Source organism: Actinopolymorpha cephalotaxi (assembly GCF_013408535.1).
In the GTDB taxonomy this organism is placed as follows: domain Bacteria; phylum Actinomycetota; class Actinomycetes; order Propionibacteriales; family Actinopolymorphaceae; genus Actinopolymorpha; species Actinopolymorpha cephalotaxi.
In genome coordinates this window covers 2,179,322-2,294,664 of the sequence record NZ_JACBZA010000001.1, presented here as the reverse complement: position 1 = coordinate 2,294,664, position 115,343 = coordinate 2,179,322, and the positions used below count along the sequence as shown (strand labels likewise).

Sequence of the window (115,343 nt, the reverse complement as noted above, 5' to 3'; positions counted from 1 at the left end):
GGGAGCATGTGGGCGGTAGGCGGAGACGGTGGGCTCGCCGTCCACCCAGAACCGCCACGGCCGGTCCGCGGCGGCCGCCAACCCCACCCGGGGGCCGCGGCGGATGCTCGTCCCGGCGGTCTGCTCGCCGGGTCCGAGGCGTACGGGCGAGGACGGGGCGAAGATGTCCAGGCCGTTCCCCGCGCGGTCCACACCGAGCGCCTGGGCAAGTCGAGCCGGCCCGCGGGCCAGATCGCGCGCCGACCGTGCCGCGGGCCGTCGGGACCTGGCGAGTTCCTCCCCCGCGATCACCTCACCGGCTCGGAGCAGGACCGCACTGGCCTGTCCGTCGGGCCCGCACACGAGGTTGATGCACCAGTGCATGCCGTACGTGAAGTAGACGTAGAGGTGGCCCGGCGGGCCGAACATCACCGCGTTACGTGCGGTTCGGCCACGGTAGGCGTGCGAGCCGGGGTCGTTCGAACCGTCGTAGGCCTCCACCTCCGTCAGCCGGACGGCGACCAGCCCGTCGGCGGTCCGGTGTTCGACCACCCGGCCGAGCAGGGCCGGCGCCACCTCGAGCACGGGCTGGGTGAGCAGCACGCGCAGGTCGTCGGTCATCCCCCGCGTGCCCACTCCCGAGCCTCTTCCGTTCGCGGCCGGAGCCGGGACAGCTGGTCGCGCACCCGAGCCGGCGCCGTGCCGCCGAGTGCGGAGCGCGCGTCCAGCGCGCCCTGGACGCTCAGCACCGTGCGGACCTGCGGTGTGAGATGGGCCGAGATCGCCGCCAGCTCGTCGTCGCCGAGGTCGGGCAGGTCGACACCGCGGCGCTCGCACGCCTGCACGCAGGCACCGGCGATCTCGTGGGCGTCACGAAACGCCACGCCCTGGCGTACCAGCCACTCCGCCACGTCGGTGGCAAGCGCGAAGCCCAGTGGAGCGGCCGCCGCCATCCGCTCGGTGTCGAACGTACTGGTCGCGACCATGCCGGTGATCGCGGGCAGAACGAGAACGAGTTGGTCCACCGCGTCGAAGACCGGCTCCTTGTCCTCCTGCAGGTCGCGGTTGTAGGCGAACGGCATGCCCTTCAACGTGGCGAGCATTCCGGTCAGGTGACCGATCAGCCGGCCGGACTTGCCGCGGACGAGTTCCGCCGCGTCGGGGTTCTTCTTCTGCGGCATGATCGACGAACCGGTCGCGAACGCGTCGTCGAGCCGGACCCAGCCGAACTCGGTGGACGCCCACAGGCAGTACTCCTCGCCCAGCCGGGACAGGTGGACGCCGAGCATCGCCGTGCAGAAGAGGAACTCCGCCACGAAGTCGCGGTCGGACACCGCGTCCAGGGAGTTTTCCGACGCCCGGAGGAACCCGAGGTCGGCGGCGGCGGCCTCCGGGTCGAGCGGCAGTGAGGAGCCGGCGAGCGCGCCGGCGCCCAGCGGTGAGGTGGCGGCCCGGTCGTCCCAGTCACGCAACCGCTCGACGTCACGAGCCAGTGCGTGCACGTGTTTGGCGAGCTCGTGCCCGAAGGCGACCGGCTGCGCGTGCTGGAGATGGGTGAAGCCGGGCGCCGGCGAGGCGACGTGCTGCTCGGCCTGCTCCAGTAGCGCCTCCTGCAGGTCGGTCACCAGGGCGACCAGGACCCGCGCCTGCGCGCGGAGGTACAGCCGGAAGTCCGTCGCCACCTGGTCGTTGCGGCTCCGGCCGGCCCGCAGCTTGCCCCCGAGCGGGCCGAGCCGGCCCAGCAGCTCGCGTTCGATCGCGGTGTGGACGTCCTCGTCGTCAGGCTGCGGCGTCAACGTGCCGGCCGCCACCTCGGCGGCGAGCACGTCGATCGCCTCCTCGACCCGGGCCAGCTCCGGATCGCTGAGCAGGTCCGCCCGGCGCAGCACCCGGGCGTGGGCACGGGTCTGCGCGAGGTCGAACGGTGCCAGCCGCCAGTCGAAATGCACCGACCTCGACAGGGCGGCCAGCGCCTGGGCAGGACCGGCGGCGAAGCGGCCGCCCCAGAGCCGGGTCGGCTGCTCGCCCGGCGGGTGCTCCTCGATCACGGAGTTCCTTCCTCGTCGTGGTGCGGTGACTCAGGACTTCCCGAGGTCACGCTTGGCGGCGATCTTGCTGGGCAGTCCCCACAGCTCCACGAACCCGCGGGCCAGCGACTGGTCGAACACGTCGCCCTCGTCGTAGGTCGCGAGGTTGAAGTCGTAGAGCGAGGCGGCACTCCGGCGACCGCTCACGACCGCCCGGCCACCGTGCAGCGTCATCCGGATGTCACCGGACACCTGCTCCTGCGAGGCGTCCACGAAGCTGTCCAGTGCCCGCTTCAGCGGCGAGAACCACAGCCCGTCGTACACCAGCTCGGTCCAGCGCTGCTCGACCTGGCGCTTGAACCGCGCGAGGTCGCGCTCCACGGTGACGTTCTCCAGCTCCTGGTGCGCGGTGATCAACGCGATCGCACCCGGAGCCTCGTAGATCTCCCGGCTCTTGATGCCGACGAGGCGGTCCTCCACCAGGTCGAGCCGGCCGACTCCCTGGGCCCCGGCGCGGGTGTTGAGCTGCTGGATCGCCTCCAGCATCGTCACCGGCCGGCCGTCCAGGGCGACCGGGCGGCCGCCCTCGAAGGTCACCACCACCTCGTCGGCCTCCCGGGCCGCCGCGGGGTCCTGGGTGTAGTCGTAGACGTCCTCGGTGGGGGCGTTCCACAGGTCCTCGAGGAATCCGGTCTCGACGGCCCGGCCCCAGACGTTCTGGTCGATGGAGAACGGCGACTTCTTGCTGACGTCGATCGGCAGGTTGTGCTGCTCGGCGTAGGCGATCGCCTTCTCCCGGGTCCAGGCGAAGTCACGGACCGGGGCCAGCACCTTCAGGTCGGGAGCCAGCGCCCCGACGCCGACCTCGAACCGGACCTGGTCGTTGCCCTTGCCCGTGCAGCCGTGCGCCACGACGCTCGCGCCGTGCTGCCTGGCCGCCTCGACGAGGTGCTTGACGATCAGCGGCCGGGACAGGGCGGAGACCAGGGGGTACCGCTCCATGTACAGGGCGTTGGTGGCAAGCGCCGGAAGGCAGTAGCCGTCGGCGAACTCGTCCTTGGCGTCGACGACGACGGCCTCGACCGCCCCACACTCCAGGGCGCGCTTGCGGATGGTGTCCAGGTCCTCTCCGCCCTGGCCGACGTCGATCGCACAAGCAACGACCTCCGCACCGGTCTGCTCGGCGATCCAGCCGATCGCCACGGAGGTGTCGAGCCCGCCGGAGTAGGCGAGCACCACGCGCTCGGTCATGTCATTGCTCCTTCGTGGGTTGGTTCTTGCGAGCGAGCGCAAGCAGTTGGTCGGCGACGGTGGCGCCACCGTCGGGTTCGCGGGCGACCACGAGCACAGTGTCGTCCCCGGCGATGGTGCCGATCACACCGGGGACTTCGGCGTGGTCGAGGGCGGAGGCGAAGAACTGGGCCGCTCCGGGCGGGGTCCGCAGCACCACGAGGTTGGCCGACGGAACCGCCGAGACGAGGAGTTCACCGCAGACCCGGGCAAGCCGGGCCTCGGCCAGGGAGGGCGCATCCGGGGTGGCTCGAGGTGTGCGGTCGCCGCCCTCGCCGGGCAGGGCGTAGACGAGGGCACCGCCGGCCGTGCGCACCCGGACCGCGCCGAGTTCGTCCAGGTCACGGGACAGCGTGGTCTGCGTCACCGCGATCCCTTCCTGGGCCAGCCGGCCGGCCAGCTCCGCCTGCGACCGCACCTCGGTGCGCGACAGCACCTCCACGACGTACTGGTGGCGGGCGGTCTTGGTCATCGCCACCCGGGGCACGTCCGCGCCGGGGCGCGGGGTGGTCAGGTCGACGTCGGGGACCTTGGCCACCGCGGCCCTCGCGGTCTTCCGGCCGGTCCTCGAAGGCGCCGCCTCGTCCCTGGTCGCGGACTCCCCGGTGGTGGACCTGGACCGGGTCCTCTTGGCCGGGACCTGCTCGGCCGTCGTGTCGTGGTCCATCAGACCTCCTGACCCGGATGCTCTTCTCGCGATCGCTCCAGCAGCCAGGTGAGCAGGGCCTTCTGCGCGTGCAGCCGGTTTTCGGCCTCGTCCCAGACGACACTGCGTGGTCCGTCGATGACGCCGGCCTCGATCTCCTTGCCGCGGTAGGCAGGCAGGCAGTGCAGCACGATCGCGTCCGGGGCAGCGTGGCTCATCGCCTGCTCGGTCACGGCGAAGGGGACGAACGGCGCGGCCCGATCGGCCGCCTCACCCTCCTGGCCCATCGACACCCAGGTGTCGGTCGCCACCACGTCGGCGCCCTCCAGCGCCTCGTGGCGATCGCCCACCACAGCGACCGATCCACCGCTGGCGGCGGCGATCTCGGTGGCCCGGGCCAGCACCGCCGGGTCCGGCTGGTAGCCGCGCGGGGTGCCGACGCGGACGTGCATGCCCGCGGTCGCCCCGCCGAGGAGGTAGGAGTGCGCCATGTTGTTGGCGCCGTCCCCGAGGTAGCTGAGCCGGAGACCGGCCAGCCGCCCCTTGTGCTCGCGGACGGTCTGCAGGTCGGCGAGGATCTGGCACGGGTGGAACTCGTCGGTCAGCGCGTTGACGACCGGCACCGCGCTGGCCGCGGCCATCTCCTCGATGCGTTCCTGGCCGGCCGTACGCCAGACGATCGCCGCGACCTGGCGGTCGAGCACTCGGGCGGTGTCGGCGATCCGCTCACCGCGGCCCAGGTGGGCACCCTGGGTGTCGATCACCATCGGGTAACCACCGAGCTCGGAGATTCCGACGCTGAAGGAGACGCGGGTGCGGGTGGAGGACTTGTCGAACAGCACGGCCACGACGCGCGGCCCCTCCAGTGGGCGGAACGCGAAGCGGTCCTTCTTCATCGTCTCGGCGAGGTCGAGCACCTGCGCCTGCTCGGCGCCGCTCAGGTCGTCGTCCCGCAGGAAGTGCCGAACCATCAGGACTCCTCGGTGGAAGCGGTGTCGAGAATGCCGGGCAGCGCGTCGACCAGGGATCGCACCTGCTCCGACGTGACCACCAGGGGCGGCGCCAGCCGGATCGCGTCCGGCTGCACGGCGTTGACGAGGAACCCGGCGTGCTGGGCGGCGGCCTGCACCTGTGCGGCCCTGGATTCGGTGAGCAGAACCGCGAGCCACAGCCCTCGACCGCGGACCCCGGACACCAGCGGGTGCGACAGCGCGGAGATGGCCTCCGCGAGCTCGGCACCCACCTTCGCCACGTTGTCCAGCAGGCCGTCCGCCTCGATGGTGTCAAGGACGGCGAGTGCGGCCGCGACCGCGACCGGATTGCCGCCGAAGGTCGAGCCGTGGTCGCCCTTGGCGAACGTCTGCCCGAACCGGCCGACGCCGATGCAGGCGCCGATCGGCAGCCCGCCGCCGAGTCCCTTGGCGAGGGTGAGGACGTCGGGGAGGACGCCTTCGTGCTGGTGGGCGAACCAGGTGCCGGTCCGGCCGACCCCGCTCTGGATCTCGTCGAGGACGAGCACGGCGCCGGTCGCGTCGCAGATCTCCCGGGCGGCGGTGAGGTAACCCGCCGGCGGCGGTACCACGCCCGCCTCCCCCTGCGTGGGTTCGAGGAAGACCCCCGCGCACTCGTCGGTGACGGCGTTCTTCAACGCGTCGGCGTCGCCGTAGGGGACGAACCGCACGTCGATGCCGAACGGCCCGAACGGCTCACGGATCGCCGCCTTTCCGGTCAGCGCGAGAGCGCCCATGGTGCGGCCGTGGAAGCCGTCGGCGGCGGCCACGACGTAGCGGCGGCCCGTGTCGGCGGCGTTGCGGAGCACCAGCTTGAGCGCCGCCTCGTTGGCCTCCGTCCCGCTGTTGGCGAAGAACACCCGGCCGTCGTGGCCGAGCAGGGCGAGCAGGCGTTCGGCGAGCAGCACCTCGGGCTGGTGGAGGAACAGGTTGGAGGTGTGCGCGATGGTGGCGACCTGGCTGGAGACCGCCTCGACCAGTGCCGGGTGCGCGTGCCCGAGGGAGGACACCGCGATGCCGGCGATGAAGTCGAGATAGCTGTTTCCGTCGAGGTCCCAGACCGTGCATCCCTCACCGCGGGCGAGCGCCACCGGCGGGACACCGTAGTTGGGCATCAGCGCGGCGGAGAACCGCTCCGCCCACGTGTCGTACTGCGGCCAGACGCTCATGCGTAGGTTCCTTCCTGCTGCGCCGGCACGACCATGGTGCCGATGCCCTCGTCGGTGAAGATTTCCAGCAACAGCGAGTGCGCGACCCGCCCGTCGATCACGTGGGCCTGCGGCACCCCGCCTCGGACGGCCCGCAGGCATGCCTCCATCTTCGGCACCATGCCCGATGCCAGCGACGGCAGTAGGCCGGCCAGCTCGTGGGCGTCCAGCTCGCTGATCACCTCGTCGCTGTCGGGCCAGTCGCGGTAGAGGCCCTCCACGTCGGTGAGCACGACGAGCTTGCGCGCCCCCAGCGCCGTGGCGAGCGCGGCCGCGGCGGTGTCGGCGTTGACGTTGTGCACCTGCCCGTCGACGTCGGGCGCGACACTCGACACGACCGGGATGCGACCGGCCTCGATCAGGTCGCGAACGGCTTCGGCGCGTACGGACACCACGTCGCCGACCAGGCCGATGTCGACCGCGGCGCCGTCGACCGTGGCCGTACGGCGTTCGGCGGTGAACAGACCGGCGTCCTCACCGGACAGGCCGACCGCGAACGGTCCGTGGGAGTTGACCAGCCCGACAAGCTCCCGCCCCACCTGGCCCACGAGGACCATCCGGACCACCTCCATCGCCTCCGGCGTGGTCACCCGCAGACCGCCCCGGAACTCGCTGGGAATGTCGAGCCGGTTGAGCATCTCGCTGATCTGCGGGCCGCCGCCGTGCACGATCACCGGTCGCAGGCCGGCGTAGCGCAGGAACACGATGTCCTGGGCGAACGCGCGCTTCAGCACGTCGTCGGTCATCGCGTTGCCGCCGTACTTGATCACGACGATCGAACCGTGGAACTGCTCGAACCACGGCAGCGCCTCGATCAGGGTCTCGGACTTGCGCATCGCCTGCAGGCGGTCCCTGGTCCGGACCTGGGCCGGCCCCTTCGCCGGCGCGGTCCCGTCCGGCGTGCTCGGTGTGCTCGGTGTGGTCGGTGTGCTCGGTGTGGTGCTCATGCGTCGGCACGTCCCATGCATGGCTCGTGGTGCACTGGTCGGTGGACTGGCTCAGGTGGAGTACGCGGAGTTCTCGTGGACGTAGGCGTGGGTCAGGTCGTTGGTCCAGATGGTCGCCGACTCCTGCCCGGCCTTGAGGTCGACGGTCACCTCGACCTGGCGCGGCGAGAGGTCCACCAGGTCGCGGGACTCGCCGATTCCGCCGTCGCGGCACACCCACACGCCGTTGAAGGCGACGTCCAGGGCGGCTGGGTCGAACGCCGCCCGGGTGGTGCCCACGGCGGCGAGAATCCTGCCCCAGTTGGCGTCCTTGCCGTAGACGGCGCACTTGAAGAGGTTGTTGCGGGCGACGGCGCGAGCGGCGTCCAGCGCGTCCTGCTGGGTCGCGGCGTGCACCACCTCGATCGCGATGTCGTGCTCGGCGCCCTCGGCGTCACCGATCAGCTGCTGACCCAGGTCGTGGCAGACGGCGGTGAGCCCGGCGGTGAACTCCTCGTGGTTGGGGGTGACGCCGGACGCACCGCTGGCCATCAACAGGACCGTGTCGTTGGTCGACATGCATCCGTCGGAGTCGAGCCGGTCGAACGTCGCCGACGTGGCCGCACGCAGGGCGAGGTCGGCGGCCACCGGGTCGACCACGGCATCGGTGGTGATCACCACGAGCATGGTCGCCAGCGAGGGGGCGAGCATGCCCGCGCCCTTGGCCATCCCCCCGATGGACCAGCCCGCCCCGGCGTGGGTCGCCTCCTTGGCCCGGGTGTCGGTGGTCATGATCGCGGTCGCGGCCGCCCGGCCACCGTCGTCGGACAGCTTCGCCGCGGCTTCGGTGAGGCCGCCCAGCAGCTTGTCGCGGTCGAGGAGCTCGCCGATCAGGCCGGTCGAGCAGATCGCGACGTCGATGGCGGCGGTGGCATCCACACCGGGCAGGGCCGCGGCGCTCAGCGCCTCGGCGGTGTGCTCCGCGCTGGCATGGGTGGTCTGGAAGCCCGCCGGCCCGGTGTAGCAGTTGGCTCCGCCGGAGTTGAGGGCGACGGCCCGGACCTGCCCGTCCTTGCACACCTGCTCGCTCCACAACACCGGGTTGGCCTTGCAGCGGTTGTCGGTGAACACGGCGGCAGCGGTGTACGAGGGGCCGTCGTTGACGACCAGAGCGACGTCGGGATTGCCACTCGGCTTGAGTCCGGCGGTCACGCCGGACGCCCGGAAGCCGAGGGGGGTGGTGACGGACAAGGGAGTGCCTTTCGGGGGGCGAGGATCGGTTGACTGACGACGCGTGTCCGACCTGACCGCCCGGCGACGGTGGCGTAGCCGGGCTATCGGCCGGGCCGGCCTCGTCGTCGCCGGTAGCGGTGCCCGCTCCACGGTCCGCCGACCGCGACCTCGCACCGGCTCGTCATGGCGCCAGCCCGACAGTGCCCAGACCGGTGGTCTCGGCGATCCCGAGGGCGAGGTTCATGCACTGGACGGCACCGCCCGCGGTGCCCTTGGTGAGGTTGTCCAGTGCGGCGACCGCGACCAGTCGACCGGCCCGGTCGTCCACCGCCACCTGCGCGTGCACGGCGTTGGAGCCGAGCGTCGCGGCCGTGCTCGGCCAGGCGCCCTCCGGGAGCAGGTGGAGGAAAGGCTCGTCGGCCCAGGCCCGGGCATAGGCCTCGCGTACGGCAGCGGTGTCCACGCCGTCGCGGACGCGCACCGTGCAGGTGGCCAGGATGCCGCGCGGCATCGGCGCGAGGGTCGGGGTGAACGACACGGTGACCGGCGAGCCCGAGACCAGCCGGAGGTTCTGCTCGATCTCGGGGGTGTGCCGGTGGGTGCCGCCGACGGAGTAGGCGGACATGGCACCCATCACCTCGCTGCCGAGCAGGTGTGGTTTGGCCGAGCGGCCGGCACCGGAGGTGCCCGACGCGGCGACCACCACGACGTCGCGGGCGTCCACCAGGTCGGCGGCGACGGCCGGCAGCAGCGCGAGCGTCGAGACGGTGGGGTAGCAACCTGGGACCGCGATCCGCCGGGCCGGGCGCAACAGGTCACGCTGGCCGGGCAGCTCGGGCAGGCCGTAGGGCCAGGTGCCGGCGTGGTCGCCGGTGTACCACCGCTGCCAGTCGGCGGCTTCGGTGAGCCGGAAGTCGGCGCCGCAGTCGATCACCAGCACGTCCTCGGGCAGGCTCGCGGCGACGGCCGCGGACTGCCCGTGCGGAAGGGCGAGGAAGACCACGTCGTGCCCGGCCAGCGTGTCGGTGGTGGTCTCCCCCAGCAACCGGTCGGCGAGTGGCGTGAGGTGCGGCTGGTGCTGCCCCAGCGGCGTGCCGGCGTTGGAGCCGGCGGTCACCGCGCCGATCTCGATCTCGGGGTGGGCGAGGAGCAGGCGCAACAGCTCGCCACCGGCATAGCCGCTCGCACCTGCCACCGCCGCGCTGAAACCCATGGTCACGTCACCCCTCGGTTGGTTCTGCATGAGTATGCCCGATCATGCATGGCCATGCAACCGAGTCCTGGTGACGCCGACGTCTCTCACCTGCTCACGGGGTCACTTCCGGCTGGCGCCGCTCAACGTGAGCTCCTCCGCGAAGTGGCAGGCCGCGAGGTGGTGTGCCCCGACCTCCCGCAGCGCCGGTACCTCCGAGCCGCAGCGGTCCAGCTGCACGTGCGGGCAGCGGGTGTGGAACAGGCACCCCGAGGGCGGGTTCGCCGCGTCCGGGAGATCGTCGGGCAGCCCGTGCTCGTGCCGGGCCCGCCGGTTGTGCGGGTCGGGCAGGGGCACGGCGTTCAGCAGTGCCTCGGTGTAGGGGTGGTGCGGTTGGGTGTACAGCGAGGAGGTGTCGGCGGTCTCCACGATCGAGCCGAGGTACATCACCGTCACCCGGTCGCACAGGTGCTCCACCACCGAGAGGTCGTGGGAGATGAACAGGTAGGTCAGGTCGAACTGCGCCTGAAGATCGCCCAGGAGGTTGAGGATCTGCGCCCGGACCGACACGTCCAGCGCCGAGACCGCCTCGTCCGCGATCACCAGCCGGGGCTCGGTGATCAGGGCGCGGGCGATGTTGATCCGCTGCCGTTCTCCCCCGGAGAACGCGTGCGGGTAGCGCCGCATGTACTCCGGTCGCAGGCCGCACCGGCGCAGCATGTCCGCCACCCGGTCCTGCAGCTCCGAACCCTGGGCGAGGTTGTTCGTCCGGAGCGGCTCCCCCACGAGCTGCAGCAGCGTCATCCGCGGGTTCAGCGAGGAGAACGGGTCCTGGAAGATGACCCGGATCTCCCGGCGGTACGGCGCGAGCTCGCGGTTGCGCATCCGGGCCAGGTCGACGGTCTCGCCGTCGGCCCGGCGGTACCGGATCTCGCCGGAGCTGGGCTGGAGCACCCTGGCCAGGCAGCGGCCGAGGGTCGTCTTGCCGCAGCCGGACTCACCCACCAGGCCGAGCGTCTCTCCCGGCGTGATGGTGAAGTCGACCGAGTCGACCGCACGAACGGCACCGGTGGTGCGCCCGAACATCCCGCGCTTGATCGGGAAGTGCATCGACAGGTCACGGACCTCGACCAGCGGAGCGTCCGATCCGGTGCGCGGCCGGGATCCGTTGCCGTCGGGACGCTCCCGTACCCGCACCGGTCCGCCGGCAGCGCCGCCAGCGACTCCCGAGCCACCGGTCGGCACCTTCGGTGTCTCCAGCGCCACGGGTTCCGCCGGCGCCCGGTCGCCGTTGGCCGTACGTCCGGCCGGCGCGCCGGCGCCCGCGGCGGTCAGCTCGCCCTGCTGGTCGTAGAGGTGGCACTGCGCCAGGTGCTCGCTCCCGAACCGCACCAGCGGCGGGTCCTGCTTGTCGCACACGCCGGCGATCACGTGGTCGCACCGGGTGTGGAAGGGGCAGCCGGCCGGGCGGTTCTGCGGGTGCGGGACCATCCCGCGGATCGCGGCCAGTCGCTGCCGCTCCAGTCGGTCCGAGCCCCGCATGGTGGGGATCGAACGCAGCAGGGCCTGGGTGTACGGGTGCTTCGGCTCGTCGAAGATCTCGCGTACGGTGCCGTGCTCGGCGACCTTGCCGAGGTACATCACGGTCACCTCGTCGGCGATCTCGGCCACCACGCCCAGGTCGTGGGTGATGAAGACCATCGCCATCCCGGTCTGGTCCTGTAGGTCCTTCAGCAGGTCGAGGATGCGCGCCTGGGTGGTGACGTCCAGCGCGGTGGTCGGCTCGTCCGCGATCAGCAGCGCGGGGTCGCAGGACAACGCGATCGCGATCATCACGCGCTGGCACATGCCGCCGGACAGCTGGAACGGATAGGCGTCCATCCGGCGTTCCGGCTGCGGGATGCCGACCCGGCGCAGCTGCGCGACCGCGCGTTCGTGCGCCTCCTCCTTGGACAGCGGCAGGTGCAGCAGAATCGCCTCGACGAGCTGGTCGCCCACGGTGTACATCGGCGAGAGCGAGGCCATCGGCTCCTGGAACACCATGCCGATCTCGGCGCCGCGTACCCGCCGGATCTCCTCACCGCGCGGGTCGAGCTTGGCGAGGTCGGTCCACGCCGCGTCCGTGCTGGGCCGCCAGTCGATCCGGCCGCCGGCGATCGCCCCGGGCCGGTCGACGAGCTGCAGGATGGACCGCGCCGTCACCGACTTTCCGCAACCGGACTCACCGACGACACAGACCGTACGGCCCTTGGGCACCGTCAGGTCCACGCCGTCGACCGCGCGGACGACGCCCTCCCGGCTGGTGAAGTGCGTGTGCAGGTCGGTGATGCGCAGCAGCGTCGACGGGTCGGCAGCCGTACCTGACGCGGGGGCCGTCGCGGCAGCCTGGCCACGGCCACGGGCGCGACCACGCCGGCGGCCGCCCTCGGCGACCTCGGAGCGACTGGACTGGTTCATTCGGGCCTCCACCACTGATGTCAGTGCTTGTACGGGTCCGCCGCGTCACGCAGGCCGTCACCGAGGAAGTTCAGGGACAGGACGGCGACCACGACCGTCGCGCCCGGCAGCAGCAGCCAGGGTGCGGTGGCCACGGCGCGGATGTTCTGCGCCTCCTGCAGGAGCACGCCCCAGCTCACCACCGGCGCCTGCAGGCCGAGGCCGAGGAAGGACAGGGACGTCTCGGCGAGGATCATGCCCGGGATCGACAGCGTGAGCGAGGCGATCAGGTAGCTGGAGAACGACGGGAGCATGTGCCGGAAGATGATCCGCGGCTGGCTGGCGCCGTCGATCGTCGCGGCCGTCACGAAGTCCTCCTCCCGCAGGGAGAGGAACCGGCTGCGGACCACCCGGGCCAGGTGCGTCCAGGCGATCATCGACAGGATGACCGTGACCGCGAAGTAGCGCTTGAGTGGACCCCAGCCCGGTGGCACCGCGGCAGCCAGGCCGAGCCACAGCGGCAGCGTCGGGACGGACATGAAGAACTCCACCGCGCGCTGGATGAGCGTGTCCACGATGCCGCCGAAGAAGCCGGACACCCCGCCGAGCACCACGCCGAGCACGAACGCGAACGCCACCCCGACCAGGCCGATGGACATCGACACCCGCGACCCGTGGATGATCCGGGACAGCAGGTCGTGACCGTTGCGGTCGGCGCCGATGAGGTACATCGGCGGGCCCTTCACCCCGTTGCTGGGCCCGATCAGGTGCCGGTCGCCGGGGATGAGCCCGAACAGCTTGTACGACTCGCCCTTGGCGAACAGGCTCACCGGCACCTTCTTGGTCTCGTCGGTGGTCCAGGTCAGCGCGAGCGTGGTGGGGTCCTGCTTCGACTTGTAGCCGTAGACGTACATGCCCCACTTGCCGTCGTCGACGAAGTGCAGCCGCTGCGGTGGTGCGTAGGCGTAGTCGGGGTTGTAGTGGCCGCTGGAGTACGGCGCGAGGAACTCGGCGAAGATCGCGAGCAGGTAGATCACCACCGTCACGACGAGTCCGGCCATGGCGAGCTTGTGCCGCTTGAAGCCCCACCACACCAGCTTCCACTGCGGTGCGACGGCGATCGCGGTGTCGCCCTTCGCGCCCGCTTCGGCGGCCAGGGCGTCCGGCTCGACGACCGGTCCGGTTCCCTCGTCCGCGGGAAGGGTCTGCTGTGTCATCGTCGCTCCCGCCTACCGGTGGCTGAGCCGGACCCGCGGGTCCAGCCAGGCCAGGGCGATGTCGGAGATCAGGGTGCCGATCACCGTGAGCACGCTCACGATCAGGATGACCGACCCGGCGAGGTACATGTCCTGGCTCTTCAGCGCGTTCAGGAGAAGCGGTCCGGTCGTCGGCAGCGACAGGACCTGCGCCACGATCACCTCACCGGACACCAGCCCGGGAAGGACCCACCCGATGGTGGACACGAACGGGTTCAGCGCGACGCGCAGCGGATACTTCACCGTCAGCCGGCGTTCGGGCATTCCGCGCGCGCGGGCGGCGACGACGTAGGGCTTGTGCAGCTCGTCCAGGAGGTTCGCCCGCAGCACCCGGACCAGGCCGGCTGTGCCGGCCGTGCCGATGACGACCACCGGAACCCACAGGTGAGCGAGCAGGTCGATCACCTTCCCGAGGTTCCACGCCGAGTCCACGTAGTCCTGGGAGTTCAGCCCGCCGACGCTGAGCCCGAAGTAGTTCAGTCCCACCCACATCAGCACCAGCGCGATCAGGAAGTTCGGGACCGCCAGGCCGAGAAAGCCCAGTGTGGTGGCAACGTAGTCGCCCACGGAGTACTGCCGGACCGCGGAGTAGACGCCGATGGGGAACGCCACGGCCCAGGTGAACAGCAGGGTGGTGATCGCCAGCACGATGGTGAGTCCCAGCGTGTCGCCCAGCAGCGCGGACACCGGCTTGTTCCAGGCGAACGACATGCCGAAGTCGCCGTGCAGGATGCCGCCGATCCACTTGAGGTACTGCACGTAGACCGGCTGGTCGAGTCCGTACCTCGCCGACAGCGCCGCCAACTGCGCCTTGTCGATCTGGTCACCCTGTGACTGCAGCTGGGAGACGATGGTCGTCAGGTAGTCGCCGGGCGGCAGTTGGATGATGATGAACGCCACCACGGAGATGGCGAAGACGGTCGGGATCATCAACAGGATCCGCCGCCCCATGTACGTCAACACGTCCGGCTACCTCCTCGCACCGCGCTGATGTGGGCAGTCGTCAGGGTCAGGACTTGTACCACTGCTCGGGATTGCTCAGGGCGGGCGTCGCCATGATGGACGCCTCCGGCATCTTGGCCGGCACGTTGTGGAAGTTGTTCTTCACGATGCCGTAGGTGTTGGGAATCCGGACGCAGCCGATGCAGTAGAACTGCTCCTTGGCGATCTGCAGAATCTGCTTGTAGATCGCCTTCTGCTCCTGCTCGTCGATGGTGTCGACGAGCTTGCGGTACAGCTCCATCTGTTTGCGCGTCTCAGCCGGCGGTTCCTCACCCTGCTTGCCGTAGGTGTTGAACCACTGCTGCCACAGCTCGGCGTAGATGGACTCGCTGCTGAACGGGAAGTACCACCGGGGTTCGAGCTTCTCGATCAGCAGGCCGCCGTCACCCATCCAGACCCCGGCGTCGTGCTCGTTGGCGGTCGGATCCTTGCGCTCGTAGAAGAGCGTGCGGTCCTCGTTCTTCAGCTTGGCGTCGACGCCGACCTTCTGCCAGTACTCCACCACCAGCGTGGTGCCGTCGACCCAGGACGGTGTGAGGGAAGGGCTCGCCACCTCGACCTGGAAGGTCAGCCGCTTGCCGTCCGGGCGCAACCGGAATCCCGCCGAGTCCTTCTTCGTCAGGCCGGCCTTGTCCAGGAAGGAGTTCGCCTTCGCCACGTCGTACTCGGTGAACTGCTTGGCGAACTCCTCGTCGTAGAACTCCGACCGCTCGTCCGGCGCCGCCTGCCACGGCACGCCCTGGCGCTGGAACACCGACTTGATCATCTCCGGTCGGTCCATCGCGTGGGAGAGCCCGATGCGGAAGTTCTTGTCCTGGAAGATCTTCCGGAGTACCGGGTCCTTGTGGTTGAGGTTCAGCGAGATCACGATGTCGTTCATCACGGTGTTCTCCAGCGTGATGAAGTGGTACTGCCCCTTCTCGCGCCCGCGGGCCAGGACCGGCTTGTTCGGCAGGGTGTTGATGTGCCGGGTCGTCATGTCCAGCTCGCCGGCGGAGGCCTTGAGCAGGATCACCTGGACGTCGGAGGTGACGTCGAAGTTGGCCCGGTCCAGGTAGGGCAGCTGGCTGCCGTCGGGGTCGGTCTTGAAGTAGTACGGGTTGCGCTCGAACGTCACCCGGCTCCCGATGCCCAGAGGGTTCTTGGTGACCCACGCGCACAGCGTCGGCAGTTCCGGGTTTCCCCAGTGGTCGTTCTTGGAGCCGTACAGGTCCGTCCAGGCGGTCAGCTTCGCCTGCTTGGCGAGCTTGTCCGCGTCGGGGTTGTACTTCTTGTGGAACTTCTGGAGGTAGTGCTTGGGCGCGAAGAAGGTGTTGTACGCCAGCTTGGAGAGGAACAGGCCGTTCGGCTGCGGGAAGGTCACCTTCACCGTCACGTCGTTGACCTTGGTGAGCTTCGCCGGCTTGCCGACGCTGCTGATCCAGTCGGGCACCACCGGGCTGAGGTCGGCGTTGAGAAGCCAGTCGTTGAAGCCGAACTCGAGGTCGTCGGCGGTGAACGGCTTGCCGTCGGACCACTTCATGCCCTCGCGGAGCTTGATGGTGAACTCGTCGCCGCTGTCGTTGGGGGTGACCGACTCGGCGATGTTCGGGATGACCTTCCGGCCGGTGGGGTCGAAGCGCATCAGGGCCTCGTAGCCCATCGTGCGACCGAGCCAGGAGGTGTCCGCGGCGTTCACCAGAACGGCTCGGAAGGTCCCGCCGTAGATGCCCACCTTCTCCGCCGGCTGAACGACCAGCGGCGTCTTCGGCAACCGCTGCCCGACCTTGGGCAGCTTCCCCTCCTTGACCAGTTGCGCCAGCATGGGCGCCTCTTTGCCCTTCGCCTTCTGCGCCGCGTCGCCGGCAGCGGCCTTCTTGCCGCTCGGATCCGTGGACAGGAACGAACAACCGGACAGCGAGGCGGTGGCGAACGCTCCGCCTCCCCACACCAGAAGGTCTCTGCGACTGGGACGCGGGGTGTCGGATGGCGTCATCGCACACCTCCAGAATCGGGCCTCGGAACGCCACCACGACAGGTCGGGTAAGCGCTCTCCCAGGCTGTGCCTTTACGGAAAACTCGTGCTGTCCGGACTGCGCACCGCACCGGTCACACACCCGGTGACCGCGAAGAACTCACCGAACCTCGCGGTGTGGGTGGGGCCGGTCCGGCGAACATAAGGGACGGAATGCACCCAGACAACAGTTACGTCCGTTTGCCCACCGTCGTACGTCCACAACTGGACGTGCACACACTCAACGGTCGCCACCGCGCGGTCAGCCGACGGTGGAGGGAAAGGGTGCGGGCGTCGGCCCGGTCAGCCGCCGAGGCTCCAGCCGCGTACGGAGGCCACCGGGAGCAGCCAGGTGACGGAGAGGACCAGGGCGCCGGCCGCCACCAGCGCGAACATCGCGACCCACACCGGAGCCGGCACCCGGGTGAGCCGGGACAGCTGGTCGACGTCGGAGTCGCGAGCCCGGCCGGTGGCACGTTTGCGCTGGAGTTCGGCCAGCGGGCGAAACGCCGCCAGCAACAGGAACCACGTGAACGCGCCGGCCACCAGGGCCTGCACTCGCGCGGGGGCGTACCACGACACCACGAACAGCCCGAGCCCGGTGACCAGCACCGCCACCACGCCGTAGGCGTTGCGGATCGCCACCAGCATCACGGCCAGCAACCCGACGCTGAGCCACAGCAGCGCGGTGATCCGGCCGCCGGCCAGCATGGCGGCGTACGTCAGTCCGAGCACCGACGGTGCGACGTATCCCGCGGCCGCGGTGGCCACCATCCCGAGGCCGGTGGGGCGGCCCCGCGACACCGTGACCCCGGAGGTGTCGGAGTGCAGCCGGATCCCCGCCAGCCGGCGGCCGACCAGCAGGGCGACCAGGGCGTGCCCGCCCTCGTGCACGATGGTGACCACCTGGCGGGTCACCCGCCACACCCGGCGGACCCAGACCGTCACCAGGGCGACCGCGGCGCACGCCAGCAGCGCGGTGTCGGACAGCCGGGGCTGGGTGCCCAGCACGTCCTGCCACACCTGACCGAGGTCGTCCGCTGCCGCCATGGCGCGACCGTAGCCCGCCGGGCTGAGCGGATCCTGAGCGGGTAGGGCCGGTCAGTCCTCCGGCACCTCGTGGCGTTCGTCGTGCAGCGGTTCGGCGTCCTCCGCCGCCCGCCGGGCCCGGATCGGCCGGTCGCTCGCGGTCAGGCACCTGCCCGACGTCAGGTCGAACTCGTACCCGTGCATGGAGCAGCGCAGGGTGTCGCCCTCCACCTCGCCGAAGTAGCCGAGGTCGGCCTGCCGGTGCGGGCAGGTGCGCTGGACCAGCCAGCTGCCGAGCTGGATCTCCTCCAGCTCGTCCTGCTGGGTTGCGTGCCACTGCTCGGCGTAGGCCATGCGTTCGGGCGAGAGGCACTTGAAGAACGTGTAGACGAACTCGTTGTACGGGCCGACCCGGGCGGCGCTGAACCGCATGCTGAGGAACAGGCTGTTCACCCAGTCGATCTCGTGGTCGGCGATCAGGCGTTCGACCATCGGCTGGGCGAACCGGAAGCGGTACCGGCAGCGCTCGCCCGCCCACGGGCGTACCTCCCGCTCGACGAAGTCGACCACGAGCTGGGTGTGGTCACCGATCTCCAGCTTCAGCATCGCGCCCACTCCGGCGCAGATGTGGTCGGCCATCGCCAGCAGCGGCTCGAACCACTCCTTGAGCGCGGGCAGGAAGTCGATCCCCGTCGCCGGCCAGGAGGCCTTCTCCGCCTCGATCTGGGCTCGCCGGCGCTCGGCGTAGGCGCGGAGGTACTTCGCCTTCTCGTGGTAGGGCCGGAACGCGTCCTCGCCCGGGTGCACGACGTCGACCTTGCCGTCGCCGATGGTCATGACGCTGCCCGGGACCATCAGCTTCGCGTTGTCGCGCCCCTGTTCGTGCATGTACTCCACGAAGGCGGAGTGGTCGGGGAACGGGTTGGCCGGTGAGTCGTCGAGGTCGTTGTACGCCATCAGCTCGGCGTCCAGGAACGCCGCCGGGCCGGCGGAGGGCACGACGTACCTCGCGTCCACCTCATCGACGTAGCGGTAGGCCCGGGCGAGCCCGTTGGCGCGCTTGCTGGTGCCGAAGGCGACCTTCGCCGCGTCGGACAGGTCGTAGACCATCGGCCACCAGTTGGCGCCGGAGAACTGCAGGAAGTGCACGTCGTACGGACCGAACGCCCGCAGCTGTTCGAGGTTGCCCGGCTTGGCGTCGTTCTGGTTGAGGATGCGCGCGGTCCCGTCGTCCAGCGCCAGCGCGGAGTCGCCGATCGGCCCGTCGCTGGGCGAGGTGAGCGCCACGATCATCACCCGCAGGCCGCTGTCGAGCTCGACCGGCTGCCCGCTCGGGATCGTCACGAACCGGGTGAAGCCGATCCCGCGCAGGGTGTCCTCGAGGTCGGGGGTGCGGTAGTCCGGCAGCAGCACCGTCGTGTCGTGGGAGACACCCTCCCGCAGGTGGCCGGGGTCGAAGTGGTCCCGGTGAAGGTGGGAGATGTAGAGGTAGTCGGGGTGGCGGAACGCGGCCCAGTCCAGCCCGGAGTTGTCGGGGAACGGAAACCAGGACGCGAAGTACGCGGGATTGACCCACGGGTCGCACAGAACTGTGCCCGCAGCGGTCTCGACGTAGAAACCGGCATGCCCGATCGAGGTGACCTTCATGAGAACTCCCCCGCTGGTCTCCCATGGATGAGGTGCTTCTCAGAAAGCTACCGGCGCTCTTGATCGACTACCGGTCATTAGTGGCGATCACAAGTCGGCCACGTCCGGCCGCCCGGGTCGATGAGAAATTCCTCATCAGCCCAGGCGGGGCGGTGTTTTGGTCGGCCGATTTTCGGTCGGGCGGCGTTCAGGCCAACGGGTCGTCGTCGCCGTAGGGCCGCAGCCGCAGCGTGCGCGCGTCGCTCCGGGCGAGGTCGCCGGCCGCCGCGAGCAGGTCGTCGAGTTTGTCGGTGCCCGCACGGAGGTAGCGGCCGGACAGCGGGTCCAGCCGTCCCTTCGCCGCCGCCACCACCAGGTCGGTGAAGTCCTCGACCGACGTCCACTCGGTCCGGTCGTCGTGCATCGCCATGGAGCGGGTCATGTCGGTCACCACGACGCCGGGCGCGAGGTCGAACGCGGTGATGCCGGCGTCCGCGCCGGCGGCCACGATCGAGCCGGTGAGCCGGAGCAGGCCGGTCTTGGCGACGCCGTACGCGGAGTAGATCGCGCTGTCGCGGACCGCCGCGCCGGTGGTGACGTTGACGACCCGGCCGTGCCCGGCCTCGACCATGGCGGGGAGTACGGCACGACAGAAGAGGTACGGCCCGTGCAGGTCGGTCTCCACCACCGACCACCACTCGTCCGGGTCGGACTCCCACACCGGTACCTCGTCGGACTCGATCCGGCCGGCGTTGTTCACCAGCAGGTCGACCGGACCGAGCTCGGAACTGATGCGCTCGACCGCGGCGGTGACGTGGGCCGGCCGGGTGACGTCGGCGGCGGCCACCGCGACGGCCGGGGCGCCGGCGGCGAGGCACTCCTCGCGGAGTTCCTCCAGCGGCTTCGCCGACCGCGCGGTCAGGCCCACGGAGAGCCCCGCCCGGGCGAGCGCCAGCACGACCTCCCGCCCGATCCCCCGGCTCGCGCCGGTGACCAGGGCGACCCGGCTATCCGATCCGGCGTTCCCGGCGTGCTCTGCGTTCCCGGCGTTCTCGGGCATGGGGTCCCTTCCGTCGTACGTACGGGGTGGATCGGTCGGTCGGGCCGTCCCTGCTCAGGCGCCGCGCTGCACCGCTCCGGTACGCCGGGCGGCCTCGTCGACGGCGCCCTGCTTGGCGGCACCCACCTCCGCGTCGGTCAGGGTGCGGTCCGGCGCCCGGAACCGCAGCGCGAACGCCAGCGACTTCGTACCCGCCGCGATCTGCTCTCCGGTGTAGACGTCGAACAGCCGGACCGACTCCAGCAACGGTCCCGCGCCCTCGCGCAGTGCGGCGGCGACCTCGGCGACCGGTACGGCGGCGTCGACCACGAGGGCGACGTCCTCCTTGGCCGGCGGGTAGGCGGAGATCCTCGGCGCGGTGACGGTTGCCCGCTCCCCCGGCAGCCGGTCGATCTCCAGCTCCATCGCGGCGGCCCGGGCCGGCAGGCCGTACGCCTCGGCGACCTTCGGGTGCAGCTCACCCGCGTGCCCGACCAGCGTGTCGCCGGCGTACAGCGCGGCACAGCGGCCGGGGTGCCAGGGTGCGTGGTCGTCCGCGCGCACGGTCAGTTCGACCCCCGCGGCGAGGGCGACCGTACGGGCGGCCTCGATCGCGTCGGCCCACCCGGCCGGGCGGGCCGGGCCCCACCAGCCGGCCGGTGCCCGGTCGCCGGTGAGCACGACCGCGACCCGGCGGGGCTGGTCGGGCAGCGCGGCGTTCAGGGCGGCGAGCTGTTCGTCGGACGGGCGGTGGCCGACCGGCAGCCGGGGAGCAGGGGGCGTGTCCGGGCGCGGGCGGAACACCGCACCGAGCTCGAACAGCGCCAGGTCGGTGCTGCCGCGGCCGACGTTGCGCCGGGCGATCGCCAGCAGGCCGGGGAGCAGCGTCGTGCGCAGCAGCGGCTCCTCCTCCGACAGCGGGTTGGCCAGCGCCAGCGCCCGGCGCCGCGCGTCGTCGGCGGGCAGCCGCAGCCGGTCGAAGTCGGCCTCCCCGGTGAACGGGTAGGCGAGCACCTCGAGGTATCCCGCGCCGGCGAGCAGCCGGCCGATGGCGCGCCGCAGCCGCTGGTCGGCGGTCAGCCCCAGCCCGGGTGGCGCGACCGGGAGCACGCTCGGCACCGCGTCGTACCCCTCGAGCCGGACGACCTCCTCGGCGAAGTCGTTCGGGTCGGTGAGGTCCGGCCGCCACGACGGCGGGGTCACCACGAGCTGGTCGGCGGCCGTCACCTCGACCTCGCAGCCCACCTCGCGCAGCCTGCGCACGGTGACGTCGGCGGGGATGTCGTAGCCCGCGACCCGGGCGGGGTGGTCGGCCGGGAGCGTGACCCGCGGCGGGGCGGGCGGCGCGCCCAGCAGGGTCGCGTCGTGTTCGACCTGCCCGCCGCCGACGGCGACTAGCAGCTCGGCCACCCGCTGTGCGGCGTACGCCTGCATTCCCGGCGCGACTCCCCGCTCGAAGCGCTTGGAGGCCTCGCTGGACAGCCGGTGCCGCCGGGACGTGCGCGCCACCGCGACCGCGTCGAAGTGCGCGGCCTCGATCACCACGTCGCGGGTCTCCCCGGACAGTTCGGTGGTCGCGCCGCCCATCACCCCGGCCAGGCCGATCGGCCCGGAGTCGTCGGTGATGAGGAGGTCCTCGGGGTCGAGCTCGCGGGTCGCGCCGTCCAGCGTCTGCAGCTTCTCCCCCGGCTCGGCCCGGCGGACCACGATCGGCCCGGCCAGCCGGGAGCGGTCGTAGCCGTGGATCGGCTGGCCGAGTTCGAGCATGACGTAGTTGGTGACGTCGACGGCCGCGGAGATCGGCCGCATGCCGGCGAGCTGTACCCGCCGGGTCAGCCAACGTGGGCTGGGCGCCGCGGCGTCGAAGCCGCGGACGGTCACCGCGGCGAACACCGAGCAGCCGGCGGGGTCCTCGACGCGCACCGGGTAGCCGTCGCCGGTGGCGCGGACGTCCAGGTCGGCGCGCACCGGGTCGGAGAAGGACACCCCGAACGCGGTCGCCGCCTCGCGGGCCACGCCGCGGATCGACATGGTGTAGCCGCGGTCGGGGGTGACGGCGATGTCGAGCACGTCGTCGCGCAGGTGCAGGATCGGCGCGGCGTCGTCACCAGGTGCGCCGTCGGCCGGGTCGAGCACCATGATGCCGTCGTGGTCGTCGCCGACCCCGAGCTCGCTGGCCGAGCAGATCATCCCGTCGGAGACGTGGCCGTACGTCTTCCGTGCGGTGATGGTGAAGTCGCCCGGCAGCGTGGTGCCCGGGAGCGCCACCACCACCAGGTCGCCGGCGGCGAAGTTGCCCGCCCCGCAGACGATGCCGCGCGGCTCGGCCCCGCCGACGTCGACCTGGCACCAGCGGATCGTCTTGCCGTTCTTCTGCGGCTCCTCGGCGAACTCCAGCACCCGTCCCACCGTCAACGGGCCCTTGACATCGCCACCGACCGGCTCGACGGCCTCGACCTCAAGGCCCGCCCGGATCAGCGCGTCGCCGACCTCGCGGGCGGTCACGCCGGCGGGCAGGTCGACGTGCTCGCGCAGCCACGACATCGGGACCCGCATCAGATCTCCCCTCCGAACGGACGGGTGAACCGCACGTCACCCTCCACCATGTCGCGCATGTCCTCGATGCCGTTGCGGAACATCATCGTCCGCTCGATGCCCATGCCGAACGCGAAACCGGAGTAGCGCTCGGCGTCCACGCCGCAGGCGGTGAGCACCCGCGGGTTGACGATGCCGCAGCCGCCCCACTCGATCCAGCCCTCGCTGGAGCATGTGCGGCAGGGCCGGTCGGGGTTGCCGACCGACTCGCCCCGGCACACGAAGCACTGCAGGTCGAGCTCGGCACTCGGCTCGGTGAACGGGAAGTAGTAGGGGCGCAGCCGGGTGGAAAGGCCCGGCCCGAACATCGCCTCGGCGAAGTGGTCCAGCGTGCCCTTCAGGTGCGCCATCGTGATGCCCTCGTCGACGACCAGGCCCTCGACCTGGTGGAAGACCGGGGTGTGCGTGGCGTCCAGCTCGTCGGTGCGGTAGACCCGGCCCGGCGCCACGACGTAGATCGGCGGCTTGCGGGTGAGCATGGTCCGGGCCTGCGCCGGCGAGGTGTGCGTACGCAACACCAGTCCGCCCTCGGGCGGGTCGACGAAGAACGTGTCCATCGTGGTCCGCGCCGGGTGGTCCGGCGGGATGTTCAGAGCGTCGAAGTTGAGCCACTCCGCCTCGAGCTCGGGTCCCTCGACGACCTCCCAGCCCATCGCCACGAACACGTCGGCGACGAACTCCTGGGTGGTGGTCAGTGGGTGCCGGGCGCCGCGCGGCTCGACGTCCCAGGGAACGGTGACGTCGACGGCCTCCTCGACCAGGATGCGCGCCTCGCGCTCCTCCTCGAGCTCGGCCTGCCGGCCTGACAACGCCTCGTTGACAGCGCGCCGGGCGGTGCCGACCCGCATGCCGGCGTCCTTACGGGCCTGCGGCGGCAGGGCGCCGATCTCCCGGTTGGCCAGGGCGAGCGGGCTGCGATCGCCGGCGTGCGCGAGCCGAGCGGCGCGCAGGGCGTCCAGGTCGGCGGCGGCCTCGATCGCGGCCACCGCCTCGGCTCGCATCCGCTCCACCTCGTCGGCGTGCAGCGGCGTGACCTCGACCGGGTCGTAGTTGGTGTTCGGGCCCGACATCTTCCGCGGAGTTCCCCTCATCCAGTCGTACGCCGAAGTGGGGTACGACCGGCAACCAGGCCGTACGCCCGGAAAGTCTAGGGAGTGGCCTGGGTGTCGCTGCCCCCGCCGGACCGGCAGCCGCCCGGTGCCCGCTGCGCCTGGGCGGACGCGTACAGGCAGACGGCGGCGGCGGTGGCGAGGTTGAGGCTCTCGGCCCGGCCGTAGACCGGCACCCGCACCACCGCGTCGGCCAGCGCCCGGGTGGCCGTGGGCAGCCCCCACGCCTCGTTGCCGAAGATCCAGGCGGTCGGCCCGGACAACAGCCCGCGCTCGCCCGCCTCGGTGAGATCGATGTCGCCGGCGCCGTCGGCGGCCAGCACCGTGACACCGGCCTCGCGGAGTCCGTCCACCCCGCCCGGCGCGGGCACGCCCACGGCGACCGGCAGGTGGAACAGGCTGCCCGCGGAGGCGCGGACGCACTTGGGGTTGTAGACGTCCACCGACGCGTCGGACAGGACCACCGCGTCCGCGCCCGCGGCGTCCGCGCAGCGCAGGACCGTGCCGGCGTTGCCAGGGTCACGGACCTGCGCCAGCATCGCGACCAGCCGGGGCCGGGCCGCCAGCACCTCGGCGTACGGCACGTCGACGAACCGGCAGACCGCGAGCACACCCTGCGGGGTGACCGTCTGCGCAAGCGAGTCGAACACCTCACCGGACACCAGCCGGATCGGCACCTCGCGGGCGACGGCGGCCGCCACCACGTCGGGGTTGCGTTCGGCCGCCGGTGAGGTGGCGAACAGCTCCTGGACCACACCGGGCAGCGCCAGCGCCTCCGTCACCGCCTGCGGTCCCTCCGCCAGGAACTGGCGACCGCGTGCCCGGAAGGCACGCTTGACCAGGCGCCGAGCCGCCGTCACCCGGCTGGAGCGGGTGTCGGTGAGCTCGGGGCCCGTCAGGCGGGTGGAAAGCGACACGTTCGGTGTGGGGTGGGCTGTGGTGACAGGATCGGTTCGGCGGTCGGTGGACGACTGCCTCGCCGTCGTCAGGCCGCGGCCTCGGTCTCGGCCGGCAGTGCCTTGCGGGCGACCTCGACCAGCGTCGCGAACGCGGGGGCGTCGTTGACGGCCAGGTCGGCGAGGACCTTGCGGTCGACCTCGACACCGGCGGCCTTCAGGCCCTGGATCAGGCGGTTGTAGGTGATGCCGTTCTGGCGGGCCGCGGCGTTGATCCGGGTGATCCACAGCCGGCGGAAGTCACCCTTGCGGGCGCGGCGGTCGCGGTAGGAGTAGACCAGCGAGTGGGTGACCTGCTCCTTCGCCTTGCGGTAGAGGCGCGATCGCTGGCCGCGGTACCCCTTGGCCTTCTCGAGGACCTCGCGACGCTTCTTGTGGGCGTTGACCGCCCGCTTCACGCGTGCCACTGGCGAACTCCTTGCTCAGACTGCCCGCTCCGGAACGACCGGGCGGGGAAAAACATCGGGACCTGGGACGGGTCCGCGTACGGACCGTGGTGGTGCGGTGGGACCGGGTGAGCCGGACTCCGATATGACTCGGACGGCCGGCTCAGAGCCCGAGCAGCCGCTTGACCTTCTTGGTGTCGGCCGGGGCGATCTCGCTCGGGGCGGCCAGGCGACGGGCACGCTTGGAGTTCTTCTTCTCCATGATGTGACCGCGGTTCGCCTTCTTGTGGATCAGCTTCCCGGACCCGGTGACGCGGAAGCGCTTCTTGGCCCCGCTGTGGGTCTTCATCTTCGGCATAGTCGTCCCTTGGTTCGACGGTGCAGGGGCACCAGGTGCACACCTGACAGCTGTCTTGGTGCTGCCCCGCGACGGGTCAGCACCGGTGTTGACACGCGCGGCGCCGCAGTCTGTCATGCGGTGCCGCGCGTCGGTCACGTCAGACCGACCGCCCGGACGGTTGCCCGTCCGGAGCGCCCGAACTGTCCGTGTCAGCCCTCGCTGCCGGGAGCCTGGCCGGCGGCCGCGGCGGGCTGGATGCGGTCGGCCCGCTCGGCTTCCCGATCGGCCTCCCGCTCGGCGGCACGCTTGGCCTTGTCGGCCTCGACGTCGGCGCGCGCCTCGGACTTTCGCTTGTGGGGAGTCACGACCATGATCATGTTGCGGCCGTCCTGGCGCGGCGAGGACTCCACGAACCCGAGGTCCGCGATGTCGTCGGCGAGCCGCTGCAGCAGCCGGAAGCCCAGCTCCGGACGCGACTGCTCGCGCCCACGGAACATGATGGTGATCTTGACCTTGTCTCCCTGCCGGAGGAACCGGACGACGTGACCCTTCTTGGTGTCGTAGTCGTGCGGGTCGATCTTCGGCCGGAGCTTCATTTCCTTGATGACCGTCTGGGCCTGGTTGCGTCGCGACTCGCGGGCCTTCTGGGCGGTCTCGTACTTGAACTTCCCAAAATCCATCAGCTTGCAGACCGGCGGCCGGGCTGTCGGGGCGACCTCGACCAAATCGAGGTCGGCTTCCTGAGCCAGCCGCAGCGCATCCTCGATGCGCACGATGCCGACCTGCTCGCCGTTCGGCCCTACGAGCCGGACCTCGGGAACCCTGATCCGCTCGTTGATGCGAAGCTCTGTGGCGATGGGACCCTCCTGTGGTGTGGTGCGACTTCTTCGTCGGGCACCGCCGGATGCGGGGCCTCCACGGTGGCCGCGGACGCGAAAAAGGCTCCCGCGTCTACCACTCGCGGAAGCCATCGAATCCGGTACGCGACCTCACCCGCGCGATGCGGATACGTCACGCTGGACGCCGAGGACGATCCGGAGATCGGTGCCTTCGGCGACCGGCCGGAACCCGACGACCTGACGATCGATGCGGGTGGGAGATGGACCTCCGCTTGTGACCCGGACCGGTGAGAGTCCCACCTACCGGGTCGGCCATCGGCAACCTTACCAGGCTCGCGGGCGAGCCGCCCACCGCCTGGTCCCGGCCTCGTCGCCGCGGCATCCCCCGATCGGCCACCCCAGACCCTAGCCGCCTCGGGCCATCCCGGACACGTGGTGAGCGGGCGACGGCAGGGCGTACCGCCGGAGGAACTCCCACCCGATGGTGGCGGCGTCCAGCCGGCACCGCCCGCCCACCGGCCACACGTGGCCGCAGGGGTGGGTACGGATCGCGACCACCGAGCCGGGCGCCCGGGACGCGATCGTGCCGGGAAGGTCCGAAACGGGCGGAAAGGTCGCGTGCAGCCAGTCGATCCGGCCGCCGGCGTACGGGACTACCGCGTCGGAGGTGCCGTGGATCTCCAGGTAGTGGATGGGCGCGCCACCCCTGCACCTGCCGACCAGCGCACCGGCCACACCGACCCCAGCGGCGAACAGGTGCGGCCGCTCGCACAGGGCGCGCAGCGTCATCATCGCGCCGTTGGAGAACCCCGTGAGGTAGACGCGACGGGGGTCGATCCCCGGCACCCGGCGGCGGACGTCGGTCACCACGTCGGCGAGGTACTCCACGTCCTTCGCGTGGTGGGCGTTGCTCCACCCGCAGCAGCCGTCGGCGTCCCAGGAGCGCTGGGCGCCGATGCCGTACGCCACCACGTAGCCGCGCCGGGCGGCGCGCCGCTGGAACTGCCCGATGTGCTCCATCCGCCTCCAGGTGCCGCCGAAGGAGTGCAGGACGAGCAGCAGCGGGCGACGGGCGCCCGGGCGAACTCGCGCCGGCGTGGGCAGGACGTACGTGCGGCCGCCAGCGAGCCGGACCTCTGCGGGAGGCGCACTCGCGTGCCGGGCAACCGGCGGACCGGACGTGGCCGGCGACGCCGGGGTCGCGCCCGGGGTCGGTGTGCCCACCCTGGCCTCGGCGGTCCGGTCGCCGTCGGCGGGACCGGCACAACTTCCGAGGGCCGTCGCCAGCGTGAGAACGCTGGACACGAGGGCGGCCAGGCGTACGCGTCGGCGACTCGGCATGGCGCGACCCTAACGGCTGTGGCCGTACGAAGCGGGCATTCCCGAAAGCCCTACGCTGCTCGCGTGCCGCCCTCCTCTCCCCCGCTGCGACCCGCGCCACCGCGGCTGCACGCCCTCGCCGCGCAGGTGCTCGCCGCGCCGCCACGGCTGGGGCCGGTGCGGCTGGTGTGTGTCGACGGCCCGGCGTGTTCGGGCAAGACGACCCTGGCCGCCCGGCTGGCGGCGGCGCTGGGCGACGTGCCGACCGTGCACATGGACGACCTGTACGAGGGATGGGACGGCCTGCCCACGGTGGCCGGCCGGTTGCGTACGTGGCTGCTGGAACCGCTGCGCGCCGGACGGCCGGGACGATACCGCCGCTACGACTGGCCGCGCGGTGAGTACGCCGAATGGCACGAGGTCCCGCTCCGCCCCGCGCTCGTGGTCGAGGGGGTCGGCTCGGCGAGCCGGGTGGTGGAGGGCCTGGCCACCTCGAAGCTGTGGGTGGAGGCGCCCGAGGACGTTCGTCGCACCCGGGCCGCCGCCCGCGACGGCGGGGCGTTCGAGCCGTACTGGGACGCGTGGGCGAAGGCCGAGCGGGACCACTTCGCCGCGGAGGACACCCGGCGACGTGCCGACCTCCGCATCGACGGCGTGTCCGGCGCCCAGGACCTGCCCTAGGTCTGATCAGGATCGCGGTCGAGTTCGTCCAGCCAGGCGAGGACGTCGGCGGTGTGCTGCCCGAGCGTCGGCGGCGCCAGATGGGTGTGCCGCCCGCCAGCCCGCGGGTCGTCGTCCAGCCGGATCGGCGGGCCCGGCAGGTTGATCGGCCCCAGCGTGGCGTGGTCGACCTCGATCACCAGCCCCTGGGACCGGGTCTGCTCCCACTGGTACACCTGGTCGAGCGTCTTCACCTCACCGGCCGGTACGCCGACCTCGGCCAGCCGCGGCAGCAACCGGGCCATCGGCCAGGACGCGAACGCCGCCTCCACCGCGGCGACCACCCGGTCCATCGCACCCACGCGGTCGGCGTTGGTGGCGAACCCGGGCGCGTCCACCGGCAGGCCGAACCCCGACGCGAACCGCCGCCACAGATGCTCGCTGCCGACCGAGATCTGCACGAGCCCGTCGGCGCAGTGGAAGAGGCCGTACGGGCAGATCGAGGGATGGTGGTTGCCCTGCGCGCGCGGCACCTCGCCGGCGACGGTGTAGCGCGTTCCCTGGTAGGCGTGCACGCCGACCACCGCGGCCAGCAGCGAGGTGCGCACGACGCGGCCGCGTCCGGTCGTGTGGCGTTCGTGCAGGGCGGCGACGACGCCGTACGCGCCGTACATCCCGGCCAGCAGGTCCGCGATCGGTACGCCGACCCGCACCGGCTCGCCCGGGCCGGTGCCGGTCACCGACATCAGACCGGCCTCGCCCTGCGCGATCTGGTCATAGCCCGCGCGCTGACCCTCGGGACCGTCGTGGCCGAACCCGGTGATGGACAGCACCACCAGCCGCGGGTTGGCGGCGGTGACCTCCTCGACGGAGAAGCCGAGCCGGTCCAGCACGCCGGGACGGAAGTTCTCCACCAGGACGTCGGCGCGGGCGAGCAGCCGGCCCAGGTCGCGCCGGCCTTCCTCGGACTTCAGATCGAGGACGACGGACTCCTTGTTGCGGTTGCAGGACAGGAAGTACGTCGCCTCGGCCGCGCCGGGCGGACCCACGAACGGCGGCCCCCACCCGCGTGAGTCGTCGCCGCCGTCGGGGTGCTCGACCTTGACGACCCGCGCACCGAGGTCGCCCAGCATCATCGCCGCGTGCGGACCGGCCAGTGCCCGGGACAGGTCGACGACCAGCACTCCGTCGAGCGGGCCGCTCACGACGCCGGACCCGGACACGTCACGGCCGCGAAGGGCTGGTCCGGCTTCGGTTTGTCTGCCATGCTGCACATCGGCGGCTCCAGTCTGCGGCTTTCCTGCGCGATGCCGTCGTGAACGAACGGGCCGGACCTGATCGGCCTGCCAGGCTTACCGGGCTTACGGAACTCCGCCGGGCTTGCCGAGTCCAGTCCGCAGCACATCACCGGGTGCACCTCGCACGAAGGAATTGGCACCATCTGGCCAGTCCGTGTCCGGCACCCGATTTCTTCAACCCCGGTTCGGGATTCGAACCGCCCGCAGGGCATCTGCCCGCGGCACCGGGCGAGCGAAACGGAGAGTTTCGGCTTGGCACGATCACTTTCGCGATTACGTCGACCTGAGTTCGGACGGGTTCGTGAGCGAGCCTTCGAGCGCGTGCGAACGCCGCTGCGGAACGCGGGCGCGCTGGCCATCCTGTTCTGGCGGGCGGACCGCCGGCTCACGCTCTGGCTGGCCCTGCTGACCGTCGTCCTCGGTCTGGCGCCGAACGCCACGGCGGTGGCGAGCGGCGCGTTCGTCGGCTCCGTCCCCGGCGCGGTCGGCCACGGCCCGGCGTCCCCGGCAGGCCGGCAGGCGCTCACCTGGCTGGCGCTGGTGTCGCTCGGTTTCCTCGCCGGCGGTGTGGGCCTGGCCGGTTCCCGGCTGTTGTGCGAGCTGATGAACACCAGGCTCACCCAGGCCCTCGCCGCCACCGTCGGGCGAGCCGCGCTCGGCACCGGCGACCTGACCCGGCTGGCCGACCCCACGGTGACCGCCGACCTCGCCGCGGTCGAGGAGTTCGAGCGTTCCGACCTGCACCTGCAGACCGCCTGGTCGGTGCGGATGCTGCTCACCATGCGCACGGCGGGGCTGTGCGCGGCCGGAATCCTCGCCACCTTCGCCTGGTGGGCGCCGGTGGTGCTGGTGGCCGGCTGGTCTGTCACCAACGTGGCGTCCCATCGCTGGATGCGCCGCGGGTTCACCGCCGTACGCGAGGACAGCGGCGGAGCGCTGCGGCGGGCCGACTACCTGCGCGGCCTGCTGGTCGACGCCCCGGCAGCGAAGGAGATCCGCGTGTTCGGCCTGGCCGGCTGGCTCGGCGAGGAGTACACCCGCACCTGGCGGGCGGCGATGGAGGTGGTCTGGCGGGCCCGGCGTACCAACGCGTGGTCACTCGTCGCCGGCACCGCCGCGCTGCTGGCCTGCCACGGCGTGGTGCTCGCGGCACTGGTGCAGCGCACCGGCCGGGGTGAGCTCGGCGCCGGGGCGCTCACCGTCTACGGGTTGTCGGTGATCGGGGTCGGCGAGCTCGGCTTCCTCGGCCCGCCGCAGTGGCGGGTCGCCCGGGCGACGGCGCTGGCCCGGCAGGCCCTCGACCTGTCCGAACGCCTGGGCCCCCCGCCCGCAGCACCCTCTTGCGGCCCGCCGCCCGCCGCACGCCCGGCGGTGACGGTGGTTCCGCGCGGGCCGGCGTCCGGACCGGCGCCGGTGGAGGTACGCCTGACCGACGTGTCCTTCCGCTATCCCGGCCGTCCCGCGCCGGTGGTGCGGCGCCTCGACCTGCGGATCCCGCCCGGCCAGTCGGTGGCCGTCGTGGGCGCGAACGGCGCGGGCAAGACGACGTTGACGAAGCTGGTCTGCGGGCTGTATCCACCCAGCGGCGGCAGCGTTCGGCTGGACGGCGCCGACCCGCGGGCATCCCGGACCGACGGGCCTACCCACGGCGCGCCGGGCCGGGTGGCGGTGGTCTTCCAGGACTTCCTGCGGTACGAGCTGTCGCTGCGGGACAACGTGGGCCTGGGCAGTCTCCCGCTGCTGCACGACGAACGGGCGCTCGGCGAGGCGCTCCGCGACGCGGGCGGGACGAGCCTCCTCACCGACCTGCCGGCGGGATGGGACACCATCCTGGCGCGCGGCTACGACGGCGGTGTCGACCTGTCCGGCGGGCAGTGGCAGAAGGTCGCGCTGGCCCGCGCGCTCGTCGCGGTGCGCGGCGGGGCCGGCCTGCTGATCCTGGACGAACCGACCGCCAACCTCGACGTCCGTGCGGAGACCGAGCTCTTCGACCGCTTCCTGGCCCTCACCCGGGACACCACGACGATTCTGGTCACCCATCGGCTGGCCAGCGTCCGGCACGTGGACCGGATCGTCGTCCTGTCCGACGGCAAGGTGGCCGAGGACGGCGACCCCGACACGTTGCTGGCCGCGGGGGGCAGGTACGCGCGGATGTTCCGCCTCCAGGCCGAGCGGTTCGCCGACCACACCGACCCAGCCGACCATGCCGACCATGCCGATCAGCCCGGCGCACCGACGGGAGGCGCCGATGCGTGAGCACTGGGCAAACCTCGCACTGCTGGTGCGCACCGCCGTCCGTACCGACCCGTGGCGTTCCCTCGGCAGCCTGCTGGAACCCCTGGGCAGCCTGATGTTCCCGTTGTTCGGATGGTTCCTCGGGCTGCTGGTCGACGGGCTGCTCACCGATGACAAGGCCAGGTTGACAACCGCCGCCGTGGGCCTGCTGGCCACGGTCGCCCTGCGCTACGTCGCGGCGTACGTCGGCACCGCGATCCGCACCGGCCTCGCCGAGCGGGTGGGGTTCGCGTTCGACGAGGAGATCGCCCGGCTGGCCGGCGGGCTCCCAGGCCTCGCCCACCAGGAACACACCGGCTACCGCGACCGGCTGGAGTTGCTGCGCCAGAGCCAGGGCGCGCTCGGCCAGTCGCTCAACCACGTGGTCTCCACCGCCAACGCCGTCGTCGGCGCGCTCGGCACCGCGGTCGTCCTGGTGCTGGTGCACCCGCTGGTCCTGCTGCTGGTGGTGTTCGCCCTGCCGGCGCTGCCGCTCGCGGCGCTGCAGCAGCGCGGGCACGCGCGCGCCGAGGAGGCCTCCGCCGCGCCGGCCCGGCTGGCCCGCCACCTGCGCGGCCTGATGCTCGATCCCCGGGCCGCACCCGAACTCCGGGTCCTCGGGCTGGGGCCGGAGTTGCTGGAACGGCTGGACCGGGCGTGGACCGCGGCACGACTGCCGCTGCACCGGGCGCAGGTGGTGGCGTTCGCCATCTCCGCCGTACGCTCCCTCGTCTTCGCGGTGGGCTTCGGGCTCGCGGTGGGCTTCGTCCTGTGGCGGGCCGCTCGCGGGCTGGCGGGCGCCGGTGACGTGGTCACCGCGGTGGTGGTCTGCCAGCAGGTGCAGAACCAGGTCCTCGGACCGGCGTACGGGCTGGCCGGCATGGGCCGGGTGCTCCGTGCCGCGGGCAGGCTGCGGTGGCTGCGCACCCACGCGGCCGCCGCCACCGCCGGCCTCGGCGACCGGCCGGCGCCGGACAGCCTGGGCGAGGGCATCGAGTTGTCGGAGGTGTCCTTCCGCTACCCCGGCACCGGTACTGGTACTGGTACTGGCACGTGGGTGCTGCGCGAGGTGTCGGTGCGGATCCGGCCCGGCACGGTAGTCGCGGTCGTCGGCGAGAACGGCGCCGGCAAGTCGACCTTGGTGAAACTGCTGACCAGGCTGTACGAGCCCACCGAGGGCCGGGTGCTGGTGGCCGGCACCGACCTCGCCGAGGTGTCACCGGACAGCTGGCGGCGACGGGTGTCGGGTGCGTTCCAGGACTTCGCCCGGCCGGAGTTCGCCGCGCAGTACGCCGTCGGGCTGGGCGACCTGCCCCGCCGCGACGACGGTGCGGCCGTGCGGTCTGCGCTCGCCCGGGCGACCTCCACCGACCTGTTCGGCGTGTTGCCGGAGGGTTCGGCGACCCAGCTCGGCGCGACCTGGCCGGGTGGCGTGGACCTGTCCACCGGGCAGTGGCAGCAGCTCGCGCTCGGCCGGGCGCTGATGCGGCCGGACCCGTTGCTGGTCTGCTTCGACGAGCCGACGGCGAGCCTGGACGCCCCGACCGAGCACGCGTTGTTCGAGCGCTACGCCGCGACCGCGCGAGCCGGTCGGGCGGCCGGGGCGGTGACCGTACTGGTGTCGCACCGGTTCTCGACGGTCCGGTCGGCCGACCTCATCCTGGTGGTCGACCGGGGCCGGATCGCCGAGGCGGGCACGCACGCGGACCTGATGGAGCGGGCCGGGCTGTACGCCGAGCTGTACGCCATGCAGGCGCGCTCCCACGCGTGACGGATCAGGCCCACAGGGTTCTCACAGCGACGACGGCGAGGTGAACGTACGCTCACCCGGCTCCGCTCGGAGACGGCGCCCGCGGCGCGCGGGGAAGCCGGACCGTCACCAGGAGGCCACCGGCGGGGCGGGCCGCGAGGTCGAGCGTCCCCTCGTGGGCGCGGACGATGCTGCGCACGATGGCCAGCCCGAGACCGACGCCGGCATGGTCGTCGGTGCGGGCGCGTTCGGTTCCGCGCTGGAAGGGTTCGGTGAGGGTCGGTACCAGCTCCGCGGCGAGCCTGCGGCCGGTGTTCTCGACCCGCAGCACGCTCGCGTCGTCGCGCCGTTCGGTGTGCACGGTCACGATGCCGTCGGCGGGGAGGTTGTGCACGATCGCGTTGTGTACGAGGTTCGTGGTCATCTGCAGCAGGAGTGCCGGTGAGCCGAGGGTTGGGGTGACGTCGCCGGAGGTCTCGAGCGTGACGCCGTGCTTCTCCGCCAGCGGGAGGAGCGTCTCGGTCGCCTCCTCGGCCAGGAGGGACAGGTCGACCTCTTCTCGGGCAAAGGTGCGCTGGTCCGCCCGGCTGAGCAGGAGCAGTGCCTCGGTGAGGTCGATCGCCCGGGTGTTGACGGCGTGCAGGATCCGGACGAGTTCGCCGGTGTCGCGGTGCGGGTCGTTGCGGGCCACCTCGAGAAGCGTCTGCGTGATCGCCAGCGGGGTGCGCAGTTCGTGGGAGGCGTTGGCCGCGAACCTCTTCTGCTCCTCGACGTGTGCCTCGAGCTGCTCGAGCATGGCGTCGAAGGCGTCGGCGAGCTCGCGGAACTCGTCCCTGCCACCCTCCATCTGGATCCGGTGGGACAGCGATCCGGTCGCGGCCTTGCGGGTGGCGTTCGTGATCCGGGTCAGCGGCGCGAGCATGCGGCCGGCGAGAATCCACCCGCCCGCCAGACCGAACATCAGCAGGAACGCCATCGCCTGGAGCGCCCGCGGGGCGAAGGCGCGCTGGAGATCGGAGCGGTTGGGGATGTGCGGGCCCGGTATCCAGAACTGCCCGTCCGGAACGTAGCGCAGCAGGAAGACCCACACCACGGCGAGCAGCAGGCCACCGGCGAGCATGAGGAAGCCGGCGTAGCTGAGGGTGAGTTTGAGCCGGACGCTCAGGCCGGGGGGCCTACCCACCGTCGGCTCCTCCGTCACCGCTGTCGGCTCCTCCGTCCGGGGCGCCGGGGCCTTCGTCGATGCGGTAGCCGACGCCGGGCACGGTCGCTATCAGCCAAGGTTCGCCGAGCCGTTTCCGCAGGGCGGAGACGGTGATCCGAACGGCGTTGGTGAACGGGTCGGCGTTCTCGTCCCAGGCCCGCTCCAGCAGTTCCTCCGCGCTGACGACACCACCCTCGGCGCCGACGAGGACCTCGAGCACGGCGAACTGTTTGCGGGTGAGCGCGACGTAGCGTCCGTCGCGGAAGACCTCCCGGCGGAACGGGTCCAGCCGAAGGCCGGCGATCTCGCGTACCGGGGGCCGGGCGTGCCCACGCCTGCGGTCGAGCGCCCGCAGCCGCAGGACGAGCTCTCGAAGCTCGAACGGTTTGGTGAGGTAGTCGTCGGCGCCGAGCTCGAACCCGGAGGCCTTGTCGTCGATCCGGTCGGCGGCGGTGAGCATGAGGATCGGGATGCCGCTGCCGGAGGCGACGATCCGCCGGGCGATCTCGTCGCCGGAGGGTCCGGGAATGTCGCGGTCGAGGACGGCGAGGTCGTAGGCGTTGGTGCCGAGGAGTTCCAGGGCGGCGTCGCCGTCGCCGGCGATGTCGGCGGCGATCGCCTCCAGCCGCAGACCGTCACGGACGGCCTCGGCGAGGTAGGGCTCGTCCTCCACGACCAGCACACGCATACCCGAAGCCTAGGCTCCACGGCATATCGCGGGCATATGTGAACCCGGCACCCGCCGGGCAAGGATCACCCGTGAGCCGAAACGATCTCCGCGCGGTGGTTTCCGTGGCGCCGCCGGAATCCACCGAACCCCCGCCGGAAAACTCCGTTGGCCGGCCACGGCAGCCGCTGCTAGCTTTCAGGAGGCCGTGCGAGAGACCGAGGAGGTGGTACCCGTGAACGCATCGACATGGGTGCTCCCCTCTGGGGTCACGGTCGGGCGGTAGGTCGTCCGGGAGCGCCGTTTCGAGCACTCCTGAAAGGCACGGCCATGCGATTCACTTCCGAACGACGCCTCGACGACGGCGTCCTAGAACGCGACTTCACCCTCGGCGACGTCCCCGGGATCCTGTGGACGCCCGGTGCCGCGGCACCCCACGCCCCCACCCCGCTGATCCTGGCCGGGCACAACGGCGGCCTGCACAAGCGGGAGTCACGGCTGGTGGCCCGGGCCCGGCGGTCCGCGGCGGCGTACGGCTACGCGGTGGCCGCCATCGACGCCCCCGGGCACGGTGACCGTCCTCGTCCGGCCGGCGAGGAGCAGGTCCGCGCCGACCTCCGCCGGGCCAAGGAGGCCGGCGAGCCGATCGAGGAGATCCTCGACGCCCTCGTCGTCCCGCTGGTCGAAAGGGCCGTCCCCGAATGGCGGGCCACCGTGGACGCCCTTCTGTCGCTGCCCGAGATCGGCGGCCCGGTGGGCTACTCGGGGATGACCGCCATCGGCATCCGGCTCGCGGTGGTCGAGCCACGCATCGTGGCCGCCGGATTCTTCGCCGGAGGTTTCGTGCCCCGTGCCCTACGCGGGCAGGCTCGGCAGGTCACCGTTCCGCTGCTGTTCCTGCTGCAGTGGGACGACGAGGGGAACGACCGGCAACAGGCCCTGGACCTGTTCGACACCTTCGGCTCGAAGGAGAAGACGCTGCACGCCAACCTGGGCGGACACACCGGCACCCCGTGGTTCGAGGTCGACGACGGGAACCGGTTCTTCGACCGGCACCTGAGGTGAGGCCGGCCGGTTCACCGACGCATCCGCGGGTCCTCGGTGGGGTCGGCGTACATCCGCGGGCACCCCTCGCGAACGGCATCGGGACGCAGTTCGTAGTGCCAGGACTCGTTGCGGTAGATCTGGCACAGGCCGTACGCCGCGCCGTGCGCGGACAACCAGGCAGTGGCGCCGTACGGACCGATGTCGATCGCATCACCCGACACGTGGGCGGACGTCTCCGGGGTGGCCACCCACCGCGCGGCCTTCTCCCGTGAGCCGTACTCGGCGATGGCGTCCTGCAACAACCGCTGCTGGTACCCGGGCGAGCGCCAGCCACTGTCGACCCGGAAGGCGACGCCGTCGGCCTCGGCAGCCGTCGCCGCCCGGTGCAGGGCATCGAGGAGATCCGGGGCGAGCCTGCCCACCGCCGGTACTCCCTCGTCGAACACCGAGACCTTCGTTCCGTCGGGCACGACGCCGTCGTCCTCCCCCAGCGCGGCCCGCGACTGCCTGCCGGTCGGCGGCCTTCGAACCTCTGCCGTCGGACCGGACCGACCTTCCGGATCCGACCGACCTGCCGGATCTGACAAGCCTGACGGGCCTGGCGGGGTGGGCGCCGTCGACGTGTTCGTCGCGGTCGGCGCGCCCGTCTCGCTCGACGGAGCGGACGCCAGGAGCGACCGCCGCATGAGGAGCGCGGCGATCACCACACCGAGAAGCGCCAGAGTGACCAGCGCGACCCGGCGCGCGGGAGGGGCCGGAGCCGGCCGTGATGTGCGGTGGTCCATGCCTCCAGCGAAGCCGGAAGGCTGTTGCGAAGGCGTACGCGATTCTCGATACGCCCGCCATACCTGCGATCCGGGGCGGCGGAGAGTCGGCGCAAGCCGAGGTTGACGGGACCGGGCGCAACCCGGCGTTGACAGTCCGGACGCGCCCCGGGCCCCGGGCGCCCGGGGCGCCGACGAGCGAAAGGGGGTGGACGAGCCGGCCTGTAAGCCGGATTCTGTGATCGGCGGCCATCCATCTCGGGTCGCCGTTGCCGGCGACCTCCAGCGGCCTACCCGCAGACCTCGGGCGAGCAGCCCTCGAACGCCTGCGCGGGATCTGCACCCGAAGGTGCCGTCCCTTCTTGGCCTTGCTCCGGGTGGGGTTTACCGAGCCACCTGAGTCACCCCAGGTGCTGGTGGTCTCTTACACCACCGTTTCACCCTTACCCGCACCCCGGCTCGTGGAGCCGGGGCCGCTGGCGGTCTGTTTTCTGTGGCACTGTCCCGCGGGTCGCCCCGGGTGGGTGTTACCCACCACCCTGCTCTGTGGAGTCCGGACTTTCCTCGACGAACGTCGCGAGACGCTCGACGCGGCCGCCCGGCCGGCTCGTCCGCCGCCAAGCCTAGCGGCGTCCGGCCGGTCGGTGTCAGGGCAGGCGGGGTCACGCCAGTTCGAAGTGCACCCTTCGGCGGGTGACGTCGGCCTCGGCCAGCCGCAGCCGGACCACCTCGCCCAGCGGGAGCCGCTCCCCCGTCACCCTCGCCTCCACCGCCGGGTCGCGCAGTTGGACCGTGCCCTTGGCCGCACGCTCGTCCACCTCGGTGATCACGCCGGTGAACGCGGCGCCGACGTGGTTCTGCAGCAGGGCCGCCTCCACCAGGTCCACGAGCGCGCGTTCGTACTGGTGGGCCCTCCGGTCGGCCGCCTCCATCTGCTTCGGCACCACGGGCAGTCCGGCCCGGACCCACGCGGGCACCTCCCGCTCCGCGCACAGGGAGACGCACACCTCCGCGGCGTACCTGTCGACCAGCCGGCGCAGCGGGGCGGTGACGTGGGCGTACGGCGAGGCCAGCGCGGCGTGCAGCGGCTGCTCGGGAGCCCCGCCCTCGAACGCCGTGTAGCCGGCGCCGCGCAGGGTCACCGTGGACGACGCCAGCAGCGCGGCGTGGGAGGGCTGGTAGGGGTCGAGCGTACGGATGAAGTCGGCGTACGACGTCTCCTCCGGCCAGGGCACGGCGAGCGCCCGCGCCGAGCGCCGCAGCCGGGCCAGGTCACGCGGGTCGGCCGGCGGCAGCGTCCGCAGGACGCCGATCCCGCCGGACAGCATCAGGTGGGCGGCGGCCATGCCGCACATCAGCGACATCTGGGCGTTCCAGCGCTCCACCGGCAGCGGCGCGCGCAGGACGAGCGTCCAGCCCGACCCGTCCTGGGCCACCTCGCGGTCGGGGCTGGGCAGGTCGACGCCGCCGCGGTCGTGTTCGCGTTCCTCGCGCAGCCGGCCGACCTCGCGCAGCAGCCGCGCCTGCTCGTCGGCCCGACCGTCGTCAAGCGCACGTTGCACCCCGACGTAGGAGAGCTTGGCGCGGCTGCGGATCATCGCCCGGCGTACGTCGACGCCGACGCCCTCCCCATCGGCGTCGAGGTCCATCGTCCACAGCAGCGCCGGGCGGTCCACGCCCGGCAACAGGCTCGCGGCGTCCTCGCAGAGCACCTCTGGATGCAACGGGATCCGCCGGTCCGGTGCGTAGAGCGTGACGCCGCGCCGGTGGGCCTCCCGGTCCACGGCGCCGTCGGGTACGACGAACGCCGCCACGTCGGCGATCGCGTAGTGGACGCGGTAGCCGCCTGCCTGCCGGCGTTCCAGATGGACGGCCTGGTCGAGGTCGCGGGAGTCGGCCGGGTCGATGGTCACGAACGGCAGGTCGGTGCGGTCGGCGCGTCCGGCTCCGGCCGGGAAGGTGGTCGCCGCGGCCTCCCGGGCGTCGGCGCCGACGGCCTCGGGAAAGCCGTCGGGGAGGTCGAGTTCGGTACGGATCCGCACAAAACCGGCTCGTACGTCGGCTCCGTCCGCCGCGGCGAGGCGAAGCCGGCGAAGGGGCACGCGCAAAGCTTCGGCGATCCGGCCCCCGGCCGCAACAGCCCGGTCAGAGCTGCCGGCGGAGACCAGCGCCGAGGACCGCTGTCAGGACCGGCGTCGGGACCGCCGTCGGGACTGGCGGCGAGGTGGGCCGGGGCGGGGTCTTCTACGCTTCGGCCGTGAGGATGTCGGCGGCCATCGGGGCGTGGTCGTGAACTGGCCCGAGGTGGTCGCGGTCCTGGCGCTGGCCGGCGTCCTGGCGTTCGCCGTGGCCCGGCCGCGGGACTACCCCGAGGTGGTCGCGGCGGTCCCGGCGGCCGTCCTGGTGGTCCTCACCGGCGGGTTGTCGGCGGCCGCGGCCTGGCACCAGATCCTCGACCTGGCCCCGGTGGTCGTGTTCCTGGTGGCGATCCTGGTGATCGCCGACGCGTGCGACGCCGAGGGCCTGTTCACCGCGCTGGGCGGGATCCTCACCAGGACCTCGCGGGGCTCGCCGAAGCGGCTGCTCACTCAGGTGTTCGTGGTCGCCTCGCTCACCACCGCCGTACTCAGCCTGGACGCCACGGTCGTACTCCTCACTCCGGTGGTGGTCGCGGCAGCGCTTCGGACGAGGGTCTCGGCCCGCCCGCACGTCTACGCCTGCACGCACCTGGCAAACAGTGCGTCGTTGCTGCTGCCGGTCTCCAACCTCACCAACCTGCTGGCGCTGGCGGCGTCCGGGCTGTCCTTCCTCGCCTTCGCCGGGCTGATGGCCGGGCCGTGGGTGGTGGCGATCGCGGTGGAGTACGTCGTGTTCCGGCGGTTCTTCGCCGCCGACCTGCGCAGGCAGGGGGCGGCGACGCGGACCGGTGCGACTGCGGAGACGGCGTCCGATCCCGAGGTGCGACCGGACCGTGCCGCCGATGCCGCCGATGCCGACCGGGTGTCGCTCCCCCGCGTGCCGCTGGTCGTGGTGGCCGTCGTACTCCTCGGCTTCGCGGTGGCGCAGCCGCTCGGGCTGGAGCCGGTGTGGTTCGCGGTCGCCGGTGCGGTCGTTCTCGCCGTACGGGGGATGCGGAAGCGGCTGGTGTCGCCGCGCCGGGTGGTGCGGGCCGCGGGCCTGGACTTCGCGGTGTTCGTCCTCGGGCTCGGCGTCGTGGTCAGCGCGGTGGCGGCGGGCGGACTCGGCGACGCGGTGGGCGCGGTGCTGCCGAGCGGTACGTCCCTGCCGGCCCTGCTGGGGGTGGCGGCGGTGGCGGCCCTGCTCGCCAACCTGGTGAACAACCTGCCCGCCATCCTGTTGCTGCTGCCGCTGCTGGCCGGGTCGGGGCCGGGTCCGGTGCTCGCCGCCCTGATCGGGGTGAACGTCGGACCCAACCTCACCTACGTGGGTTCGCTGGCGACCCTGTTGTGGCGGCGGACGCTGCGGCTGCGGGGCATCGAGCCGGCGCTGCGGGACTTCCTGACCCTCGGGGTGGCGACGGTTCCGCTCACACTGGTGCTCGCGGTCGTGGCACTCTGGTGCTCACTCGTCGTCGCCGGGATCTGAGCTCCCCGCGTGGCCCGGCTTCTCCGGTGGTCCGGAAGGTGACCGCGAATGACCGTACTCGTCTGGGTGACCGAAGACACCTGGCCTGCCTGCGTGGCCGCTGCCGGTGAGTACGCCGGCCCGGGTGAGCCCGTCGTGCTCGCCCACGTCACCCCGGCCGAGCTCCACGGCGCGGCCGAGGGTGCGTTCGGTGCACTACTCGGCCGGCACCACCACGATCGCGACCCGGCCACCCGGATCGACGCCCTCGCCGGGGAGAACGCCCGCGAACTCCTCGCCGCCGCGGCGGAGCGGATCGGCCCGCGCGACGGTCCGGTGCGTACGGTCGAACGCCAGGGCCGGGTCGAGCGCGAGATCGTCGACCTGGCCGGACAGGCTCGGCTCCTCGTCTGTGCGCGTACCGGCGACACCGACCGGCTCGGGCCGGCCAGCCTCGGGCACGCGACGAGGTTCGTCGTCGACCACGCGCCCTGCGCGGTGCTGCTCGTGTGGCCGGGCGCCGCCCCCGAGTTGGACACGCTTCCGCCCCCGCCCGGGCATGGCCACGAACACGGCCCTGGTCACGGCCCCGGCCCCGGCCCCGGACCTGGCCACGAACACGGACGCGGGCACCCGCATGGCCCCGAGGGTGAACCCTGAGATGTGAGCACCGAGGATCGAACGCCCGACAGGCCGACCTGGTCGCGCGGGTCCGAGCCGAGCCGAGCCGAGCCGCGGCGATTCTTCCGCGGAAGAATCGCCGCTCACCCGCAGGCTTTCGCCGGGCGGTACCCGCGGCCCGCCGAGGGGCACGCCGGGAACTTTGCTGCTCCGTCTCGCTCTCGACCAGTCGGCCAGTGGAGAAACGAAGTCCTGTCGGTGGTGGCCACTAGGGTTCGAACATGTCTTCGATCAACGAGGTTTGTCAGGCGAAGAGCGAGTTCGGGCGGAAGCTGACCGCGCTGTTCGCCGAGATCGACGCCGCACTCGACCTGCTCTCCCGCACACCTGTCGAGTCACTGACACCCGACGAGAGGAGGGAGGTGCTCGAGCAGCTGAACTACATACGAGCGCAGCTCGACGCGGTGGAACGGAAACTGCTGGAGCACGCTGAAGCCCACGGCTTCGTTCTCCCGCGGCCCGGCACCGAGCCCGTCCACGAGCACGTGAGCCGGCCGGGAGTCTTCGCGGCGCGGACCGGCGGCGCGGTGGTTCGCCCGTGATCGCGTCCGCCGAGCGTGTGGATACAGCTAGTCGTGGAGCGGTTCGCCCATTCCGGGCTCGCTCACCGGCACGCCGAACGACCGCAGCGACGCGGCGCCGTCGGCGAACCACCGCACCTCCGTGAGCGCGGCCGGCGGGAGTTCCATCCGGTACGCCGCGCGGATCGGCACGTCGAGTGCCAGGCAGGCGAGCAGCTTGATCGGCGTCACGTGGGTGACCACCACGACGGTCTTGTCGCCGTACGTACGGATCAGCCGGTCCCGGGCCGCGCGCACCCGGGTGAGCACCTGCTCGAACGACTCGCCACCCGGCGGCGCCACGGAGGTGTCCGCCAGCCAGGCTGAGAGTTCGGCCGGCCAGCGCTGCCCGACCTCGGCGAAGGTGTGACCGTCCCACTCGCCGAACGCGGTCTCGGCCAGGCCGGGCTCCACCTCGACGGGCAGGCCGAGTGCGTTCGCGACCACGTCGGCGGTCTCGCGCGTCCGCCGCAACGGCGAGCTCACCACAGCGGCGACACCGAGCCGGTCGGCCAACGACCGTGCGGCCGCGACGGCCTGGGCGCGGCCGCGTTCGGTGAGAGGAACGTCGGCTCCGCCGGACCCGCTGAAGCGCTTGGCCTGGGAGTGTTCGGTCTCGCCGTGCCGCAACAGCAACAGCGTGGTGGCGCTGCCGGCATCGCCGCCCCAGCCGCGGGCCGGCGCGGAATCCTCCGCTGCCACGGATCCCTGCTCTGCCACGGATTCAGGTATTGCCGCGACGTCCAGTTCTGCCACGGATTCCGGTACTGCCGCGGAGTCGTCTGCCGGCGCGGAGCTGTCGGCCGTCGGGTCGGCCGCTCCCGCTGACGAGGCGCCGACCTCCCAGACCGGCGGTCCACCGTCGAGTACGGCATTCAGCAGGGCGTCGGCGGTCTTGTTGCGTTCGCGCGGCACCCACGTCCAGGTGGGGTTCGCCGGCACCAGCGCGCGGGCCTGCTCGGCGAGCCGGCGCATGTCGGCGTGCTTGACCTTCCAGCGGCCGGCCATCTGCTCGATGACCAGCTTGCTGTCCATCCGGATCTCCACGGCCGCGTCCGGGTCGAGTTCGCGGACCAGCTTCAGCCCGGCGATCAGGCCGTTGTACTCCGCGACGTTGTTGGTCGCGGTGCCGATCCGCTCAGCCGCCCGGGCGACCACGTCGCCGGACTCCGCGTCGCGGACCACCGCGCCGTACGCCGCCCGGCCGGGGTTGCCGCGCGAGCCGCCGTCCGCCTCGACGACCAGCCGCCTGCCTGAACCCGCCGAACCACCGGAAACTCCGGAAACTCCGGAAACTCCGCCGGACGAGTGCTCGAACAGCCGGTCAGACACCGGACTCCAGCGTGCGGATCAGGATCCGGCCGCACTCCTCGCAACTCAGTACGGCGTCGTCGGGCTTCGCCGCGATCTGGCCGAGGTAGCGCGCGTCCAGCTCCATCCGGCAGCCCTCGCACCGGCGCTGCCGCAACGCCGCGGCGCCGACACCGCCGTGCTGCGTACGGCGCTTCTCGTACAGCTTCAGCAGATCGTCGGACACCCCGGCCGCGGTGTCGGTGCGCTCGCGGCGCACCTGCTCGGCCTCGGCGTCGATCGAGGCGTACGCGCGGTCGCGGGCCTCGTCGACCTCGGCCAGCTTCGTCCCCAGCTCGGTCTCCCGGGCGGTCAGCTGCTGCTCGTGGGCGGTGGCGGCCTCGAGGCGTTCCATCACGTCGAGCTCGACGTCCTCGAGGTCGGACTGGCGCCGCTGCAGCGACTCGATCTCGTGCTGGAGGCTCTCCAGGTCGCGGGCCGAGCCGACCTGGCCGGACTGCAGCCGCTGCTCGTCGCGTGCCCGCCGGTTGCGGACCTGCTCCACGTCGGACTCGGCCTTGCGCTGCTCGCGGGTGAGGTCGCTCACCTGCGCCTGGGCGGTCGCCAGCTCGGAGGTGAGCTTGGCACGCTCGGCCCGCAGGCGTTCGCCCTCGGCGACCTCGGGAACCGTCCGGCGGCGGTGGGCAAGCTGGTCGAGCCGCAGGTCCAGCGCCTGGACGTCGAGCAGCCGCATCTGGATGAACGGGTCGGCGTTCAGAGGGTCCCTCCCTGGTCGGCGTGGCTCGCCCACGGGTCCGTGCAAAGCGTCGAGACGCGGGTCTCCACCGTAGTGCCCCGCTCGGCGAGCACTCCGCGGAGCCGGTCGGCGGCGTCGTCCAGCCAGAGCCACTCGCTGGCCCAGTGGGCGACGTCCAGCAGAGCAGGCGCGCCGGGATGCTCGGCGGCCTCCGAGGCCGGGTGGTGGCGCAGGTCGGCGGTGACGTAGGCGTCCACGCCGAGGGTCCGCACCGTGTCGAGGTAGGAGTCGCCCGCACCACCGCAGACCGCGACCGTGGCCACGGTCCGCTCCGGGTCACCGGCGACGCGTACGCCGTGCGCGGTGGGCGGCAGCGCGCCGGCCACCCGGCGGCCGAACGCCGCCAGCGGCTCGGGCGTGGGCAGGACGCCGACCCGGCCGACGCCGAGCCACGGGGTGTCCGGGCGCGGGTCGAGCGGTCGCAGGTCGGTGAGGCCCAGCGCGCCGGCCAGGGCGTCGGACACCCCGGGGTCGGCGGCGTCGGCGTTGGTGTGGCAGACGTGCAGCGCGGTGCCGGCGCGGATCAGCGAGTGCACCAGCCGGCCCTTCGGCGTCGTCGCCGGCACGCCGTGCACGCCGCGCAGGAAGAGGGGGTGGTGGGTGACGATCAGGTCGGCCGGCCAGTCCAGCGCCTCCCGGGCCACCTCGGCCACCGGGTCGACGGCGAACAGGATCCGGCGTACCTCCGCGTCGGGATCACCGCAGACCAGCCCCACAGCGTCCCAGTCGGCGGCCCAGCGGGGGTCGTACAACCCGTCGAGGACCTCCACCACCTGCGCGAGCGTCACCACCCGGCAACCCTAGCGTCAGCCGCCGGCGGGTCCGGACCGGTCCGTGTCCTCCGGGAACCCTCCGAGGTGCCGGTCCGCCGCGTCGGCGAACCGCGCCCAGTCGCCGTCGGTCATCGCGTGGCCGCCGGGACGGATGTGGTAGCCGAGCCGGCTGGGTACGACGGGGCGGTCCGCCGACGGCGGCTCGGTGGCGGCGAGCCCTTCCACGCCGAGGAGTTCGTAGACCGGGGAGGCGTACTTCGCGCCGAGGAACTCGCCTGCCGGGTCGGCCCAGGTGTCCTCCTCCGCGCTGGCGACGTACGCCGGACGCGGGGCGACCAGGGCGAGGAGCTGGTGCTGGTCGACCGGCAGCGCCTCCTCCCGCCCGGCGTAGCCGGCGAACGCGGGGCAGAACCAGTGCGGGAACCTGCTGGTGATCGCCTCGACGGTCTCCCCGACCCGTCGCCGCGACAGCGCCGCACCGCCGCAGCCGGAGTTGTTCGAGACCGCCATCGCGAACCGTTCGTCGCACGCGGCGGCCCAGATCGCGGCCTTGCCGAGCCGGGAGTGACCGGCGACGATCACCCGGCCGGCGTCGACGCGCCGGTCGGCGCGCAGGTGGTCGAGGATGCGGGACAGCCCCCAGGCCCAGGCGCCGAGCGCACCCCACTCGTGCTCGCCGGGCCTGGTCTGCCCAGGAGTCTGCCCAGGAGTCTGCCCGGAGGCGTAGAAGAGCGGGTGTACGCCGTTGCCGAAGTCGTCCACGTCGGGGTCGATGTCCTGGTAGCACGCGGTGGCCACGCCGTAGCCGCGGTCGACCAGTTCCGCCAGCGGCCACGGGTGCTGCACCGGGTCGGAATCCTTGGCCGAGCCGTTCTCCACCACGTCGTTGCCGCGGAAGTTCAGCGCCAGGAACACCGGAGCGGGCGAGGTCGCCGACGCGGCCGCCGGGAGGTACGTCAGCACGGTCACCGCCACGGCATCCGCGGCATCCGCGGCGGGGACTTCGGAATCCGGTACATCGGCGGCGGGGCGGCGGAACGTCAGCCGGGTCTCCACCCGAGTGGCCCGGCCGTCCAGCGCGGGCCCCTCGGCGAGCACCTGCGCGCCGGCCTCGACCGCGCCGTTCGGCGTACGGCCGTAGACGTGCTCCTCGAACGCCGCGAGCAGCTCGGGCCGGCGGCGCTCCCACCAGTCCGCCGGCGTACGCACAGGCGTGCCGTCCGCGCATACCAGCGGGTCGGGCAGGCCGCCGGGCACGGACAGCTCCGCCTCCGGCACCGCCAGCCGACCGGCCGGAAGGTCCGTACCGCTGCCGACATCACTCTCGGTGGAAGTCATCGCCGTCCCCTCAAGCCAGTCGGGCCCGTCACGATCGCAACCGGAACAACACCTCGCCCGCGTTCGGGACCACCAGCGTCTCCGGGTCGCGGGCCCACTCCTCCGCGTCCACCGCGGCCGGGTCGAGATAGTCGAGGTTCAGCGCCCGGGAACGCTGCTCGTCCAGGCCGGTGGCGAGCGTCACCGTGATCCGGCACCGCTCGCCGTGCTCGGCGTCGTACCGTCCCGCCCCGCGGACGTGGGTGGAGTGCGCGAGCACCGAGCGCGGCACGTCGGCGAACCGGTCCCACTGGCCGGTGAAGTAGTCGCGGCAGTGGTAGCCGACCTTCTCGATCAGCGTGCCGTGGGTACGGCTGACCTCGTGCACGTGCGGCGCGTACAGCACCACCTGTCCGCCGTCGGCGACCACCGGCTCGACCTTGTACATGCCCTTGGACGCGGTCCACAGCTCGTCGTAGCGCGGCGACACCAGGGACAGCACCCGGCGCACCGGCCGGTCGAGGTAGCGCACGTGCGTCTGCGCGGACACCTCCGCCGCGGCCGCCCACGCCTCCTCCGGCGTGCCGAACGCCAGCGCGTGCAGGTCCTTCGTACCGGACGCGACCACCACCGCGAGGCACAGCCGCTCCGCCGGGATCCGGACGGCGGCCCGGTCGATCAGCGCGCGCACCGGCGTCACGCCCGGCATACCGATGATCTCGACGTTGCTGATCAGCGCGCCTAGCCAGTGCGACAGGTCGATGATCTCCCGGCCGGCCACGCCGGGGAAGAAGTACTTGTTGCCGCCGGAGAAGCCGACCACCTCGTGCGGGAACACCGGCCCGAGGACGAGCACCACGTCGGAGTCGACGACGTGCCGGTTGATGCGTACTGTCACCGGCTCCTCGAACCGGCCCTCGGTCACCTCCGCCACCTCGGCCGCCGGGATGTCACCGAGGGAGACCAGCGCCTCCGGGATCCACCACTCGTGGTTGACGACGGTCGTGCCCGGATAGGTGGCCTCCAGCTCACCGGGCCGGTAGCCGAGGTGGGCGGCCAGCGCCTCCTCCGGCATCGCCGGGTGCGTGCCCAGCGCGACCAGCACGGTCAGGTGGGCGACCCGGCCGTGCACGGCCCGGTGTACGGCGCCGAGCAGCAGCGGCAGCGGGCAACTACGGGTGGAGTCGGGCACGACCACGCACAGGTTGCGCCCCTCCAGCGGAACGTCGGCAAGGCGCTCGGCGACGAACGCCGCGGCCTGCTCGGCCGGGACGGTGCTGCTCGGCGCGTCCGTCCCTCCCGGCGCGTCTGTGCCGCCCGGTCCGCCGATGAGGTCAGCGCTCACGTGAAAACTCCCCTGCGTTAAGGCCCTGCGTTCGGTCCCACCGCTGCCCGGCGGCTCCGGGCAGCGGCGTCGGCCTCTGCCCGGAGCACACCGGCGTCAGCCGGCGATCTCCTTCAGGTACGCCAGATTGTCGCGTACCCGCTCCTCCAGCGGGACCTCGGTGGAGAAGTCCTCCACCGACACCCAGCCGGAGTAGCCGTGCTCGCGCAGTGCCGCGAAGAGTTTGGGCAGGTTGGCGACACCGTGCCGCATCGGCGCCCAGCCCCACTTCCAGTCCGTACGGTCCGCGCCCTCGACCGGGACGGCCACCGGCGCGGCGTTCTTCACGTGTACGTGCGCCAGGTGCTCGCCGAGGATCTCCAGGCTCCACGGGTCGTACTCGTACCCCTCCTGGAGCATGTTGCCGATGTCGTGGATGACGCCGACGTGGCGTGGGTCGAAGCCCTCCACGAAGCGTGCCGCCGACGAGGCGCTGGACGTCAGCGACTGGTGGTGCAGCTCGATCAGCGCCTTCACGCCGTACTGCTCGGCGAGTTCGGCGACCCGGCGATACTCCTTGCGCCGTTGGGCGAACGCCGCGTTGTAGCCCTCCGGCCCGGGCTTGCCGACCGGCACCCGCATCTGCCTGACTCCGAGCTCCGCCGCGCCGCGCATCAGGCGTTCGACGTCCTCGATCTCGTCACAGCGGGCGTACGCGCCGAGCGACGGGATGCCTAGGCCGGCCTTCTCGGTGATCTCCCTGATCCGGGGTACGTCCTCGGTGAACGTCGACAGCGGCCAGGTGCACCTGTTGCCGACCCAGAAGCTCGAGGCGCCCGCCGGCGGCTGCTGGTCGACGATCCGCCACTCGACCCCGTCCCAGCCCTGCTCGGCGAGCTTGCCGACCGCCTCCTCCGGAGTCCACTCGGGCAGGCTCGCGGTGAAGACGGCGAACTTGAACGAACCGGCTGCGCTCATCGGGTCAGCTCCTCGATCCGGATCGGCCCCTTCGTCCGCGCGGACTCGTAGATCCCGCGGATCAGGGCGAGCGTCTTGGTGCCCTCGGCGACGGTGACCAGCGGCGGGCGCTTGTCGTCCAGCGCGTCGAGGAAGTCCACGAACTGGGTGGTGTGCGACGTCGCCGTCAGCCCCGCCACCGTGGGCTCCTCGTCCTTCTTCTCCGCGGCGGGGGCGAACCCGGCGGCGGCCAGCGCGGCCTCCGCCTGGTTGGCCGAGGAGCCGGCGCCGTAGGCGTAGTCCTCGTCGCTGTCACCGGCGGAGTGGTAGTAGGTGAGCTTGGTGGCGTCGATGACCGCCGAACCCTGGTCACCGTGCACGTGCACCTTGGTGGTGAGGCCCGGGTAGGCCGCCGTCGTGCCGTGCACGACACCGAGCGCGCCGCTGGCGAACCGCACGGTGGCGACCGCGGTGTCCTCGACCTCGATCCGCTCGTGCGCGAGGCAGTCCGCCCAGGCGTACACCTCGACCGGCTCACCGAGGAACCACGTCATCAGGTCGATGGTGTGGATGCCCTGGTTCATCAGGGCGCCGCCGCCGTCCAGCTCCCAGGTGCCGCGCCAGTCGCCGGAGTCGTAGTAGCTCTGGCTGCGCCACCACGACATGATCGCGTTGCCGGAGGTGATCCGGCCGAACTTCCCCTGCCGTACGGCCTGGTGCACGACCTGGCTGGCCGGGTCGTACCTGTGCTGGCTCACCACCATCGCGGTCCGATCCGACCGCTTCTCCGCCTCCAGGACCCGCTTGGCGGCGTCCAGGGTGATGTCCAGCGGCTTCTCGATGATGACGTGCTTGCCGGCGTCCAGGGCCGCCACCGCCCCGTCGGCGTGCAGGCCGCTCGGGGTGGCGATCGTCACCACGTCCACGTCGGAACGGCCCAGCACCTCCTCGATGGAGTTCGCCGCGTCGACACCGTGCTGGCTGGCCAGCTCCTGCGCACGCTCGGGCACGACGTCGGCCACCACGGCCAACTCGGCCCTCGGCTGCAGCGACTGGATGGTCTGGGCGTGGGTGCGGCCGATCACGCCGGCGCCGATCACTGCGAATCGCATCTGTGCCCCTTCTGTCGAGCTTCGTGTCGCGCTCTGCTGGGTCTGGTGTCTGGCTGGTCTGGCTGGGGACTGGTCGATCTAGTGGTACGCGATGCCCTCGGCGTCGAGGATCCCGGTGAACGCCCGGGTCGCCGTGCCGAACAGCTCGGGGCCGGAGAACCCACCGGACTCACCCATGTAGGCGAGGTGCGGCTCCATCGAGAAGTAACTGTCGAATCCGTCCGCCTTCAGCGCGCGGACCGTCTCCGGGATCTGCCCGTCGCCCTCGCCGGCGGGGACCACCCGGCCCTCGGCCGCCACCGCGTCCTTGATCTGCAGGTAGTCGATGTAGGGCCGCAGGTCGGCGAAGCCGTCGGTGAACGGCGCCACGTCGCACAGGACGAAGTTGGCCGGGTCCCAGACCAGGCGCAGCTTGTCCGAGCCGACCGACTCCACGATGTCCAGGCAGCGGGACGGGACGTCGCCGTAGATCTTGCGTTCGTTCTCGTGGGCGAGGATGACGTCCTGGTCGCCCACCCGGTCCGCCAGCGCCGACATCCGCCGCAGCACCTCGTCGCGGTGCTTGGCGGGGTCCTCGCCGTCGGGCATCCAGAACGAGAAGATTCGGATGTACGGCGCCTGCAGCTCCTTCGCCACCCACAGCGCCCGGTCGAACCGCGCGAGGTGCTCGTCGAAGTCGTCGTGGATGCCGACCTTGCCGATCGGCGAACCGACCGCGGACAGCCCGATGCCGTACTGCGCGAGGATCCGCTTCAGCTCACCGACCTGGTCGTCGTCGAGGTCGAGGACGTTGGTGCCCCAGGCGCTGCGGAACTCGACATACCGGATGCCGAGCTCGTTCAGCGTGCGGAACTGCACGTGCGGGTCGGGGTCGATCTCGTCGGCGAATCCGGAGAGGGTCCACATCGTTGGCACGTGCTCCTCGGTCTGGTCGGGCGGTGCGGGTCGTACCTGCCGGTCGGGTGAACGGACAGCCGGTGAGCGGGCGCCCACGCTTTGCGGCACGGCACACGACCGGTTGTGGCAACTATGGCAACCGGTTGCCAAACTTTGTCAAGAGGGGTGAGACTAGGCCGTCCGACAACGGCAGCCGTCGCGAGGTGGAGGGAGCGACCTGGTGAGTGACCGGACGCCGACGATCCACGACGTGGCCGCCCGCTGCGGGGTGAACGCCTCCACGGTGTCGCGGGCCTTCACCCGGCCCGAGCGGGTCAGCCCGACCACCCGGGACCGGATCCTCGCGACCGCCGCGGAGATGGGCTACCGGCCCAACGCCATCGCCCGGGCGCTGCCGTCGGGGCGCACCCGCACCCTCGGGCTGCTGGTCCCCGACATCACCAACCCGTTCTTCCTCGACCTGATCCGCGGCGCCGAACGCGCCGCGACGGCGGCCGGCTACACGCTGGTGCTGGCCGACACCGAGGAGACCAGCCAGCAGGAGACGACCGTGGTCGAGCGCCTCACCGGCGCCGTGGACGGGTTCGTGCTGGCCTCCTCCCGGGCTTCGGACGAGCGGCTGCGGGAGATCCACGCGAAGACCCGGGTCGTGGTGGTCAACCGCCGGGTCCGGCCGCTGCCGGGCGTCCTGATCGACAGCGCCCACGGCACCCGGCAGGCCGCCGAGCACCTTGCCTCGCTCGGCCACCGGCGGATCGCCTACCTCGCCGGCCCGCGCGCCTCCTGGTCCGACGCCCGCCGGTGGCGAACGCTGCAGGCGGTGGCCCGTCACCGCGACCTCGAGGTGGTCCGGATCGGCCCGCTCGCCCCCACGGTCGACGCCGGGATGGCCGCCGCGGACTCCGCGGTGCTGGACGACGTGACGGCCGTGGTGACGTTCAACGACCTGCTCGCCATCGGGGTGCTCCGCCGGCTGCGCGACAGGGGCATCGACGTACCCGGGCAGATCAGCGTGGTCGGCTGCGACGACATCTTCGGCGCCGACTTCTGCCACCCGTCCCTGACGACGCTGGCCGCGCCGATCGAGTCCGCCGGCCGGTCCGCGGTCGACCTCCTGCTGGGCCTGCTCGCGTCCGACCGGCCGCGCCCGGGTGACGCCCAGGGCGCGGAGGGCGGAGAGGGCGCCGAGGGCGCCGGGGCCGGCGAGGACGTCGTACTCCCCACCAGGCTGACGATCCGGGAGAGCACCGGCCCGGCACCGGGTCGCGCACGCGGCCGGTCCCCGCGCCAGCGGGCGGCCACCGACCGGCGTACCGCCAGGGCGGTGGGCGCCACCGGCTGACCCCGCACATTTGGCAGGCCAACCCCAAAGACCAACCCCAAAGACCAACCCGGCAAGCAGTCCCGGCAGGCAACGCAGCAAGGCATCCAGCTCGACGACCACACCCACCACCGGAAGGTGTACGTGATGAAACTCAGCTTCAGCACGCTCGGTTGTCCGAACTACACCCTGGACCAGGTTCTCTCCACCGCGACCGGCAACGGCTACGACGGTGTCGAACTCCGCTTCCTGCGCGGCGAGGTCGGCCTGCACGAGCTGGAGGAGTTCTCCGCCGAGGGCCTGCCCCGCACGAGGGCGAGGTTCGAGCAGGCCGGGGTGGAGCTCGCCTGCCTGGACACGAGTGTCCGGTTCACCTCGCCCGACAAGGACGAACGCGCCCGCCAGCTGGAGTCGGCCCGCACCTACGCCCGGATCGCCGCCGGGCTCGGCTCGAAGTACATCCGGGTCTTCGGCGGCACCGTGCCCGACGAGGGCCCGGAGCTTACGGAGACCACCAAACGGATCGCCGAGGGGCTCGCCGAGGCGGCCGCCGCCACCCGCGCGGAGGGCGTCACCGCGGTACTGGAGACCCACGACAGCTTCTGCACCTCCGCCCAGGTCGGCGAGCTCCTGTCGTACGCACCGAACGACGACCTCGGCATCCTGTGGGACGTCCTGCACTCCTACCGCAACGGCGAGCCGCTGGAGCAGACCTGGCAGGCGCTGGGCGAGCGGATCCGGCACGTGCACCTGAAGGACTCCGGGGCCTACTCCCCCACCGACTTCGACTTCCGGCTCACCGGCGAGGGCACCATGCCGATCGGTGAGTTCGTCGGGCTGCTGGACCGGGAGGGCTACACCGGCTACCTGAGCTTCGAGTGGGAGAAGGCCTGGCACCCCGAGATCGAGGAGCCGGAGGTCGCGATCCCGCAGTACGCGGAGTACATGCGCAAGCTCGTCCCGGCCGCGAGCTGACCCCACCGAACACTTGAAGCACCAGTAGCCCCCGAAGCCCCCACCCCGGGCGAACCACGAAGAAGGGACCGGATGACCGACATCGAACTCCACCCGGACCGGCTGTTCCCGACCGACCCGAGCGTGCGGTCCATCGCCCGCCGGCTGTACGACGAGGTGGCCGGGCTGCCGATCATCTCCCCGCACGGCCACGTCGACCCGGCGATCCTTGCCGAGGACCAGCCGTTCGGCGACCCGGCCAACCTGCTCGTCGTACCCGACCACTACGTCACCCGGCTGCTGCACGCGCACGGGGTGTCGTTCGACAGCCTCGGCGTCCCGCCCGGCGCGCCGAAGGGCGACGCCTCGCCCCGGGAGATCTGGCGGACGTTCTGCTCGCACTGGTGGGCGTTCCGCGGCACTCCTTCGCGTTACTGGCTGGAGGCGGAGCTGGTGGACGTGTTCGGCGTGCGCCTGCGGCCCTCCGCCGAGACCGCCGACGAGATCTTCGACCAGCTCAGCGAGCGGCTCGCCGCGCCGGAGTTCCGACCGCGGGCGCTGTACGAGCGGTTCGGGATCGAGGTCCTGGCCACCACCGACGACCCGGCCGACGACCTCGCCGCGCACCGGCAGCTCGCCGACGACGCGACGTGGAAGGGCCGGGTGGTCCCGACGTTCCGTCCCGACCCCTACCTCGAGCCCGCCCGGCCGGACTGGGCCGCGAGGGTGGCGAGACTGGGCGAGGTGACCGGTGAGGACACCACCGGGTACGCCGGCTACGTCGCCGCGCTGGAGCAGCGGCGGGCGTACTTCAAACGCAACGGCGCCACCGCGACCGACCACGGCCACGCCGACGCGGGCAGCGAGCCGCTGGAGCCGGCCGAGGCGACCCGCATCTACGCGGCCGCGCTCACCGGCGCCGCCACGGCGGAGGAGGCCACCGCGTTCCGCCGGCACATGTTCACCGAGATGGCCCGGATGGCGTCCGAGGACGGTCTGGTGATGCAGGTGCACCCGGGCGTGCTGCGCGACCACCACACCGGCACCTTCGACCGGTACGGCCGCGACGTGGGCGGCGACATCCCGATGACCACGGAGTACACCCGGTCGCTGCGGCCGCTGCTGCAGCGGTACGGCACCCACCCGAACTTCCGGATGGTGCTGTTCACCGTCGACGAGGACGTGTTCTCCCGCGAGATCGCGCCGCTGGCGGGCTTCTACCCGTCGGTGTTCGTCGGCGCGCCGTGGTGGTTCATCGACACCCCGGACGCCATCCGGAGGTTCCGCGACGCGGTCACCGACTCGGTCGGCTTCCACAAGACGGCCGGCTTCGTCGACGACACCCGCGCCTACTGCTCGATCCCGGTACGCCACGACATGGCCCGCCGGCTCGACTGCGGGTACCTCGCCCGACTGGTCGCCGAGCACCGGTTGCCCGAGGACGAGGCGGCCGACACCGCCGCCGACCTCGCGTACCGGCTGCCCGCCTCGACCTTCCGCGTCGCATGAGGGGGCTGACGAGGGCGCAGGCCGGTGCCGGCGGCCCGGCTCCGGTCCGGGTCGTGCACCTCGGCCTCGGCGCGTTCTTCCGCGCGCACCAGGCGTGGTACACCCACGTGGCCAACACCGCCGACGGGACCGAGCCGGCCGGCATCGCGGCGTTCACCGGCCGGCGGCCCGACGCCGCCCGGCCGCTCGCGGACCAGGACGGGCTCTACCACCTGCTGGTCCGCGACCGCGACGGCGACCGGACCGAGCTGGTCACCAGCCTGTCCGGGGCGTACGACGGCGCCGACGCGAAGCTGCGGGACGGTGCGCTCGCCGACCCGGCCGTCGGCACGGTCACCCTCACCATCACCGAGGCCGGCTACCTGCGGGCCGCCGACGGCGCGCCCGACCTGGCCGACCCGCGGCTGGCCGGCGACGTGGAGCGGCTGCGCGCCGGTGACTCCGCGGTGTCCACGGCACCGGGCCGGCTGCTGTCCGGCCTGGCCGCGCGCCGGGCGGCCGACGCCGGCCCGCTCGCCGTCGTACCCTGCGACAACCTGGTCGACAACGGCGCCACGATCGCCCGGGTGCTCACCGGGGTCGCGGACGCCGTCGATGCGGACCTCGCCGCGTGGGTACGCGCGAACGTGTCGTTCGTCTCCACCACCATCGACCGGATCACCCCCGCGACGACGCCGGAGGACCGCGAGGTCGTCGCCTCCCTGAGCGGGTTCTCCGATCAGGCGCCGGTGGTGACCGAGCCGTTCACCGAGTGGGTGCTGGCCGGGGACTTCCCGGCCGGTCGGCCCGCCTGGGAGCACGCGGGCGCGCGGTTCGTCGACGACGTACGGCCGTTCGAGCAGCGCAAGCTGTGGTTGCTCAACGGCGCGCACTCCCTGCTGGCGTACGCGGGTCCGACCCGGGGCCACGAGACCGTGGCGGAGGCGATCGGCGACCCGGTGTGCCGGGGCTGGGTGGACGCCTGGTGGGACGCGGCGGCGCGGCACCTGGCGCTGGACGCGGCGGACATCGCGAAGTACCGCGCCGACCTGCTGGAACGGTTCGCCAACCCGCGCATCCGGCACGCGCTGGCGCAGATCGCGATGGACGGCTCGCAGAAGCTGCCGATCCGGGTGCTGCCGGTGCTGACCCGCGAACGCGCGGACGGCGTGCTCCCCGAGGGCGGGGTGGTCGCCCTGGCCGGGTGGCTGGCCCACCTGCGGGACGGGACGCGCGTACGCGACCCGCGCGCCGAGGAACTCGCCGGCCTGGCCGGTGGCCCGGTGGACGACGTCGTGCCCCGGGTGCTCGCCGTCCTCGACCCGGCACTGGCCGACGACGCCGAACTGGTGGCCGGCGTACGCCGGACGCTCACCGAGCTGACCGGCTGACCGGCTGAGCCCGGCCCGGGACAGGTCGGGGCCGGCGGCCGGCCGGCGCGACAAGCTGCATCACGGAAGCGGGACCGTCCGAGTGGGCGGTCCCGCTTCCGCGTCCGCGGACCGCGTCCGTGGACCCAAACTGGCCGGGCGGGGACGGGACCGATTGGGCGCGTTTCATCCTGGGTAGGGCACTACGGCAGGTGCATGCCTGCAACATTTCCGTCGGCGTTGCCCCAGCCCCTGGCGATCCCGCGTCGTCGTCGACCGAACCCGTCCCACGGCGGGACCCGGCGGCGACGGAGACCTACCAGGAGCCCGGCACATGACCTCCTTGCCTCCCCTCGTCCGCGAACCCGCCACGGCCGACGAGCCCAGCGAGCCCGGTGCGCCCGACACGGCCGCATCGGCGGATTCCGCACGTCCGGAGCCCCCGCACGAACCCGGCATGGGCCCGGCAGCGCTCGCCATCCGGGTGCCCCCGTCGCCACTGGACCCGGGACGGCACCGGATGCCGCACTCGGCCGTACGCCCTCCCGCGGTGGCACTCGTCTCCGGCCTGCTCTACCTGCTCACCGCCGGGAGGCTGGCGAGGTTCCGCGCCCGCGGCGCCCGGGTCCTGGTATCCGCCGACGGCGGCGGCGCGAGCTGAGTCGCCCGCGGCACCTCGACTCGAAGACCGAGCCAGGTTCGAGCCCGGACAGCATCACGCGGCATCAGAAGGTCGTCGTCAGCTCCAGCGCGCGGCCGGCCCGGGCGGACTCGGCGACCTTCAGCATGATCTCCAGCGCGTGCCGGCCGTGTTCGGCGCTGAGCGTGGGCCGCTCCCCTGTCCGTACGCAGTCCGCGAGGTGCTCGACGACCACCGCGCGGTGCAGCAGGTCGTGCCGCGCCTGGCTCGCCCGTAGGTGTCCCCAGCCGGCCGGCCGCACCCAGCCGTCCATGCCGGGCAGCGCGTCCACGCGGTAGACCTCCAGCGGCGAGTCGCCGCCGCGGCCGTCCTCGATGTTCAGCGTTCCCCGGCGGCCGAAGATCTCGATCTTGGGGCTCCTCGCCGCCTGGACGTTGAAGGTGCCGTCGACGACCGCGAACGTCGCGCCGCCGAAGTCCAGCATGAACAACGTGTTGTCGTCGGTGGTGACGTCCACGACCGTCCCCCCGAACGGGCCGGCGCCACGCACCGTCCGGGTGGGCTCTGTGATGCCGGAGAACGCCACCACCCGCTTCGCCGGGCCGAGCAGCGCGGTGATCTCGTGGATGCCGTACACGCCCATGTCCAGCAACGGACCCGAACCCTGTTGGTAGAACCAGCTCGGGTCGGTGGGCCAGCCGTGCGGGCCGCCGCCCGGGCCGGCGTGGGAGCTGCGCACCCGGGCGAACGCCACCTTCCCGATCGCGTCCAGGTCGAGCAGCCGGCGCGCCTCCTGGTAGGTGGGGAACAACGCGTCCGGGGGCGCGCACACCACGGTCAGGTTGCCGGCGGCGGCGAGCTCGATCATCTCGTCCGCCTCGTCCATGGTGTTGGCCAGCGGCTTCTCGGTGGCCAGGTGTTTGCCGGCGCGCAGAATCGCCAGCGACGTCGCGCCGTGGAACCCGATCGGCGTCAGGTTGACCACCGCGTCCAGGTCCGCGTGCTCCAGCATCGCCTCCAGGCTGGAGTAGGCGGCGGGGACGCCGAACTCCTTGGCCACCGCCTCGGCCCGCTCGACCACCACGTCGGCGACCGCCGCGACGGTCACCTTCTCGGTGATCCACCGCATGTTCGGGAGTACGCCCACCGCGGTGGTCGCGATCATCCCCGTGCCCAGGACGCCCACCCGCAGGGGCTCCTGACCGCCTTCGGTTCTGGTGTCCGACGTCGTCATCCCCGACCTCCCCGGTCCGCGCGATCTCTCCTCGCCAACGTCGCAGACTTCTCGCGAGGGGTGGGGGCGGTGTGCCGGAGACGGCCAGCCGGGACCGCGACCAGTCAGCCGCTGTCGTTCTGGTTCTCGTTCTGGTTCCGGTGCCGCCGGGCGATCACCTCGCCCAGGTTCGCGATCAGCCGGCGGGCCTGCGGCGGGTGCACGACCTCGATGTGGTCGCTGAACTGCAGCAGCTGGCGTACTCCGTCGAGCTGGTCGTACCCGACGGTGATCCGGACGCTTTCCGGGTCGTCCGTCGCCTCGACGGACCGCAGTCTGCTGCCGAGGATCCGGCGGGCGATGTCCTCGCGGTCGGCGTCCAGCACAGCGGTGACGATCACCTCGTGCCGGTCCTCGAGTGCGGCGGCGAGGTGGCGGGTGACGTCGGCGAGGCCGGCGCCGGGGCGGAGGCGGCGGTCCTCCTCGAGCACGGTCCAGGAGGCCAGCCGGGCGAGGGCGAACATCCGCGGCCGTCGACTGACGTCGGCGACGAGGTACCAGCTTCCGCCGCGCGCGGCCACGCCGTACGGGTCGACGACGCGGTCCCGTGCGGCGCGCTCGCCACTGGACCGGTAGGAGATCCGCAACCGGCGGCCGCGCCGCAGGTCCTCGATCAGCGCCGCGAGGCCGGCGGGCTGAGGCGGCGCGAACCAGGCGGCGTGGTCGATCGCGACGACCTCGGTCAGCGCCAGCGGAAGCTCGCCCCGGCCCTGGTTCGTACGCCGGGTCCTGTGGGCCGTGAGCTTCAGGGCGGCGCTGCGGGCCGCCGCGTCGACGCCGAGCTGCCGGGCCCGGGTGACGTCCACGCCGATCACCTGCAGCACTTCGGTCTCGGTCGGGGTCAGCCGGCCGACGTCGAGGTCCTCGCCCGGAAGCAGGGTGATGCCGCCGTAGCGACCTCGCTCGGCCACGACCGGCACGTCCGCCGCGGCCAGCGCGTCCACGTCGCGCAGGATCGTCCGCCTGGAGACGCCGAACTGGCCGGCGAGCTCGTCGGCGGTCAGCTGCCTGCTCGCCCGCAGGGCGACGAGGATCGCGAGCAACCGCTGCGGCCGATCCATCCCACCGCCCATCCGGCACGCCGATCCGGCAGGCCGGTCGAATGGCGACATGGACTGTCACCTATTGGTGCGAGTCTAGCCGTACGTGCTCGCGAGCCCGAGCATCCCGATCCATTCGGAAGCAACGCGAAGTAGCCCGAACGAAGGAGGACGGCGGCATGAGCGCACCGAACCTGTTCCTGATCTACGTCACCGACGTCGAGCGATCGACCCGGTTCTACTCCGACCTGTTCGGGATCGAGCCGATCCTCACCACCCCGCGTTACGTGCCGTTCGAGGTCGCGCCCGGAGTGCTGTTCGCGCTGTGGAGTGGGCGCGCCGACACCGTGACGCCCTCCGCGCCGCGCTCGTCCGAGGTCGGCCTGATGATTCCGGCCGCCAGGGTGGAGGACACCTACACCACCTGGTCCGCCCAGGGGGTCACCGTTGTCGAGAAGCCGCACGACGAGGTGTTCGGTCGCACGTTCGTCATCGCCGACCCGGACGGCAACCTCGTCCGGGTCTCCCCACTCGACTGAGCGGTCCGAGCGGTCCGAGCGGTGAGAACGACAAGTGGGGCCGGACGGGATCGAACCGCCGACACTCGCGGTGTAAACGCGATGCTCTACCACTGAGCTACGACCCCCGGGTCGAGGCGAAAGATTACCCGGTCCGGCGATCAGGCCCGCACCAGGGCATCCCGTGACCGCGTGCCTACAGCCGCTCCAGGGCGGTGAGGTAGTCGTCGACCGCGCGGGCGTCCGGGATGGCGTTGACGACCTGCCAGCGGATCGTCCCGGTCCGGTCGATCACGAAGGTGCCGCGCAGCGCGCAGCCGCGGTCGGCGTCGAAGACGCCGTAGTCGCGGGCCACCGCGCCGTGCGGCCAGAAGTCCGACAGCAGCGGGAACGTCAGCGACTCGCGTTCGGCGAACACCCGGAGCGAGAACATCGAGTCGCAGGAGACGGCGAGCACCCGGGCGTCCAGGGACGCGAACCGCGGCTGGGCCTTCTGGAGCGCCTGCAGCTCACCGGTGCACACCCCGGTGAAGGCGAACGGGTAGAAGACCACGACGGCGTGCCCGGGCGCCCCGGCATCACCAGCGCCCCCGGTGACCCCGGTGCCCTCGGTGGCGGTCGGGTGGAGGAGGCGTACCTGCGTACCGTGCTGGTCGTTCAGCGTGAAGTCCGGCGCCCGCGTGCCGACCCCCGGCAGCCGCGGATCCTGCGTCGTGGCCGCGTCCACGGCACGTCCCTCCCGCTCCGGCCCTCTCGAGGTCCCGAAGCTCCTCGGTTACGCGTACGGCGTCCGCCGGCCGACCTACAGCCGGCGAACGCCGTCGCACGAACGAATCAGCCCGGCGAACAGCCCTGCCGGGTCCTCAGCGCTGCCGGGTCTTGGGTGTGGCCAGCCGGGTGCCGAGCCAGTCCGCCGCCACGGACTTGCTGGTCGTCGTGGACAGGCCCGCGGTGGGCGCCGACTCGGCGATGTCACTGGCCTCGACGTAGCCGTCCCGTCCGACCTTCGGTGTCAACAACCAGATGACGCCGCCGTCGGTGAGGTCGGGCTTGGTGTCGACCAGAGCGTCCACCAGATCGCCGTCGTCCTCCCGCCACCACAAGATGACCGCGTCGACCACCTCGTCGTAGTCCTCGTCCACGAGGTCGTTCCCGGTGTGCTCCTCGATCGCCCGGCGCAGGTCTTCGTCACAGTCTTCGTCCCAACCGAGCTCCTGCACCACCATGCCGGGCTGTAGGCCCAGCCGCTCTGCTGGCCCAGACTGGCCTTCGGCCTCGCCTGCGGTCGCGCTCACGAGTCCCGCCCTCCATTTCTCCGAAGTCTTCGTGTTACGTGTTGGCCGGTAGTCCAGCGTCCCGGCGCGTCGTACGCAAGTGCCCACGGAGTGTCGTACCCCGCGTCCACCCGTCGCGACTTGTCGCTCATACGGACAGTCTCGGGCAGTCTCAGCCCCGGAGCAGTGACAACCGGACCTTTCGCCGCGGATTGTCGCGGTTGGTGTCGACCAGGCACACGCGCTGCCAGGTGCCGAGCGCCAACCGACCGGCCACGACAGGAAGCGTTGCATACGGCGGAACGAACGCGGGCACCACGTGGTCGCGGCCGTGCCCGGGTGAACCGTGCCGGTGCCGCCAGCCGAAGTCCGGGGGCAGCACGGCGCCGAGCACCGCGAGCAGGTCGTCGTCGCTTCCGGAGCCGGTCTCGATCACGGCCACGCCGGCGGTCGCGTGCGGGACGAACACGTGCAGGATCCCGTCCCCACCGTCCCCGCCCCCGTCTCCGCGCTCGGCCCCCTCGAAGGCCGTCGCGAGGAACCGCTCGCACTCGTCGGTGAGGTCGTACACCACCTCGTCGGAGCCGGTGCGGACCTCCACGATCTCGCTGCGCATATCGGCCTTTCTGGGGAGGGAACGGTCCGAACGGGACAACCCGGGGTGACTGCCCACCGTCACGATGGTTTCCGGCATGGTGCCCGAGTCCGGAAACAGACCAGACACTGGTACCCGCCCGCGAGTGGGACGACGTAGGGTTGGCTCCCGGTTTCGCCCTGACGCCGCGGTGCGGGCTCGGGGTCGAGACCACGGGCCGCCACCATGGCCCGTGTCGGCGTTCGGCCCCCGGAAAGGCACGACCGGGACCGGGGACGACTCCTGTGCTCCCGCGAGAGACTATGAGAGTCAGGACGACGATGCACTACCTGGCACTACCTGGTGGGAGCACCCCCACACCCCCGAGAAAGGGATCGCCGTGGCTTCCGGAGCAGAGCGTAGGCCCATCATCACAGATGGACTTCCCACCCAGCTCCCCGACATCGATCCGGACGAGACCCGTGAATGGATCGACTCGCTCGACGCGGTGCTCGACGAGCGCGGCCAGGAGCGTGCGCGCTACCTGATGCTGCGCCTGCTGGAACGCGCGCGCGAGCGGCAGGTGGGCGTCCCCGCGTTGCGGAGCACCGACTACATCAACAGCATCCCGCCCGACCGTGAGCCGTGGTTCCCCGGCGACGAGCACGTGGAACGCCGCATCCGGGCCTACATCCGCTGGAACGCCGCGATCATGGTGTCGCGCGCCAACCGCAAGGGCCTGGAGGTCGGCGGCCACATCGCCACCTACCAGTCCGCGGCCAGCCTGTACGAGGTGGGCTTCAACCACTTCTTCCGCGGCAAGGACCACCCCGGTGGCGGCGACCAGATCTTCATCCAGGGGCACGCGTCCCCGGGCATCTACGCCCGCGCGTTCCTCGAGGGCAGGCTGAGCGAGGACCAGCTGAACGCCTTCCGCCAGGAGGTGTCGCAGGGCCCCGGCAACGGCCTGTCCAGCTACCCGCACCCGCGGCTGATGCCGAACTTCTGGGAGTTCCCCACCGTCTCGATGGGGCTCACCGCGGTCAACGCGATCTACCAGGCGAGGTTCAACCGCTACCTCCGCAACCGCGGCGTCAAGGACACCAGCAAGCAGCACGTGTGGGCGTTCCTCGGTGACGGCGAGATGAGCGAGCCGGAGTCCCTCGGCGCCATCGGTGTGGCGTCCCGGGAGGAGCTGGACAACCTCACGTTCGTCATCAACTGCAACCTCCAGCAGCTCGACGGTCCGGTACGCGGCAACGGCAAGGTGATCCAGGAGCTGGAGTCCTACTTCCGGGGCGCCGGCTGGAACGTCATCAAGGTCATCTGGGGCCGCGACTGGGACCCGCTGCTGGCCCAGGACGTCGACGGCGTGCTGGTCAACAAGATGAACACCACCCCGGACGGCCAGTTCCAGACTTTCTCGGTGGAGACCGGGGAGTACATCCGCGAGCACTTCTTCGGCGGCGACCGGCGGCTCGGCAAGATGGTCGAGGGGCTGTCCGACGACGAGCTGCGCAAGCTGTCGCGGGGCGGCCACGACTACCGCAAGGTCTACGCCGCGTTCAAGGCGGCGACCGAGCACGTCGGCCAGCCGACGGTCATCCTGGCGCACACCATCAAGGGCTGGACGATCGAGTCGCTGGAGGGCCGCAACGCGACCCACCAGATGAAGAAGCTCACCAAGGACGACGTCAAGAAGTTCCGGGACCGGCTGTATCTCCCGATCTCGGACAAGGAGATCGACGAGAACGACCTGCCGCCCTACTACCACCCGGGCAAGGACTCCGACGAGATCGCCTACATGCTCGAACGCCGCCGCCAGCTCGGCGGGCCGGCACCCGAGCGCCGGGTCAACCCCACGCCGCTGAAGCTGCCCGGCGACGCCGTGTACAGCGAGCTGCGCAAGGGATCGGGCAAGCAGCGGGTGGCCACCACGATGGCGTTCGTACGGCTGCTCAAGGACCTCATGCGCGACAAGGGCATCGGCGCGCGGTTCGTGCCGATCGCACCGGACGAGTTCCGCACGTTCGGCATGGACTCGATGTTCCCGACGGCGAAGATCTACGACCCGCACGGGCAGACGTACGAAGGTGTCGACCGCAAGCTGCTGTTGTCGTACAAGCAGTCGGAGAAGGGCCAGCTGCTGCACGAGGGCATCAGCGAGGCCGGGGCGATGGGCTCGGTGACGGCGGCGGGCACGGCGTACGCCACCCACGGCGAGCCGATGATCCCGGTCTACATCTTCTACTCGATGTTCGGGTTCCAGCGCACCGGCGACTTCATGTGGGCGCTCGGTGACCAGCTCGCCCGCGGCTTCCTGATCGGCGCCACCGCCGGGCGCACCACGCTCACCGGCGAGGGACTGCAGCACGCCGACGGGCACTCGCACCTGCTGGCCTCGACCAACCCGGCCTGTGTGGCCTACGACCCGGCGTTCGCGTTCGAGCTGTCCTACATCGTCAAGGACGCCCTGCGCCGGATGTACGGCTCCAGCGAGGAGCACCCGAACGGCGAGGACGTCTTCTACTACCTCACCGTCTACAACGAGCCGTCGGTGCAGCCGGCCGAGCCGGACGACGCCGACGTCGAGGGCATCCTGCGGGGCGTCCACCGCTACGCCGAGCACACCGGCGAGGTCGACGACCGCACGCCGCGCGCGCAGATCCTCGCCTCCGGCGTGGGCATGCCGTGGGCGCTGGACGCGCAGCGGATGCTGTCCCAGGACTGGGGCGTTGCCGCCGACGTGTGGTCGGTGACCTCGTGGAACGAGCTGCGCCGGGACGCGGTGGAGGCGGAGAAGTGGAACCTCCGCAACCCCGACGGCGAGCCGCGGGTGCCGTACGTCTCGCAGAAGCTGGCCGGTGCGGCCGGCCCGTTCGTGGCGGTCAGCGACTGGATGCGGGCGGTGCCCGACCAGATCTCGCGCTGGGTGCCCGGCGACTACACCTCGCTCGGCACCGACGGGTACGGCTTCGCCGACACCCGGCCGGCGGCGCGGAGGTTCTTCAACGTCGACGCCGCCTCGGTGGTCGTCGGCGTGCTGGCCGCGCTGGCGCGCCGCGGTGAGGTCAAGGCGTCGACCGTACGCGAGGCGGCCGACAGGTACGCCATCACCGACCCGACGGCGGTCGCCGACGTGGCCCAGGAAGGCGGCGACGCGTAGGGCCTCGCGGCTCCCGCGGTCTCCGAAAGGCTCCGACAACACGAAGGTCCCCGGCTGGTGAGCCGGGGACCTTCGTCGTTGTCGGCGCCGGTGCTGTCAACCCGGCGCTGTCAACCCGGCGCTGTCAACCTGGTGCTGTCAGCTGTCAACCCGTGCTTGACCTGGCGGCGCGGCGCCCGCGGCGTTCGCGGTTGCGGTGCAGCAGTTCGTCGGCCGGCAGCGTGTTGATCACCCGGTCGGCCGGGACCCCGCACTCCTGCGCGCGGGCGCAGCCGTAGGGCTGCCAGTCCAGCTGCCCGGGCGCGTGCGCGTCGGTGTCGATGGAGAACACACATCCCTGCTCGACCGCCTGCCGCAGCAGCCGGCGGGGTGGGTCCAGGCGTTCGGGCCGGGAGTTGATCTCGACCGCGACCCCGAACCTCCGGCAGGCCTCGAACACGATGTCGGCCTCGAACGACGACTCCGGCCGGGTCCCGCGCCCGCCGGTCACCAGCCGCCCGGTGCAGTGGCCCAGCACGGTGACCAGCGGGTTGGCGATCGCGGCCACCATCCGGGGCGTCATGTCCGCCGCCGGCATCCGCAGCTTGGAGTGCACGCTGGCCACCACCACGTCGAGGGACGCGAGCAGCTCGGGATCCTGGTCCAGCGAGCCGTCCTCGAGGATGTCCACCTCGATGCCGGTGAGGATCCGGAACGGCGCCAGCTCGGCGTTCAGGTCGCGGACGACCTCGAGCTGGCGGCGCAGCCGTTCGGCGGACAGCCCGTTGGCGACCTTCAGCCGGGGCGAGTGGTCGGTGAGCGCGACGTAGTCGTGGCCGAGGTCGCGCGCGGTGCGGGCCATCTCCTCGATCGGGCTGCCGCCGTCGGACCACTCGGAGTGGGTGTGCAGGTCGCCGCGCAGCGCCGCGCGCAGTGACTCCCCACCCGCCACCAGTGGGGCGTGCTCGCCTTCCAGCCGGGCCAGATAGTCCGCGGTCTCCCCGGCGTACGCCTCGGTGGCGACCTTCGCCGACGACGGCCCGATGCCGGCCAGCTCGGTGAGCGTTCCGTCCCCGACCCGCCGGGCGAACTCCTCCCCGGGCAGCTCGGCAAGGGTCTGCGCGGCCCTGCGGAACGCCCGCACCCGCGGGGTCTCCGCGCGCCCGCGTTCGAGCAGGAACGCGATGCGGCGCAGCTGGTCGATCGCCTCGGTCGCGGTCACCCGCTCACCCTAGCGCCGGGCGTTTCGGGCAGCGTGTGGACGAGCCGGGCAAGCCCGAGGCCGAGAAAACCGCTTGAAAGAGTGCGAACCAGCAGAACCTCAGCAGATCGGACAAAAGCCGCCGGTCAGGCTGGTTCGGCGTACGACCTCGTCGTGGTGTCCCCTGCCGGCCTGGCCGGTGCTCACCATCCGTCACCACGAGCGTGGGTGCCGGGACACGGTGCGTGGGACACTTCGCAGGTGCCGAGTCTTCACCGAAGGTCCACCGCGGGACATCTGGAGCGCGCGAGCGGGGTGCTCGCCTCCGCCACGATCGAACGCATGCAGGAACGCCTGTCGTGGTTCCGCCGGATGAACCCGCAGGACAGATCCTGGATCGGCCTGGTCGCGCAGACGTTCTTCGCGGCGTTCGTCGCGTGGTTCCGCGACCCCGGCCGGGGCCCGATCTTCACCGCGGACGTCCTGGGCACCGCGCCCCGTGAGCTGACCCGCAAGGTGACGTTGCACCAGACCGTGGAGATGATCCGGATCGGCATCGAGGTCGCCGAGGAACGCGTCGACCAGATCGTGCCGGAGGAGGACGTGGCCCGGGTGCGCGAGGCGGTCCTGCTGTACTCCCGGGAGATCGCCTTCAGCGCGGCCGAGCTGTATGCCCGGGCGGCGGAGATGCGCGGTGCGTGGGACGCCCGGCTGGAGGCGCTCATCGTGGACGCCGTTCTGCGCGGCGAGACCGACGACGCGGTGCGTTCGCGCGTGGCCGCCCTCGGCTGGTCGGAGTCCGCGCCGGTCCTGGTGGTGGTGGGCGCCACCCCGGCCGGCGACCCGGAGGCCGGCGTGGAGCTGATCCGCCGGGACGCCCGGCAGGCCAGGCTGGACGTCCTGACCGGGGTGCAGGGCGACCGGCTGATCGTCATCCTCGGCGGCGAGACCGACCCGGCGAAGACGACCGGCCGCTTCGCGGCGCACTTCGGCCCGGGCCCCGTCGTCTACGGCCCGGTGGTGACCGACCTGATGGGTGCGTCCCGGGCGGCCCGCGCGGCGATCGCGGGTTACCTCGCCGCACCGGCATGGCTGGACGCACCGCGCCCGGTCGGCGCGGAGGAACTGCTGCCCGAACGCGCGCTGTCGGCGGACGAGAATGCGCGCCGGCAACTGGTCCAGGACATCTACACCCCGCTCGCCCAGGCTGGCCCGGTGCTGCTGGAGACGCTGGCGGCGTTCTTCGAGAACGGCGGGTCGGTGGAGGCCACCTCCCGGATGCTGTTCGTGCACGCCAACACCGTGCGTTATCGGCTCCGCCGGATCACCGAGCTCAGCGGTTACTCTCCGTCGAACCCGCGCCATGCGTACACCCTCCGGATCGCACTCACTCTGGGCCGCCTGCACTCCCACCGTGGGGCGTCCGGAAACTGACTTTGTAGGGTTCCTACAGAGAAGTTCGCGAAACTTTCGTCTGCCCGGGGCACCCTTCGGAACCGTTCAGCCGTCAAGGTGGATTTCGTGCTCGTCATCGTCGCGCCTGGACAAGGGGCGCAAACGCCTGGATTCCTCGCACCGTGGCTCGAGGACCCGACTTTTGCCGACCGCATCAACTGGTTGTCCGCGGTCTGCGACACCGACCTCGCCCACTACGGCACCGACGCGGACGCCGACACCATCCGCGACACCGCAATCGCCCAGCCCCTGCTCGTCGCGTCCGGCCTCGTCGCCGCGCTCGCGCTGTTCCCCCATCCCGCCGACGCGTTCCGCACCATCGACCTCGCCGCCGGCCACAGCGTCGGTGAGATCACCGCGGCCGCGGGTGTCGGTGTGATCAGTGCCGAGCAGGCGATGGTGTTCGTCCGCGAGCGCGGCAAGGCGATGGCAGCGGCCGCGGCCGAGCACCGCTCCGGGATGATGGCCGTCCTCGGCGGCGACCCCGAGGAGGTGCTCGCCGCGATCGCCCGCCACGACCTCGTGGCCGCCAACAACAACGGCCCCGGCCAGGTGGTGGCCGCCGGAACGCTGGAGGCGCTGGAACGCTTCAGCGCCGAGCCGCCGGCCCGCACCCGCCTGGTCCCGCTGCAGGTCGCGGGCGCCTTCCACACCAACTACGTCGCCCACGCGGTCCCCCTGCTCGGCGGCTTCGCCCGGGCGATCACCACCCACGACCCGCGCACCCGGCTGCTGTCCAACCGCGACGGCCACGTCGTCCACGACGGCCGCGACGTGCTGGACCGGATCGTCAGGCAGGTGAGCTCGCCGGTGCGGTGGGACCTGTGCATGCGCACCATGGAGGACCTCGGCGTCACCGGCATGCTGGAGATGCCGCCCGCCGGCACCCTCACCGGTATCGCCCGGCGCGCCCTGCGCGGGGTGGAGACGTTCGCGCTGAAGACCCCGGACCAACTCGACGACGCGCGCGCGTTCGTGGAGAAGCACGGCGAGGGCGGCCCGCTGGAGGGCAACCCGACCTGGCGGCTGCTGGTCGCACCGGTGAAGGGCGTGTTCAGCCTGGCCGCCGAGCAGCCCGCGGGCGCCGCGCTGGCCCCGGGCGCGGTGGTGGGCAGCGTGAAGAGCCTGCGCGACGACCTGCAGGTGGCCGCGCCGCACGGCGGCACGATCGTCGAATGGCTGGTCGAGGACGGCGACCCGGTCTCCCCCGGCCAGCCGCTGGTACGCCTGCACCCGGTGAGCGCCCAGTGACCGGTGCGATCCGGACCCTCGACGGCACCCGTGACGCCGGCGTGCTCGGCGTCGGCTCGTACCGCCCGCACCGGATCGTCACCAACGCCGAGATCTGCGAGCGGATCGACTCCTCCGACGAGTGGATCCGTACCCGCTCCGGCATCGTGAGCAGGCGCTGGGCCGGCCCGGAGGAGACGGTCGCGGCGATGTCGGTCGCGGCCGCCGGGAAGGCACTGGCCGCCGCGGGGATCCGGGCCGACCAGCTCGGCTGCGTGCTCGTGGCCACGGTCTCCCACCTGTCCCAGACGCCGGCCGTGGCGCCGATCATCGCCACCGAACTCGGCGCGCAGGGCGTCGCCGCGTTCGACATCTCCGCCGCCTGCGCGGGCTTCTGCTACGGCCTCGAACTCGCCCGGTCCATGGTGAGCTCCGGCACCGCGACGTACGTCCTGGTCATCGGCGTGGAACGCCTGTCCGACCTCACCGACCCGCAGGACCGCTCCACGGCGTTCCTGTTCGGTGACGGTGCCGGTGCCGCGGTGGTCGGCCCCACCGACGAGCCGGGCATCGGCCCGGTGGTGTGGGGCTCCGACGGCGCCCAGGCGGACGCCATCCGGCAGAAGGAGAGCTGGGACGACGCCGTGTCCGACGGCGACTTCCCGCACCTCACGATGCAGGGCAACCCGGTCTTCCGGTGGGCGTCGTACGAGATGGCCAAGGTCGCCCAGCAGGCGCTGGACCGGGCCGGCGTCGACGTGCAGGACCTGGACGCGTTCATCCCCCACCAGGCCAACAACCGCATCACCGACGCGATGGTCAAGGCCCTGAAACTGCCCGGCCACGTCGTGATCGCACGGGACATCGCCGAGCAGGGCAACACCTCGGCGGCGTCCATCCCACTCGCCCTCGATCGGCTGCTGGCCGCGTCGGAGGTCAGGAGCGGCGACACCGCTCTCGTCATCGGTTTCGGAGCCGGGCTGGTGTATGCCGCCCAGGTCATCCGAATTCCCTGAAGTACCCAGCGACCCCGCCCTCGTCCCGCGCGGGCGCGGCACCTGAAAAGCGGCATCCACACGAAGAAGGAGCATCAAGGCATGGCCACTACCGAGGAAATCCGCGCCGGGCTTGCAGAGATCGTCAACGAGGTCGCAGGCATCCCGGCCGACGACGTGCAGATGGACAAGTCGTTCACCGACGACCTGGACGTCGACTCCCTGTCGATGGTCGAGGTGGTCGTCGCCGCCGAGGAGAAGTTCGGCGTCAAGATCCCCGACGACGAGGTGAAGAACCTCAAGACCGTCGGAGACGCGGTCGGCTACATCGAGCGTGCGCAGGGCTGAGGCGACGGGTGGCCGGTGGCCTTGCCGCCCCCGGCCACCCATCCCGGCGTAGGACGCGGAAACGTAAGGGAGAACCCGATGAGCAGCAAAGTTGTCGTCACCGGCCTGGGCGCCACCACGCCGCTCGGCGGTGACGTCGCCTCGACCTGGGACGGCCTGATGGCCGGACGGTCGGGCGCGAAGGCCCTGACCGCGCCGGAGTACGCCGACCTGCCGTCCCGGATCGCGGCACCCGCCGCGGTCGAGCCCGGTGAGGTGCTGAGCCGGGTCGAAGCCCGCAAGATGGACCGCTACCAGCAGTTCTCGGTGATCGCCGCCCGCGAGGCCTGGGCCGACTCGGGGCTGGAGAAGGGCGAGGTTCCCGGTGAGCGGCTGGCCGTCTCGGTCGCCTCCGGCATCGGCGGCCTGATCAGCCTGCTCGACACCTACGACGTGCTGCGCACCAAGGGCCCCCGCCACGTCACGCCGTTCACCATCCCGATGCTGATGCCCAACGGCGGCGCGGCCCTGGTGGGCCTGGAGTTCGGCGCGAAGGCCAGCGTCCAGACACCGGTGGCCGCCTGCGCGTCCGGCAACGAGGCCATCCGGCACGGACTGGACCTCATCCACTCCGGCAAGGCCGACGTCGTGGTGGTCGGTGGCGCGGAGGCGATCATCCACCCGCTGCCGATGGCGGCGTTCGGGGCGATGATGGCGCTGTCGCGGCGCAACGACGACCCCGAGCACGCCTCCCGCCCGTTCGACAAGTCCAGGGACGGTTTCCTGCTCGGTGAGGGCGCCGCGGTGATGGTGCTCGAGTCCGCGGAGCACGCCGAGCGGCGTGGCGCGCGGGTGTACGCCGAGATCGCCGGCGCCGGCGCGTCGGCCGACAGCCACCACATCGTGCAGCCGGACCCCGACGCCAAGGGCAACACCGCCGCCATGGCCGAGGCCCTCGAGAACGCGGGCATCGCGCCGCACGAGGTCACCCACATCAACGCGCACGCCACCTCCACCTCCGTCGGCGACCTGGCCGAGGCGACCGGAATCCGGGCCGTGCTCGGTGACGCGGCCGACGACGTGGTGGTGACCGCGCCCAAGGGAGCGCTCGGGCACATGCTCGGCGCGGCCGGCGTCGCCGAGTGCATCGCCACCGTGCTGTCGCTCTACCACCGGATCGTCCCGCCCACCGCCAACCTGGTGGACGTCGACGAGCGGGTGAACCTCGACATCGCGCTGGAGCCGCGCAAGCTTCCCGACGGAACGCTCACCGCCCTGAACAACTCGTTCGGGTTCGGTGGCCACAACCTCACGATCGCCGTCCGGAGCGTGTGAGCAGAAAGGACGCGACCGTCACCGAGAACCCCACCGGCGCGAACGCGGCCGGCAACCCCGCCGCCACGCCGAACCCTCCGAGCGAGCCGGACTCGCGAGGCAAGCCGCCCCGCGAGCAGGACCCGCGCCACCCGCGCAACCGGCTCGCCGCGCTGCTCGACCCGGGCAGCCTCGAACTCCTCACACCCGAGGATCGAAGCGGCATGCTCGCCGTCACCGGCACCGTCGACGGCAGCCCCGTCGTCGCCTTCTGCTCCGACCCGACCATTCAGGGCGGCGCGATGGGCCACGAGGGCTGCGACGTCGTGGTGCGGGCGTACGACCGTGCGCTGGCCGACGGCGTACCCGTCATCGGCCTGTGGCACAACGGCGGTGCCCGGCTCGCCGAGGGTGTGCTGTCCCTGCACGCGGTCGGCCTGATCTTCCACGCGATGACGCGGGCGTCCGGCCGGATCCCGCAGATCTCGGTGGTGCTCGGTCCTGCCGCCGGAGGCGCGGCGTACGGTCCGGCGCTCACCGACGTGGTGGTGCTGGGACCGGAGGGACGCATCTTCGTCACCGGCCCGGACGTCGTCCGCTCGGTCACCGGAGAGGACGTCGACATGCTCCGGCTCGGCGGACCGGAGCCGCACGGGCGAAGGTCCGGCGTCGTGCACGTCGTCACCGACTCCGAGCAGGCCGCGCTGAACGAGGGCCGCCGGCTGGCCGGTCTGCTCGGTGCGCAAGGCGAGCTTGACACCACCTCCGTGGCCGACACCGACCTGTCCGACCTGTTGCCGGACTCGCCACGCCGGGCGTACGACGTCCATCCCCTGGTCGACCACCTGCTCGACGAGGGCACCGCGCTCGAACTCCACCCGCGCTGGGCGCCCAACATCGTCACCACGCTGGGCCGGTTCGCCGGGCGCACCGTCGGCGTCATCGCCAACAACCCACTCCGGCTCGGCGGCTGCCTGGACTCCACGTCCGCGGAGAAGGCGGCACGGTTCGTGCGGATGTGCGACGCGTTCGGCGTACCCCTGGTCGTGGTCGTCGACGTGCCGGGCTACCTGCCCGGCGTCGGCCAGGAGTGGGACGGCGTGGTGCGGCGGGGCGCGAAACTGCTGCACGCGTTCGGCGAGGCCGTGGTCCCCCGGGTGACGCTGGTGACCCGAAAGGCCTACGGCGGTGCGTACATCGCGATGAACTCGCGTTCGCTCGGGGCGACGAAGGTGTTCGCCTGGCCGACCGCGGAGATCGCCGTGATGGGCTCGGTCGCGGCGGTCCGCATCCTGCACCGGCGCAGGCTGGCCGAGGTCGAGCCGGCGGTCCGCCCGCGGGTCGAGGCCGAGCTCGCCGCCGAGCACGAACAGCTCGTCGGAGGCCTCGACAAGGCGCTGGCGATCGGGGTGATCGACGAGGTGGTCGATCCCGCGCTCACGCGGAGCCGGCTGGCGACGGCACTGGCCGAGGCGCCGGCCAAGCGCGGCGCGCACGGCAACATCCCGCTCTGATCCGTCCGTGTACGACGGTCTCTGCGGGCGTGACGCCCGCACGCGCGCTCGGCAGGGTCGTGTTCCCCGCCGGCGGCACGACGCGTCCTATCCGGGTGCGGCGCGGTCCGCGGATCGAAGCGACGCGAGCCGTGCCTCGTCCCTGCGAGCCCGCATCTCCTTGCGTGCCCTGTAGTCCGCGGTGCTGTTCTCGTGGGGGAAGGGCCGGTCGGGTACCGGCATTGCCAGGGCGCGGCAGATCGGATCCCAGCCATCGCCCGGCTGCCACTCGACCAGCCGCTCGGGCTCTATCTCCGTACGGACCTCGCTCAGCCACCGCTCATAGCCGGACATCGCATCGTCCGGATCACCGATATCGGTGCACAGCCCGCGGAAGAGGACCTGGAACAAAGGCACCATCGGGTCGCCATCGCCGGTCGCGAGCAACTCGCGCGTACGGGGAAGAACGGTTGCCGCCATGCTGCGATACCACTGCTCGGGATCGCCGCGACGCGACAGCAACACGGGGCGTCCGGGTATTCCGCGGCCAGGTCGCGCCAGCAGTTCGAGAACGGCGCATCCACTCCTGCGACGTAGCCGGCCAGGAAGTCCCCCCACTCAGGCGGGTGTCCCTCGATGGCGGCCACCCAGGTTCGGGCGTGCTCGGGGTGCGCGAAGGCCTCGCTCATGTGGTATACGGGCGCACCGAGGAGATACCGCAGCGCCTCACGAAGCGAGGACGTTCCGGTACGGGGCAGACCGGCGCCGATCAGTTGCAGGACCACGTCCGAAGTCTACGGACGGCTCGGCACCCGACGGGCGAGACCGGTCGACCTTGGTCAGAGGCCGAACGCCGCCCGCATCGACGGGGCGTCCGCCGCGCAACCCAGCCTTGACACCCCGAGAATCTCCTCCGTGGTCCGCAACAGCGCACAGTGCGAGAGCGGCCGGTCGCTGGACACGTTGTGAGTGTGCGGGGAGATGACGATCGTCGGGATGTGGTTCGACGAGGAGGAGCCCTCGTCCCAGGTGATCACCACGGCGAGGCGGCCGGCGCGGTAGTCGGGCCCGGCGAGGATGCGCGGAACCCACCGGGCCAGCCAGTCGTCACCGGCCCCGATCCGGCCGCTGTCGCAGCCGGACGCGCCGTGCATGTCGTTGCACAGGTCCGGTGCCACGAACGAGAACGAGGGCAGGCCGTTGTCGATGCCGCGCCGCAGTGCGCCGGAGCCGGTGGTGCCCAGCGGCACGTCCCAGTCGGCGCACCGTCCGGCGATCGAGCTGTAGTACGGCGCGGGCGCGTGCCGGGGCACGTACGTGCCGGAGTTGCCCTTGGCGCACGCCTGCGGCATCGACTCCGCGTACACCCGCCACTGACGCCCGGACGCCTGCACCTGGGAGAAGATGCTCGGCCCGCTGATCTGGTGGGAGTAGGCGTCGGAGTCGTCGCAGATTCCGTGGGTGGAGCCGCTGGTCAGCAGCAGGTAGCCGGGCAGCGACGGGCAGCCGGTGGAGTAGCCGGCCTGGTAGTTCGTCGCGGTGCCGTAGGTGCGGGCGAGCTTGGAGATGTACGGCGCGTTGCCGCCGTTCAGCACCGAGCCGTACTCCTCGTTCTCCTCCACGATCACGAGCACCTTGGTGGACCGGACGCGCGTGGCCTTGGCTGGCTTGGCGGGCCTGGCGCGTTTCACGGCGCCCGCCGTGGGCCGGTGTCGCTTCGCCGGCGCCGGCCGGGCGGTCCTGCGATGTGCGGGCGTCCTCGGGGTCGGGGTCGGGGACGGCGCGGTCGCGGTGGGACTCGGTGTGGCCGTGGGCGTGGGCGTGGCCGCGGGGGACGTGGGTGCCGGCGACGCGGTGGCGGTCCGTTGCCGCGCGGGCCCACCGGCGGCGGTGTTCCGGGTGCCTCCGATGCCGAGGGACGAGCACCCCGCGAGCACGATCGCCGCGGCGGCCAGGGCGATCAGATAGGTACGTCCGCGCACGGTGACCGACCACTTTCCTTGCTCGGATCCAGTTCCTTTCCGCGCCCTGTGATTCGTCCGTGGGAGATATCGCTTGAGTTGTTGGCCTTTTCCGGCCGTACGACTCTCCGTACGGAAATCACCGTGGGCACGGCGAAGCCCGTATGGTGACATCCCTTCCTGGGTTGGCCTAGGCCGGGCTGTCGGATGGCCGGAAACGCCCCGTGGACGGCTCAGGAAACGAATTCGCCGCACCAGTTGCCCGGAGGGGAAAAGCGACGAAATGTTCGGTCCCAAGAATTGCGGAAAGCCCGAAATCTCCAGCCCCAAAATCACGAAGAGAATCCCGTCGGCCACCTTTCGTCACCGGCGGCCGGCCCACGGGAGGGCATGATGTCGCCGCTCACCGAGCATCGCGTCACCGAGATCCGGATGGTCCGCCCGGGCGACCGCTACCCCCGCACCATCGGCCGCAACGCCCGGCTCGGATCGCACGGTGACGGCGGCCGGGTCACCGCGGTCTGCCTGGCCACCGACGGCGGTGCCCGGGGCTGGGGCGTCGCGCTGGGAGGCGCGGACGGAGTGGAGGCGGCGGCCCGGTCGCTCACCGGACGAGCGGTCGCCGACCTCTTCGACCCGGCGGTCGGCGTCACCGACCCGGCCGCGCTTCCGCTGGACCTCGCGCTGCACGACCTCGCCGGGCACCTGCTGGGCCGACCCGTGTACGAGCTGCTCGGTGCCGCCGGCCCGCGACCGGTCCCCTGCTACGACGCGGCGATCTACTTCGACGACCTCGACCCCGACGACGCGCCCCGCGGGGTGGAGGCGGTGCTGGCCAACTGCCGCGACGACGAGCGGGCCGGCCACCGGGCGTTCAAGCTGAAGATCGGCCGCGGCCACCGCTGGATGTCCCCCGGCGACGGCCTGCGCCGCGACGTCGAGGTCACCCGCGCCGTGCGGGCACAGCACCCCGGCGCCCGGATCCTCGTCGACGCCAACGACGGCTACTCCCCAGACGGGCTGCGCGCATATCTGGAGGCGGTCGCCGACTGCGGGTTGTACTGGATCGAGGAGCCGTTTCCGGAGAACCGCGCCGACCTGAGCCGGCTGCGGGCGGAGCTCGCCCGGCTGGGTTCCACCGCGCTGGTCGCCGACGGGGAGCACGAGCCGGACGTGCCCCTCCTGCTCGACCTCGCCGCCGAGGGCCTGGTCGACGTGTTGCTGATGGACGTGGTGTCGTTCGGCTTCACCGCCTGGCGCGCGTTGTGGCCGCGGGTGCGCTCGCTCGGCGTGCAGATCTCGCCGCACGCGTGGGGCCAGCCGCTGAAGACGCGGTACGCCGCGCACCTGGCCGCCGGTCTGGGCGGCGTACCGATCGTCGAGGGGGTCCCCGGGCAGACCGACGGCGTGGACGCGTCCGGCTACCGGCTGGAGGACGGCGCGCTGCACCTGCCGGGCACCCCGGGCTTCGGCATGCCGCTGCCCGTCACCGACGCCAGCACCGAACCCGTCGAAGGAGCGACCCGATGACCACGCAGGACCCGACCCCGAAGACAAGCGCGCGGAAGCCCGACTCCACCAGGGTGCTGGACAGGTTCTCCCTGGACGGCAAGGTGGCCCTGGTCACCGGGGCCAGCCGCGGCCTGGGCCGGGCGATGGCGCAGGCCCTCGGTGAGGCCGGCGCGGCGGTCGCGGTGACCGCCCGCGGCGCCGACGGAGTGCACCGGGCCGCGGAAGAGCTGCGTGCACAGGGCATCCGGGCGTACGGAGTGCGTGCGGACGTCACCGATCCAGCCGACGTCGACCGGATGGTCGCGGAGGTCACCCGCGAGCTGGGACCGGTCGACGTACTCGTCAACAACGCCGGCATCAGTGTCCCCGGCACCGCACTGGAGACCCCGGAGGAGTCCTGGCGGGAGGTGCTCGCCACCAACCTCGACGGCGTGTGGCGGTGCAGCCGGGCGGTCGCCGCGGGCACCAACGGCATGGTCGAACGCGGCTCCGGCACCATCGTCAACATCGGTTCGATGTCGGCGATGATCGTCAACCAGCCCCGCTGGCAGCCTCCCTACCTCGCCTCCAAGGCCGCCGTCCACCAGCTCACGAAGGCACTCGCCGCGGAGTGGGCGCCGCATGGCATCCGGGTCAACGCACTCGCCCCCGGCTACTTCCTGACCGAGGCCTCACCGGTCGACCAGCCGGAGTACCAGCAGTGGTGCGTCGAACCCGCCGCGATGAAACGCTACGGACTACCGGACGAGCTCGGGCCGGCCGTGGTCTTCCTGGCCAGTGACGCGTCCAGCTTCATGACCGGCTCGGTCGTCGTCATCGACGGCGGGTTCACGCTCTTCTGAGAGCGGGGAAGCCCACGCGGTGGCGGTGGTCTCGGGCCAGAGATCGGTGGAGTTCGAACAGGAGGTGCCATGTCCCAGACCGCGCACGGCACGATCACCGAGGCCGAACGCCAGAAGGCGGTGGTCGCCCTGACGACCGACGGGATCGTCGGCCGGGAGGGCGCCTTCTCCCGAGAGTTCGTACAGCAGCTGCGTGAGGACGTGGAGGCGGCCTTCGACGAGGCCCGCTCCCGCGAGGGAGGCGCCGTGGGACGCGGCCCGAACCGCTACTACGTCGAGATTCATCCGCAGGCGCTGCGCGGCTTCGTGGAGTTGGCGGACCACCCGTGGGTACGGGGGGTCGCCGAGGCGGTGCTCGGCCCCGGCTACCAGATCGTCGAGGTGGGGTTCGACGTCCCGGGCCCGGGCGGGATGAACCAGCCGTGGCACCGGGACTTCCCGATGCCGCCCGAGACCCGCGACGAGCACCGGCTGACCAGCCTGGCGTTCAACGTCACCCTCGTGGACACCGAACCCGACATGGGTCCGTTCGAGATCGCGCTCGGCACCCAGTGGGACCGCGGCGACGACTTCGAGCACGGGATGTTCCCGGACAGGGCACGCTACGGACGCTACGAGGAACGCGCGGTGCGGAAGTATCCGCGGGTGGGCGACATCTCGGCCCGCTCGGCGCTCACCATCCACCGCGGCACCAGGCATGCTTCCCGAAAGACCAGGCCGGTGCTCGTGCTCGGACTGGACGCGCCCGGTGCCGGCAACGCCGACCACCACGACCTCGCCGTCACCAGGGCCTACTGGGACGAGCTCCCGCCGCGGGTGCGGGACCACCTGGTGTGCCCGGTCGTCGACGAGCTCACCCCCATCACCCAGAAGCACACCATCGAGGGCCTGGTGATGGGCGAGCTGTGAGCCGTGACCGCCGGCGCGCCGAGCCCGCCTGCGGCCAGGACAGACCCTTGGCGTTCAGTCGATGCGTTCGTACGCCGGGACGGTCAGGAAGTCCGCGTAGTGCTCGGCGAGCGCGACGGTCTCGAACAGCTCGCGGGCCGACTGGAACGGCGCCGCGTCGAAGGCCTCCGCGCCGAGCGCCTCGCGGATCCTGGCCAGCTCCTCGTCCTCGATTCGGTGCACCAGGTCGGCGGTCACCACCTCGCCGGTGTCCAGGCGGACGTTGTTGGCGATCCACTGCCAGATCTGCGAACGCGAGATCTCCGCGGTGGCGGCGTCCTCCATCAGGTTGAAGATGGCGACCGCGCCGTTGCCGCCGAGCCAGGACGCGAGGTACTGCAACGCCACCGAGATGTTGTTGCGCAGCCCTTCCTCGGTGACCTCACCGGGCGTCGACTTCATGTCCAGCAACTCCGCCGCGGTGACGTGCACGTCGTCGCGCTGGCGGTCCAGCTGGTTGGGCCGGTCGCCGAGCACGGCGTCGAAGACCTCCTTGCAGATGGGCACCAGGTCGGGGTGGGCCACCCAGGAGCCGTCGAACCCGTCACCGGCCTCGCGTTCCTTGTCGGCGCGCACCTTGGCCAGCGCGGTCTCGTTGACCTCCGGGTTGCGCCGGCTCGGGATGAACGCCGCCATGCCGCCCATCGCGAACGCGCCGCGCCGGTGGCAGGTGCGCACCAGCAGCTCGGTGTAGGCGCGCATGCAGGGCGCGGTCATGGTGACGGCGTTGCGGTCGGGGAGCACGAAGTCGCGGCCGGCGTCGCGGAAGTACTTGATCAGGCTGAAGAGGTAGTCCCAGCGGCCGGCGTTCAGGCCGGAGGCGTGCTCGCGCAGCTCGTAGAGGATCTCCTCCATCTCGAACGCCGCGGGAATCGTCTCGATCAGCACGGTCGCCCGGACCGACCCGGCCGGAATGCCCAGGCGTTCCTCGGCGAAGGTGAACACGTCGTTCCACAGCCGCGCCTCGAGGTGGCTCTCCATCTTTGGCAGATAGAAGTAGGGGCCGCTCCCCCGGGCCAGCAGCTCGGCGGCGTTGTGGAAGAAGTGCAGGCCGAAGTCGGCCAGCGCGCCCACCATCGGCCGGCCGCCGACCAGCAGGTGCCGCTCGTCCAGGTGCCAGCCGCGCGGCCGGACGACGATCGTGGCCAGCCGGCCGTCGTCGCGCAGGGAGTAGGACTTGCCGCCGGGCGCGCTGAACGACACTTTCCGGCGTACGGCGTCGGCGAGGTTGACCTGGCCGCCGACGACGTTGGCCCAGTGCGGCGTATTGGCGTCCTCGAGGTCGGCCAGCCAGACGTTGGCGCCGGAGTTGAGGGCGTTGACCGTCATCTTGCGTTCGGTCGGGCCGGTGATCTCCACCCGCCGGTCGGTCAGGTCGGCGGGGGCGGGCGCCACCCGCCAGCTCGGGTCGTCACGGACCTCGCGGGTCTGCGGCAGGAAGTCCAGCTGCCCGGTGCGGGCGACCTCCGCCCTGCGCTCGCGACGAGCGGCCAGCAGCTCGTCGCGGCGGGCGCCGAAGCGCTCCTGTAGCTCCGCGAGGAAGGCAAGGGCCTCGTCGGTGAGGATCTCCTCGCCTCGTTCGACCTGTCCGCCCGCGACGGTGATGTCGACCACGATGTGCACCCTTCTTCCCGAGCTCTTGTTCCCGATCTTGTGCAGTGCAACGTCTAGCACATGCCACCGACGGTCGCCCGCCGGTGACCGATGCGGCCCACCCGTGATGCCCACCCGTGATCCACGCCGTGGCCCGGCCGGTCCGGAAGGCGACGAGGACTGACAGGATCGACGAGGACTCAAGCGGGTCAGCGGGGACGATCCGGAGGGAGGCGACGCGTGCCGGCACCGAGGTTCGGGGTACCCACCAGCCTGCTCGCGTCCCTCGCGTTCGGCACCGTCCTGAACCCGCTGAACTCCTCGATGATCGCGGTCGCGCTGGTCCCGCTCCAACGCGAGTTCGGCGTCGGCGTGGCGACCTCCAGTTGGCTCGTCTCCGGGTTCTACCTCGCGGCGGCCGTGGGCCAGCCGCTGATGGGGCGGCTGGTGGACCTGCTCGGCGCCCGCCGGTTGTTCGTGGCCGGCCTCGCCCTGATGTGTGCGGTCTGCGCCGCCGCGCCCTTCGCCCCCGGCTTCTGGTGGCTGGTGGGCATCCGGGTGCTGATGGCGGTGGGCACATCGACTGCATTCCCCGCTGCGCTGGTCCTCATCCGCGCCGCCGTGGAAAGCGGCGCGCCGGTCGGACGGAATCCGGCCGGGGCCACGGCCGGACAGAACTTCCCCGGCGGCCCGGCCGGGGTTCCCGGCAACGGCTCGCGTCCCCCGTCGGCCGCGCTGGCCGCGCTCACCGTCGCCGCCTCGACCAGCGCCGCGCTCGGTCCCGTGCTCGGCGGGTTCCTGGTGGCGTTCGCCGGCTGGCAGGCCGTATTCCTGGTGAACGTGCCGTTCACCGCGGCCGGCATCGTGCTCGCTGTCCGCCTGCTGCCGAAGTCGCCGCCACGCGCGAGCGGCGCGGAGCCGTTCCTGCGTACGGTCGACCTGCCCGGCCTGTTGCTGTTCAGCGCCACCCTGACCGGCCTGCTGGTGTTCCTGCTGTCGCTGGCCGACCATCCGCAGTGGTGGCTGGTGCCCGTGGTGGCCGTTCTCGCGGTTCTTCTCCTACGTCAGGAACTGGCCGCGCCGGCGCCGTTCCTGGACGTCCGCGGGCTCGCCGCCAACCGCGCGCTCTCGTCCGTGCTCGGCCAGCAGGGCGGGGTCAACCTGGTGTTCTACTGCGTCTTCTTCGGCCTGCCGCTGTGGCTGGGTTCGGTGCGCGGGTTCGGCTCGGACACCGTGGGGCTGCTGATCCTGCCGCTGGCCCTGATGGGCGTGCTGATGACGCCGGTCGCCGCCCGGGTGGTGAGCCTGCGCGGGTCGCGGGCCACGCTGGTCTTCGGGTCGGCCGTGCTGCTGGCGGGCACGCTGGTCGTGCAACTGCTGCACGAGTCCAGCCCGGTGATCGTGATCGTGGTCGCCGCGCTGTTGTTCGGCATCCCCGGCGGGTTCAACAACCTCGGCCTGCAGACCGCGTTGTACGAGGCCAGCCCGCCGGACCGGATGGGTTCCTCGGGTGGGTTGTTCCAGACCTTCCGCTATCTCGGCGCCATTCTGTCCACCAGCGTTCTCGGCATCGTGTTCGAACGCGACCTGAGCACCAGGGGCCTGCACCACGTCGGCTGGCTGATGACCGCGGTCGCGGCCGTCCTGCTGCTGCTGGCCCTCGTCCGGCACGGTGGTCGGCGCCGCCACGTAGGATCCGGGGACACGACATCGATCGCGGACGGGGAGGCGACATGACGGCCATCGCGGACCTGCGCGACACGCTCACTGCGGTCCTCGGCCCGGCCGGGGTGATCTCGGATCCGGTGGAGCTGCGCACCTACGAGTGCGACGGCCTCGCCGGCTACCGCGTGGTCCCCTCGCTGGTGCTGCTGCCGACCACCACGGCCGAGGTCGCGGCGGTCGTGCGCGCCTGTCACCGGGCGAAGGTGCCGTTCGTCGCCCGGGGCGCCGGCACCGGGCTGTCCGGCGGCGCCCTGCCGGTGGCCGAGGGCGTGGTGATCTCCCTGCAGCGGATGCGCGCGCTGGTCGAGGTCGACCCGGCCAACCACCGGGCGGTCGTCCAGCCCGGAGTCACCAACCTCGCGATCAGCCGGGCGGTCTCGGCGTACGACCTCTACTACGCACCCGACCCGTCCAGCCAGCAGGTCTGCACGATCGGCGGCAACGTCGCGGAGAACTCCGGCGGCGCCCACTGCCTGAAGTACGGCTTCACCACCAACCACGTGCTGGCCCTGGAGACCGTGCTGCCCGACGGCAGCGTGGTCTGGCTCGGCGGCCCGTCACCGGAGGTCGCCGGGCCCGACCTGCGGGGGCTGATGGTCGGCTCCGAAGGCACCCTCGGCATCGTCACCGGCGTCGTGGTCCGGCTGCTGCGCAAGCCGGAGGCGGTGCACACCCTGCTGGCCGACTTCCCGTCCATCGAGCAGGCCGGCAACACCGTGACCGACATCATCGGCGCGGGGATCGTCCCGGCGGCGATGGAGATCATGGACCAGCTGGCGATCGAGGCGTCGGAGGCCGCGGTCGGCGCCGGCTACACCCTGGACACGCCCGCCGCGCTGGTGATCGAGCTGGACGGCCCGGCCGACGAGTGCGGTGACCTGTTCGAGGCGGTGCAGGAGCTCTGCCACCGCAACGGCACGACGAAGATCCGGGTGGCCGCCGACGACGCCGAACGCGGCCGGATCTGGACCGGCCGCAAGGCGGCGTTCGCGGCGGTGGGCCGGATCAGCCCGCAGTACTTCGTCCAGGACGGCGTGGTCCCCCGCACCCGGCTGGCCGAGGCGCTGGGCACGATCGCGGCGATGGGCGCCGAGGCCGGGCTGCGGGTCGCCAACGTCTTCCACGCCGGCGACGGAAACCTCCACCCGCTGGTGCTGTACGACGACGCGCGCGGTGAGCACGAGCGGGCCGAGAAGCTGTCCAAGGCGATCGCCGAGCTGTGCGTCGACCTCGGCGGGTCGCTGTCCGGCGAGCACGGGATCGGCACCGACAAGGCCTGCTCGATGCCGGTGATGTTCGGCGAGGACGACCTCGCGACCATGGACCGCGTACGCCGGGCGTTCGACCCCGACGGGCTGTGCAACCCCGGAAAGATGCTGCCCACGCCGCGCCTGTGCGGGGAGAAGCCGGGACCCTACCGACCCCATCCGCTGGAGGCCGACGGTGTCATCGAGCGTCTCTGACCGCACCTCGACCGACGGGTTGCCGACCGTACGCCCGGCCGACCTGGCCCAGGCCCGGGACACGATGCGCGACGCGGCGCGAGCCGGTCACCGGGTCCTCGTGCGCGGCGCCGGCACCGCCCAGTCGTGGGGCGCGCCGGTCGAGCCCGTCGACGTGGTGGTGGACACCACCGGGCTGGACCGGTTGGTGGCGTACAACCCGGCGGACATGACCGTCGCGGTCGGCGCCGGCATGGCGATGGCCGACCTGCAGGATCGGCTGGAGGGCCAGCGGGTCGCCCTGGACGCCGCGCGGATCCCGGCCGGCGCCACCGTCGGGGGCCTGCTGGCCACCGGTGACGGCGGACCGCTGCGAGCAAGCTATGGCACCCTGCGCGATCTCGTCATCGGCGTGACGGTGGTGCTCGCCGACGGGACCGTGGCGCGCAGCGGCGGGCACGTGATCAAGAACGTCGCCGGCTACGACCTGACGAAGCTGTTCGCCGGCTCGCTGGGGTCGTTCGGGCTGGTCGTGGAGGTGGTGCTGCGCGTGCACCCGCGGCCGGAGGCGAGCCGCACCCTCGCGGTTCCCTGCCCGGTGACCGAGGCGGTGCGGGCGGCCGGCGTGGTTCTGTCCTCGCCGCTGGAACCCGTCGCGGTCGACTGGCACGACGACCGGCTGCTGGTGCGTTTCGAGGGGACGACCGCGGGTGCGGTCGCCCGGGCCGACAAGGCGCGGGAGCTGCTCGGGAGCGGCGAGGTCCTCGGCGGTGACACCGAGGAGGCTGCCTGGTCGGGCCTGGCCGCGCTGGTGCGTGGCGAGGAGGGGCAGACCGTGCTGCGCGCGGGCACCCGTCCCGACCAGCTACCGGAGTTCGCCGGGCTCCTCGGCACCCTCGCCGAGCGGCACGGCGTGTCGGCGGCCCTGACCGCGGGCGTCGGGGTGGGCGTCACGACCGTCGCCCTCACCGGCGGGAGTCCGGCCGGCCACGGCGCGGTGCTCGACGGCTGGCGGGCGCGGGTGCTGGCGGCCGGCGGCAGCGTCACCGTCCACCGTGCGGCGGAGGGGACGTTCGAGGTCGCGCCGGCCTGGGGTCCCGCGCCCGCGACGGCGCCGCTGCTGCGGTCGATCAAGCAGAGACTGGACGCAGACCACCGGCTGGCCCCGGGGCGGTTCGCACCGTGGTTCTGACGAGAGGACGTTCGCGATGACCGACCATCTCGCCCAGCCCGCCCCCGCGGGCGACGCCGGGTCCGAGGACATCTTCGGCCACCTTCACCCGTCCGCCGGCGAGGGCCGGGCGGACGGGCCCGGCAACTTCGACGCGCACCACCCGCCGGACAAGGAGCTCCTCGACGACTGCGTGCACTGCGGGTTCTGCCTGCCCACGTGTCCCACGTACGCCCTGTGGGGTGAGGAGATGGACTCCCCGCGCGGGCGGATCTACCTCATGGACCTCGTGCGCGAGGGCTCGGCGTCCTTCGACGACCAGCTGGTGCGCCACTTCGACACCTGCCTGGGCTGCATGGCATGTGTGACGGCCTGCCCGTCCGGAGTGCAGTACGACAAACTGCTGGAGTCGATGCGGCCGCAGATCGAGCGCCACCACGAGCGCGGCTGGGCAGACCGTACGTTCCGCGAGCTGGTCTTCGCGCTCTTCCCCCACCCCCGCAGGCTGCGCCTCGCGGCGATCGGCGGGCTGGCCTACCAACGCAGCGGCCTGCCCGGGCTGCTGCGCCGGGGGCGTCTCCTGGACCGGCTGCCGGCCAGGCTCCGCGCCCTGGAGTCGCTGCTCCCGCCGATCCGGGCCCGCGACCTGGTGGCCGACCCGCCCGAGCGGGTGGCGGCGGTCGGCACCCCGCGCCGCAAGGTGGCCGTGCTCACCGGCTGCGTGCAGCGGGTCTTCTTCTCCGGCGTCAACGCGGCGACCGTCCGCACTCTCGCCGCCGAGGGGTGCGAGGTGCTGATCCCGCCCGACCAGGGCTGCTGCGGCGCGCTCAGCATGCACACCGGACGCGAGCCCGAGGCGCTGACCCGTGCCCGGGACACGATCGCGACGTTCGAGCGGTACGACGTGGACACGATCGTGGTCAACGTCGCCGGGTGCGGTTCGACGATGAAGGAATACGGCACGCTGCTGCGCGACGAGCCCGACTGGGCCGAGCGGGCGGCGGCGTTCAGCGCGAAGGTGCGCGACGTCACCGAGGTGCTCGCCGAGCTGGAGCCGCGCGCCCCCCGGAACCCGATCGAGGGCCGGGTCGCCTACCACGATGCCTGCCACCTGGGTCACGCCCAAGGGGTGCGGACCGCGCCGCGGGCGATGCTGGCGACCATTCCCGGGCTGGAGGTCGTCGACCTGCCCGAGGCGGAGCTGTGCTGCGGCTCGGCCGGGGTCTACAACCTGCTCGAACCCGACGCCGCCGCCGACCTCGGCCGGCGCAAGGTCGCCAACGTCCGTTCGGTGCAGCCCGACCTGGTGGCCACCGCCAACCCCGGCTGCCTGCTGCAGATCCGCCGGCACCTCGGGGACGAGGCACCGCCGCTGCTGCACCCGGTCGAACTCGTGGACGCCTCCATCCGGGGCGTGTCACCACTCCCACTGCTCCCACCGGTCCCACCGGCGCCGGTGGCGGCGCCTCAGGACGTGGCCTGAGGACCGGGTAGCCGGGCGGCGATGCCGTCCAGCAGGCACTCCACGCCGAGCGCCACGCTGTCGTCGTCGCTGGGCCCGGTCGGTGCCGCCAGCCAGTCGCGCAGCAGCGGGCACCGCGCGCCGTCGGCCAGGTCGGTCATCGCCTGGATCGCGGCCACGAAGTCGCCGGCGCCTTCCAGGCCGTACCTCATCCGCGTCCGGTGCTCCTCGGCCGCCTGCAGTCCCGCGCCGATCAGGTGCCGGTCGAGCAGGGCGGTGTACGTCATCGCCTGACCGACCGTCAGGCCCTGGCCGGTCAGCACGGCCAGCACGAACTCCGTACGCCGCATCAGATGCGGACCGGCCGGCGGCCGGGTGTGCAGGAGTTCGGCCCACCACGGATGCCGGACGATCATCTGCCAGGTGCGGGCGGCGAGCCCGGCGAGGTCCGTGCGCCAGTCCGGGCCGGGCGCGCCGGGCAGGTCCACCTCGGCCACGGCGGCGTCGAGCATCAGGTCTGTCAACCCGTCCTTGCTCACGACGTGCCGGTACAACGCCATCGGCGTGACCGGCCCGAGCCGGGCCGCCACCGCCTGCATGGTCAGCGCGTGCCGGCCCCCCTCGTCGGCGACCTCGACGGCGGCGCGCACGATCTCCTCCCTGTGCAGGCCGCGCCGACCCTCGGGCAGCGGGCGGGCCCAGATCGTCGTAATGGAGGCGGGAACGTCGGAAAAGGAGGTGGCCACCCGCAGAGTTTACGCCATACACTTCGGTTTATGTCATATACCTCGCAGTCGCCGAACGCCTTCGCGGATCCGGCGGACATCAGGTTGGGGATCGTTCGCGGGATCAGCTACGGGCTGTTCGGGCCGCCGGACGAGTTCGTGCCGCAGACCCGCGGGCTCGGCGCCGGGCTGGTCCGGGCGTACGTCTACTGGGGCCAGGTCGAGCGCACCCCCGGTGCGGACGACTGGTCGGTGGTGGACGCGTTCCTCGACCAACTCGACGGCACCGAGGAGGTCTGGGTCACGGTCTGCTCCAGTTCCACCTGGGCGACCCGCCAGGCGACCGACTTCCTGCCGCCGTCCCCGGCCCACGAGCTGACCGCCTACGCCGACTTCGTACGCCGGCTGGTGACCCACTGCGCGGGCCGGGTGCACTACTGGCAGTGTGACAACGAGCCCAGCAACACCGGCCTGCTCTGGGCCGGCACCGCGCCGGAGTACCTCGCCCAGCTGAAGGCGATGTACGCCGCGGTGAAGGAGGCCGATCCGAGCGCGGCCGTGGTACTCGGCGGCTGCGGCTACGACGTGCTCTCCAGTGAGCCGGGCAGCCCGGCCAGGGAGTTCTTCGACCACCTCGCCCGGGAGGGCCGCGACCACTTCGACGTCTTCGACGTCCACCTCTACGACGAGCCCGCCCGGATCCTCGACCACCTCGCGACCGCGCGGTCGCTGATGCGGGCCCACGGCTACCAGAAGCCGGTCGTGGTCGGTGAGTACCGCGGCCCGACGCCGTTCTGGTTCCCCGAGGCGATGGCCGCGATCACCGAGACGATGATGTCCGCGTTCGCCGGCGCGACCGAGGCGACGGCCGACCTCGGCACCGCCGAGCTACGGGCCCGGGCGGGCTGGGAGACTCCGGAACGCAGGGCGATGCGGGCGCTGTACGCCCGGCCGGACCTACCGCCGGAGCTGGCGATGTTCCTGGCGGACTGTCCACCGGACCTGGAGGCGAGGCGGCGCCGGATGGGCTGCCGGGACCTGGTGATGCGCAACCTGCTGGCCCTGTCGGCCGGGGTGCGGCGCACGATCTGCTGGGACCTCGCGCCGGAGGTGCCCGGCCGCGTCGACCACCTCACCATGGCCCACCTGATGTACGCGACGTTCCCGTTGCTGGACTACGAGGGAACGAAGCTGAACGTCCGGCACCCGGAGGCGGAGACGTTCGCCCTGCTGACCCGGCTGCTCGCGGGCGCCCGGACGGTCGGCCGCCGCACGGTGCCGGGCCGGCCGGAGGTGGCGGCGTTCGACGTCGACCGTGGTACGGCTCCCCCGCTGCTGGCCGTCTGGGACGAGCAGCGGGACCTCTTCGCCGGTGAGGACCTTCCCGCGCGACCGGTCGAGGTGTCGTGGCCGGCACTCGGCGAGGGCGCGTCCGTGCGGGCGGTGGACGTGTTCGGGGCCGCCGTCGCGGTGGAGCCGCGGCCGCATGCGGTGGTGCTTCCGGTGTCCGTCACGCCGGTGTTCGTCTCCTGCGGCTGAGCCGGGGCGTCCTGACGGCCCGGCCACGCCAGGCACGCCATGCACAACAGGCACCCCGAGAACACCAGGCACGCGAACCTCGGGAGAGAGCCGAAGCCCCGCACAACGAATGAGGGCGTGACCACCCAGGAGTGGTCACGCCCCACGTGGTGCGGCCGCGTGCTCGGCTGCCGAGGTCGCCCCTGTCGGCCCACCGCGCGGCCACGTCTTTGTGTGTGGCACACGTCGTCTGTGAAACAAGAAGTCGAGTGGCTCAGCTGCGAGATCGAGGTGTTTGTGTCTCGCAGCCCTGCGTCACCGGAAGATTACCCTCACGCATGCCAGTTCGGTCAACCCCAACCAATCGGTAATATCGCAGACCTTCGGCCAGGCTTCGCAGCGCTCACACGACCTGGTGCAGCCAGCGGACCGCAGCGCCCTCGCCCGCGTGCCGGAACGGCTCCAGCTCGTCGTCCCACTGCTTTCCCAGCACCCGCTCCAGCTCGTGCTCCAGCGGGGACTCCCCCAGCCGGGCCTTCACCATCGCCGCCTTCAGCCGGTCCTCGGGGACGAGGATGTCGCCGTGCGGGCCGGTGACGGCGTGGAAGAGCCCCAGCGTCGGGGTGTAGGAGTAGCGGGCGCCCTCGCAGCCGGTGCTCGGCTCCTCGGTCACCTCGTAACGCAGCTGGCGCCATCCGCGAAGTGCGGAGGCGATCGCCGCGGCGGTGCCGGGTTTGGCCTGCCAGGACAGCTCGGTTCGCTGGGCGCCGACGCAGGCAGGCTGCGGCGTCCAGTCGAAGGTCACGCGCACGCCAACAACGCCGGCGACTGCCCACTCCACGTGGGGACATACCGCCGACGGCGCCGAGTGGACGTACAGCACACCTCGTGTCGTCACCGGGACCACCTCTCCTGGTCGAGCGAGCGCCTTCCCCAGCGTCCTCGACTCATGAAGCAGCAGTCCGGTTCCGGCTCAGTGTGCCGGAAGCCTCCGTCGTTCGCCATCCGCCCCGCGTGTCGCGCAATCGGCGAGTCGCTGGCCGGCTCCTGCGCGCAGTGCGGCGGGCCGTCTCGCCGTCGGCCGAGGGAAAGGCCCGCGCCGCCGGATCCGCGGTCGCGACCAGGACGCTCAGATCCCTGCCAGGGAACGCGGATCGGGCGTACGGGTGACGGTCCGGCCGGTGGCCGCGGCCAGCCCGGCGAACGCCGCCGCGTCCACCACGGCGGCGCAGCCCGGGTCGTTGTTGAAGTACGCGAAGACGTCGGCGCCGTCGCCGTAGGCGTCCGCGATTCGCTCCACCCAGGACTTCAGCGCGGCCCGGCCGTACCGCGGCCACGGCCGCGCCCTCCCCTCGTGGAAGCGGACGTAGCCCCAGTCCGTCGTACGCCACAGCGGGGTGAGCGGGCGGCCCAGCCGGTCGGTCCAGGCGAGCGCCGCGCCGTGCCGCTCGAGCAGGCGGCGTACGTCGTCGGTCCACCACGACTCGTGCCGCGGCTCGACCGCGACCCGGACGCCGGCCGGGAACGCGGACAGGCACTCGTCCAGCCGCTCGGGCTCGGCGCGCAGGTTGGGTGGGAGCTGGACCAGGATCGGCCCGAGGTTCCCGGCCAGGCCGCGGGCGTGGTCCACCAGGCGGTGGACGGGTTCGTCCGGCTCACGCAGCCGCTTGATGTGGGTGAGGAACCGGCTCGCCTTGACCGCCACCGTGAAGCCCGCGGGCAGCCGGGCGTTCCACGCCTGGAAGGTTTCGTACGACGGAAGCCGGTAGAACGCGTTGTCCAGCTCGACCGTGGCGAAGTGCTCGGCATAGTGCTCCAGCCACAGCCGTAGCGGCAGCTTCTCCGGGTAGAACCTCGCCCGCCAGTCGCGATACATCCAGCCGCAGGTCCCCACCAGGATCGGCATCCGCGCAGACTCCTCTCGGGCCGGTCAGGGCCGCCGGTCAGGGCAGCCGGTCAGGGCCGCCGGTCAGGGCAGCCGGCCGAGGAACAGCATCGACGCCCCGGCGGCGCACAGCGCCATCAGCAACGCGACCCCGGTCCACCAGGAGGTGATCTCCTGCTTCTCCCGCGTGTAGCCGACAGAGGAACCGATGTCGGTGTAGACCTGCTCCAGCTCCTGGCCGGACTCCGCGGTGTAGCTGCGCCCGCCGGTGTCCGCGGCGATCCGGCGCATGGTGTCCTCGTCGACCGGGACGGGGGTGCGCTGCCCCTCGATGTCCACGGTGCCGAACGGCGTACCGAACGCGATGGTGTAGATCGGCACCTTCGCCGCCTTGGCCGCCGACACCGCCTCGTCCACGCCGCGGCCGACGTTGCGGTAACCGTCGGACAGCAGCACGATCCGCGCCGGCGGCGGGTCGCGCGGGTGGTCGGGGTCGGGCGGCACCTGTTTGATCGCGTCGAGCGAGGTGAAGATCGCCTCGCCGGTGGCGGTCGACTCGGCGAGCTGCAGGCCGTTGACGGCCCGCTCGACGTCGTCGCGGTTGGTGGTCGGCGGGACCAGAATGCTCGCCGTGCCGGCGAACGACACCAGCGCGACGTTGAACTTCTCCGGCAGGTCGCCGACGAACGCGTTCGCGGCCTGCTGTGCCGCCTTGATCCGGCTGGGCGAGACGTCGTCGGCCCGCATGGAGATCGACACGTCGACGGCCACCACGATCGTGGCGCGTTCGCGGGGCACCCGCACGGTGGCCTCCGGCCGGGCGAACGCGGTGACCATCAGCCCGACACTCGCCAGGCTCAGCCCGAGCGCCACGTGCCGCCGCCAGGCCGGGCGCCTGGGCGCCACCCGGGACAGCAACGCGAGATTGGTGAACCGCAGGGCGTACCGGCGCCGGCGCCGCTGCAGCAGGAGGTACGCCACCACCAGGACCGGCACGATCAGCAGCAGCCACAGCCGCTCGCCGGCGAGGAACGTCATACGCCTGCTCCTCTCGCGGGCGGGGCGTGCAGCCGCTGGGCCACCCGGCGGTGCCCTAGGACGAAGCGCGCGGTGTCGGAGACCCAGTCGCGGTCGGTTCGCAGGGTGAGGTGGGCCGCACCGGACCGGCGTAACGCGGTCCGGACCCGCGCGCGGTGTGCGGCGGCGGCCTCGGCGTACTTCGCCCGCAACGTGACGTCGCCGGTGTTCACCTCCTGCACGTCACCGGTCTCGGGGTCGGTCAGCCACACCACGCCGACGTCGGGGATCTCCAGCTCGCGCGGGTCGAGCACCTCCACCACGAGCACCTGGTGGCGGGCGCACAGCAGCCGCATCGGGCGTTCCCAGGCCAGCGGGGTCCCGGGGTCGTCGCCGGAACCGTCCAGGAAGTCCGACACCACGACCCGCAGGCCGCGGCGCGGGTTGGTGCGGGAGAACCGGTCCAGCGCGGTGGAGAAGTCGTCGTCGGCCTCGTGCACCGGAGTACGCGGCTCGGTCAGCAGCGACCGGAGCAGGCCGTACAACGCCAGCCGGCCCGAACGCGCCGGCCAGCGCCGCACCCGGCCACCGCGCAGCACCACCCCGCCGAACCGGTCGCCCAGCCGGTGGGTCAGAAAGCCGACGGTGCCGACCGCGGCCACCGCCAGCTCGCGCTTCTCCAGCGCGGCGGTGCCGAAGTCCATCGACGCCGACATGTCGACCAGCGTCCAGGTCTCCAGCTCCCGGTCGGAGATGACGTCGCGCACGTGCGGTGTGGTGGTGCGGGCGGTGACCGACCAGTCCATCCGGCGTACGTCGTCCTCCCCCGGCCGGTACACGCGCGCCTCGGCGAGCTCGGTGCCCGGGCCGGGCAGCAGGCCGAGGTGCTCGCCGTGCAGAAAACCCTCCAGCCGGCGGACGATGGTGAGCTCCAGCCGGCGCAGGGCGCGTTCGGGCGCGAGGTGGGCCAGGCTGAGCTCACCTCGTTCGTTGGTGGAAACCCGCTGGGTCACCGGAACTCCGGCCGCCGCGCGCCGCCGTGGCCGCCGTCGCCGTCGTCCCCGGGCTGAGCGGGCTGGTTCGGCTGGTTCGGCTGCTGGTGCGGTTGACCTGGCTGACTCGATTGGCTCGGTTGGCCCGGCTGGCTTGGCTGGCTCGGCTGGGCGTGACCGGGCTGGTTCGGTTCCGCGGTGTCGCCGGGCTCCTGCCGCCACACCGGGCGCGGAGGGGGTACGACGGACAGGACCCGCTCGACCACGCTGGACGCGCGTACTCCGTCGGCGACCGCGTCGAACCCCAGCACCAGCCGGTGTGGGATCACGTCGCAGGCCACCTCCTGCACGTCCTGCGGCAGTACGTAGTCGCGGCCCCGCATCAGCGCCAGCGCCCGCGCGGAGGAGACCAGCCCGAGCGAGGCCCGCGGACTCGCGCCCACCTCGATCACCGACGCGAGCTCGGGCAGGTGGTACTCCGCCGGGCGCCGGGTGGCCAGCACGAGCCGGACGATGTAGTCGGCGACCAGCCGGTGCACGAAGACCTGGTCGGTGGCGTGCTGGAGAGCGATGATGCGTTCGGGGTCCAGCACCCTGCGCGGCGTGGGCGGGTCGACGCTCATGCGTTCCAGGATCCGGAACTCCTGCTCGGCGTCGGGCAGGTGCACGTCGACCTTCACCAGGAAGCGGTCCCGCTGCGCCTCCGGCAGCGGGTAGACGCCTTCGGACTCGAGGGGGTTCTGGGTGGCGATGACGATGAACGGCAACGGCAGCGGGAACGTCCGCCCGCCGACCGACACCTGGCGTTCGGCCATCAGCTCCAGCATCGCCGACTGCACCTTGGCGGGCGCGCGGTTGACCTCGTCCGCTAAGACGAAGTTGACGAAGACCGGGCCGAGCTCGACGTCGAACGACTCCTTGCTCGGGCGGTAGATCCGGGTGCCCACGATGTCGGACGGCACCAGGTCGGGAGTGAACTGCAGCCGGGCGAAGTCGCCGCCGACCACCGTGGCGAACGTACGGACCGCGAGGGTCTTGGCCACGCCGGGCACACCCTCCAGCAGGCAGTGCCCACGGGCGAGGAGCGCGACCATCAGGCGTTCGACCATGTGGTCCTGGCCGACGATGACCCGCTTGATCTCCGCCAGCGCCTCGGCCATCAGGGACGCCTCGACGGCCGGAACACCGGAGGCCGGAGACACCGCGCCGTTTCCGGTGTGGGCGGAGTCGTGCGCACTACGGTGGTTTGGGTCGGGAGTGGCGTCCTGTCCCGGTGCACGCCCGGATGGGTGCACAGATGAGTGCCCCGATGAGTGTTCCGTCGAGCGCTCGGGTGGGGGGCCGGTCGGGTGCGCGGTCGAGTGCCCGGTTGTGTGGGCGGCGTCGGACTCCGGCTGGCTTTCGGCCTCGCTGCGGTCAGGCGTCGTCATGTGGCGATTCCTCTCCGGGCGTGGGGACGTCGGTATCGTCTGCCACGCGACCAAGCGTGCCACCAGTTCGCGCACCACACCCGGCCCGCTCCCTTTCCACAGCCTTCCCAGGCGGCCCGGATCACCACGGGGGTTCCGATGACCGACCCGCTGCGCCCCACCGACCCGCGGCAGTTCGGGCGGTTCGGGGTCCGTGGCCGACTTGCGCAGCACGCGGCAGGCGTGGTGTTCGCGGCGTACGACCCGGCCGGTCGCCCGGTGGCGGTCACGGTGCTGCACGCGGGGGCGGCGGCCGACCCGGCGGTCCGTACCCGGTTCGCCCGTGCGGTGGACGGTCTTGCCCTGCGCGAGCCCGGCCGGGTGCTCGCGGCCGAGTTCGCTGCGGAGCTGCCGTGGGCGGCGGTCGCCGACGCCGGACCGGGCGCGACGCCCGGGCCCGCGCTCGGGCTGCTGGACGCCGCGGCGCTGCCCGGCGCCGTCCCGGGCGGCAGGTCGTGGGGCCGGCACAGCGGGCCGGAGTTCGCACCCCACTGGACCGGTTCGGCGGCCGCGGACTCCGTTGCCTCCGCGACCTCCGCCGCGGCCCGCCCCGCACCCGCGGCGCCCGGTGGACCGGCGGACGCCGTACGCCCGGCGAACGCCCGCCGGTCCCTGGCGATACTCGCCGTCGCGGTGGCGGCGGCCCTCGCCGTCGTCGTCGGCGGCGCCCTCGCCGCGAACCTCTGGCTGGGCGGCCGGGACGACCGCTCCGCCGGCACCGCCCCGGCGTCGCCGTACCCCGGCGGATCGCCGGACGCCGACCTGCCCACCGCCGTTCCCAGCGCTCCGCCCACGATGTGGCCCCGGACGCCTTCACCGCAGCCGACCTGGACCGGTGCGGACGGCCCCGACGGACCGGTCGCCGGCCCGACGTTCGGAGTCGGCGAACCGACCGTCACGATGAACCTCGCGGGGCTGCCGTTCGAGTTCCGCGTGCCCAGCTCGTGGGGATGCCTGCGCAGTACCCACGGCGGACAGGGATCGGTGCGCTGGGTGTGCGTCGACGACTCCTACGCCCTGTCGGGCAGGCCCGGCACCCCGCCCGGCGGGATCATCGAGGTCCGCCGATGCCCGGCACCGTGCGACGGGACGGCCTGGGCGGAACTCCGTGACCAGCTGCCCCGCCCGCAGACCGACTGGCGGCGTACCGACGACAGCACGACCTATGCGGAGTGGTCGGTGGGCACCGGTGCCGAGCTCCAGGTGTCGGTGGCGATGAGCCACGTCTTCGCCGCGACCCGCGGCGGTCCGGCCGACCAGCACGTGGCGGTACGCCTGACCGGCGCGCCGGAGGACAGGAAGACGCTGCAGAAGATCGTCAACGAGGTCCGCGCGCGGACTCCCTGACCGGACAGGCACGCGTCGGGGTCGGTTTCGGCGTCGGCTTCGGGGTCGATCTCGGCGTCGCGGTCGGGTGCGCGGGACCGGGCGTGGCGGTGGGACGCGGGGTCGGTCGCGGAGTCGGTCGTCGGGTCGGTCGTGGTGTCGCTGTCGGCGAGGGCGATGCGGTGTTCCGGGAGACAGTCGGGGTCGGGGTGGGACTTCCGTCCGGCGCACAGCTGGGTGCCGGCGTCGGGACCGGTGTCGGGCTGGCCGAATGCGTCGGAGTCGGTGACGGGGTGTGCGTCGGCCGGCGGCTCGGTCTCGGGGTCGCGGTCGGCTTCGAGGTCGCGGTCGGCTTCGGGGTCGGCTTGGGCTTCGTGGTCGCGGTCGGCTTCGGCTTGGGCTTTGCGGTCGGTCGCGGCGTGGCGCTCGGTGCTCGGCTGGGGGTTCGGCTCGGTCGCGCGGTCGGCCGCGGGCTCGGCCTCGCGGTCGCGGTGGGCTTGGCAGTAGGCCGTCTGGTCGCGGTGGCAGTGGGGCGAGGGGTGGACGGCGGATCCGACGTGGCGGTCGGGCGTGGATTCGCCGTCGAGGTGGGGGCGGGCGCCGGCACGGTCGGGGCGGGCGCGGGCACCGTCGGCTGGCCCGGCTGCCCGGGTGCCGGCGGATACGTCTGGCCGGGCACCGGGGGGTATGGATACGGGTAGGGGTACGGATACGGGCTGCCGGGATAGGCCGGATAGCCCGGGTAAGCCGGATAGTTCGGATACCCGTAGGGATACGGATAGGGATACGTCTGGCCCGGCGCCGTCGTGGGGGCGGCGGTGGGCGCCGGCCCGGGCAGCTGGCCCGGAACGACGGGAACAGGTGCCGGCGCCGTCGAGGTGGGCGCGGGCGTGGGATCGGGAACGGGCGCCGACGTGGGCGCCGGCAGCTGCGCACCGGCCAGCGGGCTCTGGTCGGTGCCGGGCAGCGGTGCCGACCGGCCGGCCGTGTACGCGTCGATCCAGGACAGGACCTTCTGGACGTACTGCGTGGAGTTGTTGTAGCTGTAGAGCGCGGTGGCCAGCTCCATTCGGTTGGACAGGTCCCGCCGGCCGGTGCAGAGGTAGTTGCCGGTGGCCAGCGACGCGTCGTACACGTTGTTGATGTCGAACACGCCGTCGCCGTTCCCGTCGGCGCGGTACCGCGACCACGACGCCGGGATGAACTGCATCGGGCCGACCGCGCGGTCCCAGATGACGTTGCCGTCCAGCCGGCCGCGGTCCGTGTCGGCGACCGCGACGTAGTTGCGGCCGTTCAGCACCGGGCCGAGGATCGGCCGCAGTGTCGTACCCGCGCTGTCGACCGCGCCGTTGCGGGCGTGGTCGGTCTCCACCTTGCCGACGCCGGCCAGCATCTGCCAGGTCAGCCGGCACCCCGGCGCCGCCCCGGCGAGCCGCACGGCGGCCGCGCGGTACGCCTGCAGCACCACCCCCGGGATGCCGAACTCCGACGGCGGGGGCGCTGCCGTGGAACTCCCTGGCGGCTCGACGGTGGTGATCGCCGTTCGTTGACCGTTGGCCGCCGACTGGCTGCCCTCGGCGGCGGCGAAACTGTTGTACGGCTGGCTGGAGGCAGCCGGGATCAGGGACACCGCGATAGCCGCCGCGGCCAACTGCACCGCCGTTTTCAGCCTCATCGGCAACCCCCCGGAACTCCCACGATCGCACGGGCGTCCGGGGCTGACAGCCCTACTCGTCATCCGGAGGGGGGTGGTTCACAGTTTCAGCGGACGACCGCCCGCCGAAGAGTTCGACCGAAGCCGACGGTGGGACAGTTTCCGCCGGTGGCCGCCGGCCGTGGGGCTCAGTCGCCGACCGTCGCGGGGCCGGTGTTCGCGTCCGCACGTACCCGTCGCCCCAACACGATCCCCGCCGCCGCGACCAGGATCATGACGAGATAGATGCTGCTGTAGACCACTCCTGCTGACGCCTGTCCGTGCAGGCCGGCGAAGATGACACCGCCGAGTCCGACCAGCGCGACGCTCCCGAACGAGTCGGAGACCTGTGCGGCCGCACCGGCGGCGCCGTGTTCTTCCGGCCGGGAGCAGCCGAGCAGCAGCACCGAAAGGCTGGCCGTGGCCAGCCCCATGCCGAGACCACCGAGCACACAGCCGAGTGCGGCCAGCCATGCCGGGACGACCGGCAACACGGTGAGCAGCCACACCCCGATCCCCAGGGTGAGGAACACCGCGCCGTTCTGCACCAGGCGTGGCCGGGTGGTGCGCAGTGACGGCCGGCTCTGCCACCACGAGCCCGCGGTCCAGCCGAACGACCCGACCGTGAGCGTGAGGCCGGCAAGGGTGGCCGACAGGCCGCGGTGTTCGATGAGCATCAGGGGAACGAACGACTGCGCGCCGAAGAAGGCACCGGCGAAGATGCCGCGCATGCCCACCACCGCGGGCAGGCCGCGGGCGAACCGCAGCGTTCCCGGCGGAAGCAGTCTCGGCAGGCTCAGCACCAGGGCCGTGACGCCGGCCACGACCAGGAGGAGGCTCCACCAGGTGCGCTCCTGACCGGCGTACTGCAACAGGCCGATGCCTACCGCGGCACCCAGCGCGCGCCGCTTGCGGCCCGACCGTGCGGCCGACGGCTCGACCGTCGGCAGCCCACGCAGGCTGGGGATCACCAGGGCGAGCGGGAGAATCGTCAGCGGCACCAGGCCGAGGAACACCAGCCGCCAGGTGAAGTGCTCGGTGACCGTGCCCGCGATCACCGGCCCGACCACCGAGGGCAGCACCCAGGCGCTGGAGATGGCGGCGAAGACCCGAGGGCGCAACTGCTCGGGGAACGCGCGGCCGACGATGACATAGAGGGTGACGACGACCGCGCCGCCGCCGAGTCCCTGGATCATCCGCCCGAGGACGAACAGCGCCATGGTGGGTGCCGCTCCCCCCACCAGGAGGCCGACGCCGAACAGCACCGTGCCCACGACGAAGGGAAAGCGTGGGCCGAGGCGGTCACACAGCTCGCCGGACAGCACCGTGGCGAACATGCTGGCCGTCATGAAGCCGGAGAACCCCCAGGCGTAGAACTCCAGGCCGTTCAGGTCCTTGACCGCCACCGGCATGGCGGTGCCGACCGCCATCCCCTCGAACGCGACCAGCAGGACCAGGGAGACGATGCCGATCGTGAGTGCGCGGTAGGGCGGACGGAGGATGCTGTCCTTCGCCGTGGCGGGGGTCTGGTCGTCGGGGGTCTGGGGGACGGCTGCGGCCGGGGTCCTGGATGCACTCACGATGAGCCACGGTATCCGGCGCCACCCCCAGAGCCCATCGGAAATAGGTCCGATCTCTGTCCGCCTCCCGACCTAGGCCGCGAGCGTTCGCGGCTCTCGGTCCCGGTGACGCTCGCTCCGCGGCCACTCCGTCCGGGGCGCTCGGCCAGAGGCGCTCCGTCCAGGGGCGCTCCGTCCGGGGCCCGCTCGGTCGGGACCGAGCGTGACGGTGAGGCAACCGGAGTTGGCCAGAAGTTCGTCCCGCGTCTGCTGTCCCCGCCGAAGGATTCCCACGAAGCTGGTGACCCTCGCCCGATCTCGGCATCGACCCGCCATCGGCCCGGGCGTGAACCCGGGCTCGAACCCTTCTTGGAGGAAGCAGATGCGTGTTCGTCGTTCCGGTGCCCTCACCGCGGCGGTGGGAGCAGCGTCCCTCGCCGCCCTCACCTGCCTCGCCGCACCGGCCGGTGCGCTGACGGCCCCGGCCCCGGCCTCGTCCGGCCCGTCCGGCCCGTCCGGCGGGATCTCGTCCGGCACGGCCGCGACCGCGACCGGGGACCGCCAGCCGTCGTCCTTCGCGGTACGCCGGGACGGGCAGCCGGTGCGGGTCCCCGTCCGGGCGGCCACCTCCGGGGAGGCCCTGCTGGACCTGACCGTCGCCGCGCCGGGCACCGACTGGGCCGTACGCGGCAAGGAGTCGGCCGTGCTGTCGGTGTACGTCGACCGGACGTACGAGACCGACGTCGTGGTCACCGGCGACGCACCGGTCGCGCAGCAGCTCGCCCTCGGCCACCTGAACCGCGGCCCGCACATCGTCGAGCTGAGGTTCGCCGGCGAGCGGTCGGCGCCCGTCGCGCAACGGGTCGAGGTGTCCCGCTTCGCCCTCGACGTGCGCGGCAGCGCCGACGCGGACTACCCGGCCCTGCGGTTCGCGCCGATCCTGCACGGCCGCGACCTCGCGGCGTACGGCGACGCGAACCAGAACGCCACCACCGACACCCCGCTGATCGCCTGGCACGAGTCCGCGTCGGCCTCCGCACCCGGACACACCCGGCTGACGTACTCGATCATCTGGAGCAACGAGGACGGCGGCACCAACACCCCGGCGCTGATGGCCCGCTGGGGGCGGACGACCGACATCGAGTGGATCTACGCGGTCGAGCTGGACGAGCACGGTGAGCGGGTGCCGGGCAGCGACACCTACCAGGCGCCGAACCACCAGACGCTGCACTTCCAGGGCAGCTACCAGGGCGACCACCCGCAGCTGCAGACGTGCACCTCCAACAACAACGTCTGTGACGTGGTGGACAACCCGATGCGGTTCTTCCCGTCGGCGCTGCGGACCCGGCCGGCCGGCAAGGCCCGCGAGGCGGTCATGGACGCCAACCCCTGGACGTACCTCGTGATGGCCAAGGAGATGATCCGCGAGGGCAAGATCGAGGCGCCCGCGGCCGGCACGCCGTCCACCCCCGAGGTCAGCGACCAGCGCAACTACCTGTACGCGGTGGTGAAGAAGTCCACCGACGGACCCAACTCCGGCTCGTCCTGGGTGGGCGTCGCGCTGGGCGTACGCCTGAAGTCCGGTGACACGGTCTACCTGTCCCACCACGAGGAGCCGAGCTGGTCCCTGCAGCGCGACGACCCGGCCGCGACCACGGTGGAGCTGCCGGCCGGTACGACCCAGGACGACATCGCCGAGATCACCGCCCACCGCGTCGTGGTCGGCACCGACTCCGGTGCCACGGTCCACGTCACCGGCATCGAGCGCGGCTTCCTGCTGGGGCAGGACTACCTCCCCCAGCCGTCGTTCGTGTCCTGGTCGGGTGACGTGGCGCTGACCGCAGGGCAGCCGTCGGCGGTGCTCTGGAGCCGGTGACTGCCCGACTCCGGAGCCGGTGAGCCGGTCGCCTGACGCAGGGCCGGCTCACCGGCTCCGCTGCCGACCCGGCGGTGACCGGCGTGCCCTATCCTGAATGCCGGTTCACCGGCGGTGGGGCTCGCCGGCACAAACCGCGGCATCGGCGCCGCCAACGGTCCCTGTTGCGCAGTATCCGCGCGCAATGGGAGGAACTATGGTCAGGCGCACCACCCACACCCGCACCACCCACACCCGCACCACCCACACCAGGACCGGACATCCCGGCACCACCGCGGTGATCGCCGCGGGCGGCGCCCTCGGCGCCCTCGCCAGATACGGCCTCACCGTGGCGGTCCCGGACGGCTCCGGGGCCTTTCCGTGGGGAACGCTCCTCGTCAACGTCATCGGCTGCGCCCTGATCGGCGTGCTGATGACGCTGCTGCTCGAGGTGTGGGTGGCGCACCGGTTGTGGCGGCCGTTCCTCGGCATCGGCATCCTGGGGGGCTTCACGACGTTCTCGACGTACGCCGTGCAGACGCGTGCGCTGCTGGCCGCCGGGCAGACGGCCACCGGGCTCCTCTACCTGTTCGGCACGGTCGCCGCCGCCCTGGTCGCGGTGTGGTTCGGCGCCCACCTGACCCGGCTCGCCGTCCGTGCGTATCCGCGGCGGTCCCGCGCCGGACAGCCCGTCCCCGAAACCACGTACCAGCGAGGTGACTCCCGATGAACCCGCTCCAGGGGCCGGCCAAACGGCTCACCGTCTTCGTCGGCGAGGACGACCGCTGGCACCACAGGCCCGTCTACGCCGAGATCGTCCACCGGGCCAGGCAGGCCGGGCTCGCCGGCGCCACCGTGATCCGCGGCATCGAGGGGTACGGCGCGTCCCGGCACCTGCACACCGGGCGGTTCCTCAGCCTGTCCGAGGACCTCCCCCTGTCGATCGTCGTCGTCGACTCGGCGGAGCGGATCGAGGAGTTCCTTCCCCAGTTGGACGAACTGGTCACCGAAGGGCTGGTGATCGTCGAGGACGTCGAGGTCGTGCGGTACGTCGGGCGCGCGGCACAGGACTCCTCGGACGGGCCGGACGGGCCGGACGGGCCGGACGCATGAGCGTGGTGCTCGCCGTACTGGCCGGCGGGATGGTGGGCGCTCCCCTGCGCTACCACCTCGATCGGCTGGTGCAGCAACGCCACGGTGCCGCCTTCCCCTGGGGAACGCTCACGGTCAACGTCGTGGGCAGCCTGGTGCTCGGCGTGGTCGCGGCGGGCAGCGCGGCGCACGGCCTCGGCCCGACCACGTACGCCCTGGTGGCCACCGGCTTCTGCGGCGCGCTGACGACCTACTCGACGTTCGGTTTCGAGACGCTGCGCCTGGTCGAGGACGGCGCGTTCCTCCCGGCCGCCGCGAACGTCGGCGCCAACCTGCTGGCCGGGCTGGGCGCGGCGTTCCTCGGCTTCGCGGCCGGCGGCCTGGTCTGGCCCGGCTGAGGGTTCGCCCGTGCCCGACGACGGACTGCCGGATCCCGGACCCGCGCGGGAACGGGTGTGCGCGGTGGTCCTCCGCGACCCGGCCCTACCGAAGGTGCTGATGGTCCGGCACGTCGAGAGCACTCGCGCGTACTGGACGCTGCCCGGCGGCGGGGTCGAGGACGGCGAGACGCTCGAGGAGGCCGTACTCCGTGAGGTACGCGAGGAAACCGGGCTCGTCGGGACTGTCGGTGGGCTGCTCTACGTTCGGCGCCATCGAACTCCCGGCAGCGCGCCGGCGGCGGAGACCTGCTTTCTGGTGAAGGTGGATCCCGCGGCGGTCGCGACGACGGGCTTCGATCCCGAGCTCGCCGCGGACGCCCAGGTGATCACAGCCGTCGCCTGGCACCCGCTGGCGAGTCTCCACGCCGATCGCCAGGTCTGCTTGGCGATTCCCGCGTTGCGCCGCCTGAGCCGTTGAGCTCCGACTATCGCCGTGACCGAATAGCGAGATTCGAATCTCGCATGATGGACTTTCGAGAGTAGGTTTCCCCCATGACCGCAGTGAAGTGGAACGCAGACCTGTACGACGGCAAGCACGGCTTCGTCGCCGCCCGGGGTGGCGACGCTCTGGACTTGCTCGACGCCCAGCCCGGCGAACGCGTCCTCGACGTCGGCTCGGGCACCGGCGACCACGTCGCCGCCCTGCGGGCCCGCGGCGTGGACGCGATCGGGGTCGACGCCAGCCCGGAGATGGTTGCCAGGGCACGGGAGAAATACCCCGACCATCCGTTCGAGGTGGCCGACGTCTGCGGCCTCGGCTATCACGGGGAGTTCGACGCCGTCTTCAGCAACGCCACCCTGCACTGGGTGGACGACAGCTACGGCGCGACGGAGGCGATCTCCAACGCGCTGCGCGACGGCGGCAGGTTCGTCACCGAGTTCGGCGGCTCGGGCAACATCCAGCGGGTCGTGAGCGGTATCTGGCGGGTCCGGTCGGAGCTCGGGCTGCCGATCGCCATCCACGGGTTCTACTTCCCGACCATCGGCGAATACACCTCCACGTTGGAGGAGGCGGGACGGTTCCAGGTGGACGCCGCCTGGCTGTTCGACCGTCCGACGCCGCTGGAGGGCCCGGACGGCCTGGTCAACTGGGTGCGGATGTTCTGTGCCGACCTGATCGCCGACGTTCCCGACCAGGACTCGTTCTTCACCCGTCTCGAGGAGACGATGCGCAGAAGCCTGTACCGCGACGGCCACTGGTGGATCGACTACCGCCGCATCCGGGTGCACGCCACGAAGGGGATGCACTGAACCGCCGACTCCCGCCGGCGACCGGTATGTCCTTACGCGTGAGCGGAGCCGTCGGCGTCCGGGACCGCCGGACCGAGGACCTGGCCGTCCAGGAGGTACGGTGCGCGCCGCCAGACGGCCATCTCGGCGCCGCGGATCTCCCACCGCGCGTCCCAGCCCGCCTTGCGTTCTGCCTCGTCGAGCTCGTAGCACAGCAGACCGGTCCGGGCCCGCAGGAGCTGCTGCCAGGGCGCCGGAAGCCGGGTGCCCAGGCCGTGCCGGAGGCAGACCCCGTGTGCGTCGTGCAGCCGCCCGGCGTAGGCCGGGTCCGCGGCGACCAGCCCGAGCAGCCGTTCGGTGCGCTGGACCGCGGCCGCGCGACGTTCGCACAGATGGCAACGAATCCACTGTCCGACGTCCGCGGCCGCGGCCCGCGCCGCACCCGCCGACGCGCCGTCCAACCGGCCGACGAAGGTACGCAGGTCCTTGCTCCACAGCTGCGCCACGTGCTCGATCACCTGGGCCACCGGAGCGAGCAGGCCGTCCTCGGTGAGCCGGACCGCGCCCACGTCACCGGAGGTGATCCGCACCCCGGCCAGGTCGGCCAGGTGTTCCGCGCACAAGGTCGCCCCGCCCCGCAGCTCCGCCGCCTCGGCTTCGGGCAGGTCGACCAGCCAGTGCAGGTAGCGCCACTCGACCAGGTGGCCGGCGGCACACATCGGGCAGCACGGCCAGTCCAGTACGACGTCGGCGTCACCCAGTGGCCGGGCAGTCCTGCCCGCCTCCTCCGCGGCGAGCACGCGCTCGGCGGTGCGTTCGCGCAGCCTGCGCCGTCTCGGCGCGTCGGGCTGCGCGCCGACCAGCACGTCGCGGGCGGTCACCGGGTCCTTGCTCAGCCGCTCGTCCAGCATCATCGCCACCAGCCGGGCCTGGTCCCGCCCGGTGCGCCGCAGCACCGCCAGCCCGTGTGCGCGGCAGAACCCGTCGCCGGCGAGCAGCAGCTCACGGACGTCCTGGTCGAACAGCCCGGAGGCGAGGTTGCGCACCGCGTCCCGCTCGGCCCGCTCGACCGCCTCGCACGCCGGGCACGGCCCGATCGAGGGAGGCTCCGGCGCGGCGACCGCCCCCACCGCGGCCCGGGCGACGTCGGCGAACACCCAACGGGCCAGCCAGGACGTCGACGCACCGAGGTCGAGCAGGTGCCGGGTGTGTGGCGCGCAGAAACCGAACGAGCGTTCCAGGCGTTCGCGGAGGCCGAGATCGACGCGGGTGTCGTTCTCGTACGCGAAGAACCACCGCTGGCCGGCTTCCAGGGCGATCCGGCACACCGCGCATCCGTCGCCGCCGAGAGCGGCCAGCGCTGCCGACCGGGTGTGGGCGTCCGGCGGCCGCGCTCGGTCGCCGCGTCCGCCCGGCCCTCGGATGAGGTCGGACAGCCAGCCGGGGAGAGCCATGGCCCCAGTGTGGTTCATCGGCGCCGGCGGCGCCGAACCGGGCATTCCGCGGTGTCCGTGCGGCTTGCCCGGTCCGCACGGACTCATCGGGACTCGTCCGGATCCGGCGCCGGGGGTGGGCGGCGTTAGCGTGAGGCCGTGAGCACGACGTACGCCGAGGTTCCCGCGCCGGCCGCCCTCGCCGGCGACGTGCGCTGCCTGTGGCGGTCCTCGTTCGGAGGGATCGCGCCGATCCTTCCCGACGGGTGCCTGGACATCGTGGTCGCGCCGGACCGGGTGTTCGTGGCCGGCCCGGACACCGGCCCCTGGTTCTCCCCGTACGACCTCGGCGTGCCCGTCCACGGGCTGCGGTTCCGGATCGGCCGGGCCGCCCGCGTGCTCGGTGTTTCCGCGGCGGACCTGCGGGACCAGCGGGTCGACCTGGCCGACCTGTGGGGCGCGGCCGGTGCGCGGGCGACCCGCGAGCTGGTCGAACGACCGGGTCACCTCGCGGCCCTGGTCGCCGGCCGACTGGACCGGGCCGGGACCCGCGAGCCGGATCGGGAGGTCGAGCACGTGGTGCGCGTGCTCACCGCGGGCGGCCGGCGGGTGGGGGAAACGCTGGCGGAGGTCCCGCTGGGAGAACGGCAGTTCCGGCGCCGGTTCGCTGCCGCCGTGGGCTACGGACCGGCCATGTTCGCCCGGGTCGCCCGGCTGGTACGCGTCCGTGACCTCGCCCGCCGGCATCCGCGGGCCACACTCGCCGACCTCGCCGCCGCGGCCGGCTACACCGACCAGGCCCACCTCGCCCGGGACTGCCGGGACCTGGCCGGCTCCACGGCGAGCGCACTCCTTCGGGCGGATCACGCCCCCGCGCCGCCGGCCGGCCGGGGCGGCGGACCCGATCACCGCTCTCCCGGCCGGGGTTCTGACGCGACGTCCGTTCCGTACAAGCAGGTTGTCGGTGGGCGCGGATAACGTCCCGCCATGAGTTCGCCAACCAACTCCTCGGCCGGCACCCCGGCCACGGTGGACGTGGGCCGGGCCCGGGCCTTCGTCGGTTCCGAGGGCCGGATCCTCGAACGCCGCCTCGCCCAGGTCCACCTCGACGACGACCTGTCGGCCGTGCCCGCCGTTCTGGCCGCCCTGCGCGCGCACCGCAACCCCGACGGCGGCTTCGGCCACGCGCTCGAACCCGACGCCCGCACCCCTGACAGCCAGCCGCTGTTCGCCGACTTCGCCCTCGACGTGCTGGACGACCTCGCGGCCACCACCAAGGATCCGGGTCCGGCTCGCGACCTGCTCGCCGGCACCGGCGACTACCTCGCGGGAGTGGCCACCGACGGCGGTGGCGTGCCCATCGTGCTGCCCACGGTGGCCGCCCACGCGCGGGCCGAGCACTGGGGCGCGGGCGAGGATCCGGCCGGACTCAACCCCACCGCCGCGCTGGCCGGGCGCTTCCGCGCCCTCGGGATCGACCACCCCTGGGTCGAGGCCGCCGCGGCGTTCTGCTGGCGCCAACTGGACCGCCCCGACGCGGTGACCGACGCGCACACCGCCCTGTGCGTGCTCCGGTTCCTGGAGACCGATCCCGACCGCGGGCGCGCCGAGCGGGCCCACGACGCGCTGGGCGCCCGGCTGGGCGAGCTCGCGCTGTTCCAGTTGTGGCCGGGCAGCGGTTACGGCCTCACACCGCTGCAGTTCGCGCCGCGCCCGGACAGCCCACGTCGCCGGTTCTTCCCCGACGACACCGTGCAGGCGCACCTGGACGCACTCGCGGCGGCGCAGCAGCCCGACGGCAGTTGGCCGATCTCGTGGGACGCGCCGGGTGAGACGGCCACCCGGGAGTGGCGCGCGATCGTCACGCTCGGGGCACTGCGCGTGCTCAGGGCGTACCGCCGCTACTGACCGCGACCTCCTCGCGCCACCCGGCTGGCCACCATCGGGCATCGGCTCGCCCCGGGCACCGACTCCTCGCCAGGCTCGTAGGGTCTGCCGGCATGGCAGGCCCTGAGTGACCAGTCGGGCGGTTGACCGCTCGACAGACGAACGACACGAGGAGCGCATCACCGTGGCACTGCGGTTGATCCATGTAGGCATCGGCGGATGGGGCGGCGACTGGGCGGTCAACGCCGTTCCGCGCGTACCCACCATCGAACGCGTCGCGGTCGTCGACGCCGACCCCACCGCGCTGGCCAAGGCACGCAAGCGAGCCGGCATACCCGAGGAGCAGTGCTTCACCTCGCTGGGTGAGGCGATGGACAAGGTGCCCGCCGACGCGGTGCTCGTCACCGCCACCGTCGGGGCGCACGTCCCGCTGGCGGTCGAGGCGCTGCACGCGGGCAAGCACGTCCTGGTGGAGAAGCCGTTCGCTCCCACGGTCGCGGAGGCGCACGAGGTCCTCGCCGCCGCGGAGCAGGCCGGCCGGACCGTGATGGTGAGCCAGAACTACCGCTTCTACCCCGCTGCCCGCACCGCCGCCCGGCTGGTCGCCGACAAGGCGCTCGGCCGTCTGGGCACCGTCCACGTCGACTTCCGCAAGTGGGCGAACAACGCGCCGGAGGCCGGCCACCGCCACTACCAGCTCGTCCATCCGCTGCTGTACGACATGGCGATCCACCACTTCGACCTGATGCGGATGGTGCTCGGCCAGGATCCGGTCTCGGTGTACACCCAGGTCACCGACCCACCGTGGAGCCGGTTCAAGGAGGAGGCCTCGGCAGTCCTCACCGTCACCTTCGACGGCGGCAGCGTGGTCAGCTACCGCGGCAGCTGGGTGAGCTCGGGCGAGCCCACCGCGTGGTCGGGCGCGTGGCACCTGGAGTGCGAGAACGGCGAGATCTACTGGACGGGCCGGGACGGGCCCGCGGGCTCGCCCGAGGGTGATCACATCCGGGTGACCCGGCGCGGCGAGGAGGGACCGGCCGCCGAGCCGGTGACGATGCTCGACGTCCCCTACATCGGCCGGGCGGGATCACTGGCGGAGTTCGCCCGCGCCGTCGAGGCAGGCGAGGAACCGGAAAGCTCCGGCCGCCGCAACCTCGCCAGCCTCGCACTGGCCGAGACGGCGGCGCGTTCGGTGGTGTCCGGCCAGGTGGAGAAGGTGACCTGGGGCAAGGACTGACCCGGATCCCCACCAGTCCCTCACCCCCGACTCCGCAGGGCGACCCCGCTCACCGGACCAGCCGGCGTACCTCCCCCGGGCCGATTTCCGGGGGTGGTACGCCTTTACTTCCCTTTGACTACTTTCTGTCCACGTTCGGTCAGGTTTTCCCCCGGCTGAGCGTCGCCTGGTTGACGGCCGCCCCGCGACAGGCTCCAGAATGGCGGCCGCTTTGCTTCGATTCATCTGATGGTCAGCTGAATCCGTGGCGACAGCGCTCGAGTGTCCGCACGGAAGTTCGGAGGATGCATGGCCACGTCTTCGCAACAGAGAACGGAGACGGCTCCCAAGCCGCCCGCGGGGGCCAGCCGGGCGCGTTACGTGGTCCTGTGGATCGCGTTCGCCGGACTGACTCTCAACTACCTCGACCGCGCGAACCTCGCCGTGGCGCTGCCGTTCATGCAGGAGAGCTTGCACCTCGAGCTCACCAACGCGCAGAAGGGCCTCATCTTCGGGGCGTTCTTCTGGGCGTACGACGGGTTCATGCTGCTCGCCGGCTGGTTCGCCGACCGGGCCGGGCCCCGGCGCGCGTTGACGTTCGCGGCGGTGTGGTGGTCGATCTTCACCATCCTCACCTCGTTCGCCCGCGGCTTCTGGTCGCTGTTCGCTGTGCGCTTTGCCCTCGGCGCCGGTGAGAGCCCGGCGTACCCCGCGGCGACGAAGGCCAACTCCCGCTGGTTTCCCCGGCACGAACGCGCCTTCGCCGCGGCCGTCGTCGACTCCGGTTCACGGGTCGGGAACACTCTTGCGCTGCCGATCGTCACCGGGCTGATCGCCCTGGTCAGCTGGCACTTCTCGTTCATCGTGCTCGGCGTGCTGGGAGTGATCTGGGCGTTCGTCTGGTACCGCTTCTACCGCGATCCCACCGAACACCCGCGCGCCAACGACCTGGAGCGCGAGTACATCCTGGCCAACGGCGCCCGGCTGGACGAGAACGACGACGCCGACGCCCCGCAGGTCAAGTGGCGTTCGCTGTTCCGCTACCGCACCGTCCGCGGCATGATGCTCGGCTTCTTCTGCCTGAACTTCGTCATCTACTTCTTCCTCACGTGGTTCCCGACCTACCTCAAGGACGCCCGCGGGATGGACCTGGCGCAGATGGGCACGCTCGGCATGGTGCCCGGCATCTGCGCGGTGCTGCTCGGCTGGCTGGCCGGCCGGCTCGGTGACCGGGCGGTCCAGCGGGGAGCCGACGTCACCCGGGTGCGCAAGACCGTGATGGTCGGCGGCCTGCTCGGCGGCGCGGTCATCGTGTTCGCCGCGATGGCGGCCAACATCTACCTGGCGCTGGCCTTCCTGGCCATCTCCTACACCAGCCTGGCGGTCGCCGCCACCGGCATCTGGTCGCTGCCCGGCGACGTCGCGCCGAGCTCGCGGCACGTCGCCTCGATCGGCGGGATCCAGAACTTCGCGTCCAACATCGCCGGGATCATCAGCCCGTACGTCATGGGCGTGCTGCTGGACATGTACAAGGGCAACTACCTGCCGTCGTTCCTCGTGGCCGCCGTCATCGCCGTGATCGGTGCGTTCACGTACGCGTTCGTGGTCGGCAAGGCCGAACCGCTGCCGCCGCTGCCCGCCCGCCACTGACCGGACGTCGCCCAACCAGCCGGGCTGGGGTGGCCCGCCGGTCAGGCGGAACACCCCGGCACGGCAGGATCCCGCGAGCCGGCAGCCGGCCTCAGACGAGCACACCGACCAGGGTGAGGAGTCCGGCAGCCAGCAGCACGACCGCCCAGATCAGGTCGAGGTTGATCCAGGCCGTGCGCAGGATGGTCAGGCCGACGAACTGGTAGACCACGAACGCGATCACCGCGCCGACCGCGAGCATGGCCACGGTGTGCACACCGGCGGCGAGCAGGCCGTGCACCGCCGCCTCGCCCAGGCCGGTGGTCCGGCCGCCGGGCTCCTTCGCCGCCGTCCCCGGCTCGCTCGCCATGGTGTGTCCGAGATGGCCTGCCGGGCCGTTGCGTCCGCCGGAAGCCAGGACGGGTACGAGCATCAGGCCGGCGCCGTGCACCGAGGCCATCAGGAACGACCACGCTGCCAGCTGCCAGGCGGAAAGCCGCATCCCCACCCAGGTGAAGTGCCGCTTGGACAGCAGCCGCCACATTCCCATACCCAAAAGAGCCGCTCCGCCCGCGACGGCCACCACCCGGGTCGTCCACGCGGACGCGCCGACCGTCACCGCCACCGCCACGGCCGCGATCGAGACGAAGTGCCCGGCGCCGATCGGCGCCAGCGAGCGCGCCATCGCCCACCGGCTGCGTTCCTGCAGCCCGATCGCCACCGCCAGCAGCCAGCCCATGGCCGGGTTGAGCCCGTGGAAGGCGCCGAGTCCGGCCAGCGCCAGAGTCGTTCCCGTTGTCATCTGGTCATCGCGACGAGGACGGCTGTCGTGACCCGACGGTCGTCGGCGGTAGCTGACGACCGGCGGTCCGCGGCGGTACCAGCCGCGGGTGCGGGAACGGTCATCGGAACCGGACTGTCATCGCAGCGGTACGGCCATCAGGGGAAGCAGTAGGAGTCCGAGGAGGCGTCGCCGCCCTGGAGCCGGATCTGGTGCACCCGGCGGCCCCGGAAGTCCGTGTCGTGCGGGAAGAACCGCTCGTCCGGGGTCAGGCCGCCTGTCCGCGGATCGACATCGAGCTTGGCCACCCACGCACCTACCCCGTCGGGATAGAACTGGTCGTCCCACGCGCCGTAGAGGGAGTTCGAGACATACACCCGGGCGCCGTCGCGGCTCACCTCCACCATCTGCGGACCGCCGGACAGCGCGAGCTCCGGCACGGCCGGATGTGGCGTACGCCGGACGACGCCGCCGAGCCGCACCGACCCCGTCTTGCGCGGGTGCTCGGGGTCGGTGACGTCGTACTGCAGCAACTCCCCCGTCCCCCACGCCGAGACGTACAGGAAACGGTCGTCGACCGACAGGTCGATGTCGGTGACGAGCGGCGGGACCGCTCCGAACGGCTGCAGCGCGGGCGGCAGGTCGGCCGCGTCGGCCGGCTCGGCCGGGATCTCGATCACCTTCCGCACCGCGAACTCCGAGCCCTCGCGGGTCCACAGCCACACCGACGCGGACAGATCCTCGGTGCTCACCACCACGCCGACGAAGCCGTACTGCTTCCTCGGGTCGTGCGCCGGGCGCAGCTCCAGCGCCATCTGGTGCTGGGCGCCGAGGTCGACGGTCTGGATGTTGCGTCGTTTGCGCAGGTCCCAGAAGTGCAGCCGGTGGCCGTACTTGTTGGCCAGCAGGAGCTCGGGAACCACGCCGTTCTCGATCATCGACGGCGTGCCCCACTCGCTGGTCACCGCTACGTCGTGGCCGATGTGCCACCACAGGTCGTACGCGAGGTACTGGTCGCCGCGGTCGGCCTCCCAGGGCCCGCGGACCTCGAACGTGGTGTGGTCCAGGATCGCCACCCCGCCCGGGCCCTCCTCACCGTGGCCGCCGAGCGCGGACACGTAGATGCCCTCCGGGCCACAGTGGACGGTGTGGGGGCGGGAGTAGCCGGCTCGCTTGCCGAGCTCGTCGGCCTCCAGCACCTTGACGACTCGCGGGCTGGTCGGGTCGTCGCGGGTGTCGATGACGTAGATCCGGGACGAGCGGATTCCGGGTACGACGAGATAGCGGCGTTCGACGTGCGGGTGCGCCGCCGTCGGGCACAGCGCGCTGCTGCAGGCGTTCCAGCCGAAGTGGTGCACCTCGTCGCCGAGGTTGGGCAACTCCGTCCAGCCGACCACCTCGCCGTAGGAGGCGGAGGTCTCGTCGACGTCGAGGACTGCGAGCGCGTCGGGCTTGTCGGCCGGGCGGGCGAACGCCGCGACGTAGGCGAGCTTCTCCACCGGCGCGGCGGCGGCGTCTCGCGGTGAGGGATAGAACGTCGGATCCGGGGTGAACCGGGGCACGTCGACCACTCCTGTCGTACGAGGCACACCAACGAGACAGCCCTGTGGGCCGGACCAACGAGGCAGACCGGCGAGGCAGACAGTCGTCCGTCATGACCCCGGCGCCCCGGCCACTTTGTCACGCCGCGCGAGCACCGGGCAACAGTCGCCGCGCCGCGTGACCCGCACTCACTTCTCCACGTGGCCCCAGCTGTCCCAGTAGGTGATCTCCTCGACCGGGCGGCGGGTGGCCGGCTTGAAGTCGGTGCCGATGGTGTAGGCGACCGGCAGCAGAGCCGCCTGGGTGACGTCCGGCGGGATGCCGAGCAGCTCGGCGGTCTCCTCCTCGTGGGCGAGGTGGAACGACGTCCACGCCGAGCCGAGACCCCGCGAGCGCAACGCCAGCTGGAAGCTCCAGACGGCAGGGTGGATCGAGCCGAAGAAGCCGGCCGCGTGCCGGACGTCGGTGATACGCCCCTCGATGCACGGGATGACCAGCGCCGGCACCCGGTCGATGACCTCCATGAGGTAGCGGGCCGAGTCCTGCACACGGTCCTGCTGCGCCCCACGCGATTCCGCCTGGCGGGCGGCGCGCATGTTGGCGGCGCCGCCGGAGCGGTACAGCTCACCGAGCCGGGCCCGCTTGTCCGGGTCCGTCACGATCACCCAGCGCCAGCCCTGCTGGTTGCTTCCGGTCGGCGCCTGGACGGCGAGCCGGATGCAGTCCAGCAGCACCTCCCGCGGCACCGGGCGGTCGAGGTCGAGTCGCTTGCGGACCGCCCGGGTGGTGGTGAGCAGGAGGTCGGTGGCCTGGGTGTCGATGGGCGAAGACATGCGTTCGACCCTACCGACCGCCACGACCGGCAAGCCGATCACCGGCCGGCGCCGAGGAGCGCCCGGCCGGACGCCACTCAGGCCCTCCTCGTCCTCGCCGCCTTCTTGGCCGTCGTCGCCTTCTTCGCGGTTGCCGTCTTCCGGGCACCCGCAGCGGACTTGGCGGCGGGAGCCGCCTTCTTCGCCGGGGCCTTGCGGGTGCCGGTCGCCTTGGCGCCGACCGCCTTGGTGGCGGCTGCCTTACCGGTGGCTGCCTTACCGGCGGTCGCCTTGGCCGGAGCCGGCCTGCCGGCAGCCGACGTGCCGGAAGCCGACCTGCCGGCGGTCGATGTGGTGGTGCCCCGGGAGGCGCCGGTGGACCGGCTGGCCGCGGACGCGACCCGCACGGATCCCCTGCCCGAGTCGACCGACGAGGCGGGCAGCACATGCCGCAGGAACTGCCCGGTGTAGCTGGTCTCGTCGGCGGCGATCTCCTCCGGGGTGCCCTCGGCGAGCACCTCACCGCCGCGGTTGCCGCCTTCGGGACCGAGGTCGATCAGCCAGTCGGCGGTCTTGATCACGTCGAGGTTGTGCTCGATCACGATCACGGTGTTGCCCTGGTCGACCAGCCGGCCGAGCACGCCGAGCAGCTTGCGGATGTCCTCGAAGTGCAGTCCGGTGGTCGGTTCGTCCAGGACGTACAGCGTGCGTCCGGTCGACCGCTTCTGCAGCTCCGACGCGAGCTTGACCCGCTGCGCCTCCCCGCCGGACAGGGTGGGTGCCGACTGCCCCATCCGGACGTACCCCAGGCCGACGTCGACCAGCGTGCGCAGGTGCCGGGAGATCGCCGGAATGGCCTCGAAGAAGTCCAGCGCCTCCTCGATCGGCATGTCCAGGACCTCGGAGATCGTCTTGCTCTTGTAGTGGACCTCCAGGGTGTCCCGGTTGTACCGGGCTCCGTGACACACCTCGCAGGGGACGTAGACGTCCGGCAGGAAGTTCATCTCGATCTTGATCGTCCCGTCGCCGGAGCACGCCTCGCAGCGCCCGCCCTTGACGTTGAACGAGAACCGGCCCGGGAGGTAGCCGCGGATCTTCGCCTCCGGCGTCTCCGCGAACAGTCGCCGGATGTGGTCGAACACGCCGGTGTAGGTGGCCGGGTTGGACCGCGGCGTGCGGCCGATCGGCGACTGGTCGACGTGGATCACCTTGTCGATGTTGTCGGTGCCGGTGATCTTCTGGTGCCGGCCGGGCACCTCCCGCGCGCCGTAGATCTGCTTGGCGAGCGAGGTGTAGAGGATGTCGTTGACCAGGGTCGACTTCCCCGAGCCGGAGACGCCGGTGACCGCGATGAACGTGCCCAGCGGGAACGACACCGTGACGTCGCGGAGGTTGTGCTCCCACGCCTTGTGCACGGTGATCTGCCGCTTCGGGTCGATCGGGCGGCGCAGGTCGGGGACGGGGATCGAGCGCCGGCCGGAGAGGTACTGCCCGGTCATCGAGTCGGGGTGGTCGTACAGCTCCTGGACCGAGCCGGTGTGCACCACCTGGCCGCCGTGCTCGCCGGCGCCCGGGCCGATGTCGACCACCCAGTCGGCGGTGCGGATGGTGTCCTCGTCGTGCTCCACCACGATCAGGGTGTTGCCGATGTCGCGGAGCCGGATCAGGGTCTCGATCAGCCGGTGGTTGTCGCGCTGGTGCAGGCCGATCGACGGCTCGTCCAGCACGTACAGAACGCCGACCAGCCCGGACCCGATCTGGGTGGCCAGCCGGATGCGCTGCGCCTCACCGCCGGACAGCGAGCCGGAGGGCCGGTCGAGGGAGAGGTAGTCCAGGCCGACGTCGAGCAGGAACCGCAGCCGCTCGCCGATCTCCTTGAGCACCCGCTCGGCGATCTGCTTCTCGCGCGGGCTGAGCTCCAGGCCGCGCAGGAACTCGGCGATGTCGCCGATCGGCAGCGACGACGCGTCGGCGATGGACCGGTCCCCGATCGTCACCGCGAGCGAGATCGGCTTCAGCCGCGAACCCTGGCAGCTCGGGCAGGCCACCTCGCGCATGTAGCCCTCGAACCGCTCCCTGCTGGAGTCGGACTCCGCCTCCGCGTGCCGGCGGGAGACGTAGGAGATCACGCCCTCGTAGGTGGTGTAGTAGGAACGCTCGCGGCCGTAGCGGTTGCGGTAACTGACGTGCACCTGGTCGGCGTAGCCGTGCAGCAGTGCCTTGCGGACCTTCGCCGGCAGGCGTTCGTACGGTGTGTCGGTGCGGAACCCGATGGTGGTGGCCAGCGCCTCGATCAGCCGCCCGAAGTAGTCGGTGACGTGCGCGCCCGCCCACGGCGCCAGCGCGCCCTCGTCCAGGCTCTTCGTCGGGTCGGGCACCACGAGGTCGGGGTCGACCTCCATCCGGGTGCCCAGGCCGGTGCAGTCCGGGCAGGCGCCGTAGGGAGAGTTGAACGAGAACGACCGGGGCTCGAGCTCCTCGAAGGACAGGTCGTCGTCGGGACAGTACAGGTGCTCCGACCACACCCGCTCGCGATGAGGGTCGTTCTCGGGAAGGTCCACGAAGTCGAGGGTGACCAGTCCGCCACCGAGGTGCAGCGCGGTCTCGATCGAGTCGTTCAGCCGCCGCTTCGACGAGCCCTTCAGCCCGAGCCGGTCGACCACCACCTCGATCGTGTGCTTGCGCTGCTTGTCGAGCTTGGGCACCTCGCCGAGCGGGTGGACCTCGCCGTCGACCCGGACCCGGGAGTAGCCCTGGGTGATGAGCTGGCGGAACAGGTCGGCGTATTCGCCCTTGCGGCCGCGCACCAGCGGTGCAAGCACCTGGAAGCGGGTCCCCTCGTCGAACTCCAGAATCCGGTCGACGATCTGCTGCGGTGTCTGCCGGGCGATGGGACGCCCGCACACCGGGCAGTGCGGGTGGCCGATCCGGGCGTAGAGCAGCCGGAGGTAGTCGTAGACCTCGGTGATCGTGCCGACCGTGGACCTGGGGTTGCGTGAGGTGGACTTCTGGTCGATGGAGACCGCGGGCGACAGGCCCTCGATGAAGTCGACGTCGGGCTTGTCCATCTGGCCGAGGAACTGCCGGGCGTAGGCCGACAGCGACTCGACGTAGCGGCGCTGGCCCTCGGCGAAGATCGTGTCGAACGCGAGGCTCGACTTGCCCGACCCGGACAGGCCGGTGAAGACGATGAGGGCGTCACGCGGCAACTCCAGGGACACGTCCTTGAGGTTGTGCTCGCGGGCACCGCGGATGATCAGCTGGTCGGACACGTGGTGGTTCCGTCCTCGGCAGCGGGGCTGGTGGGCTGTGGTGGTTCTGGCATCGGTCTGTGGTCCGGCGTGGTCCGGCATCTGGCGTGGTCTGGCCTTGGCGTAGCGCGTGCCGGTGATCGAACGAGCAGGTCAGCGGCCTGGTGGAGCCACCTGCCGAACGGTCCCGGAGCGGGTTTTGTCAGGGCTTGGCCATGCTAGCCCCGACCACCGACAAGCCTTCCGAGAAGCCCTCTCGACCGCCTCGTTCCGTCACACCCGCTCACCCCGAGTCTTCCTCGCCTGGCCATGTGCGGCCACACGGGGCCGGTATCCCCCTGCGGGTTGGACTTGCCCCCGGCGCACCCCGAAAGAATGGTCGGGACCGCACAGAAAACCGCCGAGCCGTCGCATCGGTTCGAATCACCGTCACCCGGGTCGAAGATCCGGTTCGCGCCCGGCTCGGCCTGCTCGTCCCCGTACAGAATGGGTTTCGATGATTCGTATCGCCATGCTCAGCTTCTGGCACGTCCACGCCCTCGGCTACGCCCGCCAGGCCCAGGAACACCCGGGCACGGAGATCGTGGCCGCCTGGGACGAGGACCCGGCACGCGGCCGGGCCGAGGCGGACAAGCTGGGTGTCCCCTTCCACGAGAACCTCGCCGACGTCCTCGCCCGCGACGACGTGGACGCGGTGATCGTGGACACGCCGACCAACATCCACCCCGAGGTGATCAGCGCCGCCGCCCGGGCCGGCAAGCACATCTTCACCGAGAAGGTGCTCGCCCTCACCGTGCGCGAGTGCAACGAGATCCTCGCCGAGGTCGACAAGGCGGGCGTGACGCTGATCCTGTCGCTGCCCAGGCTGTACCACGGCTACACCCAGGCGATCAGGGAAGTGCTGGAGTCTGGCCACCTCGGTGAGCTCGCGCTGGTCCGCACCCGGCTCTCCCACGGCGGCGCGGTCGGCGAGGGCTGGTTGCCGGAGCACTTCTACGACCCCGAGCAGTGCGGCGGCGGCGCCCTGGTCGACCTCGGCTGCCACCCGATGTACCTCACCCGGCTGTTCCTCGGCGCGATGCCGGAGTCGGTGAGCGCGAGCTACGGCCACGTCACCGGCCGCCAGGTCGAGGACAACGCGGTCGCCGTGCTCCGCTACCCCAACGGCGCGATCGGGGTCGTCGAGGCCGGCTTCGCCACCACGTACTCCCCCTTCAGCATCGAGATCCACGGTACGAAGGGCAGCCTGCTGTTCGGTACGCCCGACCAGAAGCTGCTGGTGCGCAGCCCCGGACACGAGGGCGGCGAG

The 115,343-nt window shown here is 72.0% G+C and carries 98 protein-coding genes, 1 tRNA gene, 1 other RNA gene and 1 pseudogene (2 of these 101 running past the window's edge); 41 read left to right on the top strand and 60 right to left on the bottom strand.

All coding sequences use genetic code 11. The features are described from left to right. From FHR37_RS10190 to FHR37_RS10080, 23 genes are all read right to left on the bottom strand, one after another. Window positions 1–600 carry the 5' portion of a DNA-3-methyladenine glycosylase gene (locus FHR37_RS10190; RefSeq protein ID WP_092883828.1) on the bottom strand. 123 nt of this gene lie to the left of the window's left edge, so only the first 600 of its 723 coding nucleotides appear in the window; the start codon lies at window positions 598–600; its stop codon lies beyond the left edge, outside the window. After that, on the bottom strand, window positions 597–2,027 hold the full coding sequence (gene argH, locus FHR37_RS10185; protein ID WP_092883768.1) for an argininosuccinate lyase: 1,431 nt from the start codon (window positions 2,025–2,027) through the stop codon (window positions 597–599). The genes FHR37_RS10190 and argH overlap by 4 nt, the downstream gene beginning before the upstream one ends. 30 nt (window positions 2,028–2,057) lie before the next feature. Further along, a complete protein-coding gene (locus FHR37_RS10180; RefSeq protein ID WP_092883767.1) occupies window positions 2,058–3,257 on the bottom strand; it encodes an argininosuccinate synthase in 1,200 nt (399 codons plus the stop codon). 1 nt (window position 3,258) lies between these two features. Then, window positions 3,259–3,963, bottom strand: a complete 705-nt coding sequence (locus FHR37_RS10175) for an arginine repressor (protein ID WP_330831731.1) — start codon at window positions 3,961–3,963, stop codon at window positions 3,259–3,261. Beyond that, complete coding sequence (gene argF / locus FHR37_RS10170; RefSeq protein WP_092883766.1) at window positions 3,963–4,913, bottom strand: ornithine carbamoyltransferase; 951 nt, start codon at window positions 4,911–4,913, stop codon at window positions 3,963–3,965. The genes FHR37_RS10175 and argF overlap by 1 nt, the downstream gene beginning before the upstream one ends. After that, window positions 4,913–6,121, bottom strand: coding sequence for an acetylornithine transaminase (locus FHR37_RS10165; RefSeq protein WP_092883765.1), 1,209 nt, complete (start codon window positions 6,119–6,121; stop codon window positions 4,913–4,915). Before FHR37_RS10165 ends, argF begins: the two co-directional genes overlap by 1 nt. Further along, a complete protein-coding gene (gene argB, locus FHR37_RS10160; protein ID WP_202818117.1) occupies window positions 6,118–6,996 on the bottom strand; it encodes an acetylglutamate kinase in 879 nt (292 codons plus the stop codon). The genes FHR37_RS10165 and argB overlap by 4 nt, the downstream gene beginning before the upstream one ends. Before the next feature lie 162 nt (window positions 6,997–7,158). Then, the gene (argJ, locus tag FHR37_RS10155; protein ID WP_092883763.1) at window positions 7,159–8,337 is read right to left on the bottom strand and encodes a bifunctional glutamate N-acetyltransferase/amino-acid acetyltransferase ArgJ; all 1,179 of its coding nucleotides are present in this window, start codon (window positions 8,335–8,337) and stop codon (window positions 7,159–7,161) included. 163 nt (window positions 8,338–8,500) lie between these two features. Beyond that, window positions 8,501–9,532, bottom strand: coding sequence for an N-acetyl-gamma-glutamyl-phosphate reductase (gene argC / locus FHR37_RS10150; protein ID WP_092883826.1), 1,032 nt, complete (start codon window positions 9,530–9,532; stop codon window positions 8,501–8,503). A 102-nt stretch (window positions 9,533–9,634) separates the two neighbouring features. Further along, entirely contained in the window at window positions 9,635–11,968 is a 2,334-nt protein-coding gene (locus FHR37_RS10145; RefSeq protein ID WP_092883762.1) for an ABC transporter ATP-binding protein, read from the bottom strand. A gap of 20 nt (window positions 11,969–11,988) precedes the next feature. Next, window positions 11,989–13,164, bottom strand: coding sequence for an ABC transporter permease (locus FHR37_RS10140; RefSeq protein ID WP_092883761.1), 1,176 nt, complete (start codon window positions 13,162–13,164; stop codon window positions 11,989–11,991). Between the two features lie 12 nt (window positions 13,165–13,176). Continuing rightward, window positions 13,177–14,166 (bottom strand): ABC transporter permease, encoded by a 990-nt coding sequence (locus FHR37_RS10135; protein WP_092883760.1) that lies wholly within the window; start codon window positions 14,164–14,166, stop codon window positions 13,177–13,179. 46 nt (window positions 14,167–14,212) lie between these two features. Further along, window positions 14,213–16,180 (bottom strand): ABC transporter substrate-binding protein, encoded by a 1,968-nt coding sequence (locus FHR37_RS10130; RefSeq protein ID WP_092883759.1) that lies wholly within the window; start codon window positions 16,178–16,180, stop codon window positions 14,213–14,215. Between the two features lie 321 nt (window positions 16,181–16,501). Continuing rightward, window positions 16,502–17,248: a M50 family metallopeptidase gene (locus tag FHR37_RS10125; protein WP_092883758.1), complete on the bottom strand. Its 747-nt coding sequence runs from the start codon at window positions 17,246–17,248 to the stop codon at window positions 16,502–16,504. Window positions 17,249–17,299: 51 nt separating this feature from the next. Further along, on the bottom strand, window positions 17,300–18,874 hold the full coding sequence (locus FHR37_RS10120; protein ID WP_092883757.1) for a Rieske 2Fe-2S domain-containing protein: 1,575 nt from the start codon (window positions 18,872–18,874) through the stop codon (window positions 17,300–17,302). A 187-nt stretch (window positions 18,875–19,061) separates the two neighbouring features. Beyond that, window positions 19,062–19,913, bottom strand: a complete 852-nt coding sequence (locus FHR37_RS10115; RefSeq protein WP_092883756.1) for an SDR family NAD(P)-dependent oxidoreductase — start codon at window positions 19,911–19,913, stop codon at window positions 19,062–19,064. 54 nt (window positions 19,914–19,967) lie between these two features. Next, the gene (gene pheT / locus FHR37_RS10110) at window positions 19,968–22,448 is read right to left on the bottom strand and encodes a phenylalanine--tRNA ligase subunit beta (protein ID WP_092883755.1); all 2,481 of its coding nucleotides are present in this window, start codon (window positions 22,446–22,448) and stop codon (window positions 19,968–19,970) included. After that, the gene (gene pheS, locus FHR37_RS10105) at window positions 22,448–23,557 is read right to left on the bottom strand and encodes a phenylalanine--tRNA ligase subunit alpha (RefSeq protein ID WP_092883754.1); all 1,110 of its coding nucleotides are present in this window, start codon (window positions 23,555–23,557) and stop codon (window positions 22,448–22,450) included. Before pheS ends, pheT begins: the two co-directional genes overlap by 1 nt. Before the next feature lie 77 nt (window positions 23,558–23,634). Next, window positions 23,635–24,513, bottom strand: a complete 879-nt coding sequence (locus tag FHR37_RS10100) for a TrmH family RNA methyltransferase (protein WP_237768830.1) — start codon at window positions 24,511–24,513, stop codon at window positions 23,635–23,637. 68 nt (window positions 24,514–24,581) lie between these two features. Next, window positions 24,582–24,959 (bottom strand): 50S ribosomal protein L20, encoded by a 378-nt coding sequence (gene rplT, locus FHR37_RS10095; protein ID WP_092883753.1) that lies wholly within the window; start codon window positions 24,957–24,959, stop codon window positions 24,582–24,584. Between the two features lie 142 nt (window positions 24,960–25,101). Beyond that, window positions 25,102–25,296, bottom strand: a complete 195-nt coding sequence (rpmI, locus tag FHR37_RS10090; protein WP_092883752.1) for a 50S ribosomal protein L35 — start codon at window positions 25,294–25,296, stop codon at window positions 25,102–25,104. 191 nt (window positions 25,297–25,487) lie between these two features. Beyond that, a complete protein-coding gene (gene infC / locus FHR37_RS10085) occupies window positions 25,488–26,117 on the bottom strand; it encodes a translation initiation factor IF-3 (RefSeq protein WP_269086083.1) in 630 nt (209 codons plus the stop codon). 405 nt (window positions 26,118–26,522) lie between these two features. Next, entirely contained in the window at window positions 26,523–27,458 is a 936-nt protein-coding gene (locus FHR37_RS10080; RefSeq protein ID WP_092883750.1) for an alpha/beta hydrolase family esterase, read from the bottom strand. A 63-nt stretch (window positions 27,459–27,521) separates the two neighbouring features. Here FHR37_RS10080 and FHR37_RS10075 point away from each other — a divergent pair, with 63 nt between their 5' ends. Then, a complete protein-coding gene (locus tag FHR37_RS10075) occupies window positions 27,522–28,118 on the top strand; it encodes a nucleoside/nucleotide kinase family protein (protein WP_237768829.1) in 597 nt (198 codons plus the stop codon). Here the strand turns inward: FHR37_RS10075 and FHR37_RS10070 are convergent. Next, window positions 28,115–29,302: a CaiB/BaiF CoA transferase family protein gene (locus FHR37_RS10070; protein WP_092883823.1), complete on the bottom strand. Its 1,188-nt coding sequence runs from the start codon at window positions 29,300–29,302 to the stop codon at window positions 28,115–28,117. The two genes, FHR37_RS10075 and FHR37_RS10070, sit on opposite strands and share 4 nt — an antisense overlap. A gap of 414 nt (window positions 29,303–29,716) precedes the next feature. Here FHR37_RS10070 and FHR37_RS10065 point away from each other — a divergent pair, with 414 nt between their 5' ends. Both FHR37_RS10065 and FHR37_RS10060 read left to right on the top strand, forming a co-directional pair. After that, window positions 29,717–31,651: an ABC transporter ATP-binding protein gene (locus tag FHR37_RS10065; protein WP_237768828.1), complete on the top strand. Its 1,935-nt coding sequence runs from the start codon at window positions 29,717–29,719 to the stop codon at window positions 31,649–31,651. Next, window positions 31,608–33,440, top strand: a complete 1,833-nt coding sequence (locus tag FHR37_RS10060; protein WP_237768827.1) for an ATP-binding cassette domain-containing protein — start codon at window positions 31,608–31,610, stop codon at window positions 33,438–33,440. Before FHR37_RS10065 ends, FHR37_RS10060 begins: the two co-directional genes overlap by 44 nt. Window positions 33,441–33,492: 52 nt before the next feature. On the opposite strand, the gene FHR37_RS10055 is transcribed toward FHR37_RS10060, so the two are convergent. Together FHR37_RS10055 and FHR37_RS10050 are read right to left on the bottom strand one after the other, a co-directional pair. Then, on the bottom strand, window positions 33,493–34,602 hold the full coding sequence (locus FHR37_RS10055) for a sensor histidine kinase (protein ID WP_092883820.1): 1,110 nt from the start codon (window positions 34,600–34,602) through the stop codon (window positions 33,493–33,495). After that, entirely contained in the window at window positions 34,595–35,311 is a 717-nt protein-coding gene (locus FHR37_RS10050) for a response regulator transcription factor (RefSeq protein WP_092883749.1), read from the bottom strand. The genes FHR37_RS10055 and FHR37_RS10050 overlap by 8 nt, the downstream gene beginning before the upstream one ends. Window positions 35,312–35,620: 309 nt before the next feature. Between FHR37_RS10050 and FHR37_RS10045 the strand changes: the two genes are divergently transcribed. Next, a complete protein-coding gene (locus tag FHR37_RS10045) occupies window positions 35,621–36,355 on the top strand; it encodes a dienelactone hydrolase family protein (protein ID WP_092883748.1) in 735 nt (244 codons plus the stop codon). Between the two features lie 11 nt (window positions 36,356–36,366). Here FHR37_RS10045 and FHR37_RS10040 read toward each other — a convergent pair whose 3' ends face one another. The 3 genes from FHR37_RS10040 to FHR37_RS10030 form a co-directional block, all read right to left on the bottom strand. Further along, window positions 36,367–36,807, bottom strand: coding sequence for a M15 family metallopeptidase (locus tag FHR37_RS10040; protein WP_237768826.1), 441 nt, complete (start codon window positions 36,805–36,807; stop codon window positions 36,367–36,369). A 503-nt stretch (window positions 36,808–37,310) separates the two neighbouring features. Further along, window positions 37,311–37,711, bottom strand: an RNA gene (gene rnpB / locus FHR37_RS10035) — RNase P RNA component class A. 52 nt (window positions 37,712–37,763) lie between these two features. Continuing rightward, window positions 37,764–39,203 carry an RNB domain-containing ribonuclease gene (locus FHR37_RS10030; RefSeq protein ID WP_092883747.1) on the bottom strand — a complete coding sequence of 480 codons (1,440 nt, stop codon included), beginning with the start codon at window positions 39,201–39,203 and terminating at the stop codon, window positions 37,764–37,766. 187 nt (window positions 39,204–39,390) lie between these two features. On the opposite strand from FHR37_RS10030, the gene FHR37_RS10025 reads away from it, so the two are divergent. From FHR37_RS10025 to FHR37_RS10015, 3 genes are all read left to right on the top strand, one after another. Continuing rightward, window positions 39,391–40,707, top strand: a complete 1,317-nt coding sequence (locus FHR37_RS10025; protein WP_092883818.1) for an SLC13 family permease — start codon at window positions 39,391–39,393, stop codon at window positions 40,705–40,707. A 48-nt stretch (window positions 40,708–40,755) separates the two neighbouring features. Further along, window positions 40,756–41,346, top strand: coding sequence for a universal stress protein (locus tag FHR37_RS10020; RefSeq protein WP_092883746.1), 591 nt, complete (start codon window positions 40,756–40,758; stop codon window positions 41,344–41,346). Between the two features lie 242 nt (window positions 41,347–41,588). Further along, a complete protein-coding gene (locus FHR37_RS10015; RefSeq protein WP_092883745.1) occupies window positions 41,589–41,909 on the top strand; it encodes a hypothetical protein in 321 nt (106 codons plus the stop codon). A gap of 27 nt (window positions 41,910–41,936) precedes the next feature. On the opposite strand, the gene FHR37_RS10010 is transcribed toward FHR37_RS10015, so the two are convergent. The 8 genes from FHR37_RS10010 to FHR37_RS09975 all read right to left on the bottom strand — a co-directional run bounded on the left by FHR37_RS10010 (window position 41,937) and on the right by FHR37_RS09975 (window position 50,423). Then, a complete protein-coding gene (locus FHR37_RS10010; RefSeq protein WP_237768825.1) occupies window positions 41,937–43,259 on the bottom strand; it encodes a bifunctional RNase H/acid phosphatase in 1,323 nt (440 codons plus the stop codon). Next, the gene (locus FHR37_RS10005; protein ID WP_237768824.1) at window positions 43,252–43,971 is read right to left on the bottom strand and encodes a zinc ribbon domain-containing protein; all 720 of its coding nucleotides are present in this window, start codon (window positions 43,969–43,971) and stop codon (window positions 43,252–43,254) included. The genes FHR37_RS10010 and FHR37_RS10005 overlap by 8 nt, the downstream gene beginning before the upstream one ends. Before the next feature lie 20 nt (window positions 43,972–43,991). After that, a complete protein-coding gene (locus FHR37_RS10000; RefSeq protein WP_092883744.1) occupies window positions 43,992–44,825 on the bottom strand; it encodes a Nif3-like dinuclear metal center hexameric protein in 834 nt (277 codons plus the stop codon). A 15-nt stretch (window positions 44,826–44,840) separates the two neighbouring features. Beyond that, on the bottom strand, window positions 44,841–46,145 hold the full coding sequence (locus tag FHR37_RS09995; protein WP_092883743.1) for a glucuronyl esterase domain-containing protein: 1,305 nt from the start codon (window positions 46,143–46,145) through the stop codon (window positions 44,841–44,843). 28 nt (window positions 46,146–46,173) lie between these two features. After that, window positions 46,174–47,469, bottom strand: coding sequence for a lactate racemase domain-containing protein (locus tag FHR37_RS09990; protein ID WP_237768823.1), 1,296 nt, complete (start codon window positions 47,467–47,469; stop codon window positions 46,174–46,176). A 96-nt stretch (window positions 47,470–47,565) separates the two neighbouring features. Next, window positions 47,566–48,426 (bottom strand): sugar phosphate isomerase/epimerase family protein, encoded by an 861-nt coding sequence (locus FHR37_RS09985; protein WP_092883742.1) that lies wholly within the window; start codon window positions 48,424–48,426, stop codon window positions 47,566–47,568. Next, a complete protein-coding gene (locus FHR37_RS09980; RefSeq protein WP_092883741.1) occupies window positions 48,423–49,517 on the bottom strand; it encodes a Gfo/Idh/MocA family protein in 1,095 nt (364 codons plus the stop codon). The genes FHR37_RS09985 and FHR37_RS09980 overlap by 4 nt, the downstream gene beginning before the upstream one ends. A gap of 78 nt (window positions 49,518–49,595) precedes the next feature. After that, a complete protein-coding gene (locus FHR37_RS09975; protein ID WP_092883740.1) occupies window positions 49,596–50,423 on the bottom strand; it encodes a sugar phosphate isomerase/epimerase family protein in 828 nt (275 codons plus the stop codon). A gap of 211 nt (window positions 50,424–50,634) precedes the next feature. Here FHR37_RS09975 and FHR37_RS09970 point away from each other — a divergent pair, with 211 nt between their 5' ends. From FHR37_RS09970 to FHR37_RS09950, 5 genes are all read left to right on the top strand, one after another. After that, window positions 50,635–51,756: a LacI family DNA-binding transcriptional regulator gene (locus FHR37_RS09970; protein ID WP_237768822.1), complete on the top strand. Its 1,122-nt coding sequence runs from the start codon at window positions 50,635–50,637 to the stop codon at window positions 51,754–51,756. A 126-nt stretch (window positions 51,757–51,882) separates the two neighbouring features. After that, window positions 51,883–52,710, top strand: coding sequence for a sugar phosphate isomerase/epimerase family protein (locus tag FHR37_RS09965; protein WP_139238978.1), 828 nt, complete (start codon window positions 51,883–51,885; stop codon window positions 52,708–52,710). A gap of 72 nt (window positions 52,711–52,782) precedes the next feature. Continuing rightward, the gene (gene uxaC / locus FHR37_RS09960) at window positions 52,783–54,198 is read left to right on the top strand and encodes a glucuronate isomerase (protein ID WP_092883737.1); all 1,416 of its coding nucleotides are present in this window, start codon (window positions 52,783–52,785) and stop codon (window positions 54,196–54,198) included. Continuing rightward, the gene (locus FHR37_RS09955) at window positions 54,195–55,568 is read left to right on the top strand and encodes a mannitol dehydrogenase family protein (RefSeq protein ID WP_092883736.1); all 1,374 of its coding nucleotides are present in this window, start codon (window positions 54,195–54,197) and stop codon (window positions 55,566–55,568) included. The genes uxaC and FHR37_RS09955 overlap by 4 nt, the downstream gene beginning before the upstream one ends. Window positions 55,569–55,881: 313 nt before the next feature. Next, window positions 55,882–56,208, top strand: coding sequence for a hypothetical protein (locus FHR37_RS09950; RefSeq protein WP_092883735.1), 327 nt, complete (start codon window positions 55,882–55,884; stop codon window positions 56,206–56,208). A 64-nt stretch (window positions 56,209–56,272) separates the two neighbouring features. On the opposite strand, the gene FHR37_RS09945 is transcribed toward FHR37_RS09950, so the two are convergent. Further along, window positions 56,273–57,421 carry a Gfo/Idh/MocA family protein gene (locus FHR37_RS09945; protein WP_092883734.1) on the bottom strand — a complete coding sequence of 383 codons (1,149 nt, stop codon included), beginning with the start codon at window positions 57,419–57,421 and terminating at the stop codon, window positions 56,273–56,275. Between the two features lie 104 nt (window positions 57,422–57,525). Further along, window positions 57,526–58,572 (bottom strand): helix-turn-helix transcriptional regulator, encoded by a 1,047-nt coding sequence (locus tag FHR37_RS09940; protein ID WP_202818107.1) that lies wholly within the window; start codon window positions 58,570–58,572, stop codon window positions 57,526–57,528. Between the two features lie 107 nt (window positions 58,573–58,679). Between FHR37_RS09940 and FHR37_RS09935 the strand changes: the two genes are divergently transcribed. Next, complete coding sequence (locus FHR37_RS09935; RefSeq protein ID WP_092883733.1) at window positions 58,680–59,039, top strand: VOC family protein; 360 nt, start codon at window positions 58,680–58,682, stop codon at window positions 59,037–59,039. A gap of 35 nt (window positions 59,040–59,074) precedes the next feature. Here the strand turns inward: FHR37_RS09935 and FHR37_RS09930 are convergent. From FHR37_RS09930 to FHR37_RS09915, 4 genes are all read right to left on the bottom strand, one after another. Then, window positions 59,075–59,146: transfer RNA gene (locus FHR37_RS09930), tRNA-Val, on the bottom strand. 68 nt (window positions 59,147–59,214) lie between these two features. Then, window positions 59,215–59,745 carry a peroxiredoxin gene (locus FHR37_RS09925; RefSeq protein WP_237768821.1) on the bottom strand — a complete coding sequence of 177 codons (531 nt, stop codon included), beginning with the start codon at window positions 59,743–59,745 and terminating at the stop codon, window positions 59,215–59,217. 136 nt (window positions 59,746–59,881) lie between these two features. Beyond that, window positions 59,882–60,313, bottom strand: a complete 432-nt coding sequence (locus tag FHR37_RS09920) for a DUF3052 domain-containing protein (RefSeq protein ID WP_092883732.1) — start codon at window positions 60,311–60,313, stop codon at window positions 59,882–59,884. Window positions 60,314–60,464: 151 nt separating this feature from the next. Beyond that, window positions 60,465–60,908 (bottom strand): YjbQ family protein, encoded by a 444-nt coding sequence (locus FHR37_RS09915; RefSeq protein WP_092883731.1) that lies wholly within the window; start codon window positions 60,906–60,908, stop codon window positions 60,465–60,467. Window positions 60,909–61,266: 358 nt separating this feature from the next. Between FHR37_RS09915 and aceE the strand changes: the two genes are divergently transcribed. Then, window positions 61,267–64,032 carry a pyruvate dehydrogenase (acetyl-transferring), homodimeric type gene (gene aceE, locus FHR37_RS09910; RefSeq protein WP_092883730.1) on the top strand — a complete coding sequence of 922 codons (2,766 nt, stop codon included), beginning with the start codon at window positions 61,267–61,269 and terminating at the stop codon, window positions 64,030–64,032. Window positions 64,033–64,177: 145 nt separating this feature from the next. On the opposite strand, the gene FHR37_RS09905 is transcribed toward aceE, so the two are convergent. After that, the gene (locus FHR37_RS09905; RefSeq protein ID WP_202818106.1) at window positions 64,178–65,233 is read right to left on the bottom strand and encodes a PHP domain-containing protein; all 1,056 of its coding nucleotides are present in this window, start codon (window positions 65,231–65,233) and stop codon (window positions 64,178–64,180) included. A 240-nt stretch (window positions 65,234–65,473) separates the two neighbouring features. On the opposite strand from FHR37_RS09905, the gene FHR37_RS09900 reads away from it, so the two are divergent. The 6 genes from FHR37_RS09900 (at window position 65,474) to FHR37_RS09875 (ending at window position 72,047) form a co-directional block, all read left to right on the top strand. After that, window positions 65,474–66,646: a PucR family transcriptional regulator gene (locus FHR37_RS09900; protein ID WP_237768820.1), complete on the top strand. Its 1,173-nt coding sequence runs from the start codon at window positions 65,474–65,476 to the stop codon at window positions 66,644–66,646. Window positions 66,647–66,733: 87 nt separating this feature from the next. Next, window positions 66,734–67,918 (top strand): acyltransferase domain-containing protein, encoded by a 1,185-nt coding sequence (locus tag FHR37_RS09895; RefSeq protein ID WP_092883810.1) that lies wholly within the window; start codon window positions 66,734–66,736, stop codon window positions 67,916–67,918. Next, on the top strand, window positions 67,915–68,913 hold the full coding sequence (locus FHR37_RS09890; RefSeq protein ID WP_237768819.1) for a beta-ketoacyl-ACP synthase III: 999 nt from the start codon (window positions 67,915–67,917) through the stop codon (window positions 68,911–68,913). The genes FHR37_RS09895 and FHR37_RS09890 overlap by 4 nt, the downstream gene beginning before the upstream one ends. 81 nt (window positions 68,914–68,994) lie before the next feature. Then, complete coding sequence (locus FHR37_RS09885; protein ID WP_092883728.1) at window positions 68,995–69,240, top strand: acyl carrier protein; 246 nt, start codon at window positions 68,995–68,997, stop codon at window positions 69,238–69,240. A 78-nt stretch (window positions 69,241–69,318) separates the two neighbouring features. Next, entirely contained in the window at window positions 69,319–70,554 is a 1,236-nt protein-coding gene (locus FHR37_RS09880) for a beta-ketoacyl-[acyl-carrier-protein] synthase family protein (RefSeq protein WP_092883727.1), read from the top strand. After that, complete coding sequence (locus FHR37_RS09875) at window positions 70,551–72,047, top strand: acyl-CoA carboxylase subunit beta (RefSeq protein WP_092883726.1); 1,497 nt, start codon at window positions 70,551–70,553, stop codon at window positions 72,045–72,047. The genes FHR37_RS09880 and FHR37_RS09875 overlap by 4 nt, the downstream gene beginning before the upstream one ends. Before the next feature lie 87 nt (window positions 72,048–72,134). On the opposite strand, the pseudogene FHR37_RS31455 reads toward FHR37_RS09875, so the two are convergent. Both FHR37_RS31455 and FHR37_RS09865 read right to left on the bottom strand, forming a co-directional pair. Continuing rightward, window positions 72,135–72,811 (bottom strand): annotated as a pseudogene (locus tag FHR37_RS31455) (sulfotransferase family protein). 54 nt (window positions 72,812–72,865) lie between these two features. Further along, window positions 72,866–73,717, bottom strand: coding sequence for an alkaline phosphatase family protein (locus tag FHR37_RS09865; protein WP_092883724.1), 852 nt, complete (start codon window positions 73,715–73,717; stop codon window positions 72,866–72,868). Between the two features lie 10 nt (window positions 73,718–73,727). Here FHR37_RS09865 and FHR37_RS33045 point away from each other — a divergent pair, with 10 nt between their 5' ends. The 4 genes from FHR37_RS33045 (at window position 73,728) to FHR37_RS09845 (ending at window position 77,250) form a co-directional block, all read left to right on the top strand. After that, window positions 73,728–73,994: a hypothetical protein gene (locus FHR37_RS33045; protein ID WP_175542534.1), complete on the top strand. Its 267-nt coding sequence runs from the start codon at window positions 73,728–73,730 to the stop codon at window positions 73,992–73,994. Between the two features lie 383 nt (window positions 73,995–74,377). Then, a complete protein-coding gene (locus tag FHR37_RS09855; RefSeq protein WP_092883722.1) occupies window positions 74,378–75,517 on the top strand; it encodes a mandelate racemase/muconate lactonizing enzyme family protein in 1,140 nt (379 codons plus the stop codon). Next, entirely contained in the window at window positions 75,514–76,341 is an 828-nt protein-coding gene (locus FHR37_RS09850) for an SDR family NAD(P)-dependent oxidoreductase (RefSeq protein WP_092883721.1), read from the top strand. Before FHR37_RS09855 ends, FHR37_RS09850 begins: the two co-directional genes overlap by 4 nt. 69 nt (window positions 76,342–76,410) lie before the next feature. Further along, on the top strand, window positions 76,411–77,250 hold the full coding sequence (locus FHR37_RS09845) for a phytanoyl-CoA dioxygenase family protein (protein ID WP_092883720.1): 840 nt from the start codon (window positions 76,411–76,413) through the stop codon (window positions 77,248–77,250). A gap of 54 nt (window positions 77,251–77,304) precedes the next feature. Here FHR37_RS09845 and aceB read toward each other — a convergent pair whose 3' ends face one another. Next, on the bottom strand, window positions 77,305–78,903 hold the full coding sequence (gene aceB, locus FHR37_RS09840; protein ID WP_092883809.1) for a malate synthase A: 1,599 nt from the start codon (window positions 78,901–78,903) through the stop codon (window positions 77,305–77,307). Window positions 78,904–79,122: 219 nt separating this feature from the next. Here aceB and FHR37_RS09835 point away from each other — a divergent pair, with 219 nt between their 5' ends. The 4 genes from FHR37_RS09835 to FHR37_RS09820 are packed head-to-tail and all read left to right on the top strand — an operon-like array spanning window position 79,123 to window position 84,703. Further along, complete coding sequence (locus tag FHR37_RS09835; RefSeq protein WP_092883719.1) at window positions 79,123–80,619, top strand: MFS transporter; 1,497 nt, start codon at window positions 79,123–79,125, stop codon at window positions 80,617–80,619. Further along, window positions 80,616–82,070 (top strand): FAD-linked oxidase C-terminal domain-containing protein, encoded by a 1,455-nt coding sequence (locus FHR37_RS09830; RefSeq protein WP_092883718.1) that lies wholly within the window; start codon window positions 80,616–80,618, stop codon window positions 82,068–82,070. Before FHR37_RS09835 ends, FHR37_RS09830 begins: the two co-directional genes overlap by 4 nt. Further along, entirely contained in the window at window positions 82,051–83,241 is a 1,191-nt protein-coding gene (locus FHR37_RS09825) for an FAD-binding oxidoreductase (protein ID WP_202818104.1), read from the top strand. The genes FHR37_RS09830 and FHR37_RS09825 overlap by 20 nt, the downstream gene beginning before the upstream one ends. 16 nt (window positions 83,242–83,257) lie before the next feature. Continuing rightward, complete coding sequence (locus tag FHR37_RS09820; RefSeq protein ID WP_092883717.1) at window positions 83,258–84,703, top strand: (Fe-S)-binding protein; 1,446 nt, start codon at window positions 83,258–83,260, stop codon at window positions 84,701–84,703. Here FHR37_RS09820 and FHR37_RS09815 read toward each other — a convergent pair. Continuing rightward, window positions 84,688–85,428: a TetR/AcrR family transcriptional regulator gene (locus FHR37_RS09815; protein WP_092883716.1), complete on the bottom strand. Its 741-nt coding sequence runs from the start codon at window positions 85,426–85,428 to the stop codon at window positions 84,688–84,690. The two genes, FHR37_RS09820 and FHR37_RS09815, sit on opposite strands and share 16 nt — an antisense overlap. A gap of 30 nt (window positions 85,429–85,458) precedes the next feature. Between FHR37_RS09815 and FHR37_RS09810 the strand changes: the two genes are divergently transcribed. Beyond that, window positions 85,459–86,946 carry a glycoside hydrolase family protein gene (locus tag FHR37_RS09810; protein WP_139238976.1) on the top strand — a complete coding sequence of 496 codons (1,488 nt, stop codon included), beginning with the start codon at window positions 85,459–85,461 and terminating at the stop codon, window positions 86,944–86,946. A 382-nt stretch (window positions 86,947–87,328) separates the two neighbouring features. On the opposite strand, the gene FHR37_RS09805 is transcribed toward FHR37_RS09810, so the two are convergent. The 5 genes from FHR37_RS09805 to FHR37_RS09785 all read right to left on the bottom strand — a co-directional run bounded on the left by FHR37_RS09805 (window position 87,329) and on the right by FHR37_RS09785 (window position 91,979). After that, window positions 87,329–87,823 carry a DUF3145 domain-containing protein gene (locus FHR37_RS09805; RefSeq protein ID WP_092883807.1) on the bottom strand — a complete coding sequence of 165 codons (495 nt, stop codon included), beginning with the start codon at window positions 87,821–87,823 and terminating at the stop codon, window positions 87,329–87,331. A 231-nt stretch (window positions 87,824–88,054) separates the two neighbouring features. Beyond that, window positions 88,055–88,831 (bottom strand): DUF72 domain-containing protein, encoded by a 777-nt coding sequence (locus FHR37_RS09800; protein ID WP_092883714.1) that lies wholly within the window; start codon window positions 88,829–88,831, stop codon window positions 88,055–88,057. A gap of 63 nt (window positions 88,832–88,894) precedes the next feature. After that, entirely contained in the window at window positions 88,895–89,848 is a 954-nt protein-coding gene (locus tag FHR37_RS09795; protein ID WP_092883713.1) for a VWA domain-containing protein, read from the bottom strand. Then, entirely contained in the window at window positions 89,845–90,840 is a 996-nt protein-coding gene (locus FHR37_RS09790) for a DUF58 domain-containing protein (protein ID WP_092883712.1), read from the bottom strand. The genes FHR37_RS09795 and FHR37_RS09790 overlap by 4 nt, the downstream gene beginning before the upstream one ends. After that, a complete protein-coding gene (locus tag FHR37_RS09785) occupies window positions 90,837–91,979 on the bottom strand; it encodes an AAA family ATPase (protein ID WP_092883806.1) in 1,143 nt (380 codons plus the stop codon). The genes FHR37_RS09790 and FHR37_RS09785 overlap by 4 nt, the downstream gene beginning before the upstream one ends. A 408-nt stretch (window positions 91,980–92,387) precedes the next feature. Here FHR37_RS09785 and FHR37_RS09780 point away from each other — a divergent pair, with 408 nt between their 5' ends. Continuing rightward, entirely contained in the window at window positions 92,388–93,635 is a 1,248-nt protein-coding gene (locus FHR37_RS09780) for a protein kinase family protein (protein ID WP_092883711.1), read from the top strand. On the opposite strand, the gene FHR37_RS32400 is transcribed toward FHR37_RS09780, so the two are convergent. Further along, the gene (locus FHR37_RS32400) at window positions 93,607–95,289 is read right to left on the bottom strand and encodes a lytic transglycosylase domain-containing protein (RefSeq protein WP_175542533.1); all 1,683 of its coding nucleotides are present in this window, start codon (window positions 95,287–95,289) and stop codon (window positions 93,607–93,609) included. The two genes, FHR37_RS09780 and FHR37_RS32400, sit on opposite strands and share 29 nt — an antisense overlap. 167 nt (window positions 95,290–95,456) lie before the next feature. Next, window positions 95,457–96,887 (bottom strand): MFS transporter, encoded by a 1,431-nt coding sequence (locus FHR37_RS09770; RefSeq protein ID WP_237768818.1) that lies wholly within the window; start codon window positions 96,885–96,887, stop codon window positions 95,457–95,459. Window positions 96,888–97,248: 361 nt separating this feature from the next. Between FHR37_RS09770 and FHR37_RS09765 the strand changes: the two genes are divergently transcribed. The 6 genes from FHR37_RS09765 to FHR37_RS09740 all read left to right on the top strand — a co-directional run bounded on the left by FHR37_RS09765 (window position 97,249) and on the right by FHR37_RS09740 (window position 101,504). Then, window positions 97,249–98,742 carry a hypothetical protein gene (locus tag FHR37_RS09765; RefSeq protein ID WP_092883708.1) on the top strand — a complete coding sequence of 498 codons (1,494 nt, stop codon included), beginning with the start codon at window positions 97,249–97,251 and terminating at the stop codon, window positions 98,740–98,742. 196 nt (window positions 98,743–98,938) lie between these two features. Next, complete coding sequence (gene crcB, locus FHR37_RS09760) at window positions 98,939–99,451, top strand: fluoride efflux transporter CrcB (RefSeq protein WP_092883707.1); 513 nt, start codon at window positions 98,939–98,941, stop codon at window positions 99,449–99,451. Next, a complete protein-coding gene (locus FHR37_RS09755; protein WP_092883706.1) occupies window positions 99,448–99,834 on the top strand; it encodes a DUF190 domain-containing protein in 387 nt (128 codons plus the stop codon). Before crcB (FHR37_RS09760) ends, FHR37_RS09755 begins: the two co-directional genes overlap by 4 nt. Then, the gene (gene crcB / locus FHR37_RS09750) at window positions 99,831–100,211 is read left to right on the top strand and encodes a fluoride efflux transporter CrcB (protein ID WP_092883705.1); all 381 of its coding nucleotides are present in this window, start codon (window positions 99,831–99,833) and stop codon (window positions 100,209–100,211) included. Before FHR37_RS09755 ends, crcB (FHR37_RS09750) begins: the two co-directional genes overlap by 4 nt. A gap of 10 nt (window positions 100,212–100,221) precedes the next feature. Further along, window positions 100,222–100,671: an NUDIX domain-containing protein gene (locus tag FHR37_RS09745; protein ID WP_092883704.1), complete on the top strand. Its 450-nt coding sequence runs from the start codon at window positions 100,222–100,224 to the stop codon at window positions 100,669–100,671. Between the two features lie 74 nt (window positions 100,672–100,745). Further along, a complete protein-coding gene (locus tag FHR37_RS09740) occupies window positions 100,746–101,504 on the top strand; it encodes a class I SAM-dependent methyltransferase (RefSeq protein WP_092883703.1) in 759 nt (252 codons plus the stop codon). Window positions 101,505–101,536: 32 nt separating this feature from the next. Here FHR37_RS09740 and FHR37_RS09735 read toward each other — a convergent pair whose 3' ends face one another. After that, window positions 101,537–102,937, bottom strand: coding sequence for a hypothetical protein (locus FHR37_RS09735; RefSeq protein WP_092883702.1), 1,401 nt, complete (start codon window positions 102,935–102,937; stop codon window positions 101,537–101,539). 138 nt (window positions 102,938–103,075) lie between these two features. Here FHR37_RS09735 and FHR37_RS33040 point away from each other — a divergent pair, with 138 nt between their 5' ends. The 4 genes from FHR37_RS33040 (at window position 103,076) to FHR37_RS09715 (ending at window position 107,669) form a co-directional block, all read left to right on the top strand. Beyond that, on the top strand, window positions 103,076–103,894 hold the full coding sequence (locus FHR37_RS33040) for a helix-turn-helix domain-containing protein (protein WP_202818103.1): 819 nt from the start codon (window positions 103,076–103,078) through the stop codon (window positions 103,892–103,894). Window positions 103,895–103,903: 9 nt separating this feature from the next. Next, the gene (locus tag FHR37_RS09725) at window positions 103,904–104,824 is read left to right on the top strand and encodes a hypothetical protein (protein WP_092883701.1); all 921 of its coding nucleotides are present in this window, start codon (window positions 103,904–103,906) and stop codon (window positions 104,822–104,824) included. A 163-nt stretch (window positions 104,825–104,987) separates the two neighbouring features. After that, entirely contained in the window at window positions 104,988–106,040 is a 1,053-nt protein-coding gene (locus FHR37_RS09720) for a Gfo/Idh/MocA family protein (RefSeq protein WP_092883700.1), read from the top strand. 288 nt (window positions 106,041–106,328) lie between these two features. After that, window positions 106,329–107,669, top strand: a complete 1,341-nt coding sequence (locus FHR37_RS09715) for an MFS transporter (RefSeq protein ID WP_092883699.1) — start codon at window positions 106,329–106,331, stop codon at window positions 107,667–107,669. 91 nt (window positions 107,670–107,760) lie between these two features. Here FHR37_RS09715 and FHR37_RS09710 read toward each other — a convergent pair whose 3' ends face one another. The 4 genes from FHR37_RS09710 to uvrA all read right to left on the bottom strand — a co-directional run bounded on the left by FHR37_RS09710 (window position 107,761) and on the right by uvrA (window position 114,055). Continuing rightward, entirely contained in the window at window positions 107,761–108,450 is a 690-nt protein-coding gene (locus tag FHR37_RS09710) for a hypothetical protein (RefSeq protein WP_092883698.1), read from the bottom strand. Window positions 108,451–108,587: 137 nt separating this feature from the next. Beyond that, window positions 108,588–109,991, bottom strand: a complete 1,404-nt coding sequence (locus FHR37_RS09705; protein WP_092883803.1) for a selenium-binding protein SBP56-related protein — start codon at window positions 109,989–109,991, stop codon at window positions 108,588–108,590. Window positions 109,992–110,159: 168 nt separating this feature from the next. Then, the gene (locus FHR37_RS09700) at window positions 110,160–110,804 is read right to left on the bottom strand and encodes a nitroreductase family protein (protein WP_092883802.1); all 645 of its coding nucleotides are present in this window, start codon (window positions 110,802–110,804) and stop codon (window positions 110,160–110,162) included. A gap of 77 nt (window positions 110,805–110,881) precedes the next feature. Next, window positions 110,882–114,055, bottom strand: coding sequence for an excinuclease ABC subunit UvrA (gene uvrA / locus FHR37_RS09695; RefSeq protein WP_092883697.1), 3,174 nt, complete (start codon window positions 114,053–114,055; stop codon window positions 110,882–110,884). Window positions 114,056–114,530: 475 nt separating this feature from the next. On the opposite strand from uvrA, the gene FHR37_RS09690 reads away from it, so the two are divergent. Beyond that, window positions 114,531–115,343, top strand: partial view of a Gfo/Idh/MocA family protein gene (locus FHR37_RS09690; RefSeq protein WP_092883696.1) — the 5' portion only. 189 nt of this gene lie beyond the right edge of the window; 813 of the gene's 1,002 nt are visible here — the first part of the coding sequence; the start codon lies at window positions 114,531–114,533; its stop codon lies beyond the right edge, outside the window.

Excerpts from the sequence above, each read along its gene's own strand:
- FHR37_RS10180 (WP_092883767.1), bottom strand. The coding sequence starts at position 3,257 with ATGACCGAGCGCGTGGTGCTCGCCTACTCCGGCGGGCTCGACACCTCC.
- FHR37_RS10175 (WP_330831731.1), bottom strand. The coding sequence starts at position 3,963 with ATGGACCACGACACGACGGCCGAGCAGGTCCCGGCCAAGAGGACCCGG.
- argF (WP_092883766.1), bottom strand. The coding sequence starts at position 4,913 with ATGGTTCGGCACTTCCTGCGGGACGACGACCTGAGCGGCGCCGAGCAG.
- FHR37_RS10165 (WP_092883765.1), bottom strand. The coding sequence starts at position 6,121 with ATGAGCGTCTGGCCGCAGTACGACACGTGGGCGGAGCGGTTCTCCGCC.
- argB (WP_202818117.1), bottom strand. The coding sequence starts at position 6,996 with ATGCGCAAGTCCGAGACCCTGATCGAGGCGCTGCCGTGGTTCGAGCAG.
- argC (WP_092883826.1), bottom strand. The coding sequence starts at position 9,532 with ATGGGTTTCAGCGCGGCGGTGGCAGGTGCGAGCGGCTATGCCGGTGGC.
- FHR37_RS10145 (WP_092883762.1), bottom strand. The coding sequence starts at position 11,968 with ATGAACCAGTCCAGTCGCTCCGAGGTCGCCGAGGGCGGCCGCCGGCGT.
- FHR37_RS10140 (WP_092883761.1), bottom strand. The coding sequence starts at position 13,164 with ATGACACAGCAGACCCTTCCCGCGGACGAGGGAACCGGACCGGTCGTC.
- FHR37_RS10130 (WP_092883759.1), bottom strand. The coding sequence starts at position 16,180 with ATGACGCCATCCGACACCCCGCGTCCCAGTCGCAGAGACCTTCTGGTG.
- FHR37_RS10125 (WP_092883758.1), bottom strand. The coding sequence starts at position 17,248 with ATGGCGGCAGCGGACGACCTCGGTCAGGTGTGGCAGGACGTGCTGGGC.
- FHR37_RS10120 (WP_092883757.1), bottom strand. The coding sequence starts at position 18,874 with ATGAAGGTCACCTCGATCGGGCATGCCGGTTTCTACGTCGAGACCGCT.
- FHR37_RS10115 (WP_092883756.1), bottom strand. The coding sequence starts at position 19,913 with ATGCCCGAGAACGCCGGGAACGCAGAGCACGCCGGGAACGCCGGATCG.
- pheT (WP_092883755.1), bottom strand. The coding sequence starts at position 22,448 with ATGCGGGTCCCGATGTCGTGGCTGCGCGAGCACGTCGACCTGCCCGCC.
- pheS (WP_092883754.1), bottom strand. The coding sequence starts at position 23,557 with ATGTCGGGCCCGAACACCAACTACGACCCGGTCGAGGTCACGCCGCTG.
- rpmI (WP_092883752.1), bottom strand. The coding sequence starts at position 25,296 with ATGCCGAAGATGAAGACCCACAGCGGGGCCAAGAAGCGCTTCCGCGTC.
- FHR37_RS10080 (WP_092883750.1), bottom strand. The coding sequence starts at position 27,458 with ATGCCGAGTCGCCGACGCGTACGCCTGGCCGCCCTCGTGTCCAGCGTT.
- FHR37_RS10060 (WP_237768827.1), top strand. The coding sequence starts at position 31,608 with ATGCCGATCAGCCCGGCGCACCGACGGGAGGCGCCGATGCGTGAGCAC.
- FHR37_RS10050 (WP_092883749.1), bottom strand. The coding sequence starts at position 35,311 with ATGCGTGTGCTGGTCGTGGAGGACGAGCCCTACCTCGCCGAGGCCGTC.
- FHR37_RS10045 (WP_092883748.1), top strand. The coding sequence starts at position 35,621 with ATGCGATTCACTTCCGAACGACGCCTCGACGACGGCGTCCTAGAACGC.
- FHR37_RS10020 (WP_092883746.1), top strand. The coding sequence starts at position 40,756 with ATGACCGTACTCGTCTGGGTGACCGAAGACACCTGGCCTGCCTGCGTG.
- FHR37_RS10015 (WP_092883745.1), top strand. The coding sequence starts at position 41,589 with ATGTCTTCGATCAACGAGGTTTGTCAGGCGAAGAGCGAGTTCGGGCGG.
- FHR37_RS10005 (WP_237768824.1), bottom strand. The coding sequence starts at position 43,971 with ATGCGGCTGCTCGACGTCCAGGCGCTGGACCTGCGGCTCGACCAGCTT.
- FHR37_RS09995 (WP_092883743.1), bottom strand. The coding sequence starts at position 46,145 with ATGACTTCCACCGAGAGTGATGTCGGCAGCGGTACGGACCTTCCGGCC.
- FHR37_RS09985 (WP_092883742.1), bottom strand. The coding sequence starts at position 48,426 with ATGAGCGCAGCCGGTTCGTTCAAGTTCGCCGTCTTCACCGCGAGCCTG.
- FHR37_RS09980 (WP_092883741.1), bottom strand. The coding sequence starts at position 49,517 with ATGCGATTCGCAGTGATCGGCGCCGGCGTGATCGGCCGCACCCACGCC.
- FHR37_RS09975 (WP_092883740.1), bottom strand. The coding sequence starts at position 50,423 with ATGTGGACCCTCTCCGGATTCGCCGACGAGATCGACCCCGACCCGCAC.
- FHR37_RS09965 (WP_139238978.1), top strand. The coding sequence starts at position 51,883 with ATGAAACTCAGCTTCAGCACGCTCGGTTGTCCGAACTACACCCTGGAC.
- uxaC (WP_092883737.1), top strand. The coding sequence starts at position 52,783 with ATGACCGACATCGAACTCCACCCGGACCGGCTGTTCCCGACCGACCCG.
- FHR37_RS09955 (WP_092883736.1), top strand. The coding sequence starts at position 54,195 with ATGAGGGGGCTGACGAGGGCGCAGGCCGGTGCCGGCGGCCCGGCTCCG.
- FHR37_RS09950 (WP_092883735.1), top strand. The coding sequence starts at position 55,882 with ATGACCTCCTTGCCTCCCCTCGTCCGCGAACCCGCCACGGCCGACGAG.
- FHR37_RS09945 (WP_092883734.1), bottom strand. The coding sequence starts at position 57,421 with ATGACGACGTCGGACACCAGAACCGAAGGCGGTCAGGAGCCCCTGCGG.
- FHR37_RS09940 (WP_202818107.1), bottom strand. The coding sequence starts at position 58,572 with ATGTCGCCATTCGACCGGCCTGCCGGATCGGCGTGCCGGATGGGCGGT.
- FHR37_RS09935 (WP_092883733.1), top strand. The coding sequence starts at position 58,680 with ATGAGCGCACCGAACCTGTTCCTGATCTACGTCACCGACGTCGAGCGA.
- FHR37_RS09915 (WP_092883731.1), bottom strand. The coding sequence starts at position 60,908 with ATGCGCAGCGAGATCGTGGAGGTCCGCACCGGCTCCGACGAGGTGGTG.
- FHR37_RS09885 (WP_092883728.1), top strand. The coding sequence starts at position 68,995 with ATGGCCACTACCGAGGAAATCCGCGCCGGGCTTGCAGAGATCGTCAAC.
- FHR37_RS09880 (WP_092883727.1), top strand. The coding sequence starts at position 69,319 with ATGAGCAGCAAAGTTGTCGTCACCGGCCTGGGCGCCACCACGCCGCTC.
- FHR37_RS09855 (WP_092883722.1), top strand. The coding sequence starts at position 74,378 with ATGATGTCGCCGCTCACCGAGCATCGCGTCACCGAGATCCGGATGGTC.
- FHR37_RS09850 (WP_092883721.1), top strand. The coding sequence starts at position 75,514 with ATGACCACGCAGGACCCGACCCCGAAGACAAGCGCGCGGAAGCCCGAC.
- FHR37_RS09845 (WP_092883720.1), top strand. The coding sequence starts at position 76,411 with ATGTCCCAGACCGCGCACGGCACGATCACCGAGGCCGAACGCCAGAAG.
- FHR37_RS09830 (WP_092883718.1), top strand. The coding sequence starts at position 80,616 with ATGACGGCCATCGCGGACCTGCGCGACACGCTCACTGCGGTCCTCGGC.
- FHR37_RS09820 (WP_092883717.1), top strand. The coding sequence starts at position 83,258 with ATGACCGACCATCTCGCCCAGCCCGCCCCCGCGGGCGACGCCGGGTCC.
- FHR37_RS09810 (WP_139238976.1), top strand. The coding sequence starts at position 85,459 with ATGTCATATACCTCGCAGTCGCCGAACGCCTTCGCGGATCCGGCGGAC.
- FHR37_RS09800 (WP_092883714.1), bottom strand. The coding sequence starts at position 88,831 with ATGCCGATCCTGGTGGGGACCTGCGGCTGGATGTATCGCGACTGGCGG.
- FHR37_RS09795 (WP_092883713.1), bottom strand. The coding sequence starts at position 89,848 with ATGACGTTCCTCGCCGGCGAGCGGCTGTGGCTGCTGCTGATCGTGCCG.
- FHR37_RS09785 (WP_092883806.1), bottom strand. The coding sequence starts at position 91,979 with ATGGCCGAGGCGCTGGCGGAGATCAAGCGGGTCATCGTCGGCCAGGAC.
- FHR37_RS09780 (WP_092883711.1), top strand. The coding sequence starts at position 92,388 with ATGACCGACCCGCTGCGCCCCACCGACCCGCGGCAGTTCGGGCGGTTC.
- FHR37_RS32400 (WP_175542533.1), bottom strand. The coding sequence starts at position 95,289 with ATGAGGCTGAAAACGGCGGTGCAGTTGGCCGCGGCGGCTATCGCGGTG.
- FHR37_RS09765 (WP_092883708.1), top strand. The coding sequence starts at position 97,249 with ATGCGTGTTCGTCGTTCCGGTGCCCTCACCGCGGCGGTGGGAGCAGCG.
- crcB (WP_092883707.1), top strand. The coding sequence starts at position 98,939 with ATGGTCAGGCGCACCACCCACACCCGCACCACCCACACCCGCACCACC.
- FHR37_RS09755 (WP_092883706.1), top strand. The coding sequence starts at position 99,448 with ATGAACCCGCTCCAGGGGCCGGCCAAACGGCTCACCGTCTTCGTCGGC.
- crcB (WP_092883705.1), top strand. The coding sequence starts at position 99,831 with ATGAGCGTGGTGCTCGCCGTACTGGCCGGCGGGATGGTGGGCGCTCCC.
- FHR37_RS09740 (WP_092883703.1), top strand. The coding sequence starts at position 100,746 with ATGACCGCAGTGAAGTGGAACGCAGACCTGTACGACGGCAAGCACGGC.
- FHR37_RS09735 (WP_092883702.1), bottom strand. The coding sequence starts at position 102,937 with ATGGCTCTCCCCGGCTGGCTGTCCGACCTCATCCGAGGGCCGGGCGGA.
- FHR37_RS09725 (WP_092883701.1), top strand. The coding sequence starts at position 103,904 with ATGAGTTCGCCAACCAACTCCTCGGCCGGCACCCCGGCCACGGTGGAC.
- FHR37_RS09715 (WP_092883699.1), top strand. The coding sequence starts at position 106,329 with ATGGCCACGTCTTCGCAACAGAGAACGGAGACGGCTCCCAAGCCGCCC.
- FHR37_RS09710 (WP_092883698.1), bottom strand. The coding sequence starts at position 108,450 with ATGACAACGGGAACGACTCTGGCGCTGGCCGGACTCGGCGCCTTCCAC.
- FHR37_RS09700 (WP_092883802.1), bottom strand. The coding sequence starts at position 110,804 with ATGTCTTCGCCCATCGACACCCAGGCCACCGACCTCCTGCTCACCACC.